The organism is Bartonella sp. TT110JLCBS (genome assembly GCF_042193405.1).
Lineage (GTDB): Bacteria > Pseudomonadota > Alphaproteobacteria > Rhizobiales > Rhizobiaceae > Bartonella.
The window spans coordinates 1-85,141 of sequence record NZ_JBHILT010000009.1; the positions used below are offsets into that span (position 1 = coordinate 1).

Genomic DNA, 85,141 nt, shown 5'->3' on the forward strand with positions numbered 1-85,141 from the left:
GTGCTTCAGGGGTTGTTTCCGGAGCCATATAAGCTAGGGAGAGCAGTGAGGTGGAGAAAAAAAGAGATCTTAGCCTTCATTCCAAAGAAAAATAAGGAGCAAATAAGAACAAATTAGGTAAAATTATATAAACCGTAGAAGGTGGTCTGAAAGGTGGTCTGAAAATGGCGGTTTAAAGAAAAAATCTATATATTTCAATATGTTAAAGATACAATATGGTGCCCAGACGCGGATTCGAACCACGGACACGCGGATTTTCAGTCCGCTGCTCTACCTACTGAGCTATCTGGGCATGTTTCATAAAACATGTAAATTGTTTGTGGTTATAACATTAAAATTTTCTCTGTCCAGTCATCAAAAGAAAAATAATTGATTTTTTAATAAGTTTATCTCCCTATTCTAGAGAGTGATCAATGAATTTTTATTATAAAATAAACTTGATAGGTATGTTATGATACGTTAGTGTGTTGTTATCAGAATGCTATTCTTATCGTGGTGGTGATACGAAAAAAATAAAAGAATCGATCTAACAGCATGATTAAAAAAGATTTTTTTACAAAGTTTCCGTGAATTTTAAGCTTACGAAATAAAGAGAAAACATTTTTGATTTTTTTTAAAGACTATTGAGTAGTCTTTATAGTGATTTGTTTTTCTTCATAAAGAAAAACAAACATCCAAAAGGGGAGAAATAATGATAATGTTACAAAAACCAAGCCGTCGTCCCAATAATACTAATTTTTCTTCAGGCCCTTGTAGCAAACGGCCTGGTTGGACTCTTGATGTTCTTAAAAATGCATTAGTTGGGCGTTCACATAGATCGAGAGAAGCAGAATTAAAACTTGCTGAAGTTGTTAATTTAACTCGTGAGATCCTTGAGGTTCCTTCTGATCATCGTATAGGAATTATGCCAGGTTCAGATACCGGTGCTGTTGAGGCGGCTCTATGGTCTCTATTAGGTGAGCGTGGCATTGATATGGCAGCGTGGGAAAGTTTTGGATTTGGGTGGAATAAAGATGTTGTCGAGCAATTAAAGCTTTCTGATGTGCGTCGTTTCGAAGCTCCTTATGGTGAAATACCAGATTTAACACAACTTGACTTTGATCGTGATGTTGTTTTTACATGGAATGGCACAACTTCTGGGGTGCGTATTCCTAATGCGGATTTCATTCCGCATAAGCGGGCTGGATTAACCATTTGTGATGCAACATCTGCAGCTTTTGCGCAATATCTTGATTTTTCAAAATTAGATGTTGTCACTTTTTCATGGCAGAAAGTTTTGGGAGGTGAGGCTGCACATGGTATGGTGATTTTAAGTCCTCGTGCTGTTGAGAGGCTTGAGAATCATATTCCAGTTTGGCCGATGCCCCAACTTTTCTGTATGACGAAAAATGGAAAGTTGAACGAAGATATTTTTAAAGGAAAGATAATCAATACGCCTTCTATGCTTTGTGTTGAGGATTTTCTTGATGGGTTGAAGTGGGCAAAGTCTCTAGGAGGTGCCGCGGCATTAAGAGCACGGGTTGAGAAAAACTTTTCTGTACTTGATGCTTTTGTTCGCAAAACGCCATGGTTAGAATATTTGGCAAAAGATCCTGAAGTACGTTCTAACACCGCTATTTGTTTAGATATTGTGGATCCAGTGATTACTGCTTTGGATACGGAAAAGCGAGTATCTTTTATAAAAGCGGTTGTGAAACGTCTTGATGAGGAAGGGGTCGCTTATGATATCGGTTCATATCGCAACGCTCCTCCTGGGCTTCGAATTTGGGCGGGTATAACAATTGAAGCTTCCGATCTTGAAATTTTAACAGAATGGCTTGAATGGGCGTTCCAAGTTGAAAAAGCACAGCTTTAAATAATTATTGGCGATTTTCACAACGCGTTTTTAAACAGAAAAAATACGAGAGATTATGATAATCTTTCGTATTCTTGTATTAGACAAACAGCCTTTAAGTATTACATTAATTGTAAAAGATTAAGAGGGGGAATGAATGCTTTGTCAGGTGTTAGGTAAAGCACAAATTAAAATCTCTATTTTTTCGCTTTTTGTGGCAAAAATGACAAATTTATATCATAAATTAAAAAATTTAATCACTTAAAGATTGAGAAAAATCTGAAATGAGGAGTCGCACTTGCTCTAAGGTTTCGTTATAAAGAAGCATTTGTTTTTGAATGCTGGTTTTTTTGACCAAACAGACGGAGAAAGTTATGGCCAATGTAGTTGTTGTCGGTACACAATGGGGTGATGAAGGCAAAGGTAAAATTGTAGATTGGTTATCTGAGCGAGCAGATATTGTGGTGAGATATCAAGGGGGGCATAATGCTGGCCACACATTGGTTATTGATGGAGTGAGTTATAAATTATCACTTTTACCGTCTGGTTTAGTGCGTGGAAAGTTATCAATCATTGGTAATGGTGTTGTTGTTGATCCTCATCATTTTGTTGCAGAATTAAAAAAACTATATGATCAGGGTATAAAAATTACACCAGAAATTTTACGTATTGCTGAAAATGCTCCTTTGATTCTTTCTTTGCATCGTGATCTTGATGCGATTCGAGAAAGCGGTTTATCTGGTTTAAAGATTGGTACAACAAAGCGTGGTATTGGACCGGCTTATGAAGATAAGGTGGGACGGCGTGCTATTCGAGTGATGGATTTAGCAGAAAAAGATACGCTTATGGCTAAGATTGAGCGGCTTTTGAGGCATCATAATGCTTTGCGTCGTGGAATGGGTGTTGAAGAGATTGATTCTCAAGCGCTTTATGATGAATTGATGCAAGTAGCGGATAAAATTTTGCCCTTTATGGATTGTACGTGGCGTCTTTTAGATGAAGGGTATCGGGGAGGAAAACACATTCTTTTTGAAGGTGCGCAAGGTGCTTTACTCGATAATGATTTTGGAACTTATCCTTATGTAACGTCATCGAATACAGTCGCTGGGCAGGCATGTACAGGTTCAGGGATGGGGCCTAGTGCAATTCATTATGTGTTGGGTATTGCAAAAGCTTATACCACACGCGTTGGAGAGGGTCCGTTTCCGACAGAACAGATAAATGATATTGGTGAATTTCTAGGAGTGCGTGGACATGAATTTGGTGTTGTAACGGGTCGAAAGCGTCGATGTGGTTGGTTTGATGCTATCTTAGTCCGTCAGATGGTAACAATTTGCGGTGTTCAAGGTATAGCATTGACAAAACTTGATGTTTTAGATGGTTTGGATGAAATAAAAATTTGTATTGGTTATGAGCTTGATGGTAGAAGGATTGATTATTTACCTTCTTCCATGGGGGCTCAGGCTCGGGTGAAGCCTATTTATGAAACATTAGAAGGCTGGAAGGAAAAAACAGCACATGTATTGAGGTGGGAAGATTTACCAGTGCAGGCTGTTAAATATATACGCTATATTGAAGAATTGATTAATACGAAAGTGGCTTTATTATCCACGAGTCCAGAGCGTGAAGATACTATTCTCATTACAGATCCCTTTGCAAATTGATTATTGTTTTTAGATTTCTATATGTGTTCTTTGTTCGTTTCTGTATTTTTTACAAAGAAAATTTTTTAGAGCGTGTGAGAGAAAGGTGCAAAATAGCATTGTTTATTTTTTATATTCATTTTACACTATTATAATAGTTGTACCAGTATAAATGACAATCAATTTAGAAGGCTAAAATAAAGTTTTTTAGCTTTACTGCTGTTTTTTTCTCAGTTTAAGAGAGATTATAGAGGAAATGGTAGATTTCGTTGGAATCTTAAAAAAGGCGATTAATGCACAAAATAATGTTACACCGCAAGTGCGTAAGCGGATTTATAAGCGGGCTACTGAAACACTAGAACATCAATTTTTAACAGCAAAAATACCACAAATAATAGCGGATGAACAAAGAAAGATTCTTCAAAGTTCTATTGCAACTGTTGAGGAAGAATATTTAGCAGTTGAAAAGAAGTTGCTTGCTTCAGTTATTGGGTGGAATCCCACAAATATAAATGAAGATAAGAAAGTTACAAAAAAAAACCTATGGTCAAAGAATAATGAATTTTCAGTGGTCAACATAAAAAGAAATCAGGATTTTGTTATACGTTCAATGGATAACAAGATATTTGATGAGCCTTGTGTATCAGATATACCAGATGCAGAGCCTGTTAATATGGAGGCTTATTTGCCTTCTCAGCATGTTAATAGCGGTGTGTTAAAGGTTTCTTCTTCGCAGGAAGATAATCCGCATATTGTTTCGCATATTTTTTCTCAAGCTTTACGTCGTACTAATAAATCATTGGTGCAAAGACGTATTGTGATAAGTGCTATTTCTGTTGTTGGTTTTGTTGTTTTAACTGTTGGTATTTTTTTTGTTGGTGGGCGTGTATTTATATCAAATGATCATCAGTTGTTAGGAGAAAATCTTCAAGCTTCTCATAGAGTACCAAAGGCACTTTCAATTAAAAGGAAGTTAACACAACGCTTATTAGAGGATGGAAGTGAAATTGATGTTGGTTTAAAAAAAGCGACAGATTCTTCAGATGAGGAAGGAATCTCAACAGTTGTTGCCAGCAATTTGCAATTGCTTGAAAAATCAGGTGAAGCTGTTTTCTATCAAGCACGTACAAATTATGATGCAGAAAAGATAGCAACGGGAAGTGCTCGCTGGACGCTTATAAAAGAGTCTCAAGTGAAGGGGGCTCCAGAAGAAACAACTATACAAGGTGATATAACAATTCCTGATGAAGGGATATCATTACGGTTAATTTTACGTCGTAATACCGATCAGTCATTTCCTGCTTCATATATTATGGACCTTATTTTTATTCTTTCGGATAAATTTTTAGGTAAAGCTATAAGCAATGTTCAAGCATTAACCTTTAAAGCAAGTGAACAATCCATTGGACAGGCTTTAACAAGAACCATTGCTGCAAAGATTAACGATGACTTTTTTCTTGTCGCATTGAGTGGTAATCATCCATTTCTTGATCGAAATTTACAATTGATGCGAGAATTAGATTGGATGCGTTTGGTGTTAACGGATAAAAACGGGCGTATAAGTGAATTAACCTTTGCAAAAGGACCAACAGGTAAGTCTATTTTTAATGAAGTTATTGGACAATGGCTTGCACAACAAGATAAGTTAACAGTTCTTGGTCAAAAAAATAAAACATAGATGCAAAAAAATAAAAGGCTGTGGAGAGTTCTCTACAGCCTTTTTTATCAATTATACTAAACGTACTCAATAAAGTTCACATATCAATATCTCAAAGAATTCTATAGGTTAATTTACCAGTATAAAGCCAATATATGCTTTTTTCATTTTCACCTTAGAATGCGCAAACAATTGACTTTATACTTAATTCTAGAATTTTATACTTAACTTTGAGATAAAGCAAAATCTTTGATAGAGTTTTGCACTTTTTCAAAAGCACGCATTTCAATTTGCCTTACTCGTTCTCGACTGATGTTAAATTCACCAGAGAGTTCTTCTAGGGTTAGTGGTACATCGCTTAAACGACGCGCTTTGAATATACGTTTTTCGCGTTCATTGAGATTGTCCATGGCATTTATGAGCATGGAACGGCGATTTTCTAATTCACTTTTTTCAATTAAAATTTGTTCTTGATCGTTAGATTCATCCACCAACCAATCTTGTAACTCGCTGTTTTCCCCTTCTTTTGTCCGAATTGGTGCGTTGAGTGAAGTGTCACCACCAAGCCTACGATTCATTGATACAACTTCATCTTCTGTGACATTCAACTGGGTTGCAATTTCTTTCACTTGTTCTGCATTGAGATCGCCGCTATCAAGTGCTTGAAGTTTACTTTTTAATTTACGAAGGTTGAAAAACAAGCGCTTTTGATTAGCTGTTGTCCCCATTTTCACCAAGCTCCAAGACCGTAATACATATTCTTGGATTGATGCTTTAATCCACCATATTGCATAGGTTGCAAGACGAAAACCCCGTTCTGGTTCGAAACGTTTAACCGCTTGCATGAGTCCAATATTTCCTTCTGAAATAACTTCCCCAATGGGGAGTCCATAGCCTCGATATCCCATAGCGATTTTAGCTACGAGACGCAAATGACTGGTGACCAACCTATGCGCAGCTTTTAGATCATTATGCTCACGGTAACGCTGAGCTAACATATATTCTTCTTTTGGCTCAAGCATTGGAAAACGACGGACTTCTTCCAAGTAACGGTTTAAACCACCATCACCTGTCATTACTGATAACAAATTCATATGGGCCATATAGCACCCTCCTTTTGTTTGAATTCCCTAATAAGGCAAATTCTCTGTTTCAGATAGCTAACTATCCTCATAACCTCACTCTAGCATATTTTTCAATTTTGTTCAAAAAAAGATATTTTATTATGAAATCTTGAGAAGGGGAAAAGTTTCAATTCATTTTTTTAAAAAGCTTAATAAGTTTAGCCATATCTTGAGGCAATGGTGTAGAAAACGACATAACTTTACCGATAGAAGGATGTTCAAAAGTAAGACTGGTAGCATGGAGTGCATGTCGGTTGAATTGATCGATTGCATTTCTAATAGTGGGGTTGAATGTGTTTGATTTTGTTTTAAAAGCGTTTCCATAAACTGTATCGCCTATGAGTGGATGCCCAATATGAGACATATGAACACGGATTTGATGGGTGCGTCCAGTTTCTAGGCGACATTCCAGAAGGCTAGCAAAAGATGTAGAGTCAGCATGAGAACCATATTTTTCAAGTAGAGAAACATGTGTAACCGCATGACGAGCATAAGGGTTTTGGCTATGGATGACAGCTTGCTTTGTCCGGTTATGGGGCGAACGGCCAAGTGATGCATCAATTGTCCAGACGTTGCGCTGAGGTATTCCCCAAATCAAGGCATGGTAGCGTCGATCTAATGCGCAGGTACGTCCATGATCAGAAAATTGAGCACTGAGACTTTTATGAGCCAGATCATTTTTTGCAATAACCATAACACCGCTTGTATTTTTGTCGAGACGATGGACAATGCCAGGGCGTTTAACACCACCTATACCAGATAAACTATTCCCACAGTGGTAAATAAGGGCATTAACCAATGTACCGGTCCAATTGCCATTGCCAGGATGAACAACAAGACCAGCTGGTTTGTTAATAACAATGATATGATCATCTTCAAAAAGAATGTCCAATGCAATAGCTTCAGCACTAGGTTCTGCATCACGAAGGTCAGGCATTGCCAATTCAATGATTTGGTTAGGTTTTAATTTTGTTTTTGGTTCCTTTATGAATTGACCATCAATTTTAAGATAGCCTTCACGGATGAGGGTTTGCAAACGCGAACGTGAGAGCACATTATGATATTGTTTTGCAAACCACTGATCAAGACGTTGCCCAAGAGCACCTTCATCCGTTATTTTCTGTATTACCATACGATTCCTATTAAGTTTTTAATAAGATTTTACCAGTACGAAATTGCTTTACTATCGAGAAATTCTTTAATTCCCCAATGTCCTCCTTCACGAGCGCGCCCAGAAAATTTTACACCTCCAAAGTAGCTTCCACTGGGTAACCCATGCCCATTAACTTCTACCATTCCAGAACGTACTTGTGCCGCAATACGACGACATTTGTTGCGATCTTGCGATTGAATATAGTTTGTAAGACCATACTCAGTTTCATTCGCTAAAGCGACAGCTTCTTCTTCTGTACTAAAAGAAAGAATCGAGAGAACTGGACCAAAGATTTCTTCTTTAAAAATACGCATATGAGGTTTTACATCAGCAAAGACTGTTGGACGGACATAATAACCGCGTTCCATTCCTTTTGGTAAACCAGTCCCGCCTGCAACAAGAGTTGCACCTTCATCAATTCCCGATTGGATAAGATCTTGAATTTTATCATATTGTTTTTTTGAAACGACAGGTCCAATATGATTTCCTTCTTGGCAGTTTGGTCCTACTTTTGTTGTTTCTGCAATATCTTTGGCTATTTTCACGGCTTTGTCATAGATGCTCTGTTCTACAAGCATACGAGTCGGTGCATTACAACTTTGTCCACTATTATAAAAGCAATGTCGTGCACCACGTTGAATAGCATCTGAGTCGGCATCAGCAAAGATAATATTCGCTCCTTTTCCTCCAAGTTCCAGACAGACTCTTTTTAAAGTAGCACTGGCATTTTTAGAAATATCTTTTCCTGCCCTGGTTGAACCCGTAAAGCTGATCATTTCTAGATCTGGATGTGCTGAGAGGTAAGAGCCGACAGTTGCACCATCACCATTGATTAAATTAAAAACACCGGCTGGAAGTCTGGCTTCCTCTACAATTTCAGCAAAAAGCATAGCAGAAAGAGGCGCAATTTCAGAAGGCTTTAACACCATAGTACAGCCAGCCAAGAGAGCAGGGATAACTTTAAGCGTTACTTGATTCATGGGCCAATTCCATGGCGTAATTAATCCTACAACGCCGATAGGGTCGTAGTGAAGGATTGCTTGCTCATTTCCCTTTATTAAAGTTTTTTGGAACGAAAACTCTTTATAAGCTTCAATAAAATTGCGAATATGGGAACCTCCTGCTGCAGTTTGCGCATTAAGCGCCATATCAATAGGTGCTCCCATTTCCATTGAAATGGTTTTTGCCATGTCTTTGGAACGTTTTTCATAGATCTCTAGAATTTTTTCAACAAATCCAAGACGCTCATTTGGTGACGTTGTTTTCCATTTTTGAAACGCTTCTTTAGCCGCATTAATTGCTTTATCGGCATCTTTTGTACTTCCAAGGCTAATGACAGCACAAGCCTCCTCTGTTGATGGATTAATGACGTCAAAATCGTGAGGAATGCTTGGCTCATCCCATAGACCATTGATATAAAATTTCCGTTTATTAAACATAATTCACTCCCTTTTTTCTATTTGTATTTATGTAATTATGATTGTCTTAGTCTAAGCCTTTTTAAACGAGGATAACAAGGGTAATCTTATAAAAACGCGAGAAATTAGATTATATCGTGATAATTGAGCATGAAGAATTCAATAGAGTAATGCTCATTGTATTATTGAGACTAGTTTCTTTTATGAAAAGGGAGAGAAAGAGAGGCATAGACAATTTTCTTGAAGCTTTTTTATCATGAAGTTTTCTTCAAAACAAATGAAATACGAGCTCTATGACACCATAAACTGAGCAATTTATATCGTAAATATGCAAAAGGCAGATTATAAATATGCATTATGGCATTATTTTTTTCATTAAAAAGTAACCATCAGCAAAAGGTTATTAACCTTCATATGATAGTCTCTATGAATTCTTTTTGAAAAGATTATTTTTCTCATTGCTATAAATTTGTTGGGTGCCATGCATAATTCGAAAACAAAATCTATTCCTACCTCTTCTTTTTCTGATGATGGTACAGAAGGTGCATCAAGAGAAGATTTATCTATTAAGATTACTGAGATATTTCCTTATCCGGAAGTATGGAAAAAGGCATTTACCCTCGGAAAAAATGTCCGTTTTACGAGAACCCCAGAAGTTGAGATTTTGCGTCGTCGTATAGAAACAGATCCAGTTTTTGCAAAACAATTTAAAATTTTTACGAAGCAAGATCAAAAACAAATGACAGATATTGTACGCTGTAACAAGAAAACGAAAAATGTTCTATCGACAAAAAAAGTCATTAATCCTCAATCAATAGAGAATAAAACGTCAGTTTGTCATTCAACAGTTTTACAGCAGTTGTCACGACAAATTACTGGTATGTCACCAGCAAATATTCCGCTTAAGGAGGATAAACAAGAACATAAATTACCAGGAGAAAATGTGCTACAAAAAATGAATCCTGCTTTGCACCTTTCCGATGATGCATTTTTTGAGTGTGAATCTTTGATATTTGAACATGTGGATACTCAAACTTCAAAAAAGGATGCATCGATTGACACAAAAAATGAAATTACACCTCATATTCCTTCTGCCTTTGATGAGTCAATAACTGCTCTTTACCGTGTTCTTGAATACCGTTTTCCACAACTCTATGATTCAATTACATCAGAATCTCCAGCAGAAAGGATGCGAGGCGTTGAGCAAATTTCTGATTTAATGCATACAAATAATGATACGATTAAAGAGTATCATTCTAAGCTTTCTGTTGAAGATTGTGTCCATACGTCAAGTGATGCAGAGGCGGTAAATAATACTGAGGCGTTAAGCGGCGCTGGGGCTTGTATAGAGACTGAAAATAGCAATAATACTATCGCCAATAATACCGTTGATTGTATAACAAAAGATGTCACAAAGAATTCAAAAGATTTGTCTGTGATGCAAGCAAACGTTAAAACTAAAATATTCCAATCTAGCCGCGCGCCATTAGGCAATTATGATTCTGCTTTTGCGCAAAATATTCAATCTGTTGACTGCGATGTTTATGAATTTCCTCCGATCAATTTATTGCAAGAACCTGTTTTTCATGAAGGTACAATGATTCCTCAGGAAACATTAGAACGTGGTGCTGGACTTTTGGAAAGTGTGTTGGAAGATTTTGGCATTAAGGGTGAAGTTATCCATGTTCATCCAGGGCCAGTGGTAACAATGTATGAATTTGAACCCGCCGCGGGCGTAAAGTCATCGCGCGTTATTAATCTTTCTGATGATATTGCGCGTTCTATGTCTGCTATTTCTACACGCGTTGCTGTCATTCCTGGACGTAATGTTATCGGGATTGAGTTACCCAATGCGGTTCGTGAAACCGTTTATTTACGGGAATTAATCCAAACACGTTCTTTTCGTGAAAGTGAGTTTAAACTTGCTCTTGCTTTAGGGAAGGGGATTAATGGTGAACCGGTCATTGCAGAATTAGCAAAAATGCCTCATTTATTGGTTGCGGGAACAACAGGATCAGGAAAGTCTGTTGCAATTAATACAATGATTTTGTCGATTCTTTATCGTATGACACCAAAGCAGTGTCGTTTGATCATGGTTGATCCTAAAATGTTAGAGCTCTCTGTTTATGATGGCATACCACATCTTTTAACACCTGTTGTAACAGATCCCAAAAAAGCGGTAACAGCTTTAAAATGGGCTGTTCGTGAAATGGAAGAACGTTATCGCAAAATGGCTAAGTTGGGTGTGCGTAATATTGATGGTTTTAATGCACGCGTTGCACTTGCGGCTCAAAAAGGCGAAACGATCATGTGTACTGTTCAGTCGGGTTTTGATAAGGAAACAGGGGAAATGCTTTATCATGAAGAAGCCATGGATCTCACGCAGCTTCCTTATATTGTTGTGATTGTTGATGAGATGGCTGATCTTATGATGGTGGCAGGAAAAGAAATAGAGAATGCCATTCAGCGCTTAGCGCAAATGGCGCGTGCGGCAGGTATTCATCTTATTATGGCAACGCAACGTCCTTCTGTTGATGTTATCACCGGTACAATTAAAGCAAACTTTCCTACCCGCATTTCTTTTCAAGTAACGTCAAAAATTGATAGTCGTACGATCTTGGGTGAACAAGGTGCTGAAACGCTTTTAGGTCAGGGGGATATGCTTCATATGGCAGGTGGTGGACGCATTGTGCGTGTTCATGGACCTTTTGTCTCTGATGAAGAAGTTGAATCCATCGTTGCACATCTTAAAATGCAAGGTAAACCTGATTATTTAGCAACGGTAACTGATAATGAAGACGATAACAAAGAGGATACTTCTGCTGATTCAGTTGCTGGAATTTCTGAGGAAGAAAATTTTGATGAAGAGGGTGAGGAACTTTATAACCAAGCTGTAAAAATTGTTATGCGTGATAAAAAATGTTCAACTTCTTATATTCAGCGCCGTCTTTCAATCGGCTATAATAAAGCAGCTTCTCTCGTCGAGCGGATGGAAGAAAAAGGCATTGTTGGAGCCGCTAATCATGTTGGAAAACGTGAAATTTTACTCAATGAAGGGAAATAAACAAGCCCATTTTAAAATGGGTAATTTTAAAAATGTCTGACAGTCATTATTAAAATGTGCTTGTTTTGTTTTTTATAATAATATTAAAAAATTGAGTAGAGAGTCATAAAGCAAAAGCGATCTTTTGTATTAAGACTTCTGATGAGGTAAACAAGCTGATATCAAAGGAGGTTATGAGATATTTTAACATTTCTAAATGATCTGGAATATAAAGAAATTAAACAAATCTTTATATGAGGGCAGATGATTTATGTTCTCTTTTTTACAGAGAAATTTTTTAATAAAATAGTGCGGTAGCATATTTTTTCTTTTGTAGCGATTTTAATGAAAGAAAGATCTTTGGGAGATTATTGGGAGCATCATAAGAAAAGTGTCCAATATGCAAGTTCTGTTGCATTGGGTACTTTAAAGCGCTACGCTGAATTTATTATCATTTGATATTATTGGCTCAAGAAAGGTGTTCTTACGAGAAGCTTTATTTGAAAAAGAGATTTTTATAATACAATATATTGATTTATAATAATTTATCACTATTCACAGTGAATAAAAGTCTCAAACATTGTAAGATTTTCTCATTTCAAATCTGTTTCTGTTGAAGTAATTAAAACCATTTTCTTGCGTATCATAATAATGTAGGAGTAAAAAAGTTAAAAAAATAAAAATGCGGCTTATGAATGCCTTCAAATGCCAAGAACTATTGGTAACATTAGGGGTTGAAATTAGTATAATGATGGTGCTAACCAGCTTTTTATAAGCATAAAAATGGTAATGCACAATGTCTTGATATCTTCTATAGGGACTTTTACATTACACCATTTAAGGATGCTGTCGTAAAATAAGCTTGGGGATCATGGGATATGTTTTGTTAAAGCAGGCGCATGAATGCGTAAAATAAGTGTATTCTTTTTGAGTACTATTTATGCGAGGGAGATGTTACTATTATTGTAATAGGATTTATTACAATAATAGGTGAATAAGCAACAAGAGCTGGAAGCTTCTTTTTATTTTTGTTTTGTTGATGAAACAGTCAAAATTTTGCTACAGACAATTGATATGAGATATCAAGTTATTTTAACCAGAACAGATAATTGTAAACAAATTAGCATTATTCATTTGAGAGTAAATCCAACATTGTTTTAATTATGCCATTAAAAGCGGATGAGTTAAAGTTAAATACAAATGAATTAAAATGTCAGCAAGAAGCTTTTCGTTTTACACCAGAGCTTTTGCCACGGCCTTTTACGTGGGAAATCGATCAGAATGGTTTGTTTTGTGAAGTCTCAAAAGAGCTAGCTGAAGTTGTTGGTCCTCTCTCTTCTTCTATTTTAGGGTGTAGTTTTCATGAGCTTGCTCATCAATTTAATGATGATCGATATCTGGTTCTCAGTCGTTTTATTGAAGCGGCTATGCCTTGGAGTAAAGAGATTGTTCAATGGCCTGTTGATGGTTGCTTACAATGGCTTGATGTTGAATTATCGGCTTTGCCAATTTTTGATGTTAAAAAGCAGCTTAAGGGGTTTCGTGGCTTTGGCGTTTTAAAAATACAAAAAAAAGTCCAAGAAAAAAGAAATGAAAAGCTAGCAACAGAAATGCCATGTCTTACGGAGATAGAACGCTTAGCTTTTCGTGAAATTGCAGAGCACTTGCGTGATGAATTGAATTCATCGGTAAAAGAAGAAAATTTAGTTGAAGAAACAGCTATTCAGTTACCATATGCACAAACATTGCCGGTCAATGCTATAGAACAAGCTCTCATAAAAGAGCCCGCTGCAGTTTTATCATTGTTGGATACAGCAACTGATGGTGTTTTATGGTTGGATGAAGAGGGCTTTATTCAATCAGCGAGTAGGGCAGCCTTAGCATTAATGGGTTATGAAATAAATGAACTACGAGGACAGCCATTCTCTTCATTATTTACTTTGCAAAGCCGACTTTTGGTTGAAAAATATTTTAAATCAATCCGTATAGAGGAGAAAGATCAGGTTTTAAATCGCAGTGAAACCGCTGATTTAATGACAAAAAATCATAAAAATATAACCGTTTTGATAACGATTGTATTTTTGGCAAAGCAAGGCAATTATGCTGTTATGTTGCGTGATAGGACACAAACAGTTCCATCAGGAGAAAAAAAAGCAGAAGAGGATAAAATCGTTGGAGTTGTTCATGAAATACGAACACCTTTGAATGCTCTTATTGGTTTTGCAGAAATTATGAGAGAAGGCCGTTTTGGTTCGATAGAAAATGAGCGCTATCATGGATATTTACGCGATATTATTTCCTCTGGAAAACATATATTATTGCTGATTAATCAATTACTAGAGTGCTCAAAGATAAATTATTCTGGTTCCAATAACCAGATTGATTCTTCCCTTATTTCTGAAACATTTGATGTGATATCTTGTTTACGTGCGACGATAGCTTTTCTTGAAACTCAAGCCAATCAGAACGGCATTATCATGCGTATTGTTGCTCCACCTCACGTTCCATTTATTCCTGTATCACAACAAGTGTTTCGCCAGATTATATGGAATCTTCTTTCCAATGCTATTCGTTTTACACCTTTGGGTGGACAGATTATTGTTCACGTTTCTTATAGAAAAGAACGTGTAAAAATTTCAGTGAGTGATAATGGTATAGGGATGAACGAAGAAGAAATTATACAGGCACTGCAACCTTATGGTCAAGTAGAGCGCAAAGATGGCCGATCTGGTGATAGCGCTTTTATGGGAACAGGTCTAGGCCTCCCAATGTGTAAAGCAATGGTGGAAGAAAGAGGGGGACAATTTTTACTGTTCTCAAAACCCAATTATGGAACAACTGTGGAAATGTTTTTTCCTCGTGTTCCATGATGTAAATCATGTATAAAATTATTTTTTCTTAGCCAAAAGATCTCTAATTTCTGTTAAAAGTTGTTCTTCTGAAGACGTTTTTTTGGGGCTTTCTTCTTCTTTTCTACGAATTTTATTCATAGCCTTAACGAATAAAAAAAGAACCCAAGCAATAATGAGAAAATTGATAAGTAAAGTAATAAAGTGTCCATAGCTAATGGTTGCTCCAGCTGCTTTGGCGGCACTCAATGTTGCTTGTTTTTCGCCAGCAAGTTGAATAAACATATTAGAAAAATCAATCCCACCTGTAATCAGCCCAATGATTGGCATAAAAATATCATTGACAATTGAGTTGACCAAGCTACCAAAAGCACCCCCTATAATCACACCGATAGCAAGATCAATCATATTACCTTTTAGGGCAAATTCTTTGAATTCTTTAAGCATTGCGTTTTCCCCTTATATAAGCGATATACGGTAATTTACTTACCGCTTTTGATGAAAAAGGAAAGGGCAGATTTTATTTTTAGGATTATATTACAATATTAATATTATTTTCAAAGAACTTTATAAGGTTTAATAAAGAGCTTTAGAGTTCTATTTGAATGTATATAGAACATTTCCTAGAAAAAAGCTTTTTTGATAAAAACTATATCTGCTTTTTGCAACAGAAAGTAGAAAACTATAGCTTAATTTATATAATTGCCTCAAGATGTTTATGTTAACATTAAAAAGAGAGATTTTTACACAATACCACAAGTGAGTAGTGTTGAAAGTTGAGCTATCAGAAAGCTTCTCAAATGAAGTACATATATTGGCATAACGTATTGTTATAAAAAGAGAATTTAGGAATAAAAAATATATTTCAGCACTGATGGAAGAAATAGATAGATGAGACAGGAGTAAAACGTATAATTTAATTCCTCTTAATTCAGTAAGCGATAATAGCAATTAGAGGGCATTATGGCTTAGCTATTTGTATTGGGTTGCATGAGCTAAATGGCGATAATTCGGATGGAAGAGACACATTTTATCTGCTGGAAGATTGTATCAGTTTGTAAATAGCAGAGCTCTAGGGTTTGCAAGATCATTTTGGTTTGGAAGTCGTTGGTATGATGTGTGAGTTCAATGATCAACTGTCATTACTTAAAATATATGTTAGACAGAGCACTTAATAGATGCAAAATTGTATTTAATGCATCAGAAATGGCAAAGAAAACAACGCAGATTCCTCAAAATTTTATCAATAGAGTACAAATTGATTGAGCATTCTGTTGCTCATAAATGGTGCAACAATAGTATGAATTTAGATGATTTTATGAACCATGTATCCTATAAATGCTAGGAAAAAATAGCTTTATAGAACAAGCTTTGTTTCTATTGAAAACAATATTATACAAAGGAACTTTGGGAATAGAGATAATTTTCCTGCATTTTTAAGAAAATTATGAGCTTTCCTGCATAAGACGTCATAAAACCATGACTATGGTAAGAGCCATTGATGTTTCAATTCATGCTGAATTTTATAAGATTAGGATTCATATTTTAATCTTTAAAAAATGTCGAAAAAGAGAAACATTTTTTAAGAATAAAAAGTTCCTTACATAGTATAACCAATATAAACATGTATGGCTATTATGTGATGAGTTTTCTTTTAGAAGAGGAATATTATTTGGATAATATGCTCTCTTTGATTGGAAATCTTTTGTGTTAAAAGGTAGAGGTGAGGTGCGATGGATCATTTTTATGTTGTGGAGAAGAATTGATGAGTTTTTTTCGTTGTATTGGCCGTTCTGCCTTATTTATGTTGGATCCAGAGCAAGCACACGGTTTAGCGATTCTCGGGCTGAAAAGTGGATTTAATGGCTGTCAAAAGGTTATCGACAAACGTTTGTGTGTAACTGTTTCTGGGCTTGAGTTTGAAAATTTTATTGGTCTTGCAGCGGGGTTTGATAAAAATGCAGAGGTTGTGGATGGTATTTTTCGTTTAGGATTTGGTTTTACTGAAATTGGGACAGTGACACCAAAGCCTCAGATTGGAAATCCTAAACCACGGCTTTTTCGTTTAAAAGAAGATGAAGCAATTATTAATAGAATGGGTTTTAATAATGACGGACATCAAGTTGTTTACAACAGATTGCGTGCATGTAAAAAAACTGGTGTTGTAGGAGTCAACATTGGAGCCAATAAGGATACAGTTAATAAGATTGATGATTATACTGTTGGTATTGCTCATTTTTATGATGTTGCTGATTATTTTACGGTTAATATTTCTTCTCCTAATACACCAGGTTTACGTGATTTACAGGCCCGTGACAGTTTACATCTTTTGTTGAGTGCAATTTCGCAAGCGCGAAATGAGCAAGAGAACAAACATGGATTCTCCATTCCCATTTTTTTAAAAATTGCTCCCGATTTATCAGAGAAAGAATTAGATGATGTTGCTGAAGAAATAAAACTTTCTGATTTTAATGGACTGATTGTTTCCAATACGACTCTTTCACGCCAAGGTCTTAGCAATAGTCACTTCAGTAATGAAGAGGGAGGGCTTTCTGGACGTCCACTTTTTGAACGTTCTACTATTGTGCTTGCAAAAATGCGTCAAAAATTAGGGAAGGAGATTGCAATTATCGGTGTTGGCGGTGTAAAGGATGCACAGACGGCTTTGGAAAAAGTAAAAGCTGGTGCAGATTTGATTCAATTATACAGTGGGATGGTTTATGAAGGTCCAAATCTTGTCATAACTATTCTGCAAGAGATTTTGCAGATGATGCAACAAGATGGCGTTGATAACATAAAAGGCTATCGTGATCATAGTCTTGAGCAGTGGGCAAAATTTCCTTTGTAAAAAACGCTTTTTTCTTCACAAAAAATTGCGAGATTTTTTTAAAGGGGCTTGCAAACTTTGTTGATCTTCCTTATGTCACATAAGCAAAGAATAAATGTTTACGAAATCGTGGACAGTTATGATACATTTGCTTTTTATGCGGTTGTAGCTCAGTTGGTTAGAGCGCTGGTTTGTGGCACCAGAGGTCGTAGGTTCAAATCCCACCAACCGTACCATTGATTTCCTTACAACTTTTCTCATTCTCCTTTCCAGTGTTTTGTAAAGCGGTTAAGAGACGCAGTTTTCGGCGTTTTTTGCCTTTGACTGATAACAGAGCCGAGGCCTTGCGCGGGTGTATTTTCCTCTTTTTCGCCCAAAATGGCCAAAACGTCTCATTGAGCGGAGACTTTTTTAAAAAGGTCTCCGCTCAATTTATATTTATTTTTCAATATGTTATAAAATTGCTCAGTTTATGGTCGGTATGCATCTTGTGGGTGGCGCGCGTGATACAAACCTAAGGCCTCTGTTTAAGTAGAATCGCTATAATTTCCCTATAAGGTTTTGTTTTTTTACAGTAAGCTTGCAATATGCATGAAAATAAATATTCTATTCTTCTATACTGAGCATAAGGGGAAATGCAGTGATGAGTATAATAGCGGGTGAAGATAAAATTGATTAGCCTTTTACTAAAGAAACCCTTTACTATTTTTTATGCCAGTGCTGGTGTTGGTGAGGAAAAACGTAGACATATTATGTTGTATCTCATCAATAAATATATTACATGGATTTGGGTTATCATATTTTTTACTAATGGGCTGCCCAATGTTTATTTGAAGGGACTCCCCAGCTTTGGTGGATCAATATGGGTTTAGCTTGTGTTGGTATCCTTTTTTTCTAACATGATGCGATATTTTTATCGCATCAAACATCATGGAGCATAATATGTCATTGTTTAACATTCTGACTGGAACCCCTTTATGGGCCTGGATTTTGCTCATTTTTCTCATTGCGAGGGGAATAATCGCATTGAAAGATAGGGAAATGAAGGTTAACCGCCTTTTTCTATTGCCGTTAGTCTTTCTTTTTTTGGGCGCAAGCGATGTGATTAAAGAGCTGGCGTTCCTGCGCTGGGGAGCAGTCTCAATGTTGGCAGGGCTGATGATCGGCGTTGGCGTTGGCTGGTTGCTCTGGCGTGCTACTGCGCGTTTAAAAATCAAAGAAGGAACGGATTTCATTATTCTGCCTGGTACGCCGTTGACGCTGACATTTATTCTTATCGCTTTTGTCATCAAATTCACATTGATTGTTTTTCTCAAGGTTGTACCTGATTTGAAATATGCATTTGATTTTAACCTTCTTTTTGGTCTTTTAAGTGGGTTCACTGGTGGTGTGTTTTGGGGCGGCACATTAAATTTATATATAACATTTCGAAAAAATATAAATTAGTTCCTATATCCTTAGCTGTTGAGGCTTCTGTCAAGTATTATGATACAGAAGCGTCCGCTGTTTTACGTTGAAACTGCGGCTGCTATACGACTAAGTGGCCTTACGCCTGAGTATGCAAGAGCGGCAGAGTTTGTACAGTCTACACCATTATGTGGAGCACTCTTGCGGGAATGAGTGCATTATTATTGCGATATACATGTAACCCTCTAGCTAATATTATATTAGTAAGGCTGTTTTTTGAAGCCGCTTGTAATTACGGTGTGTTTTTAAAGAGAACGTTCGAACCGATGTATCGCTTGCAGTACCATTTATCTTGTTAAAACTATTCTCATTTCTTTTGTTTCTTTAAGAAATCTGCACTTCTCAGCTTTTTTTGCGTATGATCGATAACGTAGTTAAGATCCTTGAGATAGTGAATTTTTATCTCTTTTTGCTAAAAATGCCCAAACCATCTTATTTAGTTGAGACTTTGTTTAAGAAGGGATCTTCTAAATTTATCATTTTTTTCATAGGATATAAATTTCTCATTTTGGGTGCGCGGTAAACTTATAGCAGCAATAAGCTTAGGTTTATTGGTTCTAAGCGTGGAGGGAGTTGAGCTATCCAATGAAAAAGAATAAATTGCATTTTTGTCTGACTTTGTGAACACACACTATTTTCTGGACTAATCGAGGAAATAGAACATTCCTGTGTTGAGATGATTAGACAATGAGTTGTAAACAATTATAGCAAGAAATAGCCACAGTAAAGTATACGTCAATGTAGGAGCCCAAAGCCTTATGGCACACTTATTTCAGTGACGATTATTTAGGACAAACCCATCATGTGCTTGTGGTGCCAAAAGGCTATCAATGAGGGCAAGATTTACAAAAGCTTGAAAGTTATTGCCAAGCATATTACCGGCATCAATTGGAATGGCTATTTGTTTTTTAGCCTTGTAAGGCGGGGATGAGAGGATGACAGGGGACAAGAAAGGTGCTTAAACAAGCGATAAAACCAATACGCGGCGCTATATATAAACGTAAATTCACCGAAGAAGGCTTAGAACAGGAGTTTAACTCACTGGACGATAAAAAGAAGCAGGCGAAAGCTTTGTTAAAACTTATTGTCATGAAGGTTGGCAATTAATACCAGCGTTGCTGATAATGTAAAAATTATGCCGCAATATATTTAAGGAGCGAGTGCAAGAGATTAATACATTCCTATGGCAGATTGTAAAAGCATGGTTTGTACATGAGCCTAATTATATGATTGATAAGGCAATACAAATCACTCAGGGACAAAATGATAAGAGCTATATTTTATTATGAATCTGACACACAGTATAAAACCTATAAAGGCAAAGCGTTTTATGGCATGGGAAGGATTTTCAGTCTGCTGGTGGGCGTTTGAGGGTGTTTTTACACTCCGTAAAAGGTATTTTAGCAAATCTTGCTTGTGCGGACAAGGGAGAACTAGAAGTGGATGCTGACATAATCCCTTGTGAAATGGTTTTTATTGCGTCGAAATAAATGATGAAGAAATTTATGTTTTCGTTGGCAGGATAGTACTTGTATGTGCTTGACCAAGCCACATGTGACGCAATTTTAAATTTACCCATGGTGGCATGTCGTCAAATTGACGATACAGCTCTTCGATTTGTAAGAAATATGACAAGGCTAAAAGATAGACATATTTTGGATGTGCTTGTGCCAATTGATAAGCTTATTGATAATATTTGTAAGTGCCATAATAGCACACAAAAAAATATAAAATCGCTGTCTTTAATTATGCCAAACAGCGGCTAATTTAGGGCGCGAAATTATTGCTTTTTCAAAGTAAATCAAAGAAAGGCAAAATGATCAAAATGTGGTAATGCGAATTGATCTAGCCGATTTGCGTAAGCAAAAAGACATAAAACAAGCACAAGAAACTTTAAAAAATAAAGAGAACAGCTTATACGACACTTTTCATGAAAGTAAATTTGCAGAGGATATAGAAATAAATAGGATAAAAGGAATTGCGACGTACAAAAGAAATATTCATAGACATATTTTATACTAAGCGTAACGGAGAAGCGCAAAGATGAGTATAATAGCGGGTGAAGATAAAATAGAAGGCATGAGTCAAAGCCCTATTAATCCAGACATAGAAAAGTTAAAAGCAGCTTTTCCGCAGTGTTTTGCTGAGGGAAAGCTGGATATAGATCAGCTCCTTAATCTATGCGGCGAATATATTGATAATGATTTTGAGAAGTTCAAATTTGAATGGAAGGGTAAAGGAGCAAGTTTAAAGCTTGCGCAAAAGCCTTCACTTGCGACATTGCGTCCGAAGCGCGAGGAGAGCGTAAACTTTGATAATACACATAATCTTTATATTAAGGGCGATAATCTTGAAGTGTTAAAACTTATCCAGCGGGCTTATTTTGGCCAAGTGAAGATGATCTATATAGACCCGCCCTATAATACGGGGAATGATTTTATCTATGGTGATGATTTTAAAGACCCGTTGGCGCGATATAAGGAAGTGACAAGCCAAACGACAAAATCTAACCCTGAGACAATGGGGCGGTTTCACACGGCTTGGCTCAATATGATTTATCCGCGTTTGCGTTTGGCACAGACCTTATTGCGTGACGATGGGGTGATCTTTATCTCGATTGATGATCATGAAGTGCATAATTTGCGCAAAGTGTGCGACGAGGTGTTTGGCGAAGAGAATTTTGTTATTCAAATTTGCCATAAGTCCCGCGCATCTATATCTAACGATAAAATAATATCGTCTAGTCACAATTTTATTTTAGTATATGCAAAAAACATAGCTACGCTTTTTTCTCAAAGACATAAATTTGGTTTGCCTCCTATAACGGAAGGCTTCAACCAGAAAGACGATATTGGCGAGTACAAGCTGATTCCCGTAGATGGTCCTGGTGGGGCAGCTAAGGGTAATCCGCATTATACGTTTGAGGGGGTAACGGGTTATTGGCGTTATTCCCAAGCAACGATGCAAGAAAAATACAACCAAGGGCTGATTGTAAAAACGGCAAATGGTCTCCAACAAAAATATTATAAAGAAAAAGCATTACAATCACGGAGAGTAGCTACGTCTTGGTGGGATGAAAAGTTTTATACAGCGGAAGCAACAAAAGCTTTAAAAGCTTTATTAGGAGGGGCTTATTTTGATAACCCGAAGCCGGTAGATTTATTAAAAAAAATATTACTTCTTGCAACTGATTCTCAAAATAACGACATCATTCTCGATTTTTTCGCTGGCTCTAGTACAACAGCGCATGCAGTGATGGCTTTGAATGCCGAAGATGGTGGCAATCGCAAATTCATCATGGTGCAATTGCCTGAATTGTGTGATGAGAAGAGCGAAGCTTATAAGGCTGGTTATAAAACTATCTGCGATATAGGTAGCGAACGTATTCGCCGCGCTGGTGCACAAATCAAGCAAAAGCATGAAGCAGAACTCACAAGCAAGCAGCCTTTAGACATCGGATTTCGCGTGCTAGAGCTCGATAGTTCCAACTTTTCCATATGGGACGATAGCCCGATTGATCCGAATGCACTTGATGTTAAAGAACAATTGCAAATGCGTTTGGATCATATTTTACGGGGGGTAAATCCCGAGCGCTCTCATCAAGATATTATCTTCGAGATCATACTTAAATATGGTTGGCCATTGGATTTAAAAATTTATCCTTTACCAATCAATGGCAAAAAATTCTATTATATAGGTGAGAGCGAAGGCGATGTCTTAGTGATTATAGCCATAGACCCGCCCTTTGACCCCGAAGATGCGGAAGAGATGATAAAGTATTTGCCCGTAAAAATCGTAGCGCTTGATGCGGCCTTTAAAAGTGATGAGGCGCTTATTAATTGCGACTTTATCTTTAAAGACAATGAAGTAAGTTTTGATAAAATTTAAACTATAGAGAGACGATTGGGGCGGCGATATGAAACTTAAATTTAAACAACAAGAATTTCAAAATGATGCGGTTAAAAGCGTCATTGATTTATTTAAAGGACAACCACGACGAGATTCTTCTATTTTCTTGTATTCAGAACAAGGACAATTAGCGTTAAATGAATTTGGTTATGGTAATCAATTATTGATCAGTGATGAAACTATATTAGCAAATTTACAAGAGGTGCAACAGAACAATAAACTCGTGGCGAGTGAGACGCTAGAGCAAAAGCAGTTTTCTATTGAGATGGAAACGGGAACAGGCAAAACTTATGTCTATAGCAAGACGATTTTTGAGTTAAATCAACGCTATGGCTTTATCAAATTTATTATCGTCGTACCAAGTGTTGCTATTCGCGAAGGGGTATATAAATCACTTCAAGTAACAAGGGAGCATTTTCAAGCAGAGTTTGATAATCTGCCCTATCGTTATTTTATTTATAATTCAAAAGATCTTTCGCAAATTCGCCAATTTGCAAGCTCTACCAATATTGAAATTATGATTATCAATATTGATGCATTTAAAAAAGCGGAAAATATTATCAATCTTCCGCAAGATAGACTGAATGGCGAAAGTGCTATGCGCTATATCCAAGATACAAATCCGATTGTGATCATAGATGAACCGCAATCGGTGGATAGTACAGCAAAAGCGAAAGAGGCTATTGCGAGCCTTAATCCGCTTTGTGTTTTCCGTTATAGTGCCACGCATAAAGAGGAGATTAATCTTTTATATCGTTTAACACCTGTTGATGCTTATCAAAAAGGACTGGTAAAGCAAATTTGTGTCTCTTCTAATCAGATAGAGCAAGATTTTAACCGTCCCTATATTGCCTTGAAATCCGTATCACACAAACATGGCTTTAAGGCGTGCTTAGAGTTGGATATTGCGGGAAAGAATGGCACTGTGAGCCGCAAAACAGTTACAGTGAGACAAGGCTATGATCTGTATCGCGTTACGGGCGGGCGTGAGCTTTATAGGGGTTATATTGTTTCGGGTATCAATTGCATGGCGGGGGATGAAGCTGTTGAGTTTTCTGATACTGAAGTTGTCAAATTTGGCCACGCACTTGGTGATGTAAATACAATAGAGCTTAAACGCGCGCAAATTTATCGCACTATAGAAACACATTTAGATAAAGAATTGCGGCTTGCGCCTTTAGGGATTAAAGTTTTATCACTTTTTTTTATTGATGAGGTGGCTAAATATCGTAGCTCTGATGAAGAGCCAGCACTTTATGAGCGTATGTTTGAAGAATGTTATGAAGAGCTGTTGGCGAAAAAGAAATATGCCTCCTTACGAACTAAGTTTGCGCAAAATGTTCGAAATGTGCACGGCGGTTATTTCTCGCAAGACAAGAAAGGCGTGTATAAGGATACAAAGGGCGACAGCCAAGCTGATGATGACACTTATAACACGATTATGCGTGATAAGGAGTGGTTATTATCTTTTGCATGCCCCTTGCGTTTTATCTTTTCACATTCGGCTTTGAGAGAAGGCTGGGATAATCCGAATGTGTTTCAAGTGTGTATGTTGATTGAGCAAAAATCGAATTTTACCGCACGGCAAAAGATTGGTCGCGGTTTGCGCTTGTGCGTAAATCAACAAGGTGAACAGGTAGAAGATAAAGATATAAATGTGCTGCATGTCATGGTGAATGAAAGCTTTGCTGAGTTTGTGAGTACATTGCAAAAAGAATTAGAAGCGGATATTGGTTATAAACTTGGTACATTGCAGATGGAGCAGTTGGTTGGCCGTATTTATGAAGATGTAAAATATGTGGCCGCTAAAGTGGAAGTATCGCAAGCACAAAAAATTGTTAAAATACTTGTTGCAAAAGATTTTATTGATGAGGCGGGTGTCGTTAAAGTAGATCAAGATTTAGTAGCGAGCGAATTTGATGCTATAGGGGCGGAGGAATTGCCACGCGAATTGCGTCAAGAAATTGTGAAAAAAACTAATGCGGGCGCGCTTATTAATGTTGAGATGCTGCAAGATCTGATTTATATGACAGCTGTGACGGAAACAAAGATTCTGTCTTCGCAAGAGGCTGCTGATATATTGGTTGAGTTGCGTGAAAAAGCCTTGCTTACATCAGCAGGAAAAATCACAGATACATTAAAAGCGCAATGGGCGACTGGGACGTTGGATTTAAGTGAACGTTTTAGTAAAGGGCAAAAGCAGGCTGTGCTGCAGGCGCTAGAAGCGAGCCAAGCCATGCCGATTATTCGTAATGCTACGCGCGAGGTGCGGGTTAAGCTTAAAAAGCAAACAGTGGCTTCACCAGAGTTTTTGGCCTTGTGGGAGAAGATCAATAAAAAGACCACTTATCGTGCAAAGCTTGATCGCACAGAGTTTGTTGCCAAAGCAGTGGATGCAGTGGAAAAAATGGCGCCAGTTGCGCCCGCGCATTTGGTTTATCAGACAGCAGAGATAGAACTGGATAGTGCTGGTGTGACCTATGAAGAGCAGTTATTAAAGCAGAGTGCGCTTGATTATAGTTTTTGTGCACTGCCGAACATTGTACATTATTTGACCTTAAAGCTGAAATTAACAGCAAAGACAATTATTGGTATTTTGACAAAGAGTGGTCGTGAGCGTGAGTTTGTGAAAAATCCACAAGCTTTTTTAGAGCGCATAGAAGAAATACTCAATAAAACCTATGTTAATCTTACAATTGATGGCATTAAATATTTAAAGCTGGTCGGGCAAGAATATAGTGTGCAAGAGCTTTTTACCAGTGAAGAGCTTGTGGCAAATTTAGAGCGTACAGCTGTTGTGAGTGAGAAGAGTGTGTATGATCATGTGGTTTATGAAAGCAGTGTGGAGAAAGAGTTTGCACAAAGTCTTGAAAATGATCCAGAAGTCAGATTGTTTTTTAAACTGCCAAGAAGTTTTAAAATAGCCACTCCCATTGGTTCTTATACGCCTGATTGGGCGGTTTTTTTAGAGCGGGATGGCGAACAAAAGCTTTACTTTGTGCTGGAAACAAAAGGAACGAATAGCGAGTTTGATTTGCGCCTTAAAGAAATGCTGAAGATTAAATGCGGCAAGGCGCATTTTACCGCCCTTGAGACTGGTGTGGTGTTTAACGAAGCTCCTGTGATGAGTTGGCGCGATTCTAAGCGGGGGATGGTGGTAGAGAGAGTGGGGGGCTGTGGTAGGAGTGGGTGGCACGAATAACGCTGTCTTTAGTTGCTTACCGCCAAGCTAATTTTGTGCTTTGCGAAATTCGCCAAGGCTTTTGGACGTACCGCGTTTATCGCATAATAAAATCTTATGAATATCATGCAGAAGGCGCGCAGAAACGGGTGATTGCGTGTCTAGCTTCCCAATGCCGTAATTAAGTACAGCCACATAATGAGATAGCTCTTCAATATCATCAGTCGCACTGATACTTTTTTTTATTTTCAAACAATAATAGGTCAGACGGTAATGATTATGTCTTTTCTATCTAAGAAAAGAGTAGCACCGCTTGCATATATGCACGAGTAAAAGTCAATCAACATTGGTCTGAGGTAAAAACCGCCAATTATTTCTAATACACCTAAGGATTTCATAGCTTGCTCTAACGGTTTATATAAAGTCGCCCTTTTAAAAGGTGGATTGGGCGGCAAATTTATTGGGATATAGGCTTTATGAATCTTTCGAACTAAGCTTTCTACTATGCAGGTCCTAAGGCGTGATTGCATATATGGTCGCATCTGTTGCTGCATTGTGTAGGCAGAGATCCTAAATGAGGAAAGGAGGGCTGCTCTTTTAATTACAAAGGAAGAATACGGCGTGTAAATGCAGCAAATGTATTTTGAGGAGCAGTAAAGGGGTGAGGTATTTGATGTCCAGCGAGTGACGGATTAACTGAAGTATAAGTGGGCATTGCTAGGGCGGAGTTTTTAGTTAAGAATCGCGCTCCGTACGCTATAAGCTCTCTGCATTCTTTATATAGGGCGTTGAGATTATCGCCCAATGCAACGTAAAGGGGCTGTTTTGTCTTTAGCGCTTGTTTGGCTGCTTCTATAATGCCGCTGGCTCTATCAGCCATTATGGTGATAATTTTCTCGTCCAAAGAACAGATCAATCGATTGCGTAATAGGATATGTGTGCCTTTTCCGACCGTGTCTTTTTTAAAAAGCAGCTGTTACCTTGTGGCAGGGTTGGGTGTGTCTATATGATCAGCCTGCCAAAGAAAAGGAAGCGTTATCGCGATAGCCACCAATAGTAGTCCAGCGATAAAGGTGGCAGCAAACTGCAATGATATAAAAGAACCAAGGACGCCGACCAAAAAGCTTCCGACCGGCGTTCCAGCATAGCCTATCACCCGAAAAGCAGAATTTGCTCGCCCGAGAAGTTGCTTTGGTGTGAGGCGCTGCCTGAAGGCGGTAACACCAATAAACCATAAGCTTGCTCCAACGCCAGCAATAAAGGTGACGCCCCATACGATGACAGCACTTTTTGAAAAGGCTGGAATCAGCAGCAAGACAACCGTTCCTAAACCGTCAGTGAGAACAGCTAGGCGCACCGGTGCATAACGTATACGCGGTGCAAATAGGGCACCTGCCATTGTTCCAAGCGCGTAGGCTGCAAACATCACGCCATATTGGCTGCTATGTAGGCCCAGATACCGACTGTCGGTAACGAAGAAGATGAACGAGGTTAGGAATGCTCCAAATACCACCGATAGAAAAAATGTGAGTAATGTAAGGGAGGTAAGATGCCGATTTGAAAAAATGAAATGAAAGCCGGCAATGATATAACGGAAAGTGATGTTTTCTTTATCAGGTGTTGGCGATGTCGGAACAGCACGGCGAGCGGTAAAAATCAATGTGATAAAAAGCACGATTAAAAGGCCGAGAAATAGCAGTGTGCTATGCGCTAAAATGCTGCTTGTTATGACAGGGGCAAGAAAATAGGAGACCCCGAAATCTAAAAACAAGACAATAGAGTAGAAGGTCATCAATCGCTCTCCCTCCATGATAAGTGGTGGAATCGTCATTATATAAGCTTCGGCAGAAACGACGATGAATCCAGCAATGGTTGCATAGAAGAAAATTTGTTCGGCTGGAGCAATCTGTATCATGAGCAGTACGAACAGGACAATATGCAGTAGCGTGAAGATGAGGAGAGCTGTGGTGGCAAGTTTTATTTTGTCGCAGCGATCAAGTAAAGCGCCTGCAAGGATGCCGAAAATTGGCCACGCTAATGAGAAGAGACCTTGCGCCCAACTTACTCCGACTACGCCATATCCAGATTGTCTTGCTAATAGCGGGATGGCAGTGCGCAAAGCACCGCTGAGTAAGGCGAGCAGACTAACGGTTAGGCAAAAATAGCGTATGTTCTTGTTGGCAAAAAGCGTGAACATTCTATTCTCCTTAAGATGCCACACAGGTTTCCGCTGTTCCATCAAGTACGGCGGTTGTATTCAGCATGTTTGCGACATAGTCGTCCAAGATATTCCTGTCTTCCTGAGGTAGAAGAAAATACATAAGGTTGGAATACCATTGCCAACCACGTTGAGTCAGCTGGAGATTGTTATCACTTTCTGCGGTGAGACCTGCACCTATGGGCTGTTGTAGGTTATTGTATACGAAAGAGGGGAGTGCGATCCAGTCAATTCTTTCTTTTTTGGCATAGCCGTTATAAGGTAGCCGCATACACAAAGCCGTGGAGGCTTGTTGCTCCGCTGATACCCAATTGTAGTATACTTTGGATTTGCCTTTAAGTTGTATGTCGGTAATGTATCCGCTTCGATAGGGATTGGCTCGTGTGACGAGTGAGCCGAGAATCGACAGTGCTGACGCCCCGAAGCCAACCACATAATCGTCATGATAACCATACAAATATTTGTGATAGCGGAAATAATTAGCTGAACTCGTTTTAGCGAGCGTTAGAGGAGTGTTATTGGCAATTTTGATATAGGAATGCCCATTACACGGCGCATAGCCGCAGCTGCGCATAACGATATCGCTAAATAATCGAAGCATCTGTCGATGCTGTAGGCTGGATGGCTTTAGCCCTTTTTGTGCGTAAGACTTATGCAGTTGCGACGTGATAGCCAGATTGTTAATTGCATAGAGGTTGATGGTTTCAGGGTGAAGCTCGCTGGCTTGCTTCAAATCGTATAATAGTTCTTCGGCTTGCTGGCTGTGCATGCCATATAGTAGGTCGAAACCCACATGTCCAATTATCTCTTGTGACAAAGCCACGGTATTGTTGATTTGTTCACGTGTTGAGGTGAGGTTAAACAATGATCGGAAACGCTCAATGAAACTCTGTACACCGAAGTTTATCCGGTTAACGCCGATCTCACGGGCAGCATAAAGTTTATCACGTGTGACGCTTTTCGGTTCGCTTTCCAGTGTAAATTCGGTTAAGGAAGAGAGCTCAAATTCGGCATGCAATACTTTTCCGATGTGTCGGATATTATCTGCCGACAAAAGCGATGGTGTGCTGCCCCCTATATAGATGCTGCGGATGGGCCCTCTAAGCGAGCGAATGAAATTTCCTTTGGTTCTGATCTCTGTGGTAAGCGCTGACATATAAGATTCGATTTGTTTAACGTGCTTGTAGTCCCCTTTCTGAAAGGGACAAAAGGAACAGATGGTTTCACAAAAGGGAATATGCAAATAAAGAGAAATAGTATGCGCTTGTGGAATCTGCTTACTGTGCGCTAGTTTATTAAAGTCTAGGTAATCGTAAAATTCATTTGAAATAGTGCGAAATAACGGATATGTGAAGTTGTAAATCAGCTTGAGTTGATCGAACTTCACAAAAGGATGATCCACGAGTTGCATAGCTTATCTCCCCCAATTTCTTAACGCGCACTATATTATTGACGGGCGACTAGTGATCTAATCGCCCGAGTGTATTACCAAAGATTTTCACGGAACATAATGAATCCCCCTTTTGTAGAAGTTATATGTATTATACATATAACTTCTTATATGAACAGACGAGCTTGTTTAAGAGGCAATGGAAAGATAAAAATATAAAAGAACTTTCTCTTGCAGCCTTATGGTCTGATATTGTAATTGGTATCCTGTTTTACGTGGTCGGGCTATGAATGCCTAGAGCGAGAAAAAGCAGGGTATTTTAATGGACGGGCGGGGCATTCTTGTTATGTTACTGGGACTTGGAATTTGCGTCTGGTTATGAAATATCATTAGCGCAAAAAGATGGTTTTAAAGGTAGAGATACATTTTTTATATCCCTGTAAAACTTCGAGAAGAGATAGAATTATCTATTAGAAAACATATAAATGTCCAGTGTGATAATATTATCGAATGACATGACATCATCGCTCTTGCCCGCCATTTTGACATATTACCTAAAATCTCATTGAGATTGTGCCATGTATTGGCAAACGGGGATAGATCGCGTTTTGGTATGACTGCGGCGAAGTTACGTGCCGCATTATCTTTGCTAGAATCCAATAGGATTAGGCTTAATGGGGTGCATTTACATGTGGGCTCTAATTTGAATTCGACTGAGTTAATAGTATCCACCTTAACTAAGGCTGGAAAGGATATTTACGCATTGAAGGATCAGATAAGTTTTTATATCAGTCTAGGTGAGGGATATCCGACTTCCACAGCGTTCTGCGATGCCGTGACGGTCAATGACGAATACTCTCGTAAAATTTATGAGGCATTGTCACAATTGGGTTGTGATTTACATAAGCTTACGGTAATTATTGAATCTAGGCGTATTATATCTGAAGATTATGGTTATTTATTTTCAAATATTAGCTCTATAAAAGAGCGGAATGGTACGAACTTAATTACAATCTTGGCTCTGGGGATGTGTGCTCGGTCTGCACAGTATCACGAGAATAGAGTGCCACAAATTTTGTCTTTTCGAGATATGAGCGGTGAATTTAGTTTAGCGGATGTCGTTGGTTCAAATTGTTATGAGTATGATATTCTTGTAAGAGATGTATCTATTAAGAGATATATCTATCCCATTGGATTTATCCTTAGATGACAAATTTATGCTGTCGGCATGTAGGAGCTATGATATCATAAATGCGCCAGATTGGATTCGAATGCGGACTCAAATTATTATTTTTTGAAGAAAATGACTATTCGTATGGAGTTTATCGCTTTGCTTATTAGGTATTGTACTTTGTTGGAGTGCATCTAGTCATAAAGTGCTTTCTGGTTTATGGTGAATCTTTAGTTGCGATGGGTAGCTTGGTAGGAGGTTATTCCAAAGTGTGGTCGTTTTAGGGGCGCTGCAATAGCTGCTGTCGAATAAAGGAGATATTCTGCAGCTATATAAAACCTAGTGCGGAGCAAAATGTTCGTGCTTATTTGTAAAATATATTTAATTTGATGCGTCGATCTTTTATACTAGTCAAAAGTTAGCACCGATGTATCATCTGTAGTACCATTTTCATTTTTACAACTGTTTTAATTCTCATTTCCCTTGTTTTTTCCTTCAGAAACCTGTGCATCTCGGACTTTTTTGCGTATGAATGATAATAAAGCAAAGACCTTTCTCTCGTGATTTTTTTCTCAAAAGAGCCAAATGGTTTCAATGAGCAGAGATTTTATCTAAAAAAGCTTCTTGTCAATTTATTGTTTGTTTTTAATAAGATAAAATTACCCTTTTGGGGTTAGTAAACGCATTTTTTAGGTAGCGCGTATATGCTGTCCAGGGGCATTTCTGTAGATATCGATTCTAATTTGTCATTAAATGATGATGTCTTAGTAACTCATAATGCTTGTCAGCTAAAATCACAAGCTTTATGGAAAAATTTCATGTCCACCGCCACAGATCTATTTTGGCTATCGATTGAAGGACGTGTGCGTCCTCTCCAGTTAAAAGACAGCGTTTGACATTCAGATTGTTTTGGATCTGCATCTTGATTTTGAAGTTGATTGCGTTGTACAAAATTTTCAAGCAGGACGACTAGTCCCTCGTTTGTTTTTTATATTTTTCAACAGTTCTTTATTGCCAAGAATTGGTTTTTTAGGGGGAGCATATCAAGTTTTGTACCAAGAAGTCTTTCAAAAAATTTTATTAAAAATACTGAAAATGGATGTGCCAGATGAACAAACGCTTGCTGAGGATATTTTATCAACGATTGTAATTGCTTGGGGGCATAATGTTGTACAAAAAAACGCATGGCATGAAGTCCAAAAAACCAATAAAGGTGCATTACGCTTCTCCTTTAAGACCTGGGCTTCTCCTCTTAAGCTTATGCGTTCTCATTATGCATTCTTTGTGCAAGATTTGCGATGGACAGATTTTACGGAAAAAATCAATGAGTTTTGTTTAAAAGGTCTAGGCTTAATACGCCCTTCAATATGGAAAGATATTTCACAATGTTTGTTGTGCTGAAGCAATTGCTCTCTCTTGGCATGCCTCTGGCTGTTGGGTTTATTTCTCAGATGATGATTTCTTTCACAGATGCAGCGTTTGTGGCGCATTTAGGTATTCAAGCTTTGAGTGGTATAATGTTGGCTCTGAGTATGTTTAGTTTTGTTATGTTGTTTGGGCTAGGTATTATTACCGCGGTTGCACCAAAACTTGCGGAAAGCTTTCGCAGACAAGATAGATATGCATTAAAGGCATGGTTTGATCAAGGAATATGGCTTTCCCTTTTGATTGGAATGATGAGCACGATCATTTTACTCAATACGAGGAATATTTTGTGTTTTTTTGGTCAAGATGAGGCAATTGCTGCTATAGCGCAGGAATATAATCGTGGCGTTGCTATAGGGGTGATATTTTTTTATCTTTATGTGAATAGCCGCGGATTACTGTCCGCAATTGGTAATCCAAAGCCCTTAACTTTTGTTATGCTTGCAGCTATCCCTATAAATTTTCTTATCTCTTGGCTGCTTATTTTTGGTATAGGTTCTGCAAGCGGATTAGGTGTCTTTGGTGCTGGAATTGCGAGCAGTTTGATCCGTATTTTGATTGTTATTGCAGTAGCAATAATTTTGTCCCGCAATTCTGCTTTTCATTCTTTTCGCTTTAATTATTTGAGGCCAAAGTTAGAGATTTCACGAATAATAAAATTGCTGCGAGTAGGGCTACCCATTGGTATACGTATTCTTATTGCGGAAGGCTTTCCTTCTGTCATTGCATTTATGATTATGGCTTATGGGGTCCAAGCTTTGGCTGCGCATACGATAGGAATGCGTCTCGATATGCTTATTTCTGTGGTGGCTTTGGGGATTTCCAGCGCAGCTGCGACAATAGCAGCGTGGTATAGAGCGGATAGGAATAATATGGCTCTAAAACAGTTGCGTATGAGTGTCACAGTTTTTGCTGTAGTTTATGTCTTGTTTTTATCAGGGATTGTTTATCTCTCTTATGAATTTATCCTTACAACCATCTTTGATATTTCTTCAGCCCGTGTTGTTGTTTTCTCTTGGGAGTTGCTTCCGTTCATCTTATTGTCTTTTGCTTTTGGCACTTTAGGAGCTATGCTCAATGGCATACTTGTGGGATTGCTTGATACGTTTTGGTCCACAATTGTTGTAGCAATAAGTTATTGGGGGGTAGGACTCTTTGGGGGAGCGTTCATGGCGCATTTTTTTGAATATGGCTTTATTGGCTATTGGCTTGGCATGATTGGTGCAAGCTTAATCGTTTCTATCTTTAATTATATGCGCGTGGGTTATTTAATAAAACGCAATCCTATGTTTGGGGCGGGGTGAGATTGAGATGGGAATTAGGTGTTGGCCTCCATGAATACAGGATTATTGGCTTGTGCTGAGAGTATTGTTGTGTGCATATACACATTTGTGGAAAGTGCTGCGATTCAATATCTTAGAAGCATTGGTCATCACTGCGCTTAAGACAGCTTTATTCAAGCACATAGCGAGCTTTTAGTTATCACTTTTTTTACGTTTAGGTTTCTCAAGGGCTTTAATTTCTTTGTCAAAATCAGATTCAAATGAGTTATCCTGAATGATGCGGTATTTTTCAAATTCATTTTCGGCATGGTTTTTAGCAATCTTTGCTGTGATTGTTCCAGCATTTTGTAAAATATTCCGCTCGTCTAGCTCGAGGAGCTTATCTAATTGTTTTGCCCAATCTTCCATAGTCGTTGGCAATTTTCGCTTGGCGCGGCTTTCTGCTAAATCAAGATAAGCGTTAACAATTAAGCCAAGCTCCTTAAATTCATCTTGTGTTAGATAGTTTTTAGCAACTGTAACATCGGTTTTTACAATTTTACCATGTGGAGAATTCTCCCATGTTGCTAAACCCATATGTTTTTTTGTGCTGTCTGCTCGCTTAGTAATCAGTTCAGCTGCTGTGTGTCCGTGCACAGCGAAATGCAATTTATTCTGAACCTTTGCGAAAAATTCACGTGTCGTTGGTGCATCTTTGTTATAATCTATACTGGTTGTATAAATATCTGTAATTTTTTGATAAAAACGCCGTTCACTAAGGCGAATTTCTCTTATTTCAGCGAGTAAATGTTCGAAATAGTCTTCATTAAGAGTCTGTCCGTTTTCAAGGCGCCTTTTGTCTATGACGTAGCCTCTAATTGCAAAATCGCGTAATATTTGTGTCGCCCATTGTCGAAATTGTGTCGCGCGTTTGGAGTTAACCCGATATCCAACAGCAATAATGGCATCTAGGTTATAAAATTGAGTATTATAGTTTTTACCGTCAGAGGCAGTTATCCGGAAAATCCGGATAACTGAGTTTTCATCTAATTCTTGAGTTTCAAATATATTTTTTAAATGTTCGCTGATTGTACGTACATCTACGCTGAATAACTCTGCCATAAGCTTTTGACTAAGCCAGATTGTATCATTTTCATAGCGAACTTCAATGCCGTCTTCACCAGCTTGTTGAGCGAAAATCAGAAATTCAGCAGTGCTATTACGGATAATTAATTTTTTAGGGGGCATCTTATACCTTCTTAAAACGCATCTTTTGCTGCTGAATGTTACGAATTTTTTGTTGGCTGTCAAACGAGAGGATCATGGCAATACAGCCCCCAATACATACCGTCATGTGAATATTTGGTACCAATTGTGCATACGCTTTATAGACAGGCACTGCAATATCAAGTTGCTTCGGCTAAAGATGATTTTGCGTTTGAGAATGAAAACCGTACACGGAGACTTAGCAGCGTAAATGTACGGGCTTGCTGCGCACATCTTGCTGATAAAATGTACAATAAGGGTGGAGGATATGATCAAAAATGATAGGAAATACCGTCATTTAGTCATTGGTGGTGCAGGAATATTGGCTCCCTTCGCCGGTTATTAGGGCTGAGCAACGTGATTATCGCAGCGCGTTTTCGTTCTCATCAATCCAAAATTGAGTTATTTCAGACAAGGGCTAAATATGTATTTTGGAGATTATTATAAGCCATAGGCACAATTTTTAAAAGGGGTACTACTATGGACGGGCTTGAAATATTGCATATTATGCGGGCATTCGCTTGCACATGCATTTTCGTGTAGGTTGAGATTGAGCGGTTGGCCTTCTTACCGGAACCTCTGCGTATTGTTCATGTTTTTGGTTCTAATGTAGAGGATAAAGTAATCTCTGGATATGCGCATCACAATAAGATTGATTCTACATCTGTAAAATTATGTGGGAAAAAGCGAACAAATGGCTTGCGGTGGCTTACGTAGCAGGAAATAAATAGGACTTGGGAACTATTCATGAACGCGGGGAAGATCCAAGCTACACAAGTTTCAGGAAAAAATTTGCCAATCATCTCTAATTCCCTTAAAGCTTTCATGGCTTACTCTAGCGGTTTGTATAGCTCTCCCATTTCTAAAGAAGAATTTGGCGGAAAGTCTATAGGAGTATAGGCTTTATACGTATCAACAGTTAAATTACTTTCTACATAGGTTTTTGTGATGATATTTTAAATTCTGTTTTTTAGCCAAAAGGAAATTAAATATCTCGCCAATGTTTGTTTATATATGATTATTTGAATCGGAATTAGGTTACTTTCCCTATGGTATTTCTCACTGTTTTATATAAGGAGAAGGTTCGCACCGATGTATCGCGTGAAATATCAATTTTTTCACTATGGTGATAGGATAGCTTTTTGAGCGTAAAGTTCTTTTACCTTGATGGATCTTATAGTATTCTTCAAAAATATCAGTTGATAAATTTTTTTCGTGTCGTTTATGCAGGGGCTGATACAATAAGAATAGGGCTTGATTGTTTTTAAAGTTGGTATGTTATGGCTGTAAAAAATGTTAAACAAACGAAAAGTAAGAATTTTAAACCTGTTTCTCGTTTTCTCAAAAGTTTACGTGGTGTGCGCAATTGGGAACAAGTTTCACAATGGCTTGCTTTCCGTAAGGTAGAGGATATTGAATGTATTACGCCTGATCAAGCAGGGGTACCACGGGGCAAGATGATGCTTTCTAAAAAATTTACATCGGAAACATCATTGGCATTGCCTTCAGCAGTTTTTATGGCAACAATTTCAGGGGATTATCCTGAAGATGGTCATGGTTTTGAATATCCTAAAGCAGATGGTGATTTACGCCTTGAGCCTGATCTTTCTACATTAAGCATTGTTCCATGGGAAGATGCGCCTACGGCACAGGTGATTTGTGATCTTGTGTATCAAAATGGTCAGGTTGTAGATTACACACCACGCAATGTTTTACGAACGGTGGTTCATTTTTACACAAAAATGGGTTTAAGCCCTGTTGTTTCCCCAGAAATTGAGTTTTATTTGGTACAAAAAAATCCCGATCCTGATTATCCGTTAGTTCCACCAGTTGGTCGTTCTGGGCGTTCAATTGGTGGTGGACAGGGGTACTCCATTGCCGGTGTGAATGAATTTGATGATTTGATTGATGATATTTATCATTTTTCAGAGGCACAAGGATTGGAAATTGATACTCTTATTCATGAAGAAGGAGCAGGACAGTTTGAAATTAATTTACGTCATGGTGATCCTATTGAGTTAGCGGATCAAGTTTTTATGTTTAAACGAACAATTCGTGAAGCAGCACTAAAACATGATATGTATGCAACTTTTATGGCAAAACCCATTCAAGGGCAGCCGGGTTCTGCGATGCATATTCACCAATCGGTTGTTGATAAGAAAACGGGTGTGAACATTTTTACACAGGAGAATGGTGAAGAAAGTGTCAGTTTTCGGCATTTTATTGGTGGATTGCAAAAACATATGCCAGGGGTACTTGTGATGCTTGCGCCTTATGTGAATTCTTATCGACGTCTTGTCCCTGATAATTCGGCTCCTGTTAATTTGCGATGGGGATATGATAATCGTACTACAGCTTTTCGAGTTCCCCGTTCTGCTCCTCAAGCACGGCGTGTTGAGAATAGACTTCCTTCATCAGATGCGAATCCTTATTTAGCCCTTGCGGCTTCTTTAGCGTGTGGTCTTATTGGTTTGCAACAAAAAATTGAGCCGGATGAGCCAGCGACAAATAATGTAAACGCTGATAATATTGAGTTACCACGTGGACTCATTGAGGCAGTCAATTTGTTTGAACAAGATACAGTGATACGTGCTATTTTAGGGGATGTGTTTGTCAGTACTTATGCTGCAATCAAACGACAAGAGTTTGAAACTTTTATGGAAGTAATTAGTCCGTGGGAGCGTGAATATCTCCTGCTGAATGTTTAAATTTTATGACGATGATTGGTTATAATTCAATTTCTCCAGGAATTTCTTGGTATGAATATGCTTTAAGAGAACGTCCCTCTTATCCTTCTTTTTGTGAAAACAGACAGTGTGATGTTGCCATTATTGGAGGCGGATTTACGGGTCTTTCGGCTGCTTATCATTTAGCCAAGGCTGGAGTAGATGTTGTTTTATTTGAAGCATCACGTTTTGGTGATGGTGCTTCAGGGCGCAATGGTGGACAGCTGGGAACAGGGCAACGGCAATGGGTAGAAACATTAGAAAAAAAGTATGGTTTTGAGCGCAGTAAGGCTCTATTTGATTTAGCAGAAGAAGCTAAAAGAGATATTTTATCTTTATGCGCAATGCCTAATTGTTCGTGTGATTTGATAGGAGGACAGCTTTCTGTGACGCATAAAAGGCGTGAGCTTCTCTCTTATCAACGGCATATTGAGGCGATGCAGCGTTATGGCTATCACGCGCTTACTTTTATGGATAAGGCTGAAACATCTGAGCGACTTGGATCAACTTTTTATTGTGGTGGTATTTATGATGCGGATACCGGCCATATAAATCCCTTAAAATTGATTGTTGGGTTGGCAAAAAGAGCTCAAGATGCTGGTGCTAAGCTTTATGAGAAGTCACAAGTAACGACCGTAAGGTGCAAGGGAGCTCATTGGAAAGTGATAACAGAAAAAGGCAGTGTAACAGCAGAGCATGTTTTACTTGCAACAAATGGGTATAAACTTGGTCTGGAGCGTTTTATTGAAAAAAATATTATTTCTATTCGCTCTTATATTGGAGCAACGGACCCATTACCAAAGCATAGTTCAATTCTTATAGGGGGGGAATCGGTTGATGATTCCCGTTTTATGGTTCGCTATTTTCGCAAAAGTATTGATAATCGTCTCTTATTTGGTGGTGTAGAAAGTTATGATAATAAGCATCCTCTAAATTTAGATGAACGTATAAAACGGCAAATTGTTGAAATTTATCCTCAATTACATTCTATCAATCTCAGTCATCGGTGGGGAGCAACGGTTGCCATTACAGTTGAGCGCATGCCCTATGTTCGACAACTTTTCTCAAGGATAACTTATTGTGGTGGTTATTCAGGGCATGGCGTTATGCTGGCTCCTTTCGTGGGAAAATTATACGCAGAATGGTTGACTGGGAATCATGAACGTTTTGCCTCTTTCCAAGACTTAAAGATTTCATCTTTTCCGGGGGGACGCGTTTTGCGTTATCCGCTTATATTTTTAGCAATGCGTTGGTTTTCTTTATTGGATCGCCTTTAATGGAAACATTGCTTGAAATGAAGAAAATTAATGGCTTATTTAGGATCTGTCTGCTTTAATGATGGAAGCTTTTATAAGTGATATGGGATTTCATAATCGAATGGAAAAATAAACAAGTTCATGGTGCGTAAAATTATTCCAGTTTCTTCCTTTGATTGTATTGTTTTTGGTGGCAATGGTGATTTGGCTTCGCGCAAACTTTTGCCGGCTTTGTATCATTGTCAGTGTGCTGGGCAATTCAGTGAGCCAACACGTATTATTGGGGTTTCGCGCACTTCCTTAAGTCGTGAAGAATATCAAAATTTTGTCCGCATTTCTTTAGAAAAACATATCCATCCAAAAGATCTAAATTCAACAGAACTCAATCGTTTTCTTGCACGTTTAACTTACGTTTCTGTTGATGTTTCCTCAAATCGAGGATGGGAGGATTTAGCCCTCCTTCTATCACAAGATTCAGCGGATATTCGAGCTTTTTATTTGGCTGTTGGTTCGTCACTTTTTGCTGATATTGCGATGAAGTTGGAAAAAAATGATTTGGTGACACCACAAACACGGATTATCATTGAAAAGCCAATTGGTTGTGATGTAAAAACAGCTGTTTCACTTAATGATGTATTTGCAAGCACCTTTAATGAAGAGCAGATTTTTCGTATTGATCATTATCTTGGGAAGGAAACTGTTCAAAATTTAATGGCATTGCGGTTTGTTAATACACTTTATGAACCGCTATGGAACTCCAATTATATTGATCATGTTCAAATAACCGTTGCTGAATCTTTGGGGTTAGAGGGGCGTACAGAATATTATGAAAGCACTGGTGCTCTCCGCGATATGGTTCAAAACCATATGCTACAATTACTTTGTTTGGTCGCGATGGAAATACCATTTACCAACAGTGCTAATGCTGTGCGCGATGAAAAACTTAAAGTTTTGCAGTCTTTAACACCGCTTGATGTCCATAATGTAGGGCAGCATACTGTACGTGGACAGTATCTTGCTGGTCTATCAAATGGTATATCTGTAAAGTCTTATTTCGATGATTTGGGAAGAGTGAGTAAGAGTGAAACATTTGTAGCGCTTAAGGTTAAGATTGATAACTGGCGCTGGGCCAATACGCCTTTTTATTTACGAACAGGTAAGCGCATGTTCACGCGAATGTCTGAAATTGTTGTGGTTTTTAAACCTATTCCTCATAATATTTTTAATGTGGATTTAGATGAAATTTTTTCTAATCGGCTTGTGATTCGTCTCCAACCTGATGAAGGTGTAAAACAATGGTTGATGATTAAGGATCCAAGTTATGGCGGTATGCGGTTTCGTCACATTCCATTAGACATGAGTTTTGCTTCCGCATTTTCTGAACGTAATCCTGATGCTTATGAACGTTTATTAATGGATGTTATTCGTGGAGATCAAACACTGTTTATGCGTCGTGATGAAGTTGAGGCTGCTTGGCGTTGGATTGATCCAATCATTGAGGGATGGGAAGAAATAAAACAGCCTGTTCACAGTTATAACGCTGGTTCATGGGGCCCATCTGCTTCGACGAGCCTCATAGAACGTGATGGGCGTATATGGAACAATTTAGTTTAGAGCAATAAGTATGTATAGAATGAATATTGACCGTTTAGATTTTGAAACTCCTCAGACTTTAGCCTTGGCATTAGCAGATCGAGTAGCAGCAGAGCTTAGTGTATCTGTTCTTGAGCGCAAGAGAGCCGTTTTAGCGGTGTCTGGTGGTAAAACACCAGAATTGTTTTTTCATTATTTGTCAAAAGCGGATATTGATTGGCAAAAGATTATTATCACTTTGGTCGATGAACGTTTTGTCCCTACACACGATGAACGTTCAAATGAACATATGGTACGGTGTCATTTGTTACAAAATTTTGCCGAAAAAGCGCGTTTTGTAGGGCTTTATCATAAAGCAATTACTGCTGAACTTGCTGCTTTTTCAGCGGCAAATCGTGTTAATACTTTGCCTAAACCCTTTGATGTTGTTGTTTTAGGAATGGGAATTGATGGACATACAGCTTCCTTTTTTCCTGATGCTGATCGTTTAAAGCAAGCGCTTGATCTTCGAACACAAGCACTTGTTTTACCCCTTCATGCCAAGAGCGCTGTTGAGCCAAGACTCTCACTAACTTTGCCAGTTATTATGCAATCTCGTTGTATTATTCTCCATTTTGAAGGTTTTCAGAAACGCGATTGTTTTGAAGAAGCGTGTCAAGATGGATCTGAAATAGAAATGCCTATTCGGGCAATTTTGCGTAATTCCCCTCATCTTGTACAGGTTTATTGGTCGCCTGCAGAAAATGAAATAGGTGAATCAGAATATGCGACACAAGGTGAATAAAAACGTAATCTCTCTCAATGAATGAGGGGAAGAAACAATGAAAGGGGGAGAGAAATATGGCACTTTCCAAGACAATTGCCACAGTTACACGAAGGATTTATGAACGTTCTCGATCAACACGAGAAATTTACTTAGATCGTATTGCAAAAGCACAAGTCCATCGCCCCAAACGGAGTTTTTTAGGATGTGCCAATCAGGCTCATGGCTTTGCTGCTTGTGGTACAATAGATAAAGAGCGTTTGAAGGGAAATATCGTTGGGAATATTGGCATTATCACGGCATATAACGATATACTTTCAGCGCATCAACCTTTTGAAAAATTTCCTCACTTAATTAAAGAGTCGGCTCGTATGGTTGGTGGTGTTGCACAGGTTGCAGGTGGTGTTCCCGCGATGTGCGATGGTGTTACGCAGGGAAATGCGGGGATGGAACTTTCTCTTTTTTCGCGTGAAGTAATTGCAATGGCAACAGCTATAAGCTTATCACACGATGTCTTTGATGCAGCATTGTATCTTGGGGTGTGTGATAAAATTGTACCAGGTTTATTGATTGGTGCACTAACATTTGGTCATTTACCAGGAATTTTTATACCAGCTGGTCCTATGACAAGTGGTCAAGGTAATGATGAAAAAGCGAAGATACGTCAACTTTACGCGGAAAATAAAATAGATCGCCAAACACTTTTAGCATCAGAAGCACGTTCTTATCATGGGCCAGGAACATGTACATTTTATGGAACCGCTAACTCAAATCAGGTGATACTGGAAATGATGGGGCTTCATATGCCTGGAGCTTCTTTTGTTAATGCGAATACACCGTTGCGTGATGCTTTAACAAAGGAAGCTACGAAGCGTGTACTTGAAATGACAAATCTTGGTGATCATTATAGACCACTTGGTATGATCATTGATGAGCGTTCTTTTGTAAATGCCATTGTAGGATTAAATGCAACAGGAGGCTCTACCAATCATACGATTCATTTGATTGCTATGGCTGCTGTTTGCGGTATTAAATTGACATGGCATGATATTGCAGAAATTTCATCCGTTGTGCCTCTTTTGGCGCGAATTTATCCAAATGGTTTAGCGGATATCAATCATTTTTATGCAGCTGGGGGGATGGGATTTATTATTCGCGAACTTATCGAGGCAGGTTTAGTACATGAAGATGTTTCTACGGTTTTTGGTAAAGATCTCAATGCTTATGCAATTGAAGCAAAGCTTTCTGCTGATGGTCATGTGGTGCGTGAAGCGGCTCTCAAGGAAAGTGGTGATCATAAGGTGTTAGTAGGGTGGAAAAAGCCATTTCAGCCTGACGGTGGTCTTCGTGTTTTATCAGGAGATTTGGGAACAGCTATTATAAAAGTTTCATCTGTTAAACCAGAGTATTGGCAGATTAAAGCTCCTGTCCTTGTTTTTAATGATCAAGAAGAACTACAAAAATCTTTTAAATCTGGAGCGTTGCATGATAAAGATTTTATCGCTGTCATTCGCTATCAAGGACCAAAAGCCAATGGTATGCCAGAGCTTCATAAATTAACGACTATTTTAGGCGTTTTACAAGATCGCGGTCAAAAGGTAGCATTGATAACGGATGGCCGTATGTCAGGGGCATCAGGAAAAATTCCTGCTGCCCTCCATGTGACACCAGAAGCAGTGGATAATGGCCCCATTGCACGTTTGCAGGATGGTGACATTGTTTTCCTTGATGTTCATGGGGGTAAATTAACTCTTTTGGAGGATTTAGAAAAATTTAACGCGCGAACAATCACACCTCCTGATCTTTCAAAAAACGAACATGGCGTTGGACGTGAACTTTTTCATGTTTTTCGTCAATCCGTTAATCGTGCGGATCAAGGAGCATCTGTTTTTATGACATGAAAAATGCAAAAATGAACAAGATGAGTCTGCGCCATGAAACCATGCACAATGAACTGTTACGATTCTTAGAATTTTGGTATAGGAAGATTGTGTGATCGCGCAGCAGCTTTGAGTGTATTAACCATAAGCATGGCAATTGTCATTGGTCCAACGCCTCCTGGAACAGGGGTGATCGCAGCAGCTTTTTCTTTTACGTTTTCAAAATCGACATCACCAACAAGACGTGTTTTCCCTATCCCTTTTTCTGGTGCAGCAACGCGGTTAATACCGACATCAATAACAATTGCACCATCTTTTATCCAGTCTTTTTTAATCATTTGTGGGCGACCTACAGCTGCTACGAGAATATCAGCGCTTCGACACACATCATCAAGGTCACGGGTACGACTATGGGCAATTGTCACAGTGGCATTGGCTGCTGTTAAAAGGGCAGCCATAGGTTTTCCAACAATATTAGAGCGTCCAACAACGACAGCATCAAGTCCAGATAAATCTTGCCCACAGTGTTGTTCAATCATCATCATGGCACCAGCTGGTGTGCAGGGAATAATCGCATCTTCAAGTGCGTTTGCCGCGAGTTTTCCTACATTAATATAATGAAACCCATCAACATCTTTTTGGAAAGCAACGGCTTGTGTTATGCGATTTGTATTCATATGAGCAGGGAGAGGCAGCTGTACCAAAATACCATGAATTTTGGGATCAGAATTTAATGTTGCAATAAGTTGCAGGAGTTCTTTTTCTTGTGTTTCTTTGGAAACGGCATGTTTGATTGAAAGAAACCCACATTCTTCGGCTTTTTTATTTTTTGAGGCGACATATACTTGACTTGCTGGATCATCTCCAACGATAATAACAGCGATACTAGGTTGTATATTATAGTGATGGCGGAGCTTTGTTGTTTCGGCCTTAACTTTCACAATAATCTCTTCAGCAAGTTTTTTTCCGTCAATAATATTATTCATTCAGAGATCCTTTCGGTAAGGCTGTTTGTTTTTGTGTAAAGCATTTTCTAATAATACGATAGAGTTTTATAGCAATATTCATATGAGAACAGTAAGAATGGTTTTATAATATTGTGGATTTATGATTTTGAAGACTTTTAAATAATTGCTTTATAAAGAAGCAGCAACATTGCTGTTTGAATAAATTTTGGATAAAGAACAAAAATAATGAAGATACAAAGTAGATATAGTGAATTATAGGGTTATAAAAACTTTTTATGATCATTTAAGTTTGTTTTTAATCTGTTATAGGGGGGGGAAGTATAGAGGGATATTGTGCGCATCAGAATAATAAAATTTTTGAGCGGAGTTTTTATTACAATTATCTTTTTATTTGGAGTGGGGATTCTCGTTTTACCTTATCTTATCTCTACAGATGCGATTCGTATTCGTTTAGCGCAGGATTTGAGTGCATGGACGGGTTACAATGTGCAATTGCGTGATCCACCGCGGTTACATCTTTTTCCTTATCCTAAAGCATTTCTTTCTGGCGTTACTTTAACATCAAAAATGAATGATGTTGCGCCATTAATGGAAGCTGAATCAATAGAAGTTGATCTTTCTATCGTCGATCTTCTTTGGGGACATATTTCTTTTTCAGAGACGCGGATTATGCGTCCTCAATTTATTATGGAAAAGCCTGTTAAAACAATAGCAGATTTTTTTGATCGGTTTTCTCGCTCACAAGGTGCATTAGGATTAGTGATACGCAATGCGCGTGAAATATTAAAAAGTAATCCTGAACATCCAGAACTAGAGCACCTTTTAAAACAACCTTTTGGGCGGATTGTCATTGAAAATGGTGCTCTTGTTTATCACGATAGTTTTTCAGGAGTAACAGAAAAAATAACAGGATTAAATGCAACTTTAGATTGGGCAGAAGCGACTCAGGAAGTACGGTTGCGTGCAGATGCTCGTTGGCGCGGAGAATTTACAAAGTTATCAATTGATGCATCTCAAGCATTGCTGCTTCTTGCAGGAGGCAAAAGCCAGATTAAAGCAAGTCTCAATTCTGTACGTGGGGGAATAACTTTTACAGGGCAGGCTCGGTTATCTGAATATTATATTTTTGATGGAAAGGTATCGATGCGTTCTCCGGGATGGAATCAGACATTATCTTGGGTTGGTGGGAATCAATTTTGGGGACATAAATTAAAAATACCCATTGTATGGGAATCTCATTTTTTAGCGCAACCAATGCATATCCAAATGAACAATGTTACATTTACGATGGGGAAAACCAATGCACGTGGGGCTTTAGAAATTGATTTTCAAGATTATGTACCAAATGTCATGGGCTCTTTAGCCTTTGATAACCTAGACCTTAGCCTCTTGGGTTCAATGTTTTTTTCAGGTAAAAAGAAAAATACCTGCTTTGATATGAGAATTTTTGATCGTATTGGCGTGGATATACGACTTTCAGCACCACAAGCTAAAATAGGGAATATTGCATTCACAAATTTAGCTGCTGCGATACAAATAAGAAATGGGCATGGTATTTTTGATCTTGGGCATGCGAATATTTTTGGCGGATCCATTCAAAGTAATATTGAAGTTACGTCAGCTAGACAAAAAATGCATATTGGAGGAAATATTTCAGGTACTTCTATTGATACGCAGAGAGCTCTAGAAGCTTTAGGATTTATTCCATTTATACAAAGCAAAACAAATTTTACTGCAACGGTACGAACACTTGCTGATTCTTATCCAGAAATTTTTACGAAAATGCAAGGTGAATTAACATTAAAGATGTCTTCTGGTCGGCTATTAGGGTATGATCTGAATGAATTACAAACAAAACTTTCAAATAAACAACAATTTCTTTTAATGAATAATGATACTTTTTCAACAACATTTGATCATTGGGATATTCAGACAAGCTTTTCAGAAGGTACGATGAAGGTGACAGAGTCATTGATGCGTACAGCAGACTTGAGTTTATCCATTCAAGGAACCATTGCAACTGCTATTGCTCAAGGGAAGCAGAATGAATTGATACTACAGGCACAATTATGCAAAAATTATAGATCAGAAACTTTATGTAAAGATGTTCAATGTCTTGCTAACAGCCTTGCACAGCCTTTTACATTTACTCTGAGCTCTAAAGGGCAATATCTTGGTAATTTTTTGATTACAAAAGACATTGATACAGATTGAGTATTGTTTTTCATCTGTATAACATTCTATTTTATAATGATCATTCATCTATTTGCAATTTAAGGTTGTTTTTAAATTTAAATCAGAGCTCCCATTATCGAAAGATTCTTTCATTTTAAGTCCGTTCGTCGTGAAGCAGTAAAAACCGTCCTCTCCGTCATAATAAGTGTGGTTGATATAGATAAATGACTGAAGAGAAGAATAAAAATCCTTCTTATGGAATCTCTCAAATACAAGAGATTCATAATATTTATGCAAATCTTAGAAAAGTTGCTAAAAAACATTAAAATTTTAAGGAGGATGTTGGCCAGTGCTTATTGAATCGCAGAAGAAATACCATAGCCATCTTTGGTAATTGTATGCTTCCCGTCTGCTCCAACAGAACCAATTCCCACTGTAATCAAAATAAAGGCTAAGAGGGTTGTAATCGTAATAATTGTAGCTTTTTTAGCAGACATATTTTTCCTCCACGGATGCATCAATGACTGAATGCAAAGATGAATGGTGTATTATTTAAACTATTATGAAAGCAGAATCACTTAAAGATCTATTGGTTCCTATTATCATCTCATAAAGCTAAAAAAAACTCTATAATTCTTTAATATATTATAGTTCTATAGATATAATTTTTTCTTTTTGTTATATACTTTTCTTTATTTTCTCGATGACGATAGTGAGCTTTGATAAGATTTTTATGCGCATAAATTATAAACTTAAAAGATTGTTTATCCGACAGACATTGGCTTTGAATGAAGAAATAAAAATAGAGGGGGCACAAGCTTCTTATCTTGTGCATGTTTTGCGGATGAAAGCAGGAGCAGAAATTTTACTTTTTAATGGACAGGATGGTGAGTGGCTTGCTAAGCTTATCATTGTTAAAAAAAAATTTGTTGTAGCTCAGCTTATCCATCAAGAAAGATTACAAACGACGCATTCCAATCTTATTTATTGCTTTGCTCCACTCAAAAACGCGCGGTTAGATTATATGGTGCAGAAAGCTGTTGAAATGGGGGTGTCGATTTTGCAGCCTGTTATAACGCATCATACACAGGTTACGCGTATCAATATGGCGCGTATGGAAGCCAATGTTATTGAAGCTTCTGAACAGTGTGGCATTTTATCTCTTCCTGAATGCGTATCTGCTTTATCATTAGCAGAGCTTTTAGCACGTTGGGATGAGACACAGCCTTTATTCTTTTGTGATGAAGAGCATAAATCGCATAATCCATTGCCTTCTTTTAAGAAGTTTAAAGTTACAAAACCTGGTATTCTTATTGGACCGGAAGGTGGCTTTAGTGAAGAAGAGCGGAGCTTTTTAAAAAAACATCCTTTTGTGGTTCCAATATCATTAGGTCCGCGTATTTTACGCGCTGATACTGCCGCTGTCGCTGCTTTAGCTCTTCTTAATGCTACAGTGGGAGATTGGTCAATGGATTGAGAAGTCTGTAAAATCATTCTAAATAAGTCATTTAAGAAGATAATACCAATGATAGGATATGATAAGTTATGGCGCTTGATATAACCGATGAAAGTGAAATTTATAACTTAGATTCCTTGGTTAGCTATTTCCAAGGGGGGTATAAAGCAGAAGATGATTGGCGTATTGGTACAGAACATGAAAAATTTCCGTTTTATAGAGATGGTTTTCTTCCTGTTCCTTATGAAGGTGAGAGAGGAATCCGAGCGCTTTTAGAGGGGATGCAAAGCGCTTTAGGGTGGGAACCTATTTTAGATGAAGGGAATATTATTGGGCTCGTAGGATCAGTTGATCAGGGGGCTATTTCTTTGGAACCAGGGGGACAATTTGAATTATCTGGTGCACCATTAAAATCAGTAGGTCACACATATTACGAGTTGATGAAGCATTTAACTCTTCTCAAGAAAATTTCAGAACCATTAGGTATAGGTTTTCTAGGTCTTGGAGCTAGTCCAAAGTGGACTTTGGCTGAAACGCCGAAAATGCCTAAGTCACGTTACCAGATTATGACTGATTATATGCCGAAAGTGGGGCATAATGGTCTTAATATGATGTATCGCACATCAACAGTTCAGGTTAATCTTGATTTTTCATCTGAAAGTGATATGCGGCGAAAAATGCAAGTATCTATGAAGCTACAGTCTATTGCGACCGCATTATTTGCGAGTTCACCTTTTACAGAAGGACGCCCAAATGGCTTTTTATCTTGGCGTTCTGAAATTTGGCGTAATACGGATAATCAGAGGACAGGCGTTCTCCCCTTTATATTTTCTGAGCGTTTTGGTTTTGCTGATTACGTTGAATGGGCCCTTGATGTTCCAATGTATTTTGTTGTGCGGGATGGTCGTTATTATGATTGTACACATATAACATTTCGTCAGTTTATGAATGGAGCATTAAGAGGAGAAGTTGCAAATTCAATTCCAAACATGGGAGATTGGATTAATCACTTATCAACGTTATTTCCTGAAGTCCGCTTAAAAAGATTTTTAGAAATGAGAGGAGCTGATTGCGGTTCTTGGAAGCGTATTTGTGCGTTGTCAGCTTTTTGGGTTGGGCTTCTTTATGATAGAGAAGCACTTAATGAGGCAGAGGCTTTAACAAAAGATTGGTGTTTTGAAGAAGTTTTAGAGTTGCGCCAACATGTTCCCCAAAAAGGATTAAGAACCCCTTTTCGTCAAACCATTCTTTTAGAATTAGCACGTCAAGCTCTTGCTATTGCACGCAAGGGCTTAAAAAATCGCAAACAGTATGATGAGAATGGTTTTGATGAAACAAATTTTCTTAATCCTTTAGAAGAGGTTGTTGCAATGGGGCAAACAGATGCTGAAAAATTGTTGTCTTATTACTATTCTATTTGGAATGAGTCTGTAGAACCTGTATTTTTAGAATGTGCCTATTAAATTTTAGGCAAAGGCGCTTTGTACTTTTTAAAAAATGCATATCACTGTGGGAGGCATTCACCAACTTGTCTTAGAGAGAATATTGTCCCTTGCTTTCAACCTTTCTCATAAGGGATACAATACAGAGCTCTTTTGGGCACTGTTATCTTTATATCCAGATTAATACTGTCACGATATCTCTGTAACCTCAATGTTGTATCTTTATCCTAAAGATAGATCATAGGAGATATATTTAGCTGGTTATCAAATATTTTTATCCACTTGGCTCATCACGCTGATGGATAGGTTTGAAAACAATATTTTTCACTTTTAAAAGGGATAAAAAAATATAATTTGCGTTTAATATCTTGCTTAATGTTAGAATAATAAATGATTATAACTCAATATACGATGCTTATATGAACACGAAGTATTTTGTTTTGTGGAAAAAATACAAAACCTTAGTTGTTGTGCTGGTAGCTACAAACACTTCTTTTGTTCGTTAAAAACATAGAGTGTGCTGCGTAACTTTTTATTGCTTCCATTTTTTATTAGCCAGATCTCATGAGGATTCTTATTCTTTTTTTATCATTATACGATATAATTATACTGTCATCATGTAGACAATCGCTGTATTTTTAAAATGGGTAAGGGAATTACAATGTTATTAGTTTTTCTGAACACATCATTTGTTTTTTTCGGTTAATATCAGTTGGAGAATCTAAAAATTTTCTACATATTCAGCCATCAGATCATTAAAGTCTGTTTCAAGTTTTGCGAGAGAAGCATTTTTTCTCAATGAATCAAATTAGTATCATATTTAATTACTGAGCAGATCTTTGTCTTTGGATTATTTGCCAAACAACAGTATACAGTGTTCACAAAAGACAAGTATTGTGTGGTAATGCTTTAAAATATCCAATTATGAAGGTTCAATTTGTAGTTCCATTAAATATTTTTTTACGATACCTTATCATATTCTGTAGATGTAACAATATATTGATTTATAAAGATAATATGGCGTTATTTATATTGAATTAGACCCCCAATACCATAAGATTCTCTTATTTCAAATCTGTTTATCTTGATCAATCAAAATCACTTGCTTGTACGTCACAAGTGGGGCTGGCGTGTGGAGAAAAAACTATAGAAGAAAGGACTAAAAATGCTTCTTATAAACCGTTTTAATACAAGGGCTGTCGGGCACATTGAGGGCTAAAATATAACGATGATGCCAGCTTGTGACAAATTTTATTGTACTCTGAAAGACTTCTATATATATATTCTTTTGCTATTTCCTCTTTTTCGCGATATTCTGAATCTCTATAGTTTTTATTGAGGTGTGATTGATAAAGTTCATTGTACAGATTCAGATCTATTCACTTTGATATATCCAAATGATATTAATACAGAAAACAAAGGTATTAGAGAAGCTAAAACAATAAATGTTACGGTACGCTTCTGAGTGATTTAATGCCTTATCTTCGATCAATAGTCGGATATTGAATATAGCTATTATGACGATTGATATCAGTTAATGTGGTTATATCAAATGAAATATATGATATTTTTGTTGGTATTACATTTCAATAGGCATTGTAGCTTTCAAAGCCCGCTACATTTACGATTTTTTTGTTATTGAGAGCGCAGTTCATAAAATTAGCAAAAGTAGCTTGTTGGTGTATTTTCTAGAAAAATCATGAATGTTCGATTGTTAATTCATCCTTGCTTGGAAAACTCTTTTTAATTCAAATAGCAAAAGAGAGTGATAAGGGCATTTATAGGATAAGATATGTTGGAACTATTCAGTATTAAGATGCAATGAATGTTGTTTATACTTCTCTTTTTTAATTATTTTTAATGAGAGTGTAAATTTAAATAATAGGAAAGTATTTTTATTTATTTTCTTTAAACCGTTATTAATAGATAAAAAATTCTCTTTTAAGCTATAAATTGAAAAAATAATGATCTTGTAAAAGCCTTGTAAGCTTTATACTTTAATTTCAGATATTATGCATTGATTTTGAATTATGCATGTTATTTACGTCATCATAACAATAGTGAATATGGACTGGGCATAGACAATGACATTTAATTTTTTCATCAATTTGTTTTTATTTGTTATTTTTTTACTGTGGGTTGCCCAAAGTAAGAGAATGCAATGGAGTCTTTCACTACGTGTTATGCTAGGGCTTATCCTTGGCTTGATTTTTGGAAGTGTTTTGCAGTTTATTTATGGAGAGGGTGAAAGCACTTTATTGAAATCCGTTGAATGGTTTAACATTGTCGGTGAGGGCTATATTTTATTGTTGCAAATGATTGTTATGCCATTGGTTTTTATCTCTATCGTTTCAGCAGTTGCTCATTTACATTCTGTTTATGCTGTTGGAAAGATGAGTATAATAACAATTTCAATATTGCTTTTTACAACGGCTCTTTCAGCATTGGTTGGTGTGCTTGTGGTTAATTTTTTTGGATTAACAACCGATGGTTTGGTGCATGAAGGGCAAAATGTTTCTGCTCTTCTTGAAGGTCATATTTCTAAACTTGGAGATATGAATATACCAAAGATGATTTTGTCTATGATTCCTAAAAATCCATTTGCTGAGTTGAGTGGAGCTAAACGTACGTCAATTATCAGTGTTGTTATTTTTGCATCATTTTTAGGTGCATCGGTTCTCCTTTTAAAGAAAGATGAGCCAGAAAAAGGAGAAAAAGCGCTTTTATTTATTCAAGTGGCACAAGCTTGGATTATGCGGTTAGTCCGTATTGTGATTGCTTTGACACCTTATGGTATTTTTGCACTTATGACAAAAGTAGGAGCAATATCGCGTATTGCAGATATTTTAAATTTACTGGTTTTTATTATTGCTTCTTATGTCGGTATTATTTTAATTTTTGGAATTCACGGTGTATTGCTTGGTATTTCTGGAGTTAATCCCTTTCGTTTTTTCAAAAAGGTTTTACCGGTTTTGACATTTGCTTTTAGCAGTCGTTCAAGTGCTGCAAGTATTCCTTTGAATATTGAAGCACAAACACAGTGGATAGGTGTACCACAATCCATTGCGAGTTTTGCAGCTTCTTTTGGGGCAACAATTGGACAAAATGGTTGTGCTGGTCTTTATCCAGCGATGCTTGCGACCATGATTGCACCCTCTATGGGTATTAATCCTCTTGATCCGACTTGGATTGCTACGCTTATTGGTGTTGTAACATTGAGTTCTATTGGTGTTGCTGGTGTGGGGGGAGGTGCTATTTTCGCTGCATTGATTGTGTTACCAATTATGGGGCTTCCTGTTACTTTGGTTGCTGTACTTATCTCTATTGAACCGCTAATTGATATGGGACGGACCGCTCTAAACGTGAGCGATTCAATGATAGCTGGAACGGTCACCAGTCAAATATTACGGACAACAGATAAAAGTATTTTTAAAAAATAATTTTAGATTATGTTTTTTTAGTTTTTAAAACATTCGTAAGAGATATTTGCGCTGAACCAGGTTGTAGGGGTTTTTGTTGGTTGGGATGAGGAGCCCAACCAGAGAGCCAGATAAAAGAAAAATGTGCACGAATACGTCCATCAGGATCACTAAATTGTTGTGCATAGATTTCAGCTGCGCGGAGAAAAAAACGTTTGGATACAGGGCGTCGTGAACGATTGATGAGTGCATTTTGCATTCCCATAGCTTTAAGATCGTGCATAAGGTCAAACATTGTATTATAACGTATTGTGATATCTTCAACGTCTGCTACAGGCAGGGCAAAGCCAACACGCTGTAAAAGAGCGCCTGCATCACGAATGTCGGCAAAAGGGTAGATCCTAGGGCTTGCTCCACCATAAATTTCACTTTCAGCTTGCAGCAGGCTTTCCCGCAATTCTCTTAATGTACCAGCTCCTGCCATAACAGCAAGAAATAAGCCATCTGGTTTAAGGGTATTTTTTATCTGGCTTAGAACACCAGGGGTATCATTGGTCAATTGTAATGAAAGAAGTGAAACAATAAGGTCACAGTAACTTTGAGGTAAATCAAGAAATTCTCGATGACGTAAATAGAATTTTTTATCATGGCTTTGATAAAGCGTATCGGTTTCAATGCGTTCTATGGAACAAACTTTTCCAGATTTCATTAAAGCTTGCGCAGCAAGGTCTGTATGGCTGTGTAAATCAAGAGCTAATGTAAAGAGGCGATCAACAGTGCTAAGACGTTTATAGAGATCTTCTGCCATGTGAGAGAGTAAAAAGTCATATCCTTTTTTTGCTTTTTGGAAAGCGCGTTTGCGGAATTGTTCAATGCGGTTATGATCAAAAATTAAAGGATGCGACATATTGTGGAACACTTTCGATCTATGAAAGAATATATTTTGAAAAGGTTCATTATTTGTGCAAGCTCTGTCAAGTTTATAATATGAAAGAAAATAAATTTATAGAAGGTAAGAGTTTTTAAAGGAATTAAAATTATAAATTGAGAAAATACAAAGGAACTTTTGTTCTGAGGGAAACTTGTAAAAGCCTAAATTTATAATGTTGTATTTTCGAGAAGCGGCGTTAAATAGCGGGGATATACTAAGTAAGTTCGTTGAACGCTTGAAAACGATGCTTTATCCACCAATTTGTCCTGGATGTAAGCAAAATGTTTCTACTTATGGTACGATTTGCCCTGAATGTTGGAAAGAACTTCAATTTATCACGAAACCTTATTGTCCTGTTATGGGGACTCCTTTTGTTTGTGATATGGGGGAGGGGTTTCTCAGTGGTGAAGCACTTCGTAATTCTTATCCTTTTTCACGTGTTCGCTCAGTCATTGTTCATAAAGGGCTTGCACGAACTTTAGTAACGCGCTTAAAATATGGTGATCATATAGAATTGGCATCATTTATGGCCAAGTGGATGATGTTTTCTGGACGCGAGGTTATTGATGATTGTGATGTTATTATTCCCATTCCATTGCATTTTCGTCGTTTTTGGGAGAGGCGTTATAATCAATCTGCTGAGCTTGCACGTTACATTGCAGCATCACAAAAAAAGCTTTTAAAACCGAGTTGGCTTGTTCGTTGTCGGCATACCCGTCCGCAGGTTAGTCTTTCTTCGAGAGAGAGAAAACTTAACGTAAAAAATGCTTTTAAGGTTTCGCATAAGGTTAAAAAATATCTCAAAGGATGTTCTGTTTTGCTGATTGATGATGTATTTACAACGGGTGCAACGGTTACGGCAGCAGCTGCTACATTAAAAGATGCAGGTGCACGACAGGTTGATGTGCTAACATTTTCGCGTGTTCTCAAAGAAGATTCTATTTTTCCCTCTTCTTAAGAGGAATTTAAAATGAATATTATTAAAAAATATTGGAGGATAATACTATGAAAGAGATAATAATTTATACACGCCCTAACTGTCCTTATTGTACAAAAGCACGTGATTTGCTTAATAAAAAAGGCGTAAAATATACAGATATTGATGCTTCTACATCCCTTCGCCAAGAAATGGTACAGCGCGCAAATGGACGTAATACATTTCCGCAAATTTTTATAGGTGATTATCACGTTGGCGGTTGTGATGATCTTTATGCTTTAGAGGCTGAGGGAAAGCTCAATTCTTTATTACAAGGCATACAATAGTTGTAAATGAGATATTCTTAAGACCGTTTTGCGAGAAGGAGGTAGTTAACGTCCATGTCTTTTGAGCGATTCCAGCTGTCTTTTAATGGGTTATAAGTAATACCTATCTCATCAGTGACAGTTAGAGCGTTTTGTGATAAGAATTTTTTAAGTTCTCGCGGTTTTAGGAATTTTTTATAATCATGTGTTCCTTTAGGAAGCCAACGTAGGATATACTCAGCACCTACAATAGCAAGTCCCCATGCTTTCCACGTGCGGTTGAGTGTTGCAACAAACATCAACCCTTGTGGTTTCAGCATTTTTGCTGTAGCTGCTATGAAGAGATTAACGTCAGCGACATGTTCAACAACTTCCATATTAAGGATGATATCAAATTTTTCTCCTTCATTGGCGAGTGCTTCTGCCGTAGTGGTACGGTAGTCAATTAAAAGATCATTTTGGGCTGCATGAATTTTTGCGACTTCAATATTCGTTTGTGAAGCATCAACGCCTACGACCATAGCACCAAGACGTGCCATTGGTTCAGATACCAAGCCTCCTCCACAGCCAATATCAAGAATTTTCAAATTGTCAAAGGGTGTAAGTGAGGCAGGGTCACGATTAAACTCTAAACAAATTTTTTCTCTGATGTAAGCAAGGCGTGTTGGGTTAAATTGATGAAGAGGTCGAAATTTTCCTTGTGGATTCCACCATTCTGTAGCAATACGTGAAAAGTGATCAATTTCACTTTGATCAATAGTTGTCGGCGTTTTATCTATCATTTTGCTTTCCTTTTATTTTTAATGATCAGGTCAAGTAGATTTTATACAAAGTCAAGAGAAATTAATATAATCATAATGAAACTTGCACAAATGATAGATATTCGCTATGTCGAGAAAATGGTTAGTTGATACAGCATCTAATTCTCATTACTGTTTGAGATAAAAGATGTAAAGGTAAGAGTGTTATTAATGGCGCGCATTGTCATGAAATTTGGTGGAACATCTGTAGCAAACATGGAATGTATTCATAATGTTGCACGGCATGTCAAAAGAGAGGTTGATGCAGGCAATGAGGTTGCCGTTGTCGTATCTGCGATGGCTGGTAAAACAAATGAACTTGTTCAGTGGACGAGAGATGCTTCCTCCATGCATAGAGATGCTCGTGAATATGATGTTGTGGTTGCTTCAGGCGAACAGGTTACTTCAGGTTTGTTGGCTTTGACACTTCAAGAAATGGGGGTGAATGCACGTTCATGGCTTGGTTGGCAAATTCCTATTCATACAGACAATGCGCATAGTCGTGCACGTATTACTAATATTGATGGATCTTTTTTAATCGAGTGTTTTCAGGAAGGTCAGGTTGCCGTTATTGCTGGTTTTCAGGGGTTAGCTCCGGATAACCGGATTTCTACCTTAGGGCGAGGGGGATCAGATACAAGTGCTGTTGCTATAGCAGCGGCTGTAAAAGCTGATCGCTGTGATATTTATACAGATGTGGATGGTGTTTATACAACCGATCCACGTATAGAACCGAAAGCGCGTCGTTTACCAAAAGTAGCTTTTGAAGAAATGTTGGAAATGGCTTCTCTTGGTGCAAAAGTTTTACAGGTTCGTTCTGTTGAATTGGCTATGGTTCATAAGGTTCGTACCTTTGTGCGTTCAAGTTTTGAGGATCCTGATGCTTTAGGCATGGAGGATCCAATGAGTTCTTCTGGAACACTTATTTGCGATGAGGATGAAATCGTGGAACAACAAAATGTTACTGGTATTGCTTTTGCTAAGGATGAAGCACAAATTTCCCTTCGTCGGCTTGCCGATCGCCCAGGGATTTCGGCAGCAATTTTTGGCCCCTTGGCTGAAGAACGCATTAATGTTGATATGATTGTGCAAAATATTTCTGAAGATGGCTCAAAAACTGATATGACTTTTACTGTACCGTCATCAGATGTAGAAAAAGCTGTTGCACTTCTTGAGAAAAATCGTAAAGAAATTGGATTTGATGTTCTCCAATTTGAAAGCGATCTTGCTAAGGTTTCTGTGATTGGTATTGGAATGCGCAGCCATGCAGGTGTTGCAGCTACAGCTTTTAAGGCTTTGGCTGAAAAGGGTATTAATATTCAAGCAATCACAACCTCAGAAATTAAAATTTCTATTTTGATTGATAGTGCTTACACTGAACTTGCGGTTAGAACATTACATGCTGTTTATGCTCTTGATAAGGGATGAGCATTTTTTTAGTTCCAACAAAGCTTTAATATATATTAATAATTTTTGTTAAGGACAATTTATATTTTCAACTTAAATAGAATATTTAATACAGCAAAACTCTCTCATTTTAAACTTATTCATGATGAATTTAAAAATGGTCACTTATATATTACAAGAGAAAGATGTTTGGGTAAAAAACTGTTTAAGAAGGGATATAAAATATGCCGTCTACAAACGTCTTAGAGCCTATAGAGAGGGATCGAGAAGTCTTTACGATAAGCCTTAATAGAATAAGAAGCAATGTAGTGCGTTTATTCAAAGGATGCATGTTGCATGAGGGACAGCCTCGTCAATACAGATTTAATATTATAAATCTTAGAGAAATTGGAGCTCATTAGATTCGTGATGGAATTACCAAAAATAAAATTGATGATGTATTTTCTAGAGATGTTTAGTTTGTCTTCAAATGATTGTTTATGACTTTATGTGTATCTTGCAAATTTAATTTTTTCCGTATTATGAGGCAATAAAAAATCTATCTCTATAGACAATATTTATGTTTACGCTATAAGTTACAAAATTACTATATCTTATGCGTTTATAGCTTCTTCAGAAGTACTTTTCATAAAATCATGTAACTATAGATCAAAATTAATGATAATGTTATAGTGTATTTCTTTTATGATTTTATTACTTAAATTTTTTTCATGTCTATTTCTCTTTTTTGAATTATGATTAAGATTTTCAAAGTTTTCGATACCTCCATATGTTCTTTAGGTTAACTTTCTTCCCTTAACTACTCTATTATAAGTATTTTCTGTGTGATACTGCCAATCATGCATGAAATACATTATTTCGTTTTTGCAGTATATCATGCTAGTTTTTTATCATGTTTACATATTTTGCAAATGGTGGTCTTTGTAAGTAAATCTCTTCTTGTGAGAAATATAGCCATATTATTTTACTCTTCTTGTATTTTATGTGGCGTTGTATAATTTGAAAGTCTCGGAAATATTGCTTTTTAAATTATCTATGAAGAGTATTTTATGGTATCAAGAAATATAGAGCGAGCTCTTTAAACAAAAAGAAAATAAATATCAAATAAGAGCGGGAAAAGGGGAGAACAACGATATATATGCTCTATTTTTCCACCAATCATATGTTTTAGAATAGCCTAAATGACTAGTTTTTTTCCCGCGAGTTAATTACGTAAACTAGAGTGTTCCCTATGGAAACATGCTTCAAGTTTAATTCTTTCATGGAGTGAGACAAGCGATGTGTCGATGATAAAAAACGGGAATATTTTTCCACTCCATTGTCAATTTAGTAGTGATGTTATGACGTTGTTATTCCAAATAAATCTTTTGTTTTTTGTTACCTGTATCAATATCTAATGTCAGTGCAGATGCATATTTGATGGTATATTGAGACGGATAAGGGGCCTACGAGCAACTCCTGTTTTTGTATGCCAGATAGGAATAAGGATGTTGCGTATACCTAGTGGGGTAATTTCTGAAATGGAGATAAAACCTAATTGGGGGAGAATATGAAGCCATAAAAGTGAAAACCAGCTTCCATTTTACAACTTCCTTTTAATTCTGCTTTACAACTTTCAAAGGGATTGACAGCAATATCTTTTAAATAATGGATATTACACATTGGTTTACGTTTTTGTTTATTGCGTTATTTAAATCGTATATGCCTTTCACATAAAACAAAACGCTATTATAGTGTTAATTTATGCGCTTGTTTTGAAAAAATATATCTCAATTCCTCCAAGTCCATTTCACGGCACCGACCTGAATGGTATAACGGTAAAGCCATTGTGCGCCCCATCTCCTTTACTTAGATCAAAGGTGTCAGTTTGTCGTCATCATTTAATTTTTAGATTTCGTGTTGAACAACTCTTGTATGGATATGGTGAATCAGTCTTCTTTCTTCAAATAATCCATACTCTTCCTCAGCTTGTGACGTGTAAGAGAATAGTCTTGATTGATTCATCATATACAGATTTGAAATAAGAAAATCTTACGATATTTGGACTCCATTCAAGATTTATAATGACAAATCAAATATTTTTATCCCCAAATAATGTGCTTTTAAGAAGATAAAAATTAAAGTTATTTAGAATACCGCAATAAAATCAGAAACGAGGAAGGTGGTTTATTAGGAAAAATAAGCCATGGAATTACTTAACTGATTATTGAACTTTGCTTATTCTTATCTTTTCTTATTATTAAAAATAAGATATTGATTTATAATAATTAAATTTTTCTTTATAGTGAATCATAGTCCCAACTAAAGACAGCTTTTCTGAAACCACGAAGCCTTTCATATTGAAACAATTAAAATCATTTTTGTGCACACCATGAGTGGAGTCGGTGCATGAGTAAAAGAATATTGAAGAAAGGAATAAAAATATCTCTTATGATTCCTCTCGAGTGTCAAAGGTTGTTGCAACATTAGAGGCTAGTAAATAGTATGATGATGTTAGTTTTCTCCTTCATAAGTGTAAAGATGAGGCGAGACAACGGATTTTACATTAAATATCGTCCAAATCGAACAAATGGGCAAAATTACTTTTTAGAATTTCTGCATAAAAATGTATTTTCAGTTAGTTTGTTAGGAACTACTGAGAAATTCCTTTATCGCGCTTAATATAAATAAATCCATATCCCAGACCGATAAGGGCAGATAAACCAGAGCCACAAAGGACCCCAATTTTTGCCGCATCAAGCAGAATAATATCTTTAAAAGCGAGCATTGAAACAAAGATAGACATTGTAAAGCCAATTCCTGCTAAAAAACCAATGAGTAAAACACCTGTCCAGGTCATATGAGGGGGTAGGCGGCATAACCCTGATTTTACAGCTATATAACTGGCAGTGATAATACCAAGAGGCTTACCGATGAAAAGACCAATGACAACACCTAGAACAATCAAGAATGATTTGTCAGAAGAAAGATCAAAGTTTGCAAAACTTACTCCTGCATTTGCGAAGGCGAAAACTGGCATGATAACGTATGCAACCCATGGATGCAATGCTTTTTGAACACGTGTTACTGGGGCAATCATGGCCCGTTGTCCTTTGCGCATCTTTTTTAATGCTGTTGAAATATGATGCAGATCTGTTTTTGTATTTTTTTCTTGAAGAATTTGCATAGCGTTACTGAGCATGGTGAGTGGCGCTACAAGAGTACGGGTAGGAAGAACGGGAGTCATCATCCCTAAGATTACGCCAGCAAGCGATGGGTGAACGCCTGTTACCATTAACCCCCACCAAATGATTGCACCAGGTAAAATGTAAAGCCATGCTGATGCAAGCCCGATCCACTGAAAAAATAGTACCAAAGCAATACCCGCTCCTGCAATCATTAAACCGCTAGGATCAATGTTTGTTGAGTAGAAAAAAGCAATAATAAGAACAGCGATAATATCGTCAATAATCGCTAATGATAGAAGAATAATATGAAGATTAGAAGGAATTTTTTTTCCGAGAAGAGCAAGAATACCTAGAGCAAAGGCAATATCTGTTGCTGTTGGCACAGCCCAACCGCGCATATGTCCCTCGTTAAAATTGAAGATAAAGTAAATAATTGCAGGAACACAAACGCCCCCTATTGCAGCAACAATTGGTAAGATTGCTTGTTTAAAATCGGCAAGAGCCCCTTCATGAATTTCGCGTCGAATTTCCATTCCTGCGACGAGAAAGAAAATAGTCATAAGGGCATCATTAACCCAGAAATGTAAATCCCATGAAAGAGTGAAATGACCCAAATTAAAGCCAAGAGGTGTATGCCAAAAAGATTCATAGAAAGCAGCATATTTAGAATTGGCAAAAATAAGTGCAGAAGCAGCAGCTAATAAAAGAACAACACCGCTGAGAGCTTCAATATGGAGAAAACGCTCGATAGCAGAAAGCGCTTGATTGGTGACACGAGAAGCGCGATTAGGCAGGCGATTTGAAGATAAATCAGACATGAACAACTCCAAGCATCGACATTTTAGATTCTATATTCTCTGTATAAATGACTCTGTATGATACCTTCTGTATCATATAAAAGAAAAAAGAGGAATAAAGTTCTTAATTTATAGGTAAGATCATCATGTTTAAAGCACAAAATGTTTAAGGTGATGTTTCATTTTTAATAGTGAGATGTACTTTGCTTAAAGCCTTGGATAGATCATTTTGTAGAGCAGATTCGAGATCAACTATTGCGAGACCTTTATTATCATTTGCTTTAATTTTAACGATCAATGTTTGTGGATTTTTAGCAAATTCTCCTAAGGATTTTGAAATTTTTTCTGCTTCGGCATGATTTTTTATCAGAATTTTTGGGGTCTGCGTCATCATTAGATAGAAATCGTCATAAAGTTCCTTTTTTAGATCATGTTGGCTGTCATTAAGATTTTGCGCAAGATAAGAAAAAAGCTTATCAATGAAACCTGCATCCGTATATTGTATATCAATTTCATTGATGCCAAGGTCTTGAGACGCAGCAATCATTATATTTTTCTGACCAGAAAAAAGCTTTTCATCAACATCAATAACCTTAGCCGAGATGTTCCCAGATCCAACGTTTTTCATATTGAAAGACATTGTATCAAGAAAGAGCATACGTTTTTTTTCATCGTAAGAAATATCAATTTTTCCTGAAACATTAAAGCGCTCAAAGTTCAGATTTTTGAAGAACTCTAAGTCTTTTTCATTCATTTTTTTAGGTAAAACGGAAAGGTTATTGAGAGAAAGAAAAAGCTTTTTAGGGATAGGTTGTTTCCACAAACTTGGTTTGAATTGGAATGATTCGAGCGTTGCTTTCAACTGCGGTATATCAACGGTGATATTATCAACTTTGGCATCCGCTGAGGTAATGGCGAGCAGTATGTTTAGAAGAAGACCATTTTGTGCTACTTTTTCAGCGATTTTATTATTCTCTTTTCTTGCATTAAGATAAGCTTTGATTAATTTTTCAGGAGTTTGTTCAAGCGGTTTCATCTTTAAACCAGATGTTTTAAACTGTCCAAGGAAGAAAGAGCTATTTTTTTCTGCTTCTTCAAAAATATCGACACTTATATTATTCAGAGAAATGGGGCCAGTAACGGTTTTACCTTGATTGAGAGCATTGTTTTTTCCAAAAATGATAGAGTAGGCATAGTTTATGTCGATATCATTGGCTTTTATTGTATCACTTTTAGCCATAAATTGCATCTGTTTGGTACCATTTGCTACGACCGTTTTAAGATCCATATTTTTGATACTAACTGAATGGATATGGTTATTTTTAAAATCAGAAAGCTGGAAATTCTTGATTTTAACCGTTTCTGTTCGGTTATTTTTATTTTCTATAGAAAGTTGTATATTGGGAGCAATAATTGAGGAAAGCTCAATACGCATCATTGATTGTAAAAGACGTGATGTTATCGTTCTATCTTTTTCTTTTAAGGATACATTCCGAAGAGAAATTTGGGGGATTTGCACATGAATATCATTATGCTTTAAATCAACATTATAAAATGTAAAAGTTCCGGGAATAAAGGAAAGAGGAGGACGGGCAGAAATGGCACCAATTTTAAGTGATGTACCAGCTGGAACGGGTAATGTCACATTCTTCAAATTGACTTTACCTAGAATGCTTACTTCAGATGTTTCGGCTTTTATGGCACGACGGGCTATTTCTTTTCTTACAAAACTGTCAAGATAGGGTTTTGCAATATAAAATCCCCCAACAATTATAATTGCCAAGATAGCAACAAATCCAATAATGCAAGTGAGCCAATATCTGAGGTTACTTTGATACCCACTACTAAGATTGACCATTCTTTCTTCTTTCATTTTTATCACTCTTTGAATTAAGAGTGAAGATAAATTCTTTTAAGCAACGACAAAGGTTTAAATATAGCGTGTACCAGTTTCAACAATTATCTACTCTCTATATTAGAGTTATTCTCATCTTTTTTGCAATATAGCTTTATCAACTTTTATCAATTTTCTTTGGGTTCAGCACTTTATAGAAAAGCACGCATAATAAGGAGAGGCAGGTTTATGCGCATCATAATTTTTTATCACTTTTAAATTATCTTAAAATATTCCGATGTCTGCTTTTATCTTGCTGCTGTTTACAGGAATATTTAAAACATAACAGATATGTTTTTGTTCATTATAATTTAATGGGGAGAAGTGAGTGTTATGACAGAAAATCAAATAATGGCCTTTTTGATCATTGGTCTCATGATGGTTGTTTTTATTTGGGATCGATTTCGTTATGATCTTGTTGCTATTTGTACATTATTAATAGCTTGTGCTACTGGTCTTGTCAGCCCGAAGGAAGCTTTTAGCGGTTTTAGTAATGATATCGTTATTATCGTGGGGAGTGTGTTTGTTGTCAGTACTGCTGTATCTCGCTCTGGTATAATGGAATTTATTATTCAACGGATATGGCCAGACGTGAAATCGGTGCGTCTTCAATTAGCGTTTTTGGTTCTTTCTGTTGTTGTATTATCAATGTTTGTTAAAAATATTGGTGCTTTAGCTATTATGCTTCCAATAGCTTTTCAGTTTGCTCGTCGTTCTCAGGTTTCTCCTTCTGTCTTTTTGATGCCCATGGCTTTTGGTTCTTTGTTGGGGGGGCTTATGACACAGATAGGAACATCTCCCAATGTTGTTATTTCAGCGATGCAAGAACGTTTAACAGGAACACCTTTTACTATGTTTGATTTTACACCAGTTGGTGCGGTTATTGCGACGGTTGGTGTTTTATATTTGGTTCTTTTTTATTGGCTTTTGCCTGTGCGTGTGCGTTCAGGTGTATCGTTTGATGATGCCATTGATATCCGTAATTATGTTGCAGAAGTGCATATTCCAATAAATTCACCGATTGTGGGAAAAAATATTGTTGATTTGGTTAAGCCATCAAGTGGTGATGTTATGGTGATTCAAATCATCAGAAACAAAGTATCTATTTCACCATTACCAGATTTTGTTTTGTCTGAAAATGATATTATTTTGCTGGAAGGATCACATACAGGGTTAGATAGCGTGATGAATTCTGCTCGTTTAGAGTTTTCTAAGGGGCGAACTATTGCTGCAGGTGATAAGGACAGTGATATTGATATTATTGAAGCAGTCATTACCCATAATTCACCTCTTATCGGTATTAGTGCGAAAGAGTTTTCCTTATTTGATCGCTATAATGTAAATTTTCTTGCGTTAAGTCGTCAACATGAAAGGGTGCGGGGAAGACTTGATGATATTATTTTCCATCTTGGAGATGTGATTGTTTTGCAAGGACAGGATGCAGTTATTCCCAATTTATTAAGAGAATTGAAATGCTTGCCCCTAGCAAAACGAAATATTGTGTTTGGAAATTTACGACATGGTTTCATCTCGTTAGCTATTTTATTTATAGCAATTATTTTTACAGCTTTTCATATTGTTCCAGTTGCTTTTTCTTTCTTTTCTGCTGCTGCTGCAATGGTGATCTTTCGTGTTTTGCCCGCACGTGATCTGTATCAGGCATTAGATGGTCCAATACTAGTGCTATTAGCGGCTCTTATTCCAGTGAGTGAAGCGTTAGAGAAAACAGGATGTACGGATCTCATTGGTCAATGGCTGAGCCAATTAGCAATATTTTTCCCGCCATCTGGTGCTTTAGCGCTTATGTTGGTGACAGCTATGTTGGTCACGCCATTTTTGAATAATGCAGCAACAGTGATGATGGTTGCACCAATTGCGTCAAGTTTTGCTCATTCCCTTCATTATAAGCCTGAAGCTTTTTTGATGGCTGTTGCAATTGGTGCGGGATGTGAGTTTCTTACACCTATTGGACATCAAAGTAATATGCTCGTGATGGCGCCAGGAGGATATCGTTTTAGTGATTATCCACGTTTGGGGGCTCCATTGGCGGTGCTGATCGTTATTGTTGCTGTTCCAATGCTTATGTGGGTTTGGCCATTACAATAAGATATTTTTAGAAACTTTAAGGATCAATTACAAAAGGTTGTTAATCGTATGAAGATAATAAGTTGAAGGGATACACTTTATATAAAGAGCTTTAACTGAAGATTTGGAATTATACTGCACTTTCATCATGGCGCTTCGGTGTTTTTGATACAGATAAAAATTTATCTATTTGGTTTTAGTAGATATTCGTGGAAATTTACTGTTTTTTTAAGAATTGGTTTTTCTATTATAATTCTGTAATCCAATACAACCAACGATTGCGGTTGAAGATTTTAAAAGATTATCCTCTATATAATGGAGAGAAAGTTCGCTTGAGATGATAGGCAATCATGATGAATATTAAGGCAGTGAATTTTTCATAAGACTCAATATATGTAAAAGCTGTAATGTGTACAAATAGGGGCTTACATCATTTTCAATTAAGACTGTTGCAAAAATCTGATTGAATTGGCTACATATTGATTTAAAATAAATAAACGAGCAATTTAAAGATTTTTAGTTAATTAGGACTACCATCTTTATCCATTTATGCGTAAAAGCACAGATAAAGTAACTTTTTTCAAGGTATGATATATGTCGTATGATAGTTTTATTGCTGAAGTTAATGCAGAATTTCGTCAGGAAAAGGCGCTTGCTTTTTGGAGACGGTATGGCTTTTCAATTATTGGAGCAGCTATTCTTTTTATATTCATGATAGTTGCTTATCAAGTTTATCATTATACGCAAATAAAGAAAGCTGGTTATATTGGTGATGCATTTGTAAAAAGTCTTGATCTTGCGGATACACGTGATTTTGATAAAGCGATAAAGCAATTAGAAACTGTTAAAACCTCTCATTTTGGGGGGTATCCTTTTCTTGCTCGTTTACGTGAGGCTTCTTTACTCATGGAGAAAGGTGATATTATTAAGTCAGTGGAGATCTTTGATTCTGTTGCAGCGGATGAGAAAGCACCGCAGATTTTGCAGAAAGTTGCAAAAATTCGGGCGGCTTATATTCTGGTTGATACAGGGACATTAGCTGATGTTGAAAAGCGTATCAAAGATATGGCAAGTGATACCGATCCTATGCGTATGTCTGCAAGAGAAGCTTTAGGCTTAGCTGCTTATAAGGCGGATAAAATGGATGAAGCGGTTTATTATTTTAAGAAAATTTCTGAAGAAGGTGCTTTGGGTTTAAAAATAACAAATCGGGCTCGAATGATGCTTGAGCTTATACAAGCTGAGGGCAAGGCAAATAAGGAATAAATCGATGAGCCTTACCATTGCTATCGTTGGTCGTCCCAATGTTGGGAAGTCAACACTATTTAATCGTTTGGTTGGGCAAAAATTGGCTTTGGTTGATGATAAGCCTGGTGTAACACGTGATCGGCGTATTCATGCGGCAAAACTTCAAGATCTACGTTTTGATGTGATTGATACGGCTGGGCTGGAAGAAGCAAGTGATCATACACTTGAGGGGCGTATGCGTTCTCATACAAAAGTTGCAATTGATGAAGCGGATCTAATTTTATTTGTATTTGATGCAAAGAGCGGAATAACACCAAGTGATTTAAATTTTTCTTCATTGGTTCGCAAATCAGGAAAGCCAATTGTGCTTGTTGCCAATAAGTCTGAGTCAAGAGCGGCAACAGGAGGAGAGTATGAGGCGTGGTCATTAGGTTTGGGGGAGCCGTGCCCAATATCGGCTGAACATGGTTTGGGACTTAGTGATCTGCGTGATGCAATTATAGATGCTGTTGGGTCAGAGCATGTTTTTGGCAACAACAAAGAAGAAGATAGAATGATACAACCTGCATCTGTTGGTGATGATGTAAAGGATTTGGAAGAAGAGGAGCTTATTTACGATGAAAGTAAGCCCATTAGGATTGCAATTGCGGGGCGTCCCAATACAGGAAAATCCACTCTTATCAATAGTATGTTGAAACAAGAGCGATTGTTAACAGGACCAGAAGCAGGGCTCACGCGTGATTCTATTTCTGTAGATTGGGAATGGCGTGGTCGTCATATTAAACTTTTTGATACTGCAGGTTTACGTCGAAAATCGAGAATTCAAGAAAAACTAGAAAAACTATCTGTTGCAGATACTTTGCGTGCTATTCGTTTTGCAGAAGTGGTGGTCATTGTTTTTGATGCAACGATACCTTTTGAAAAGCAGGATTTACAAATTGCTGATCTTGTGATTCGTGAAGGGCGTGTTCCAGTTATTGCTTTCAATAAGTGGGACCTTATTGAAAACAGTCAGACCACATTGATTGATTTGCATGAAAAATGTGCTCGATTTCTTCCTCAAGTTCGTGGTTTGAGAGCCGTTCCTTTATCAGGACAATATGGTCAAGGGATTGATAAACTAATGGAAAATGTCATGATGATGCACCGTGTATGGAATCGTCGCATTTCGACGGCTAAATTGAACCAATGGCTTGGAACTGTTGTGGCACATCATCCACCTCCTGCGGTTTCTGGACGTCGACTTAAGGTTAAATACATCACACAGGTTAAGACACGTCCTCCTGGATTTATGATTTCCTGCTCGCGCCCCAAAAGTATGCCCCAGTCGTATTTGCGTTATCTTGTCAATGGGTTACGTGAAACATTTGATATATCTGGTATACCCGTTCGCATATCATTACGAGCCTCTGATAATCCTTTTGCGACACGTTCCAAGAAGAAATGATAACTCTTTAATTTTTTCAGTAACTGAAATCTATACCTAAGAATCTTAAAAATAAGTTTTTTCAATGGTTTCTCGTTTCATAAAATTAAAATTTTATTTGCTAAAGTTTTAATTTTATTGATGATTATTTATCATTAAGCGCTATTGAATAGAGCTCTTTCATCTTGATAAAAATCATTTATTTGCATGTCATGAGAAGAGTGTGATAGGGAGTATTTAAGAAAGAGTCCATAAATTCTCTTAATGGGTTATTTAAGTGCAAGAATAGATGCAATATGAGGGTAGGGGAATATAATTATAATGCTTGTGTGAAAAGCAGTATTAGATTATCGTTTCATAAAAATAAAGATTATGAATAAGCGCTTTTGCTTACGATAGTTTGTCTGAATAAAAAGCAAAAATACTTGCTAAATCTAACGATATTCAATTGTAAAGAGCGAAGTTCATAAAAGTGGATTAAAATTGTATAAAGTGGTATGGTAATCGTATTTAAAGGAACTTCTCTTAATACCCTCAAGCTCATTTCGTGATGGGACCTGTAACGGCATATGTAAAATACTTTGCGAATAGGATCATATAGAAACCATTGATTATTATCATTTTCATAAAATAAAAAGTGCAAGTTTATTTGAATAAAAGGTGTAAACCAACGCTCTCATACTGTTTTTTAGCTTTCTATGTTCTCTTTCAAAACTAGGATTGATATAACATTGGGAGCCGGAAAATAAGATGGTATCAGTTGACACCTTTCGTTAATCGTAAAAATGGTTGTTCTATGAGTTTTATATTATTCACGGGAACTTTTCGTTATACATTCACGGGTGTTGTCGTGAAATCGGTTTAGGTGCTCAGAATATCTTTTTAAGAAAGCATGTAAATTGAAAAATACGTTATTTCTGCAATAAAATTTATACGATAAATTGGTGATAGATTTCTTTTAGTATCTTGACGAATAAATTCGGGAACAATATGATGCACACGGTTTTATAAAATGTATTCTTACGTTGCTTTTTAATTAAGGAGCCAATGATGGCGATGGGCGAGAAACCCGTTATGAGCCGTAAGGAGGCTGAAGAAGAAAAGCAAGGAGAGAGTCTTCATTCAGAGGATTTGGAATGTCGTAGTAGGAACTTAAGCGTAGCTTTAGTGCGCAAGCAAGCATTAAAGAAGCGGGAGCATAGGAATAAGCGGGAAAAATCACAAGGAAGGATGGCAGGTGCAATTAAGCTTTCCAGTGAGTTTCTGGCAAGTATTATAGTTGGTATTGTTTTGGGGGTGGGGTTTGATAAGTTAGCAGGTTCATGGCCTTGGGGATTGGTATTTTTTCTCTTCTTTGGGTTTGCTGCTGGTGTATTGAGTATTCTTCGGTCTGTGGGGTATGTTTCCTCCAGTCAATTAGGAAAAAAAGGCGCATTGCGCCAAAAACAAGATAAAGGGGCCAATGAGAGGTCCGATAAATGAGGTTGAAGTGACAGCGCACGCTCCAGATCCTATTCATCAGTTTGAGGTTTCAAGGCTGATTAAGATTTCCATAGGAAATATGGATTTATCGTTTACAAATGTATCATTGTTTACAGTCCTTACGGTTGTTGTAACTTCTATTTTTCTCTTTATTTCATCATCGAGTCGTGGATTGGTTCCAACGCGGATGCAGTCTCTTTCGGAAATGGCATATGAATTTGTAGCATCGACTCTGCGGGAATCATCTGGTGTGCAGGGAATGCAGTTTTTTCCTTTAGTTTTTTCTCTGTTTACTTTTATTTTGGTTGCTAACTTTATTGGTCTCTTTCCTTATTTTTATACGGTTACGTCTCAAATCATGATCACGTTTTCGTTAGCAATGGTGGTAATTTTGACGGTGATTGGTTATGGCTTTTATAAGCATGGGGTCAGTTTTTTGAGACTGTTCGTTCCCAGTGGAGTTCCTGTTGTGGTTTTACCTCTGGTGACAATGATTGAGGTTATTTCTTTTCTCTCCCGTCCAATTAGTCTTTCTCTTCGTCTTTTTGCGAATATGCTTGCTGGTCATATTACGCTTAAAGTGTTTTCTGGGTTTGTTGTTTCAATGATTGGGGTAGGACTTGTAGGTGTGGGTGGTTCGATTTTACCGCTTATTATGACTGTAGCAATTACTGCTCTTGAGTTTTTGGTCGCATTCCTTCAGGCTTACGTCTTTACGGTTTTAACTTGTATGTATCTTAATGATGCAATTCATCCAGGACATTAATAGAACTGGCGGTTTTCCGTCGAATAATGCAATTTTGCTTTAAAGGAGAATAACATGGAAATGGTGCTTGCAGCAAAATATATTGGTGCTGGTCTTGCTTGCTTTGGTATGGCTGGAACAGCTTTAGGACTTGGTAATATTTTTGGTAGCTATCTTTCTGGTGCATTACGAAATCCATCAGCAGCAGATAGTCAGTTTGGACGTCTCGTCTTTGGTTTTGCTGTAACAGAAGCTTTGGGGATTTTTTCATTGCTCATTGCTTTATTACTTCTTTTTGGGGTTTAATCATCATCAAAAGGGTATATCTGTTCTTGCATAAGGAAAGATTTACCCTTTTAGCTCTTAACCAGAGAGATGCCAGAAAAGGTGTTAGTCAGTTATCATCGGTTATAGAGGGCTTTAATAAGCTATTTAAAGGATGAAAGAAGATGTTTGTTTCAAGCGCTTATGCACAGAACACTGAAACGTCGATAGAACATATTAAAAAGGTGGCAGAGCATGCAAATCGTGTGTTTCCGCCTTTTGATTTTGTGCATTTTGGTTCGCATTTTTTCTGGTTGGCAATTTCTTTCGGGCTTTTTTATCTTTTTATCTCTCGTGTAATTGTACCACGTATTGGTGGTGTTATTGAAACACGGCGAGATCGAATCGCATCTGATTTAGATCAGGCAATGCGCATGAAGCAGGAAGCAGACATTGTCGTTGAAACTTATGAGCGGAAATTAGCAGAAGCGCGTTTGAATGCGCAGGCTATAGCGCAGGTAGCTAGTGAAGAATTAAAAGAAAAGGCAGAGCTTGAACGGAAAGAAATTGAGGAGAGTTTAGAGAAAAAACTCGCAGATGCTGAAAAACAGATAGCAAAAATTCGGGATAAAGCGATGCAAAATGTTGGTTCTATCGCTGAAGAAGTAGCTCTTGAAATTGTGAAAAAATTGATTGACGTTGATATCAGTAAAGAAGTTGTTCGTTCAGTTATTAAAACTGCGGATTATTGAGGAAGATAAAGATGACTGATACTTTTTGGGCATTTGTTGGGTTAGTTCTTTTTTTGGCTCTTTTAGTCTATTTCCAAATTCCACAGAGGGTTATACACCATCTTGATGCGCGCGCGAAACGTATCAAAGATGAACTGGATGAGGCTCTGCGTCTTCGTGAAGAGGCACAGGAAATATTGGCTGAATATCAACGCAAACATGCAGAAGCAGAAAAAGATGCGCAAGAAATTATTGCAGCAGCAAAGCATGAAGTTGAATCTATTATTGCTGAGGCCCGTGCAAAAGCAGAAGAATATGTAAAAAACCGCAATAAATTGGCAGAACAAAAAATTGCCCAAGCAGAAGCAGATGCAATACGCATGGTTTCTTCATCGGCTATTGATTTGGCAATTTCTACAGCACGTACCCTTATTGCAAGGGAAATAGATTCTAACAAGGCAGATGAACTTATTAAAGAGTCTCTTGAGAAAGAATCATTTATCAAAATGAAAACATATCTTAATTAATGATATTTGAGAGATAAAGAACACTCTCTTTGGTTGCATAATTTTCTCAATATTAATTTAATAAAAGCCATAAAAAAGAAAAAATTATCTTCATTGTTTTTATCAGTTAATAGGCTCTTTGATTTTAAATGACAAGTTTTGAGAAGTCTGCAACTGATTGTGTAACAATGTGAGTATGTTTGAGAAGAGCAAGACGGTTAGCACGAACATCAGGTTTTTTATCATTCACCAATACGTTTTCAAAAAATATATCAATCAATTTTCCAAGTGGCGCTAGCACACTGAGGGCAAATGATAAATTTTTTGCATTGACGGGAGAAAGAACCTTTCTTTCTACTTCACAGATTGCATGATAGAGCTGCTTTTCTTCTTTCTCGACAAAGAGCTCAGGATTAATTTCATTCGCTATTGTTGTGCTTTTTTGAAATTCATTTTCAAGAATATTGGCAGTACGTTTTACAGAGGCTACAAAGTTCATTCCATCGTGGGTATTGATAAAAGCAATAAGCGATTCGACACGACGTGCAACCAATAAAAAATCATCAGAATCTTTGTTTAAAACGGCTTCAAGGGCATCGTAACGAGCGCCTTCCTCTTTTAGATAGATTTTCAGACGGTCATGAAAAAAGAATAACAGATCTGATAAAATATATTCTGTTTTTTCTGGAAGCAGATTCTGCAATTGTGAATTTTCTCTTTGAGAGATTTCATGTTTATTTTTTTGTTGTAAGAAAAGATTTGTTGCCAACTGAAACAGTGGCATAAGATTGATTTTCCAATCTCGCGAAAGTACAAGCCTAATAATTCCCAATGCTGCTCGTCTTAATGCATAGGGATCTTTTGAGCCCGTTGGTTTTTCATTAATGAGCCAAAAGCCAACGAGCATGTCAATTTTGTCGGCGAGCATAACGGTTATAGCAAGTGGTTCTTGTGGAAGACGATCTGTTGGTCCTTGAGGTTTATAATGGTCTTCGATTGCTACAGCTACGCGAGGATCTTCCCCTTGAAGAAGGGCATATTTTTTCCCCATAACACCTTGTAGTTCAGGAAATTCTCCGACAATTTCTGTTTGCAAATCAGCTTTTGCAAGGATGGCTGCACGTTTTGCTAAAAGAGGATCTGTTTGTATCAAAGGGGCAATTTCTTGTGCGAGTGTAGCAATGCGTTCTACTCTTTCACCTTGTGTACCTAATTTAGCATGAAAGGTTACATTCAAATGATCAAGTCGCGCCATTCTTTGATCGAGAGTTTTTTTTATATCAAGCTCAAATTTTTTTATAGAAGATTCCAATTGTTGAAGATCAGGCAAATCATGCTGATCGGTTTGCCAAAAATGAAGTGCATCAGAAAGACGGGCACGGACAACCTTACTATTTCCTTTCGAAATTTCTTTGCCTTCATCATTTGCAAGAATATTAGAAACGAGAATAAAATGATGAGAAAGTTTTACTTTTTCTCCTTGTTTGCGGGTGACAAAACATTTTTGATTGGCTCGAATGGTCAAGCGAATAATTTCTGGAGGAATATCAAGGAATGATTTGTCAAAATCACCCATCAGAATAACAGGCCATTCAACAAGACCAGCAACTTCTTCTAGGAGGGGATTATCTTGAACCAGTTCTAAACCATTTGCAAAGCAGAGATTTTGGGCATCAGCTAAAATAATATTCTTTCGTCTCTCGGCATCCAGAATGACTTTATGGGTTTCAAGTTGAGTAATATAATCATCAAAGCGGCGCACTTGAAATGGCTTTCCATCACTTAAGAAACGATGACCATAAGTTAAATTATTGCTTTTAAGAGAACCAATTGTAAATGGAATAACATGTGTTTCACCAATTTCTGGTCCGAAGATACAAAGAATGTTTTGTAAAGGTCGAATCCACTTCAAAGTACCACTTTGTGCTGAATCTTTTCCCCAACGCATAGATTTCGGCCACGGAAAGTTGCGGATAATATCCGGTAAAATATCGGCAATAATTTCTTCTGCAGCTCGACCTTTTTTAACAATTTTAGCAATATAAAAATCACCTTTTTTATCATCATGTCCAATATGCGCTTCAGAAATATCGTTTAATCCTGTTGCACGTAGAAAACCATCAATTACATGCTGTGGTGATTTTATACTGGGACCTTTGCGTTCTTCATGGACATCTTTGGAGCGTGTGGAAAGTCCGCGTATGTCCAATGTTAGCCGACGAGGTGTCCAATATTCACGAGCAGCTTCATAGATCAATCCAGCATTCACAAGTTGATCTGTAACAGATTTTTTAAGATCAGCAGCAGCTTTTCGTTGCATACGTGCGGGGATTTCTTCACTGAAAAGTTCAAGAAGAAGATCAGACATTAGGCTTCTCCAGTGTATATTTGTCCAGCTTCTGTGAGTAAGAAGGCTTCCCCACAACGGCGCGCGAGATTACGAACGCGAAGAATGTAATTTTGTCGTTCGGTTACAGAAATAACGCCACGTGCTTGCAAAAGGTTAAAGATGTGGCTCGCTTTAATACATTGATCATAGGCAGGAAAAACACAGCGATGGAATACATTTTCTTTATTTGGTGTTCCAGCATCAAGAAGTGCGCTGCATTCGCGTTCTGCATCGATAAAATGCTGGTGGAGCAGTTTTGTATCAGCAAATTCGAAGTTGTAATATGAGTATTCCTGTTCTGGCTGTAAAAAAATATCTCTATAGCTTATTTTGTTTTCTCCCTCCAAACCATTAAAGTTAAGGTCATAGACGTTATCAACCCCTTGGATATACATCGCTAGACGCTCAAGACCGTATGTGAGTTCCCCTGAAACTGGAGCGCATTCAATGCCGCACACTTGTTGAAAATAAGTAAACTGAGAGACTTCCATTCCATCGCACCAGCATTCCCATCCAAGCCCCCAAGCACCAAGAGTGGGACTTTCCCAATCATCTTCAACAAAGCGAATATCATGCAGTTTTGTATCAAGCCCGATAGCTTGTAGCGACTTTATATAAAGTTCTTGTAGATTGAGCGGAGAGGGTTTGAGAAGCACTTGGAATTGATAATAGTGTTGTAAACGATTTGGATTCTTACCATATCGGCCATCTGTTGGACGTCGAGAGGGTTGGACATAAGCAACTTTCCAAGGGCGTGGACCTAGAGAGCGTAATGTTGTTGCTGGATGAAAAGTCCCAGCTCCGACTTCCATATCGTAAGGTTGCAAAATTGCACATCCATAGTGTGCCCAATAATTTTGCAAAGTTAAGATTAGTCCCTGAAAAGAACGTTTGGGGTTAAGATGTTCAGGCAGTTTCACGCTTTATACTCTTTATATTGGACTAAACAAAAAACCAAAGTAATTTTAGTTTCTCTATTTATTATTTCATGTGGTTTATGGTTAAGCATCATTTATTGCAAACCAAATTTCAACTTTTCTTGAATTTGTTCAGAATTTTCTGGTTTTCCGTCAATTGCGTGGTTCCATTGAAAGATTGCTTCACGTTTACGCCCAACTTTCCAATAGGCATCCCCTAAATGATCATTTAGTGTTGGGTCTTCAGGTTGTAATCTGACAGCATTTTCTAATATTTGCACTGCTTTATCATATTCTTTTAGTTTATAATAAGCCCATCCTAAAGAATCGAGAATATGACTGTTGTGAGCTTGCAAAGCAGAAGCTTTTTGCAGCATACGGAGCGATTCTTCAAGTTTCTCACCACGTTCCACAAGGGAATAGGCTAAATAATTAAGAACCTGCGGTTGGTTTGGGAAAAATTCAAGTGATTTTCGCAAGTCAATTTCTGCTTTTGGCCATTGCTTTAAACGTTCAAAAGCAATACCACGCTGATAAAAGAGTTTCCAATCGTCTTGCTGAAAGTTTTTTATCTTTGTAATAGCGTAGTCTAGAGCTTTAATGGCCTCAAGAAATTTATTGTCCTGCATATAAAAAGCAACGAGCGTTATTAAAATATTACGATCATTGGGAAATTTTTTATTTAACAATGTGAGTAATTTTATTGCTTCTTTATAATTGTTGTTATTGGCAAGAAGGAATGCAAGATGAAGTTGTCCATCTTTATAATAAGGAGATTTAGGGGATAAAGCGCGATAAAGTTTAATTGCTTGATGTGGATCGCTCAATTTAGCAGAAATGTGTGCGAGCTGAAACAGTGTTGCGTCATTTTGAGGGTATAAGGCGAAAGATAATTGCTTAAAAATACGTGCAATTTGCCCTGAGTTTTTGTAGTTGAGGGCTGTTCCAAAATTATATAATACCTCGGCAGCTCCTTGTTGAGGTGTTTTAATAACTCTCTCTAAGAAAGCATTTTTTTCAATTTTTTCTCGAAAGTTTTTAAGGACTTCGCGACCTGACAACATTTGTTCGCCATGCTGGATTGTTTGAAGAGCTTGGTTGCGCATATTATGGCGCAATTGGAATGAGGCATAGGCTATGATAATACGCTCATAAGTATTAGGAGCGATAAGAGTTCCCTGTTTGTTACTCAGTGCTTTAATGAAATATTTTTTTGCATCCTTTGGCCGTTCTGCAAGGTCGCTCATAAGTGCTAGATGATAAGATATAAAAAGATCATACCAGACAGGACCTTTGAGTTTCTTAAGATCAGCGATTGCTTGAGATTTTTGTCCAGATCCAAATGTAATCCAAGCGCCGATGAGTTCAGGTATTGGATTATTGGACGTAGGAAGTTCCTTTAATTGCAGAAGAGTCTTGGCATTCTTATAGTCTTTCTTGATGAGACTTTCTACTGACAAAGTTAAGGAAACAAAGGGAGTTATAACATTTTTCTCCTTGAGTTTTTGGGCTTGTTGGACAGCTTCTTTAAAGTTTCCGACCGAGAGCATAGCTTCAAGGAGCTCTTTTTGTGTTTCAATGTTATCAGGTTGATAAACCAGTGCTTGTTTAAAATAATTGATAGCAAGTTCTGTTTTATTTTCATGATTTGCAACCCTTCCAGCTAAATAAGCACCTGTAAATGAGCTTGTATGAGTTGCTGCACTTATTTTACTGTAGGTGAGGGATGGCATCAGCATGATACCCACGATAAAAAGGGCAAAAAGTCGAGATACCGTTGCAGAGCACATGGAGCTAATCCTTTTCAAGATAATCAATTGATGGTGTTGTCTATAGATCATATCTCATTACTTTGTTGAGAAATACTGCGATTCTTGCAAAGAATTCAGTTTACGCGCGCAATACAGAATTCAACAGTCTCAACGAGAGCATTGTAAGCAAGATTTTCATTCATGGGAACAAGAGCATCAATTGCATATTTTCCATAGATGCGTGCTTGTTCTATTGTATCTGTGATACTATCATACTTTTCCATTAAGTGTTGCGCGTGTGCAAAGGATTCATCATTATTATTGCCATCTTCAAGCGCTTTTTTCCAGAAATCTTTTTCTACCATATTTCCACGCTCATATGCGAGAATAACAGGCATTGTGATTTTTCCTTCTCTAAAATCATCCCCTATATTTTTTCCTAAGTTTTGAGCACTACCACTATAGTCAAGTGCATCATCAATCAATTGGAAAGCTAAACCTAAGGATGTTCCATATTCACGTAATGAAGAACGCTCTTTATTTCCATAGCCAGCAATAATGGGTCCTACTTCAGCGGCTGCTGAAAAAAGTGCTGCTGTTTTTGCATTGATGATTTTGAGATATTCTGAAGGGCTGGTTTTTATATTTTTTGCGGCAGAAAGTTGCATCACTTCTCCTTCAGCAATAATTGCAGCAGCGTTGGCTAAGACAGAGAGCGCTTCTATGGAACCGACATCGACCATCATTTTAAAGGCCTGACCCAACAGAAAATCACCAACAAGTACACTTGCTTGATTTCCCCAAATCATCCGTGCTGTAGATTTTCCACGTCGTAAATTACTTTCGTCAATCACATCATCGTGTAGTAATGTTGCTGTATGCATAAATTCAACAGCTGTTGCGAGTTTTATATGCCCGTCACTTTGATAACCGAACATATGAGCAGAAGCGAGCGTAATCATTGGGCGTAATCGCTTTCCACCTGATGAAATAAGATGGTTAGAAATTTCAGGGATCATCTCAACCTCTGATTTTGCCATAGAGAGAATAAATTGATTTACGCAATCCATATCTTTTTGAGTAAGATTGACAAGAGATTGAAGAGAAATTTGATTATTTCTTATTTGTTCTGGTTTGATAGCTGCACTCAATGTGTTTACTCCTAGAGTATTGCAATGGACATATATAAAATTCACTTTATTCATTAGCATAAAGGGGGTTTGGTTTTGACTCAAGCTTTTGATGTCGTTTAAAAGTGTCAGCTTGGAATGTTATTGGCAAGAAATGTTCTTTAGCGAGTGTAATCTTATTGTTATGAAATAATAAAAAATTTAAAATAGCAGCTGAATGGCAAAAACGCAGTGTATAAAGATGAACATTAGGCTTTTAAATGGATAAAGCAGCGAATCAGAGTGGTGAAACAATAGACAGTTTTCATCGCGGAAAATTTTATTTGGTTCAACCCCATAAATATGGTCATCGTTCTGGAATGGATGCAATGTTATTAGCCAGTTTGGTTCCAAGTGATTTAAAGGGCAAGGTTGTTGATTTAGGTGCAGGTGCTGGAGCTGCAGGGTTGGCTGTTGCTTCGCGTTGTCTGAAAGTTCATGTTACCTTAGTTGAACGTTCAGCTTTTATGGTATCTTACGCTCAAAAAACGCTTATGCTAAAACAAAATAAACAATTTGCTGGTCGCATTTGTTTGCTAGAAGCAGATGTTACCTTTAAAGGAAATACCCGTATAAAAGCAGGTTTGATAGATAATAGCTTTGATTTTGCGATTATGAATCCACCTTTTAATAATCCTACTGATCGTAAGACACCTGATAAACAAAAATCTGAAGCACACGTTATGCCTGAAGCGATGTTTGATAACTGGTTGCGGACTGCAGCAGCAATTGTTAAGCCAGGTGGATATTTAGGGCTCATTGCGCGTCCACAATCACTGACAGATATTTTGCGTGCTTTAGAAGGACGCTTTGGTGGTATTTGTATAATTCCTGTGCATGCACGTGCGAAAACAGCAGCAATTCGTCTTTTATTTTACGCAAAACGAGGAAGCAGAGCAGCTTTATCTATTTTACCGGCATTGGTGATACATGAAAATAATGACCATACTTTTTCACCACGGGTTGATGCAATTAATAATGGATATATAAGCTTGTGGGAACTTTTCTAATAGTATCTTGTGTTTTTTAGTTTATTATTTAAAGTTCAAACTTTGTTATTAGGGAGGTTTGACTTTGGATGAAGTTATATTTCTGCTTGTCATGTGGGGATTAATTGGCGCTTTTGGATATTATTGCGTCCTTCCTTTTTGTTATCCTTTCCTATTTAATTGTTCTTAATTTATAAGGAGATTTTGTTTTGATGGATTTTATTAAAAGTTTTATTCCACGCCGTTTTTCTTCCGATAAACTTGAAATTCCTGTGGTGCGCCTTCAAGGAGCAATTATGGATTCATCAGCATCTATATCTCGTACCCTTTCCCTCAGTAGGTGTGCAAATCTTTTAGAGAAGGCTTTCGCACACAAAAAGTCACCGGCTGTTGCCCTTATTATTAATTCTCCTGGTGGTTCACCTGTACAATCGCGTTTGATCTTCAAGCGTATTCGTGACTTGGCAGAAGAAAAAAATAAAAAGGTTCTTGTGTTTATTGAAGATATTGCAGCATCCGGTGGTTATATGATTGCTTGTGCGGGAGATGAAATTTTTGCAGATCCTTCTTCAATTGTTGGTTCCATTGGAGTGGTTTCAGCTTCCTTTGGTTTTCCGGAACTTTTGAAGAAAATTGGTATTGAACGGCGTGTATACACAGCAGGAAAGAACAAAGTTACATTAGATCCATTTCAGCCAGAAAAAAAGGCGGATATTGAGCATTTGAAATCTCTCCAACTTGAAGTGCATCAAACTTTTATTGATTTGGTTAAAGAACGGCGTGCTGAAAAATTATCAGATGATTCGAATCTCTTTACAGGAATGTTTTGGAGTGGAAAACAAAGCGTTGAGCTTGGTCTTGTTGATGGATTGAATGATGTACGTTCTGTTATTAAAGAGCGCTTTGGTAATGATGCAAAACTTCGACTTATTACGCCTCCAAAAAGTTTTTTAGGTCCTAAAACGCCTTCAGGAGTAACAGCTCATACAGTTTATACAGCAGTTGACAGTGCATTAATGGCGGCAGAAGAGCGGGCACTTTGGCAGCGTTACGGTTTGTGAGGCAACGAATCATTCGAGAAGGGTTTTTATCTAAAAACAGATGGTAGAAGAAAAAAGGCTTGAAATGATACGAATGAGAGCATGTGGTTTATTTTGTATTGAAACTCTTCTTTATTATTTGTTTAGAAAACGAGTAAGAATATTCCAAGCTGTTTATAGGGGTGGTGCTACAAGGGATGGATAAAAAGAGCTTATTGTAAAAGAACTCTGTATAGATTAATATTACGTCATATGATATCAAATGTAAAAGCTTTGATCCAAAGACATTCTTATGTGTTTACACCCATTAAATTGAATTTAGCTTTGCATGTTGTGGGGCAACGTGCTGATGGCTATCATTTAATAGAAAGTTTGGTTTATTTTAGTCTCAGCGGTGATTGCCTACACTATGCGCCTTGTGAAAGTGACCAGTTTGTTTTAACGGGGCCATTTGCAAAAGGACTTATTTCTCATTCAGATAATTTGGTTATTCGCGCACGGGATTTTATGCATAAGACTTTTCCGGAATGTGCTCAACCTGCTTTTTTTCGACTTGTAAAAACATTACCTGTTGCTTCAGGCATTGGTGGTGGCTCAGGTGATGCCGCTGGGGTTATTAGCATGTTGCATCAACAGTGGAATCTTGATTGCCCTTATGAAAAATTAGCAAAAATGAGCTTAGTTCTTGGTGCGGATGTACCCATGTGTCTTTTTGCACTGGAATATCATCAGCCACTTTTGGTTAAAGGGATTGGTCAAAAGATTATACGACTAAAAGAAGCCTGTTCATTAGCAATAGTATTGGTTAATCATGGACAAGAGATTTCAACACAAGCTGTTTTTAAAGCGTTAGAAAAGCGTCATCATTCTTCTTTAAAAATTGATCCGGTCGCTTTAAAGACTGTTGATTCATTGGTTGAAGCTTTACAAGCAACGCGTAATGATCTTTTTTCTCCGGCATTAAAAATGGCACCTCAGTTAGCCGAAGTGTTATCTGTATTAGATGAATGTGGCTCTCTTTTTTCTCGTATGTCTGGAACGGGGGCAACTTGTTTTGGCATTTTTAAAAATCAACAAGCAGCGCAACAAGCAGCTCTTTTTATCAAATCGATGCACCCAAATTGGTTTGTAAAACCGATCATGACTTTAGGAACTATTTGAGAAATAAAAACTTTTATTTTGTCCTGATTCTATTATACATAATGAAGAGGATAACGAAAGAAATCTATTTTTTATTTTTTAAACAAAATGAATACATGCTAGAATAATTTTTTAGAAGAAAAAATGGACAATAGGATACTCTTTATCTCATGGTTTGTTTTTATCTTTTGTGTAAGAATTCGCTAAATGTTTGAAGAGCGATTTAAAACTGTAATGCTTGCAAAAAATAAACAGGCTACAGAAATAAGTGTATATTTGTTTGTATTTGTGATTTATCAAAGATGTTTAATTTGCCGCTTCAGCCAAATTTCTCGTGTGAATTGAATTTGCAGAAACAGGGTTTTTTTCATATAGCCGGTGTTGATGAAGTAGGACGAGGACCTCTCGCTGGTCCGGTGGTAACGGCAGCAGTTATCTTGGATAAAGATCATATTCCTGATGGATTAAATGATTCAAAAAAACTTTCTTTTCTTCAACGAAATAGACTTTATCATGAAATTTTGCAAAGTGCATTAGCGGTTTCAGTTGCTAGTCTTTGTGCTCGTACAATTGATCAATCCAATATTAGACAAGCAACTTTAGAAGCAATGCGTCGCTGTATTATAGGATTAGCTATTCCAGCCCACTATGTCCTTGTTGATGGGCGTGATATTCCTTCTGAGTTGTCTTGTCCTGCAATGGCGTTGATTAAGGGCGATCAGCGTTCAGTTTCAATTGCAGCCGCATCTATTATTGCGAAAGTAACGCGTGACCGGATGATGGAATGTGCAGGACAAGTTTATAAAGGTTATGGTTTAGAGAAGCATGTAGGGTATGCAACGCTAGCGCATCGTACAGCTCTTGATAAATATGGACCAGTTATAGGGTTACATCGTTATAGTTTTGCACCACTAAAAGAGTGTAAAAAAGATAATTAAAACCACTAACTTATTACAAGAGTAAGGGGTTTTATAATCATTGATTCTATGATGTTTTTGGGGTGTCTATCCCTAATCTTTTTGAAGCTTTTTTATCACTTATTCCCCTCCATTTTTTCCAGATATAGAATCAGATATTTCTAACATGGGTTTGACTCTTATTGTTATTAACCGTGCAGCAATGATATACGATAAGGGGCGGTAATGGCAATTGTGAGTTTTAAACATAAGGGCTTAAAATTATTTTATACAACAGGTTACACAAAAGCTATTCGACCAGATCACGTAAAAAATTACGCGTTATCTTAATGGCTTTAACAAGTGCTACGACGCCCGAAATGTTGAGAGCGCCTACCTTTAAAATGCACCCTCTTAAAGGTGAACTTACAAGGTACTATTCGATATGGGTGAATGAAATTGGCGTGTTACTTTTCGCCTTATAGGAACAGATGTGGAGCTTGTTGATTATCAAGATTACCATTGGTGAAAGGAATGAAAAAAATGATGCATAACCTCGCACATCTGGGCGAAGTTCTGAAAGTAGCTTTCTTAGAAGAAATGGGGATAACAATACAAAAATTAGCTGATCATCTCCATATGACAAGAGCTTCTTTATCAAGAGTGATTAACGGACATGCTTCTATGAGTACCGAGCTTGTTGTTAAATTAGAATTAGCTGGTTTTAGTAAAGCAAAATTTTGGTTGGATATGCAAACAAACTATAATTTATGGAAAACAATGCAACAGGCACAACCATCTATTTCTCCTCTGGTTTCTGATACATCTCAAACACCGCGTTAATTTCATTAATAATTTTGATAGCAATTTAGTTTGTTAAGCGGTGGTTTGTGAGGCTAACTTTTTTGGAGCTTTTTGATTGCTCCAAGGGAAAGTTTTTACGGTCTGCACTCTTTGTATAAAGGGATGCCATTTATTTTCGGTCCAACCAAAAAGCGCTTTCATTTGTGAAACCGTAGCACCAGCATTGGCAGTACGTGTCGCTGCTAATTTTCGCAATCTGTGCGCTGATTTTTAATACCCGCCGCATTACATGCTTTACGAAAGAGGTTGTCAAAACTTTCTTTGACAAGCTTATTTCCACCTTTACCACAAATGAATGTTTCATCACCTATGGGACCAATTTTAAGGGTTTCCTCTAGTTCTGGTAAAATAGGAAGAAAAACATCTATTTTAAATTGGCTCTTTTCTGTTTTGAGATAAATGATATTATCTTTGACATCTTTCCAACCAATGCGAAGGGCATCACCACGACGCAAGCCCGTATAAAGAAGAACGTCAATCCAGACACGTTCATGGGTTTCTAAAGTTCATTTTTGATAATATTTCTCAACATCTCTTTCTGTTCAAACTGGAAATTCGTCTTTGTTTTTGAGAGGTGATCTTTTGACTCCTAAAGCTGGATTATTTTCCAAAAGACCCTGTTTAATTGCCCATTTAAAAAGTTTGTTTAGAGCTTTCAGAAAGTCTCTAGCCATTCCAAGTGTTTTTTTACGACGTTCAACACCGGCTATAATATGTTTCTTTTCAATTTCTTGGTACGGAATGTGACCTATGGTATCGTATACCTTCATAAGGATGAGTTCTTTTTGTAATTTTAGAGAAGCTACACTTATTGATACTGTTAAAATACTGTTTAATCAGCCATGCAAATGACCTTTCAACAAGTTTACGGGTTTTGGATTTAGGAATTATAAGCCCTTGTAACTCGGCAAGTGCACTTTGGTAGTTATCAACAAACTCTTGCATTCCATAGGTTCCACGTATTCTAATGCGTTGACCACGAACAATACGCACATATCGTATAATTTTACCATGGCGTGTGGTTTCTTTAACAAGATGAGGGGGCGTGGTTTTAGCATGGCAATTTCACATCTTAGAAAGTGAAGACTCGTAATATTCATATCTTTGATAAATCTAATAACTTTTCTGGATGACTAGCTTGGTTTGGTATTGGTATATCGGATTTAAGATAGATAAGCAGTTCACCGGTAGGTTTGATTCCTATGAGTTCACATCCTTGTTTTTTAGCTTCTTTTAAAGCGCGAGCAATAGCTGGTTGTGTGATGTAGGTGGGCGGTGAGGCGTGTTTATTCCCCTTCATTTTAGATATGCACAATGATCAGAATATAGCGTCAATATGAAAGATTCATTTTAATTTGGTGGTATCATTTCAAATCCAGTGCCGCAAACGGTCTGAATTCGTATGAGAATGCAAAGCGTTGCGATTTTTTAAGTTCCATTTGCACGACATTATCTTCACTTAAAAAAGCATCTACTTTGTCTTTAGAAATTATGGTATCTACATAGGGTTCACTCTTATATCCAGAGATAGTGATACAAAGTTCACCTAGATTGTGAGTATTTCTTACAACTAACTGCGAATACAAAGTAGGTTTAATTTCTTACTTATACATGATTTATTGCCTCTCGCCCGTTGTGATGATTTCATTATTGATGATCTCTGCGTTTCTCTGAATAAATGATAAATGCATCACCACAGATTTCGGCTTTTCCTGCAACTTTTGCTCTGATGGAAATCAATGGACTGTCATAAATTTTAGCTTTTCCATTAATAAATGTATCACCCGAAACTTGTGCATTTTTGTAGATTTGTGCACTGGCAAAAACACGAGTATTCCAAAAAAACTTGGCATAACCATAGACTTTTGCATTGTCACCAACCCAACAATACTTCTCATGAGATAAGTTATCTTAATGCTCTATAAAGCCGCCTAGGTCACCTGCTTTAATATCATCAAAGTCTCTTAGTGCAAGAATGCGGTGGAGAGTTTTGCAATCGACCTCAGTTGTTTTATCAGTCAGTTCATATTCTTTTCCATAGTTTATTTCTTCCATTGCGCACAATCCATCGGTAGCGTGAATCATGCATTACTTAAAAGTTGTTAGGAATGGGTGGGGGGGCTGGGAGGCATATGGGGCACTCCCATTTTTTAAAATATACAAATTTATTTTTTAGATGTGTTTAATTTCATATTTCCAATCAGGTAATTGAGTGAGAGTTAATGCGAGTTATCCTTGAGAGTTGTATTTTGATAATCTTCAAAAAGGCGGTCATAATCTTTTTGTGTTTTCAAATTTCTTCGTTTTTTAGAGGCAATTCCAAGTTCAGGCATATACGATATATTCAATATCAATGTTGTTTACAGCTTTCTCTAATTGTCTTTTTGAAAAACCGTATTTTCTGCTTATTGGATTTTTACGAATATCACACAAAAGTTTAATATATTTTTGATAAGCTGATTGAGATAGTCCTCAAAGGATTTTTGTTCATAGCTAATGGTAAAAAAAACAAAAGCTCTCATCTTTAGCAGGCTGTATGATGATATGTTTGATGTTACACACGTTTATTTCTTTAGTAAATGGGTGAGGGCTCCATGAGCGCCTCTTTCCAAAAGGATAAATCCTCCAGTGATTATCATAGTGTTGTGGAGCAATCAGGCATCAAAGCTGGTGATGGCGGCTTTAATATCATAGTTAAAGACAAAACAACGCTGACCGGAGGCATCATTGCCAGCACCGCGCCGGC

63 protein-coding genes, 2 tRNA genes and 3 pseudogenes are annotated in these 85,141 nt (G+C 37.3%); 44 read left to right on the forward strand and 24 right to left on the reverse strand.

Annotation, left to right across the window (positions count from 1 at the left end):
• Positions 1–117 (forward strand): helix-turn-helix transcriptional regulator (locus ACFILW_RS05130; protein WP_375685301.1); only part of this gene is annotated, 117 nt, incomplete at its 5' end.
• A 99-nt stretch (positions 118–216) separates the two neighbouring features.
• On the opposite strand, the gene ACFILW_RS05135 is transcribed toward ACFILW_RS05130, so the two are convergent.
• A tRNA-Phe gene (locus ACFILW_RS05135) sits at positions 217–292 on the reverse strand.
• A gap of 399 nt (positions 293–691) precedes the next feature.
• On the opposite strand from ACFILW_RS05135, the gene ACFILW_RS05140 reads away from it, so the two are divergent.
• The 3 genes from ACFILW_RS05140 to ACFILW_RS05150 all read left to right on the forward strand — a co-directional run bounded on the left by ACFILW_RS05140 (position 692) and on the right by ACFILW_RS05150 (position 5,155).
• A complete protein-coding gene (locus tag ACFILW_RS05140) occupies positions 692–1,855 on the forward strand; it encodes a phosphoserine transaminase (protein WP_375623464.1) in 1,164 nt (387 codons plus the stop codon).
• A 353-nt stretch (positions 1,856–2,208) separates the two neighbouring features.
• Complete coding sequence (locus ACFILW_RS05145) at positions 2,209–3,498, forward strand: adenylosuccinate synthase (RefSeq protein ID WP_375623466.1); 1,290 nt, start codon at positions 2,209–2,211, stop codon at positions 3,496–3,498.
• A 235-nt stretch (positions 3,499–3,733) separates the two neighbouring features.
• The gene (locus ACFILW_RS05150; protein ID WP_375685283.1) at positions 3,734–5,155 is read left to right on the forward strand and encodes a hypothetical protein; all 1,422 of its coding nucleotides are present in this window, start codon (positions 3,734–3,736) and stop codon (positions 5,153–5,155) included.
• 203 nt (positions 5,156–5,358) lie between these two features.
• On the opposite strand, the gene rpoH is transcribed toward ACFILW_RS05150, so the two are convergent.
• The 3 genes from rpoH to ACFILW_RS05165 form a co-directional block, all read right to left on the reverse strand.
• Positions 5,359–6,237 carry an RNA polymerase sigma factor RpoH gene (rpoH, locus tag ACFILW_RS05155; protein WP_375646545.1) on the reverse strand — a complete coding sequence of 293 codons (879 nt, stop codon included), beginning with the start codon at positions 6,235–6,237 and terminating at the stop codon, positions 5,359–5,361.
• A 148-nt stretch (positions 6,238–6,385) separates the two neighbouring features.
• Complete coding sequence (locus ACFILW_RS05160; protein WP_375623472.1) at positions 6,386–7,390, reverse strand: RluA family pseudouridine synthase; 1,005 nt, start codon at positions 7,388–7,390, stop codon at positions 6,386–6,388.
• 29 nt (positions 7,391–7,419) lie between these two features.
• A complete protein-coding gene (locus tag ACFILW_RS05165; protein WP_375685284.1) occupies positions 7,420–8,850 on the reverse strand; it encodes an aldehyde dehydrogenase family protein in 1,431 nt (476 codons plus the stop codon).
• A 460-nt stretch (positions 8,851–9,310) separates the two neighbouring features.
• Here ACFILW_RS05165 and ACFILW_RS05170 point away from each other — a divergent pair, with 460 nt between their 5' ends.
• Positions 9,311–11,893 (forward strand): DNA translocase FtsK, encoded by a 2,583-nt coding sequence (locus ACFILW_RS05170; RefSeq protein ID WP_375685285.1) that lies wholly within the window; start codon positions 9,311–9,313, stop codon positions 11,891–11,893.
• A gap of 1,142 nt (positions 11,894–13,035) precedes the next feature.
• Positions 13,036–14,742 (forward strand): ATP-binding protein, encoded by a 1,707-nt coding sequence (locus ACFILW_RS05175; protein ID WP_375685286.1) that lies wholly within the window; start codon positions 13,036–13,038, stop codon positions 14,740–14,742.
• An 18-nt stretch (positions 14,743–14,760) separates the two neighbouring features.
• Here the strand turns inward: ACFILW_RS05175 and mscL are convergent, their stop codons facing one another.
• Positions 14,761–15,168 carry a large conductance mechanosensitive channel protein MscL gene (gene mscL / locus ACFILW_RS05180; protein ID WP_026500234.1) on the reverse strand — a complete coding sequence of 136 codons (408 nt, stop codon included), beginning with the start codon at positions 15,166–15,168 and terminating at the stop codon, positions 14,761–14,763.
• Positions 15,169–16,486: 1,318 nt separating this feature from the next.
• Here mscL and ACFILW_RS05185 point away from each other — a divergent pair.
• From ACFILW_RS05185 to ACFILW_RS05220, 8 genes are all read left to right on the forward strand, one after another.
• Positions 16,487–17,569 carry a quinone-dependent dihydroorotate dehydrogenase gene (locus ACFILW_RS05185; protein WP_375685287.1) on the forward strand — a complete coding sequence of 361 codons (1,083 nt, stop codon included), beginning with the start codon at positions 16,487–16,489 and terminating at the stop codon, positions 17,567–17,569.
• Positions 17,570–17,707: 138 nt separating this feature from the next.
• A tRNA-His gene (locus ACFILW_RS05190) sits at positions 17,708–17,784 on the forward strand.
• Positions 17,785–18,490: 706 nt separating this feature from the next.
• On the forward strand, positions 18,491–18,994 hold the full coding sequence (locus ACFILW_RS05195) for a hypothetical protein (protein ID WP_375631507.1): 504 nt from the start codon (positions 18,491–18,493) through the stop codon (positions 18,992–18,994).
• 39 nt (positions 18,995–19,033) lie between these two features.
• A complete protein-coding gene (locus ACFILW_RS05200; RefSeq protein WP_375665480.1) occupies positions 19,034–19,168 on the forward strand; it encodes a hypothetical protein in 135 nt (44 codons plus the stop codon).
• Positions 19,169–19,817: 649 nt separating this feature from the next.
• Positions 19,818–19,946 carry a DUF2924 domain-containing protein gene (locus ACFILW_RS05205; protein WP_375685288.1) on the forward strand — a complete coding sequence of 43 codons (129 nt, stop codon included), beginning with the start codon at positions 19,818–19,820 and terminating at the stop codon, positions 19,944–19,946.
• Between the two features lie 23 nt (positions 19,947–19,969).
• On the forward strand, positions 19,970–20,122 hold the full coding sequence (locus ACFILW_RS05210; RefSeq protein ID WP_375685289.1) for a hypothetical protein: 153 nt from the start codon (positions 19,970–19,972) through the stop codon (positions 20,120–20,122).
• Positions 20,123–21,058: 936 nt separating this feature from the next.
• Entirely contained in the window at positions 21,059–22,903 is a 1,845-nt protein-coding gene (locus ACFILW_RS05215; protein ID WP_375685290.1) for a site-specific DNA-methyltransferase, read from the forward strand.
• 28 nt (positions 22,904–22,931) lie between these two features.
• Positions 22,932–26,126: a DEAD/DEAH box helicase family protein gene (locus ACFILW_RS05220; RefSeq protein WP_375685291.1), complete on the forward strand. Its 3,195-nt coding sequence runs from the start codon at positions 22,932–22,934 to the stop codon at positions 26,124–26,126.
• A 27-nt stretch (positions 26,127–26,153) separates the two neighbouring features.
• Here the strand turns inward: ACFILW_RS05220 and ACFILW_RS05225 are convergent, their stop codons facing one another.
• The 4 genes from ACFILW_RS05225 to ACFILW_RS05240 all read right to left on the reverse strand — a co-directional run bounded on the left by ACFILW_RS05225 (position 26,154) and on the right by ACFILW_RS05240 (position 29,734).
• Entirely contained in the window at positions 26,154–26,300 is a 147-nt protein-coding gene (locus ACFILW_RS05225; RefSeq protein ID WP_375623500.1) for a hypothetical protein, read from the reverse strand.
• Between the two features lie 406 nt (positions 26,301–26,706).
• Entirely contained in the window at positions 26,707–27,078 is a 372-nt protein-coding gene (locus tag ACFILW_RS05230) for a DNA-processing protein DprA (protein ID WP_375646388.1), read from the reverse strand.
• A gap of 3 nt (positions 27,079–27,081) precedes the next feature.
• A complete protein-coding gene (locus ACFILW_RS05235; RefSeq protein ID WP_375646361.1) occupies positions 27,082–28,302 on the reverse strand; it encodes an MFS transporter in 1,221 nt (406 codons plus the stop codon).
• Positions 28,303–28,312: 10 nt separating this feature from the next.
• A complete protein-coding gene (locus ACFILW_RS05240; protein ID WP_375685292.1) occupies positions 28,313–29,734 on the reverse strand; it encodes a radical SAM protein in 1,422 nt (473 codons plus the stop codon).
• Between the two features lie 544 nt (positions 29,735–30,278).
• On the opposite strand from ACFILW_RS05240, the gene ACFILW_RS05245 reads away from it, so the two are divergent.
• The 4 genes from ACFILW_RS05245 (at position 30,279) to ACFILW_RS05260 (ending at position 33,613) form a co-directional block, all read left to right on the forward strand.
• The gene (locus ACFILW_RS05245) at positions 30,279–30,923 is read left to right on the forward strand and encodes a hypothetical protein (RefSeq protein ID WP_375646364.1); all 645 of its coding nucleotides are present in this window, start codon (positions 30,279–30,281) and stop codon (positions 30,921–30,923) included.
• A gap of 665 nt (positions 30,924–31,588) precedes the next feature.
• A complete protein-coding gene (locus ACFILW_RS05250; protein WP_375623508.1) occupies positions 31,589–31,780 on the forward strand; it encodes a hypothetical protein in 192 nt (63 codons plus the stop codon).
• A 13-nt stretch (positions 31,781–31,793) separates the two neighbouring features.
• The gene (locus tag ACFILW_RS05255; RefSeq protein WP_375623510.1) at positions 31,794–32,285 is read left to right on the forward strand and encodes a hypothetical protein; all 492 of its coding nucleotides are present in this window, start codon (positions 31,794–31,796) and stop codon (positions 32,283–32,285) included.
• Positions 32,270–33,613: an MATE family efflux transporter gene (locus tag ACFILW_RS05260; RefSeq protein WP_375685293.1), complete on the forward strand. Its 1,344-nt coding sequence runs from the start codon at positions 32,270–32,272 to the stop codon at positions 33,611–33,613. The genes ACFILW_RS05255 and ACFILW_RS05260 overlap by 16 nt, the downstream gene beginning before the upstream one ends.
• Positions 33,614–33,784: 171 nt before the next feature.
• Here ACFILW_RS05260 and ACFILW_RS05265 read toward each other — a convergent pair whose 3' ends face one another.
• Entirely contained in the window at positions 33,785–34,819 is a 1,035-nt protein-coding gene (locus tag ACFILW_RS05265; RefSeq protein ID WP_375685294.1) for a virulence RhuM family protein, read from the reverse strand.
• Positions 34,820–36,117: 1,298 nt separating this feature from the next.
• Here ACFILW_RS05265 and ACFILW_RS05270 point away from each other — a divergent pair.
• The 5 genes from ACFILW_RS05270 (at position 36,118) to edd (ending at position 43,076) form a co-directional block, all read left to right on the forward strand.
• Positions 36,118–37,545, forward strand: coding sequence for a glutamine synthetase family protein (locus ACFILW_RS05270; protein ID WP_375623514.1), 1,428 nt, complete (start codon positions 36,118–36,120; stop codon positions 37,543–37,545).
• A gap of 11 nt (positions 37,546–37,556) precedes the next feature.
• On the forward strand, positions 37,557–38,840 hold the full coding sequence (locus ACFILW_RS05275; RefSeq protein WP_375685302.1) for an NAD(P)/FAD-dependent oxidoreductase: 1,284 nt from the start codon (positions 37,557–37,559) through the stop codon (positions 38,838–38,840).
• A gap of 120 nt (positions 38,841–38,960) precedes the next feature.
• Positions 38,961–40,433: a glucose-6-phosphate dehydrogenase gene (gene zwf, locus ACFILW_RS05280; protein ID WP_375685295.1), complete on the forward strand. Its 1,473-nt coding sequence runs from the start codon at positions 38,961–38,963 to the stop codon at positions 40,431–40,433.
• Positions 40,434–40,443: 10 nt separating this feature from the next.
• A complete protein-coding gene (pgl, locus tag ACFILW_RS05285) occupies positions 40,444–41,196 on the forward strand; it encodes a 6-phosphogluconolactonase (RefSeq protein WP_375623519.1) in 753 nt (250 codons plus the stop codon).
• Between the two features lie 56 nt (positions 41,197–41,252).
• Positions 41,253–43,076 carry a phosphogluconate dehydratase gene (gene edd, locus ACFILW_RS05290; protein ID WP_375685296.1) on the forward strand — a complete coding sequence of 608 codons (1,824 nt, stop codon included), beginning with the start codon at positions 41,253–41,255 and terminating at the stop codon, positions 43,074–43,076.
• A gap of 65 nt (positions 43,077–43,141) precedes the next feature.
• Here the strand turns inward: edd and folD are convergent, their stop codons facing one another.
• A complete protein-coding gene (gene folD, locus ACFILW_RS05295; RefSeq protein ID WP_375623523.1) occupies positions 43,142–44,041 on the reverse strand; it encodes a bifunctional methylenetetrahydrofolate dehydrogenase/methenyltetrahydrofolate cyclohydrolase FolD in 900 nt (299 codons plus the stop codon).
• Between the two features lie 315 nt (positions 44,042–44,356).
• Here folD and ACFILW_RS05300 point away from each other — a divergent pair, with 315 nt between their 5' ends.
• Positions 44,357–46,237, forward strand: a complete 1,881-nt coding sequence (locus tag ACFILW_RS05300) for an AsmA family protein (protein ID WP_375685297.1) — start codon at positions 44,357–44,359, stop codon at positions 46,235–46,237.
• A 314-nt stretch (positions 46,238–46,551) separates the two neighbouring features.
• On the opposite strand, the gene ACFILW_RS05305 is transcribed toward ACFILW_RS05300, so the two are convergent.
• A complete protein-coding gene (locus tag ACFILW_RS05305; protein WP_273790383.1) occupies positions 46,552–46,695 on the reverse strand; it encodes a hypothetical protein in 144 nt (47 codons plus the stop codon).
• 236 nt (positions 46,696–46,931) lie between these two features.
• Here ACFILW_RS05305 and ACFILW_RS05310 point away from each other — a divergent pair, with 236 nt between their 5' ends.
• From ACFILW_RS05310 to ACFILW_RS05320, 3 genes are all read left to right on the forward strand, one after another.
• Positions 46,932–47,675: a 16S rRNA (uracil(1498)-N(3))-methyltransferase gene (locus tag ACFILW_RS05310; protein ID WP_375623527.1), complete on the forward strand. Its 744-nt coding sequence runs from the start codon at positions 46,932–46,934 to the stop codon at positions 47,673–47,675.
• A 68-nt stretch (positions 47,676–47,743) separates the two neighbouring features.
• Entirely contained in the window at positions 47,744–49,117 is a 1,374-nt protein-coding gene (locus ACFILW_RS05315; RefSeq protein WP_375623529.1) for a glutamate--cysteine ligase, read from the forward strand.
• A 2,063-nt stretch (positions 49,118–51,180) separates the two neighbouring features.
• On the forward strand, positions 51,181–52,536 hold the full coding sequence (locus ACFILW_RS05320; RefSeq protein ID WP_375623531.1) for an L-cystine transporter: 1,356 nt from the start codon (positions 51,181–51,183) through the stop codon (positions 52,534–52,536).
• A gap of 7 nt (positions 52,537–52,543) precedes the next feature.
• On the opposite strand, the gene ACFILW_RS05325 is transcribed toward ACFILW_RS05320, so the two are convergent.
• Positions 52,544–53,422, reverse strand: a complete 879-nt coding sequence (locus ACFILW_RS05325; protein ID WP_375623533.1) for a methyltransferase — start codon at positions 53,420–53,422, stop codon at positions 52,544–52,546.
• Positions 53,423–53,618: 196 nt separating this feature from the next.
• On the opposite strand from ACFILW_RS05325, the gene ACFILW_RS05330 reads away from it, so the two are divergent.
• Both ACFILW_RS05330 and grxC read left to right on the forward strand, forming a co-directional pair.
• On the forward strand, positions 53,619–54,404 hold the full coding sequence (locus ACFILW_RS05330; protein ID WP_375685298.1) for a ComF family protein: 786 nt from the start codon (positions 53,619–53,621) through the stop codon (positions 54,402–54,404).
• 47 nt (positions 54,405–54,451) lie between these two features.
• The gene (grxC, locus tag ACFILW_RS05335) at positions 54,452–54,709 is read left to right on the forward strand and encodes a glutaredoxin 3 (protein ID WP_375623537.1); all 258 of its coding nucleotides are present in this window, start codon (positions 54,452–54,454) and stop codon (positions 54,707–54,709) included.
• A gap of 17 nt (positions 54,710–54,726) precedes the next feature.
• Here the strand turns inward: grxC and ubiG are convergent, their stop codons facing one another.
• The gene (gene ubiG / locus ACFILW_RS05340; protein WP_375623539.1) at positions 54,727–55,470 is read right to left on the reverse strand and encodes a bifunctional 2-polyprenyl-6-hydroxyphenol methylase/3-demethylubiquinol 3-O-methyltransferase UbiG; all 744 of its coding nucleotides are present in this window, start codon (positions 55,468–55,470) and stop codon (positions 54,727–54,729) included.
• Positions 55,471–55,659: 189 nt separating this feature from the next.
• Between ubiG and ACFILW_RS05345 the strand changes: the two genes are divergently transcribed.
• Positions 55,660–56,916 (forward strand): aspartate kinase, encoded by a 1,257-nt coding sequence (locus tag ACFILW_RS05345; RefSeq protein WP_375623541.1) that lies wholly within the window; start codon positions 55,660–55,662, stop codon positions 56,914–56,916.
• A gap of 2,611 nt (positions 56,917–59,527) precedes the next feature.
• On the opposite strand, the gene nhaA is transcribed toward ACFILW_RS05345, so the two are convergent.
• Positions 59,528–60,880 carry a Na+/H+ antiporter NhaA gene (gene nhaA / locus ACFILW_RS05350; protein ID WP_375623543.1) on the reverse strand — a complete coding sequence of 451 codons (1,353 nt, stop codon included), beginning with the start codon at positions 60,878–60,880 and terminating at the stop codon, positions 59,528–59,530.
• Positions 60,881–61,025: 145 nt separating this feature from the next.
• A complete protein-coding gene (locus tag ACFILW_RS05355) occupies positions 61,026–62,732 on the reverse strand; it encodes a hypothetical protein (RefSeq protein WP_375623545.1) in 1,707 nt (568 codons plus the stop codon).
• Positions 62,733–63,086: 354 nt separating this feature from the next.
• Here ACFILW_RS05355 and ACFILW_RS05360 point away from each other — a divergent pair, with 354 nt between their 5' ends.
• The 8 genes from ACFILW_RS05360 (at position 63,087) to ACFILW_RS05395 (ending at position 71,261) form a co-directional block, all read left to right on the forward strand.
• Complete coding sequence (locus ACFILW_RS05360; protein ID WP_375646376.1) at positions 63,087–64,859, forward strand: SLC13 family permease; 1,773 nt, start codon at positions 63,087–63,089, stop codon at positions 64,857–64,859.
• Between the two features lie 573 nt (positions 64,860–65,432).
• Entirely contained in the window at positions 65,433–66,104 is a 672-nt protein-coding gene (locus ACFILW_RS05365; RefSeq protein ID WP_375623549.1) for a tetratricopeptide repeat protein, read from the forward strand.
• Between the two features lie 4 nt (positions 66,105–66,108).
• Positions 66,109–67,533 carry a ribosome biogenesis GTPase Der gene (der, locus tag ACFILW_RS05370; RefSeq protein ID WP_375623551.1) on the forward strand — a complete coding sequence of 475 codons (1,425 nt, stop codon included), beginning with the start codon at positions 66,109–66,111 and terminating at the stop codon, positions 67,531–67,533.
• A 1,029-nt stretch (positions 67,534–68,562) separates the two neighbouring features.
• The gene (locus ACFILW_RS05375; RefSeq protein WP_375623553.1) at positions 68,563–68,994 is read left to right on the forward strand and encodes an AtpZ/AtpI family protein; all 432 of its coding nucleotides are present in this window, start codon (positions 68,563–68,565) and stop codon (positions 68,992–68,994) included.
• Positions 68,995–69,001: 7 nt separating this feature from the next.
• Complete coding sequence (locus ACFILW_RS05380; protein ID WP_375685303.1) at positions 69,002–69,760, forward strand: F0F1 ATP synthase subunit A; 759 nt, start codon at positions 69,002–69,004, stop codon at positions 69,758–69,760.
• 54 nt (positions 69,761–69,814) lie between these two features.
• On the forward strand, positions 69,815–70,045 hold the full coding sequence (locus tag ACFILW_RS05385) for a F0F1 ATP synthase subunit C (RefSeq protein ID WP_005773968.1): 231 nt from the start codon (positions 69,815–69,817) through the stop codon (positions 70,043–70,045).
• 143 nt (positions 70,046–70,188) lie between these two features.
• Positions 70,189–70,755: a F0F1 ATP synthase subunit B gene (locus tag ACFILW_RS05390; protein ID WP_375665442.1), complete on the forward strand. Its 567-nt coding sequence runs from the start codon at positions 70,189–70,191 to the stop codon at positions 70,753–70,755.
• An 11-nt stretch (positions 70,756–70,766) separates the two neighbouring features.
• On the forward strand, positions 70,767–71,261 hold the full coding sequence (locus ACFILW_RS05395; RefSeq protein ID WP_375623558.1) for a F0F1 ATP synthase subunit B: 495 nt from the start codon (positions 70,767–70,769) through the stop codon (positions 71,259–71,261).
• Positions 71,262–71,385: 124 nt separating this feature from the next.
• Here ACFILW_RS05395 and glyS read toward each other — a convergent pair whose 3' ends face one another.
• The 4 genes from glyS to ACFILW_RS05415 form a co-directional block, all read right to left on the reverse strand.
• Entirely contained in the window at positions 71,386–73,608 is a 2,223-nt protein-coding gene (glyS, locus tag ACFILW_RS05400) for a glycine--tRNA ligase subunit beta (protein ID WP_375685299.1), read from the reverse strand.
• Entirely contained in the window at positions 73,608–74,549 is a 942-nt protein-coding gene (locus tag ACFILW_RS05405; RefSeq protein WP_375646381.1) for a glycine--tRNA ligase subunit alpha, read from the reverse strand. The genes glyS and ACFILW_RS05405 overlap by 1 nt, the downstream gene beginning before the upstream one ends.
• A gap of 92 nt (positions 74,550–74,641) precedes the next feature.
• A complete protein-coding gene (locus ACFILW_RS05410) occupies positions 74,642–76,336 on the reverse strand; it encodes a tetratricopeptide repeat protein (RefSeq protein ID WP_375623564.1) in 1,695 nt (564 codons plus the stop codon).
• Between the two features lie 95 nt (positions 76,337–76,431).
• Entirely contained in the window at positions 76,432–77,508 is a 1,077-nt protein-coding gene (locus ACFILW_RS05415) for a polyprenyl synthetase family protein (RefSeq protein ID WP_375623566.1), read from the reverse strand.
• 179 nt (positions 77,509–77,687) lie between these two features.
• On the opposite strand from ACFILW_RS05415, the gene ACFILW_RS05420 reads away from it, so the two are divergent.
• The 6 genes and pseudogenes from ACFILW_RS05420 (at position 77,688) to ACFILW_RS05445 (ending at position 82,374) form a co-directional block, all read left to right on the forward strand.
• Positions 77,688–78,476 (forward strand): tRNA1(Val) (adenine(37)-N6)-methyltransferase, encoded by a 789-nt coding sequence (locus ACFILW_RS05420; protein WP_375623568.1) that lies wholly within the window; start codon positions 77,688–77,690, stop codon positions 78,474–78,476.
• Positions 78,477–78,667: 191 nt separating this feature from the next.
• Entirely contained in the window at positions 78,668–79,516 is an 849-nt protein-coding gene (locus ACFILW_RS05425; RefSeq protein WP_375623570.1) for a S49 family peptidase, read from the forward strand.
• Between the two features lie 231 nt (positions 79,517–79,747).
• Positions 79,748–80,656, forward strand: a complete 909-nt coding sequence (locus ACFILW_RS05430; RefSeq protein ID WP_375623572.1) for a 4-(cytidine 5'-diphospho)-2-C-methyl-D-erythritol kinase — start codon at positions 79,748–79,750, stop codon at positions 80,654–80,656.
• Between the two features lie 281 nt (positions 80,657–80,937).
• Entirely contained in the window at positions 80,938–81,573 is a 636-nt protein-coding gene (locus ACFILW_RS05435; protein WP_375623574.1) for a ribonuclease HII, read from the forward strand.
• A 204-nt stretch (positions 81,574–81,777) separates the two neighbouring features.
• A pseudogene (locus ACFILW_RS05440) lies at positions 81,778–82,060 on the forward strand (type II toxin-antitoxin system RelE/ParE family toxin).
• 14 nt (positions 82,061–82,074) lie between these two features.
• Positions 82,075–82,374, forward strand: coding sequence for a HigA family addiction module antitoxin (locus tag ACFILW_RS05445; protein WP_375646384.1), 300 nt, complete (start codon positions 82,075–82,077; stop codon positions 82,372–82,374).
• A gap of 53 nt (positions 82,375–82,427) precedes the next feature.
• Here ACFILW_RS05445 and ACFILW_RS05450 read toward each other — a convergent pair.
• From ACFILW_RS05450 to ACFILW_RS05465, 4 genes and pseudogenes are all read right to left on the reverse strand, one after another.
• Positions 82,428–83,453, reverse strand: a pseudogene (locus tag ACFILW_RS05450) (tyrosine-type recombinase/integrase).
• A gap of 7 nt (positions 83,454–83,460) precedes the next feature.
• Positions 83,461–83,695, reverse strand: a pseudogene (locus ACFILW_RS05455) (hypothetical protein).
• A gap of 611 nt (positions 83,696–84,306) precedes the next feature.
• Positions 84,307–84,450: a hypothetical protein gene (locus ACFILW_RS05460; RefSeq protein WP_375685300.1), complete on the reverse strand. Its 144-nt coding sequence runs from the start codon at positions 84,448–84,450 to the stop codon at positions 84,307–84,309.
• 270 nt (positions 84,451–84,720) lie between these two features.
• Positions 84,721–84,828, reverse strand: a complete 108-nt coding sequence (locus ACFILW_RS05465) for a DUF488 family protein (RefSeq protein WP_375623578.1) — start codon at positions 84,826–84,828, stop codon at positions 84,721–84,723.
• Positions 84,829–85,141 lie beyond the last annotated feature (313 nt).

Coding starts and splice junctions, on each gene's coding strand:
- mscL (WP_026500234.1), bottom strand. CDS start 15,168: ATGCTTAAAGAATTCAAAGAATTTGCCCTAAAAGGTAATATGATTGAT.
- ACFILW_RS05195 (WP_375631507.1), top strand. CDS start 18,491: ATGTCATTGTTTAACATTCTGACTGGAACCCCTTTATGGGCCTGGATT.
- ACFILW_RS05430 (WP_375623572.1), top strand. CDS start 79,748: ATGATATCAAATGTAAAAGCTTTGATCCAAAGACATTCTTATGTGTTT.
- pgl (WP_375623519.1), top strand. CDS start 40,444: ATGTATAGAATGAATATTGACCGTTTAGATTTTGAAACTCCTCAGACT.
- ACFILW_RS05205 (WP_375685288.1), top strand. CDS start 19,818: ATGTGCTTGTGGTGCCAAAAGGCTATCAATGAGGGCAAGATTTACAAA.
- ACFILW_RS05215 (WP_375685290.1), top strand. CDS start 21,059: ATGAGTATAATAGCGGGTGAAGATAAAATAGAAGGCATGAGTCAAAGC.
- folD (WP_375623523.1), bottom strand. CDS start 44,041: ATGAATAATATTATTGACGGAAAAAAACTTGCTGAAGAGATTATTGTG.
- ACFILW_RS05240 (WP_375685292.1), bottom strand. CDS start 29,734: ATGCAACTCGTGGATCATCCTTTTGTGAAGTTCGATCAACTCAAGCTG.
- ACFILW_RS05360 (WP_375646376.1), top strand. CDS start 63,087: ATGACAGAAAATCAAATAATGGCCTTTTTGATCATTGGTCTCATGATG.
- ACFILW_RS05445 (WP_375646384.1), top strand. CDS start 82,075: ATGATGCATAACCTCGCACATCTGGGCGAAGTTCTGAAAGTAGCTTTC.
- grxC (WP_375623537.1), top strand. CDS start 54,452: ATGAAAGAGATAATAATTTATACACGCCCTAACTGTCCTTATTGTACA.
- ACFILW_RS05460 (WP_375685300.1), bottom strand. CDS start 84,450: ATGGAAGAAATAAACTATGGAAAAGAATATGAACTGACTGATAAAACA.
- ACFILW_RS05330 (WP_375685298.1), top strand. CDS start 53,619: ATGTTGTATTTTCGAGAAGCGGCGTTAAATAGCGGGGATATACTAAGT.
- ACFILW_RS05425 (WP_375623570.1), top strand. CDS start 78,668: ATGGATTTTATTAAAAGTTTTATTCCACGCCGTTTTTCTTCCGATAAA.
- ACFILW_RS05260 (WP_375685293.1), top strand. CDS start 32,270: ATGTTTGTTGTGCTGAAGCAATTGCTCTCTCTTGGCATGCCTCTGGCT.
- ACFILW_RS05165 (WP_375685284.1), bottom strand. CDS start 8,850: ATGTTTAATAAACGGAAATTTTATATCAATGGTCTATGGGATGAGCCA.
- ACFILW_RS05145 (WP_375623466.1), top strand. CDS start 2,209: ATGGCCAATGTAGTTGTTGTCGGTACACAATGGGGTGATGAAGGCAAA.
- ACFILW_RS05200 (WP_375665480.1), top strand. CDS start 19,034: ATGATACAGAAGCGTCCGCTGTTTTACGTTGAAACTGCGGCTGCTATA.
- ACFILW_RS05415 (WP_375623566.1), bottom strand. CDS start 77,508: ATGCTAATGAATAAAGTGAATTTTATATATGTCCATTGCAATACTCTA.
- ACFILW_RS05345 (WP_375623541.1), top strand. CDS start 55,660: ATGGCGCGCATTGTCATGAAATTTGGTGGAACATCTGTAGCAAACATG.
- zwf (WP_375685295.1), top strand. CDS start 38,961: ATGGTGCGTAAAATTATTCCAGTTTCTTCCTTTGATTGTATTGTTTTT.
- ubiG (WP_375623539.1), bottom strand. CDS start 55,470: ATGATAGATAAAACGCCGACAACTATTGATCAAAGTGAAATTGATCAC.
- ACFILW_RS05250 (WP_375623508.1), top strand. CDS start 31,589: ATGCTGTCCAGGGGCATTTCTGTAGATATCGATTCTAATTTGTCATTA.
- ACFILW_RS05435 (WP_375623574.1), top strand. CDS start 80,938: ATGTTTAATTTGCCGCTTCAGCCAAATTTCTCGTGTGAATTGAATTTG.
- ACFILW_RS05275 (WP_375685302.1), top strand. CDS start 37,557: ATGATTGGTTATAATTCAATTTCTCCAGGAATTTCTTGGTATGAATAT.
- der (WP_375623551.1), top strand. CDS start 66,109: ATGAGCCTTACCATTGCTATCGTTGGTCGTCCCAATGTTGGGAAGTCA.
- ACFILW_RS05365 (WP_375623549.1), top strand. CDS start 65,433: ATGTCGTATGATAGTTTTATTGCTGAAGTTAATGCAGAATTTCGTCAG.
- ACFILW_RS05385 (WP_005773968.1), top strand. CDS start 69,815: ATGGAAATGGTGCTTGCAGCAAAATATATTGGTGCTGGTCTTGCTTGC.
- glyS (WP_375685299.1), bottom strand. CDS start 73,608: ATGTCTGATCTTCTTCTTGAACTTTTCAGTGAAGAAATCCCCGCACGT.
- ACFILW_RS05315 (WP_375623529.1), top strand. CDS start 47,744: ATGGCGCTTGATATAACCGATGAAAGTGAAATTTATAACTTAGATTCC.
- edd (WP_375685296.1), top strand. CDS start 41,253: ATGGCACTTTCCAAGACAATTGCCACAGTTACACGAAGGATTTATGAA.
- ACFILW_RS05160 (WP_375623472.1), bottom strand. CDS start 7,390: ATGGTAATACAGAAAATAACGGATGAAGGTGCTCTTGGGCAACGTCTT.
- ACFILW_RS05150 (WP_375685283.1), top strand. CDS start 3,734: ATGGTAGATTTCGTTGGAATCTTAAAAAAGGCGATTAATGCACAAAAT.
- ACFILW_RS05170 (WP_375685285.1), top strand. CDS start 9,311: ATGCATAATTCGAAAACAAAATCTATTCCTACCTCTTCTTTTTCTGAT.
- ACFILW_RS05175 (WP_375685286.1), top strand. CDS start 13,036: ATGCCATTAAAAGCGGATGAGTTAAAGTTAAATACAAATGAATTAAAA.
- ACFILW_RS05395 (WP_375623558.1), top strand. CDS start 70,767: ATGACTGATACTTTTTGGGCATTTGTTGGGTTAGTTCTTTTTTTGGCT.
- ACFILW_RS05320 (WP_375623531.1), top strand. CDS start 51,181: ATGACATTTAATTTTTTCATCAATTTGTTTTTATTTGTTATTTTTTTA.
- ACFILW_RS05185 (WP_375685287.1), top strand. CDS start 16,487: ATGAGTTTTTTTCGTTGTATTGGCCGTTCTGCCTTATTTATGTTGGAT.
- ACFILW_RS05355 (WP_375623545.1), bottom strand. CDS start 62,732: ATGAAAGAAGAAAGAATGGTCAATCTTAGTAGTGGGTATCAAAGTAAC.
- ACFILW_RS05410 (WP_375623564.1), bottom strand. CDS start 76,336: ATGTGCTCTGCAACGGTATCTCGACTTTTTGCCCTTTTTATCGTGGGT.
- ACFILW_RS05270 (WP_375623514.1), top strand. CDS start 36,118: ATGGCTGTAAAAAATGTTAAACAAACGAAAAGTAAGAATTTTAAACCT.
- ACFILW_RS05420 (WP_375623568.1), top strand. CDS start 77,688: ATGGATAAAGCAGCGAATCAGAGTGGTGAAACAATAGACAGTTTTCAT.
- ACFILW_RS05265 (WP_375685294.1), bottom strand. CDS start 34,819: ATGCCCCCTAAAAAATTAATTATCCGTAATAGCACTGCTGAATTTCTG.
- ACFILW_RS05140 (WP_375623464.1), top strand. CDS start 692: ATGATAATGTTACAAAAACCAAGCCGTCGTCCCAATAATACTAATTTT.
- ACFILW_RS05220 (WP_375685291.1), top strand. CDS start 22,932: ATGAAACTTAAATTTAAACAACAAGAATTTCAAAATGATGCGGTTAAA.
- nhaA (WP_375623543.1), bottom strand. CDS start 60,880: ATGTCTGATTTATCTTCAAATCGCCTGCCTAATCGCGCTTCTCGTGTC.
- ACFILW_RS05305 (WP_273790383.1), bottom strand. CDS start 46,695: ATGTCTGCTAAAAAAGCTACAATTATTACGATTACAACCCTCTTAGCC.
- ACFILW_RS05235 (WP_375646361.1), bottom strand. CDS start 28,302: ATGTTCACGCTTTTTGCCAACAAGAACATACGCTATTTTTGCCTAACC.
- ACFILW_RS05310 (WP_375623527.1), top strand. CDS start 46,932: ATGCGCATAAATTATAAACTTAAAAGATTGTTTATCCGACAGACATTG.
- rpoH (WP_375646545.1), bottom strand. CDS start 6,237: ATGGCCCATATGAATTTGTTATCAGTAATGACAGGTGATGGTGGTTTA.
- ACFILW_RS05325 (WP_375623533.1), bottom strand. CDS start 53,422: ATGTCGCATCCTTTAATTTTTGATCATAACCGCATTGAACAATTCCGC.
- ACFILW_RS05390 (WP_375665442.1), top strand. CDS start 70,189: ATGTTTGTTTCAAGCGCTTATGCACAGAACACTGAAACGTCGATAGAA.
- ACFILW_RS05375 (WP_375623553.1), top strand. CDS start 68,563: ATGGCGATGGGCGAGAAACCCGTTATGAGCCGTAAGGAGGCTGAAGAA.